Source organism: Allomuricauda sp. MMSF_3307, assembly GCF_030733585.1.
Lineage (GTDB): Bacteria > Bacteroidota > Bacteroidia > Flavobacteriales > Flavobacteriaceae > Flagellimonas.
The window spans coordinates 692060-807402 of sequence record NZ_JASHIQ010000001.1 but is presented as its reverse complement, the minus strand read 5'-3'; the positions used below and the strand labels follow the sequence as shown (position 1 = coordinate 807402).

Here is a 115343-nt window from a genome sequence, read left to right as displayed (position 1 = left end):
ACCGGTCGTAGCAAATACAACGATGGTGATTTTAACTATTTGGTTCAATCCAGTGTATCCCAAGTAGGTAAAGGTGCGGAAAACCCCTTTACCGAAGGAGGTTCCGCAGCGGAGATGCCGCATCGTGGTAAGATTACCTTGTCCATGCGGGAATTCAAATACCGTAACGGATTGGATACGGAAGAGCTTAGGCAGCAGATTCAGGATACCTTGACCGGCGTATATCCCGGGGTTACGATTTCGGTAGAAAAAGATGCGGTAGGACCCCCTGCTGGATACCCCATCAATATTGAAATTGAAGGTCAAAACTATGACACCCTCATCAATACGGCCGAACGCATGCGAAATTACATCAACAGCAAAAATATTGCTGGAATCGAGGAGCTTAAGGTCGATGTAAACAAGGGCAAGCCTGGAATGCAAGTTGTTGTGAACCGAGAAAAGGCCGGCGAACTTGGAGTGTCCGTGGGTCAAGTGGGCCAGCAACTACGTAGATCCATTTTTGGGGACAAAGCCGGTATTTATAAAAAGGATGGTGAGGATTACAACATCAACGTAAGGTTTGATGAGGACATCCGCTACAATACCAGCGCCTTGTTCAACCAGAAAATAATCTTTAGGGACCCTTCCAACGGGCAGATCAAGGAAATTCCAGTATCTGCCGTGGCCGACCAAAAGAACACCTCTTCCTTTAGTGCCATCAAGCATGTGGACACTAAAAGGGTGGTGACCGTATACTCGGCCTTGAAACCCGGCTTTACCGATGCTGCGGCCATTGTTGCGGAAATACAGGAAGAAATGCAGGAGTTCAAAGGACTGCCCGAGGGAGTCAAAATTGATTACACCGGACAAATAGAGGAGCAAGAAAAACAAATGGCCTTTTTAATGAGCGCCTTCTTTTTGGGACTTGGATTGATTATGTTGCTTTTGATTTTCCAGTTTGGTGGAATTTCCAAACCAGCCATTATTATGATGGCCATTTTCCTCAGTTTTATCGGAGTATTCGGTGGTTTGATCATCACGGGCTGGCCCTTTGTGATCATGATGACCATGATGGGTATCATCTCCTTGGCCGGGATTGTGGTGAACAATGGTGTAGTGCTATTGGATTATACCCAAATCTTGATCGACCGTAAAAAAGTTAAACTAGGTATTTCTGACGACGATCTATTGAGTCGAGAAGATGTGACAGAAGCCATAATTGTCGGAGGAAAGGCGCGTTTACGGCCCGTATTGCTAACGGCCATTACAACGGTATTGGGCCTTATCCCGTTGGCCATTGGTCTGAACATCAACTTTGTGAGCCTCTTTTCAGATTTTGACCCTCAAATATACATGGGAGGTGACAATGTGATTTTCTGGGGACCTTTGGCATGGACCGTGATTTTTGGTCTGGTAGTGGCTACGTTCCTCACACTGATCATTGTACCGGTATTGTTCAATATTTCGTACAGGTTAAAAATCAGAATCCGTAGTTGGACCTCAAAACACGAAACCCCAGAGGTGGTAACGGAGTAAATCAGGATATACAGAAAGAAAAAAGCCCCGACCAAATGGTCGGGGCTTTTTTCTTAAACACTGATTTTAACTATTGGTTGACCGTAACGGCATCGCCTTGGCTCCAATTTTTTACTTGTGCAACGCGGTTATCTGAATAATCCACCTCGCTCAATTCATCATTTTGCCAGAAAAACCATTTTCCGGTCTTTACGCCATTGTCGTATTGGCCAGTGGCAATTTTTTTACCTTCAACATTGAACATTACCCAGTCACCATGTAACTTTCCGTTCAACATATAACCGGTTTGGGCGATTTCGCCGTTGTCATGAAAATAAGTGGCTTTCACCATTTTTCCCATTTTCTCAAAGGTCGGTTCAGTATCTTGAGCAGACACCCCAACCACAAACATCACCGCCAAAAATAATACTGCTTTTTTCATATTGTATGGGATTTAATATTGTTAATACCTAATTGATAACGTAACAAAGATACTTAAATTTTACATTAATAACACATTTAAGTAACATTTAGTTTACATTAAGTTAACATTAAAATTCTAAATTATTGTATGTCAGTATGTTAAATGTATTGTAAAACTCACTTCTGAAGATATTTTACCCGACTTTTTAACCATTAATCGTATCAAAAGCCACTATTATGTAACCTTAATGTTAACTTAAAGTTACGTAATTATTTGTTACCAACGTTCATTACCCACCTAAAAGCGTCCAAAACAGAAAAAAGGCATATCCCCTAAAAATTACACACATTCCTATTAAATTTGCGCTCTCATAACAAGCAGTATGTACAGAAGCAATACTTGTGGTGCCCTTAGGGCATCGGACATTGGAACAGAGGTGGTTTTAAGTGGATGGGTGCACAAGCTACGTGACAAAGGTTTTGTGGCCTGGGTGGACCTTCGGGACCGCTATGGCATTACCCAATTGGTCTTTGATGAGGAGCGCACCTCAAAAGAGCTTCTGGACAAAGCCAGGGAACTGGGTCGTGAAACCGTGATACAAGCCAAGGGCGAAGTCATCGAACGCGCTTCCAAAAACCCAAATATTCCAACCGGGGAGATTGAAGTATTAGTGAAAGAGCTTACTATACTGAATACCTCTTTGCTCCCTCCTTTTACCATGGAAGATGAAACTGATGGTGGCGAGGACATCCGCATGAAGTATCGCTATTTGGATATCCGCAGGAATCCGGTAAAGAACAAGCTTATCTTTAGGCACAAGGTAACGATGGAGGTAAGAAAATATCTATCGGACCAAGGCTTCATCGATATTGAAACCCCTTATTTGATCAAATCCACCCCCGAAGGCGCAAGGGACTTTTTGGTGCCCAGCCGTATGAACGAGGGACAGTTTTATGCCTTGCCCCAGTCGCCACAAACCTTCAAGCAACTGTTAATGGTAGGTGGTATGGACAAGTATTTTCAAATTGTGAAATGCTTTAGGGACGAAGACCTTCGTGCCGATCGCCAACCAGAGTTCACGCAAATCGACTGTGAAATGGCTTTTGTGGAACAGGAAGACATTCTTAATACTTTTGAGGGCTTGACCAAGCATCTGTTAAAGGAAATCAAAGGTGTTGACGTAGCAGATTTTCCCAGAATGACCTATGACGATGCGATGCGACTATACGGTAACGACAAACCGGACATTCGTTTTGGAATGCAGTTTGGCGAACTCAACCCAGTAGCGCAGCACAAAGATTTTAATGTATTCAACTCGGCCGAACTGGTAGTTGGGATTGCCGTCCCAGGTGCCGCTTCGTATACCCGAAAGGAAATAGACGGCCTCATCGACTGGGTGAAGCGTCCACAAGTGGGAGCCAAAGGAATGGTCTACGTAAAGTGCAATGAAGACGGCACCTACAAATCTTCCGTGGACAAGTTTTATGATCAGGATGATTTGGCCCAATGGGCCGAGGCAACAGGGGCAAAAGCCGGTGACCTTATCTGCGTACTTTCGGGCAACACCAACGAAACACGCACCCAATTAAGTGCGCTTCGTATGGAATTGGCGACACGCTTGGGCCTCAGAAAACCAGATGAATTTGCTCCGCTTTGGGTAGTGGACTTTCCATTATTGGAACTGGACGAAGAAACAGGAAAGTACCATGCCATGCACCATCCATTTACCTCACCAAAACCCGGTCAGTTGGAATTGTTGGACACCAATCCGGGAGAGGTTAAGGCAAACGCTTACGACTTGGTACTGAACGGAAACGAAATTGGAGGTGGTTCCATCCGGATCTATGATAAGGAAACCCAAGCCACCATGTTCAAACATTTGGGCTTTACCCCAGAAGAGGCCAAGGCGCAGTTTGGATTCTTGATGGATGCCTTCCAGTACGGTGCCCCCCCACACGGAGGTATTGCTTTTGGTCTGGACCGATTGGTTGCCATTTTGGGCGGACAAGAAACCATCAGGGACTATATTGCCTTTCCAAAAAACAACAGCGGACGCGATGTCATGATCGATGCGCCAGCCAACATAGACGACGAGCAATTAAAGGAACTCCATTTAAAATTGGACTTGTGATATATCAAAATCCCGCTCACTGCGGGATTTTTTAATACTTTTATTAGTAGTATATACCTCAATGCCCTACAGCAACAAAAAACTGTTTACCCGATTTCTTAAATGGCGATATAGAAACATCTCCAACAGGACCTTTATTCAATTGATGAGCCTGATGGTGGGTTTCCTCGCTGGAGCCGTTGCGGTGACCTTAAAAAACACCACCTATTTTATAGAGTCCCTTCTAAAGAAGGGAATTGTGTTCTCCGAAAACCAGCTATACTTCATATTGCCTACCATTGGGCTTACCTTGGTGTACCTCTATGTCAAATTTGTACACAAGGAACCGCTACAGCATGCCGTTTCATCCATCATATTTTCACTGTCCAAGAAAAGGGGGTTGCTTCGGATAAAGGACATCTATACACCATTGATAACCGCTCCCCTTACCGTTGGATTTGGTGGTTCTGTAGGTTTGTTGGGGCCGGCTGTCAAATCAGGTTCGGCGGTGAGTTCCAACTTGAGCAGGCTTTTTCATATTGATGCCAAAACCCGGACTTTATTGGTGGCCTGTGCCTCGGCCGGGGCCATAGCCTCTATTTTTCAATCGCCCATTGCTGCCATCATATTTGCAGTGGAAGTGTTTACGCTGGACCTCACGATGCTGTCCATGCTGCCCCTGCTGCTTGCCTCTATTTCGGGTGTGTTGACGTCCTACTTTTTTCTGGGCAACGAGGTACTGTTCAGTTTTTCCCTCTCCGAAGGCTTCCAACTGAACGATACTCCCTTTTATATTCTGTTGGGTGTGGGGACTGGTTTTGCCTCCATCTATTTCACCAAAATGTACTTTTACATCTTGTCCCTTTTCAAAAAACTGAAAAGCCCCAAATACAAACTATTGGTCGGAGGCATTACCATCGGGGTTATGCTTTATGCCATTCCCCCACTTTATGGTGAAGGTTTTGGCTTTATCAACAATCTCTTGGATGGAGACCATCTCAAGGCTTTGGGCACCACCCCTTTTGATGCCTATACCAATAATATTTGGGTAGTGATTGCCCTTCTGTTCGGCATTACTATTTTTAAGGCTATCGCCATGACGACTACCATTGGTGCCGGTGGTGCCGGAGGGGTTTTTATTCCTACCATGGTCATGGGCAGTGCACTGGGCAACGTCGTGGCCAAGGTAATCAATAATCTAGGGCTAGGTTTCTCGGTATCGGAAAGCAACTTCACCTTAATTGGCATGTCGGGGCTCATCGCTGGGGTGATCCATGCGCCATTGACGGCCATATTCCTTATTGCGGAAATTACGGGAGGGTATCAGCTTTTTGTGCCCTTGATGATTACTGCTGCCATTTCATACTTGATCACCAAGAACGCGCTCGACTATACCATTTACACCAAAGAACTCGCCAAAATAGGTGCCTTATTGTCACACAATAAAGACCAAATGGTCCTTGGGCTGATGGAAATGGACGATGTGATCGAAAAAAACTTTAAGCCCGTCCACCCCAAAATGTCTTTGGGAGAAATGCTGCACCAATCGGTTTCCAAGTCCAAAAGAAACCTTTTCCCCGTGCTGGACGATGACAAAAAGCTCATCGGAATCATCGTGTTGGACGACATTCGCCCCATGATGTTCGATACGGAGCTCTACGATACCATTTATGTTAAAAATTTGATGCATGCCCCGCCAGAGGTTATCTTTTACGAGACGGACAATATGAAACAGGTGATGAAAAAGTTTCAGGACAGCGGCGCCTGGAATTTGCCCGTCATCAAAAAAGGAAAATACGAAGGCTTCATTTCAAAATCGAAAATGTTGACGGCCTATCGCAGAAAATTGATCAATTATTCCCAATGAAAATCAGACTGAAACATATCATATTTATCATTATGCTGTTATCCTTAGGCTCCATAGGCTATGGGCTTACGTTGGAAGACAAGCACCCCCAAGCACCCAAGTACATCGGTGGGGGAACCGTTGGACTTTTTTTGGTGGCCATGCCACTTTTTCTTTGGAAGGAAAGTAGGTTTAAAAACATGAAAGATTACATGTTAACCAAGGAAAATATTATAAAAATGCAAGAAAAAGAACGTAAAAACACTGAAAATCAATAATTTTCATAAGATTTAAACTTCTTTTCATCCAATCAGTCATAAAAAAAACTACTTTCGTGTTTTAACATTTTATTTATTTTTTAATGACTGGTACAGTAAAATTTTTCAATGATTCCAAAGGGTATGGATTCATTACAAACGACGACACAGGAAAAGACATCTTTGTTCATGTTACAGCATTGAACGGGGTGGAATTGAACGAAGGCGACAAAGTAGAATACACAGAAGAAGAAGGAAGAAAAGGAGTGGTTGCTGCAAAAGTGCAGGTAATCGGATAATAATATTTTATTTTGATTTGATTTAGAAACCCCGGCAGTGCTGGGGTTTTTTATTTAGTTCAGGTTCCGTCGCTGGATAAAAAACCGTTTTAACAGCTCGGAGGCTTCCTTTTCCAGTATCCCCCCGACCACCTCAGTTTTGGGATGCAGATGTCCGCCCATCACATTGAAGCCCCGTTCCAAATCCGACGCACCATACACCACCTTTGATATTTGGCTCCAGTACAAGGCCCCTGCGCACATTTGGCAGGGTTCCAAGGTCACATACAAGGTGCAGCCCTGAAGGTATTTACCGCCCAAAAAATTGGACGCAGCGGTAATGGCCTGCATTTCTGCATGTGCGGTAACATCCTTTAGGCGTTCCGTAAGGTTGTGCGCCCTACCTATGATTCTATTGTTCACCACAATCACCGCACCGACCGGTACTTCTCCCCGTTCAAAGGCCATCTCGGCCTCCTGGAGGGCCTTCTTCATAAAATAGGTGTCGTCAAACGGGTTTTCCACAATTTTTGCATCAATTTCATCAGATTGCTAAGCTACACATAAAATAATTTTGGGGAGAATCGATACTTTTGTTTTTTATTCATTGGAAAGGCTATTACCACATATCGACTCCCCTAGCGACCTCAAAAAATTGACCTTGGACGAGCTGCCCCAACTTGCCCAAGAACTGAGGGAGTTCATTATTGACATTGTTTCGACCAAGGAAGGACATTTGGGGGCCAGTTTGGGCGTTGTAGAACTCACCATTGCCCTGCACTACGTATTCAATGCCCCTCACGATAAACTTATTTGGGACGTGGGCCATCAAGCCTACGGGCATAAAATATTGACGGGTCGAAAAGAAATTTTTGAAACCAATCGTCAATTGGGCGGTATTAGCGGCTTCCCAAAACGCAGCGAAAGTGAGTACGATGACTTTGGAACCGGGCACAGTTCCACAGCCATCTCCGCCATATTGGGAATGGCCATGGCCTCCAAACTAAAAGGCGACCATTCCAAACAGCATATTGCCGTGGTCGGCGATGCCTCCATTGCCAGTGGTATGGCCTTCGAGGGTCTCAACCATCTCGGGGTGACCGATGTTAATGCGTTGATCGTGTTGAATGACAATGCCATCGGAATTGACCCCAGCGTGGGTGCGCTCAAAAAATACCTTACCAATGTAAAGGCCGGTACCGCCAAGGACGAAAATATTTTTGAGTGCCTCAATCTCAACTATTCCGGGCCCATTGATGGCCATGACCTAAAAAAACTGGTCGATGAACTGGAACGATTGAAACAGCTCGATGGTCCCAAACTGCTGCACATCATCACCACAAAGGGAAAGGGGCTCAAACAGGCCGAAGAGGACCAAGTAGTATACCACGCCCCGGGCAAGTTTGACAAAATCACTGGGGAACGATTGCCAAAATCAGGCGAATCACAACCCCCAAAATACCAAGATGTTTTTGGGCATACCTTGGTAGAACTGGCTGAAAAGAACCCAAATATTGTGGGAATCACCCCCGCAATGCCCAGCGGCAGTTCTTTAAAGTTTATGATGGATAAAATGCCTGAACGCGCTTTCGACGTGGGCATTGCCGAGCAGCACGCAGTCACCCTGGCTGCGGGTATGGCGACGCAGGGATTGGTTCCATTTTGCAATGTGTACTCTACTTTTTTGCAAAGGGCGTATGATCAGGTTATTCACGATGTAGCCCTACAAAAGCTTCCCGTAATTTTCTGTCTGGACCGAGCGGGACTGGTAGGCCAGGATGGCCCCACGCACCATGGTGTTTTTGACATGGCTTTTTTGCGCTGCATTCCCAACCTTATCCTATTTGCACCCATGAACGAAATGGAGCTCCGAAACATCATGTACACTGCGCAATTGGGCCTTGACCTTCCCATCGCCATCCGATACCCAAGGGGACGGGGCGTAAACTTGGATTGGAGGAACAAGTTTGAACAAATTGAAATTGGTACCGCACGTTGTCTTAAGAAAGGAAGTAAGCTAGCTATCCTAACCGTGGGGCATGTGGGCAATACCGTTACCGAAATCATATCAAAACTGGATGGGCAGGAAAAAGTTGGGCACTACGATATGCGTTTTGTAAAACCGTTGGACAAAAAAACGCTTCGTACCATTTTTAGTACCTACCACCAAATTATCACGGTGGAAGACGGGACGATAATGGGTGGCTTTGGATCTTCCGTTTTGGAGTTTGCGAACGAAGTCGGAGCATCCATCCCTATTTCCATTTTTGGGGTTCCCGATGTTTTTATCGAACATGGGGAAATGACGGAGACCCATCAACTTGCTGGTATAGATTTTGATACCTTATTTTCACACATACAATCAACCTTAAACCAATGCGATTAACTTGCTTTTTCATTCTTTTCCTTACTGTTTTCCTATCTACCCATGCACAGGTAACCCGCATCAAAGCTTTTGAGATTGACAGCACTGAGTCTGGTTTTCAAATTGTTCGCATCAAAGATGTTAAACTAAAGTACCTTACCCGTAGCGCCAAGCTTACTGATCCACGTACCGTACTGAACAGGATCAAACCGTTACGAGTATGGTACAATCGATTCAAGCCTACCTCCTTTTGGAAAAAGGTGAACAAATTTGGGCTCAACATCAGCGAAGTGGCCTTTGTAAACTGGAACGCGGGGGGTGACAATTCGGTGACGGCCTTGGCAAGTGCCGATTTTGCCCGAAATTACAAGTTCAGGTATTTGAGTTGGAACAGTGAGGCACAATTTCGTTACGGCATAAACGCACAAGAAGGGAGAAAGTTGCGAAAAACGGACGACCAGATTCGGATGGCCTCTACCTTAAGTTTTAGAAAGGATACCATCACCAACTGGTACTATTCGGTGAGGGCCAATATTAGGACCCAATTCTCCAATGGTTACAAGTATCCCGACCGCGACAACCCCATTTCAAGGTTTATGGCTCCGGGATATCTTTTTGTGGGTATGGGTTCCTCCTACTTGCCTCCCAAGGATAAGTTTACCTTGTACATTTCGCCCGCCACCATGAAATCGACCTTTGTTTTGGACGAAACCCTTTCCGAACAGGGCGCCTTTGGTGTTGAAAAAGGTAAAAACCTCTTCTTGGAACTTGGTTTTTTGATTACCAACACCTGGGAAACCGAGGTAGGCCAAAATGTACTGATGAGCCATCGACTGAATCTCTACACCGATTACATCCGGAGTTTTGGCAACATTGATGTGGATTGGGAACTGAATTTTAACCTAAAGGTCAATGAGTACCTCAACGCCAATATCGGAACCCATATCATTTTTGATGACGACATTAAATTTAATGAGGAAATTGCGGAGGATGGGACCATCATAGACCCTGGGATTGCCCGAATACAGTTCAAACAGCTGCTCGGGGTAGGATTGCTCTATTCCTTCTAAACCTTGCGCCCGGTCAATTTATCGTGGATGTGCACAGCCGCACTGTCCGACAGACTGGCCACAAAACAACTGGTATCCAACAATATTTTATAAATGGAGGTCGAGGTGTTCCTGTAGCTTTCGGGTAGACTTTTAATGAGCAATCGATCGTAATTCGTGTCCTCACCTTTCTTGATATTGATCAATGCCGTAGTGTACATGTCCAATAGGTCCGAAATGATTCGGTAGCCCGCCAATTCCTTATCGATAACCTCTGTGGATTGATAGATCTTCTCCACGCTCAACTTGATGATATCGTCCACCTGTGCAGTATACTTTCCTTTATCAAGCAAAGAAGTATTGAACTCCCCCTTAAGGATCTTTTCTTCATGCTGAACAAAAACATCCACGGCATTCCCGATCAAGGTACTAATGGCCAGAGCCCTCAAATAGCTCAATCGGTCACTGGAAGTGGTCATGGCATTGTACTTTTTGGTGTTGATGTTATCCTTCACCAAATTGATCAGGTATTCCAAGGCATACTCCTCGGGTATCAAACCAAGGTTGATGCCATCCTCAAAATCGATAATGGTGTAGCAGATATCGTCGGCAGCTTCTACCAAATAGGTAAGCGGATGCCTTAAAAATCCCGTTTCGGGATGCGAAGGATTGGGCAAAAGGCCAAGTTCCTCCACAAGTTCATTGAAAAAGGCTTTCTCGGATTGAAAGAAACCGAATTTTTTGTCGGCAATGTTCTTGGAAGGCTTTTTGGGCAAGGATGCTTTGGGGTATTTGATAAAAGCGCCCAAGGTCCCGTAACTCAGTCGCAGACCCCCCGGAACCCCTTCCCGTGACTCGGTGAGCAGTTTAAACCCGTTGGCATTCCCTTCAAAATCGATAAGGTCTTGATATTCCTCCGGCGTCAGGATATCCTCGTAGAACTTTCCCGGTCCTTGTTTAAAGTAATTGCCAATGGCCTTCTCCCCACTGTGCCCAAAAGGAGGGTTACCAATATCGTGGGCCAGCGCTGCTGCGGCAACAATGGCTCCAAAATCGTTGAAATGGTGCCCGTGCACTTCGGCCAAAAACGGATATTTGTTCAATACTTTTTGTCCAGCGATACGACCAAGGCTACGGCCCACCACGGAAACCTCCAAACTATGCGTTAAACGGGTATGGACGAAATTCTTTTGGGATCCCACGGCGATGGGCATGGGAAACACCTGTGTTTTGTCCTGCAGACTTCTAAAGGCAGATGAAAAAATAATGCGGTCGTAATCCACTTCAAACCCTAGGCGGGTCTCGTTTTGTTCCTTTCGAAGGCGTTTTCCTGTATCCCCGTGTCGTTTTAAAGAGAGTAGCTGCTCCCAGTTCATTGGCCAGTAATTTGCAACGAAGATATGGCAAAACGGGAACCTATGTCCAACACTGGGAAAATATTGATATTTTTAGTTCCGTATTTGGTAACATTTTGTTAACCTGATTGCCGATTTATAATATCATTTTTGTCATATTTCTGAAAGAATGGGGGAGAATATTTACATTTTCATGGTTGTGGCTCTTGGCATTTTGGCCATTACCGATTTGGTTGTAGGAGTAAGCAACGATGCGGTCAATTTTTTGAACTCGGCCATTGGGTCAAAAGCAATTTCGTTTAGGACCATAATGATTGTGGCCAGCGTTGGTATAGCGTTTGGGGCCATATCTTCCAGCGGAATGATGGAGGTCGCCCGAAAGGGAATTTTTAATCCCGGTGAGTTTGTTTTCGAGGAAATCATGTTCATATTCATGGCCGTAATGATTACGGACATTCTATTGCTGGATTTCTTCAATACTTTGGGCATGCCCACCTCTACCACCGTTTCCATTGTTTTTGAGCTTTTGGGGGCATCTGTAGCCATATCCTTGATTAAAATCGCCGAAACCCAAGGCGGTGTTTCCGATCTTGTGACTTACATCAATACGGATAAGGCGGCTGAAATCATATTCGGCATTCTCCTTTCTGTTTTTATTGCCTTTTCCATTGGGGCTTTCGTACAATTTATATCTAGGGCATTGATTTCTTTCAATTTCAAAAAGAAATCCAAATGGGTAGAAGCCATTTTTGGTGGTTTGGCCATTACTGCCATTGTATATTTTATACTGGTGAAAGGTTTGAAGAGTGCGGCACTTTTCGATGGAGCCCTATCAGAATTTGTTGCCAACCAACCTCAAACCTTTTTGGCAGGTAATTTTGTGTTCTGGACCTTGATTTCTTTCATTACCGCCAGTCTGTTCAAGTGGAATATTTATCGCATCGTTATCGGTTTTGGAACCTTTGCATTGGCAATGGCCTTTGCGGGGAACGATTTGGTCAACTTTATCGGGGTCCCTATTGCCGCATTGCAATCCTACCAAGATTGGCAAGCTTCCGGTATTGATCCAACTCAATTCAATATGAAAGGGTTGGCCGCTGCCGTCCAAACGCCCACCATGCTGTTGTTGCTCTCTGGAGCGGTAATGATTATTACCCTCTGGTTTTCTTCCAAGGCAAAGGGTGTTGTTAAAACCAGTGTAGATTTGGCACGACAAGACGAGGGGGACGAGCGTTTCCAGCCTAATTATCTTTCGCGACAAATCGTTAAGTTCAGTATTGCTGCATTTGATAATGTTTCCAAGGTGGTTCCCAATTCGATTCAATCTAGAATTGACAAACAGTTTGTGCTTCCCAAAACATATGTGCCCAAAAGCAAAACCCAGGAACAACCAGCCTTTGATATGGTAAGGGCTTCCGTAAACCTTATGGTTGCCAGTGTGCTCATTTCCATTGCCACTTCCATGAAACTACCATTATCCACCACCTATGTCACTTTTATGGTGGCCATGGGTACTTCTTTGGCCGATAGGGCGTGGGGAGCGGAGAGTGCAGTGTACAGGGTTGCAGGAGTACTCAACGTCATCGGTGGTTGGTTCTTTACAGCGCTAAGCGCCTTTGTAGCAGCAGCCATAATAGCCTACCTGCTTTTCGTTGGTAAATTCATATCCCTTGTTTTGATGCTAGTGGCCGCAGCAGCCATTTTATTGCGTAATTATATCTCCCACAACAAAAAAACAAAGGAAATTAAGGCGGAAGACAGTCTACGTAGGGCAGAGAGCAGTTCCATACAGGGAGTGATCGAAGAGACCGCTGCCAATATTGCGAATGTGGTCAAACGAAGCAATCGAATTTACTCCAACTGTATCCAAGGATTGTCCAAACACGACCTTGACTTTTTGAAGAAGAATAAAAAGCAAAGTAAAAAATTGGCCAATGAAATCGATGGTCTGCGAAATGACACCTTCTATTTTATTAAAAATCTGGACGAGGCCCATGTAGGAGCCAGTAACTTCTACATCAACATTATGGGACACCTTACCGATATGTCCCAATCCTTGGAATATATTGGAAAGGTGAGTTATGACCACGTGAACAACAATCACAAAAAGCTTAAGTACAACCAAATCAAGGAGCTTAAGGAAATAGACAGCTCTTTGGAGAAAGCTTTTAACAGCACCCAGAAGGCTTTTGAAGATCGCTCCTTTGAACAGATAGGCAGTGTTCTTAAGTCCAAGGAGAAACTCTATGCGATGGTTTCCCAAAAAATCAATCAGCAGGTTTCCCGAACCAGAACCGAGGAATCCAGCCCTAAGAACACTACCCTTTATTTCTCCATTTTATTGGAGAGCAAGGATTTGATTACCGCCATGATGAATCTTTTGGAGCAATACTACGCGGAACACGACAGTTCCGTTTCCCCTGCCACCATCGAGAAGAAATAAAAAGCGGTATCTTTCATCCACATAATTTAGTTGTGATGAAAAAATACGGTTTTCTATGGGCCTGCCTTGGCCTGTTATCATTTGTCTCTGGACATTCCCAATCCATATCTGCGGAACAGGTTCTGGAAAAGGCCATAGCCTTTCACGACCCAAATGGGAAATGGGACCAATTAAAAACATCCTTTAAAGTGGTTATGGAAACTCCAAACCGCCTAAAACGAACCAGCACCATTCAGGTCGATTTTCCAAAACAGCTTTTTATGTTAACCGTGGAGCAAGGCGAAAACACCTCTTTTTTCAACATTACCCCCAACTCATGCGTCATCACCTTAAACGATAGCGAAGATTTTTCGGAAGAGGACAAAGAAAAAATGAGATTGACCTGCGAACGTGGCAATTTTATGAAAGACTACTACACATATCTGTACGGTTTGCCCATGAAATTGAACGACCCGGGCACTCATTTGGAACCTAAGGTTCAAAAGAAGACTTTTAAGGGCAAGGAATATCTTGTTGTAAAAGCGACCTACGATGTCGAAGTTGGAAAGGATACTTGGTACTTTTATTTTGACCCTGCCTCCTACGCTATGGAAATATATCAGTTTTACCATGAGGAATCCAAAAACGATGGGGAATACATCTTATTGGATGGTTTGGAAGAGATTGAAGGCATCAAAATGCCCAAAACAAGAGCTTGGTACACGAATAAAGAGGAAAAGTACTTGGGGACTGATACGCTATTCAAATTATAAACGTATGAAACATATTTTATTGGTTGGAATAGTGGTTTTTTGTAGTATCGGTCTATTCGGCCAAACTAAGGAGAAGGATTGGATGTTAGGACCCTTTAGTCGGCCTGAAAATGCAAGACCTATTCTACAAAAGGATAGCTCTTCCACTTTCCTGGACCCCATATCACAGGAAACCGTGCATTGGGAGTCCATGGCCACGTTTAATCCAGCTGCCATTGCGGAGGGAGATTCCATATACGTGCTGTATAGGGCAGAAGAAAAATTGGGGGAGAAAGAAATAGGAGGTCACCGCTCTCGTATTGGCATGGCCGTTTCTGCAAACGGAATTGATTTTACCAAAAGGCCCCAACCAGTTTTTTACCCTGACCAAGATGATCAAAAGATTCATGAATGGCCCGGCGGGGTAGAAGATCCGCGAATTGTGGAAACGGAAGATGGGCTTTACGTGCTCACCTACACCCAATGGAATAGGCAAGTGCCGAAACTGGCCGTGGCGACCTCACAGGATATGGTAAATTGGGAAAAACATGGGCCCGTATTTCAAAAATATAAGAATGGAAGTTATCACGATTCCGAGACCAAATCCGGAGCTATTGTGACCCAAATCAAGGATGGGAAATTAGTAGCGGCCAAAATTAACGGTAAATACTGGATGTACTATGGAGTGCCCCATATATGGCTCGCCAGCTCCGATAATTTGATTGATTGGGTGCCTGTGGAAACCTACGAAGGCAAGTTGGCGCCCGTTTTAAGCCCAAGACCGGGCTATTTCGATTCATGGTTGGTAGAGGCGGGACCGCCTCCGATACTAACGGATAAGGGAATTGTAGTGCTTTACAATGCAGGTAATTCACAAAATATTGGGGTCAAAGCATTGGGCAATCGAGTGTATACTGGCGGACAAGCCTTTTTCGATTCCAACGAACCTTGGAAATTGATCGATCGCACCGATACGCCCTTCATTCAACCTGAATTGCCCTTTGAAAAATCGGGGCAATACAAAGATGGAACAACCTTTTTGGAGGGTTTGGTCCTTTTCAATGGGACGTGGTATCTGTATTACGGTACTGCCGATAGTATGGTAGGCGTTGTTACCGGTAAGCAGTAAACTATCTATAAAAATTCATCTCATCCATATATTTCCAAACCGCTTCCGGTAGCAGTGGAATGATCTTTTGTATAAATTGTAAAAACGGGTAGATAAGTATTCTAGCCCAAATTTTTTTATTGCTTTTTTTAAAAAAAGTATATATTTAAACTTTCCGCGCAGCATACCCCCCTAATCTTTTAAAACAACTACTTATGAACAAACTTGAACAGGCAAGGGACATTGTCCTGAACTACGATTACCCTGAAGATGAATTGGCCAACTGCTTGGAAGAGCTTACGGATTGTGATAAAATTTCCGATGGTGTATGTATGGTACCCTTGGAAGACATCACGCCAGAAAAATTATCAAAAAGCCTCCTCCACTACATTGAATTTCGTGGAAACACATTAGAGGAAGCTAAAATACCTATGGGAAGTTCCAAATTTTATGGGGTGCCCCATTTGCCCAAAGGCGTGGAGTGGCCCAAAGGATATTATTTTTATGCCCAGCTCAATTTTAGTGAGATTAAGCCCTATGATGTAGAGGATTTATTGCCCGATTCCGGTATTTTGTATTTGTTCTACGAAGCAGATTCCTATACCTGCAAAGCGATTTATTTTGATGGCCCTATTGGAGAATTGACTATTCCCGATTATCCCGAATCCATAAACCAAAAAACAGATAAATACTATCTCGATGAATATAAAAACAATCCCGAAATCCTTAAGTTCCAAAGCGAATTCGGTTTCTATTTCTTAAACGAAAGTACAACCTTGAACAACCTCTTAGACCCTGTAATGGAGAAAATTACCGAAGTTACAGACATATCTGTTGTTAATATTGAAGGTGGCGGTCCAGGAAGCAAAATATTTGGGATGGCTTACTATTACCAGGGTGAGGATGAATACTATGAAGAGGAAGAAGAAATGGACTATTCTGAATACGATGCCTATGAAAATATACTCTTACTCGACAACGACTTTGCAGAAGGCAACATCCACTTTTGGGTTCCTAAAGAGGATTTAAAGCAACGAAATTTTGATAACATGAAAATCACCTATTCCGGGACTTAATTTTTTTGATTCATACCATCTTTTACCCAGCACAATAGATTTTGTGTTGGGTTTTTTGTTTTGTACCCTGGGCAGAGCAACGCGTTGCTGAAATACTATCGGTAAAAATTCATCTCATCCATATATTTCCAAACCGATTCGGGCAGCAGGGGGCGTATGTTCTTTCCAGCCTTGTGTGCTTTTCGAATAAATGTCGATGATATTTCCATGATTGGGGCATCTACTTTTATAATCTTCGGATGGCCCTTAAACTGATGCTCTATTTTTCCTTCGGAAATTCTTGGATACACATGTATGGAATAGTGCTCTAAAATAGCCTCGTAGTTCTTCCATTTATGCAGGCCTTTTAAGTTGTCTTCCCCCATAATGAGCGAAAATTGATGGTCATCGCCATACTTTTCATCCAAATGGGCCAAGGTGTTGGTGGTATAGTTGGGCTGTGGAAGGTCGAACTCAATTTTACTGGGCTTTAATTTGGGATAATCATGTACCGCTTCAAACACCATTTGATACCGATGATTGTTGTCCAAAAGCGATTGCTTCACCTTAAATGGACTTTGTGGTGTGATGACGAACCAAACCTCATCCAGATCGGAAAACTCCACCAAATGGTTCGCAATCACCAAATGGCCTATGTGTATGGGATTAAATGTCCCAAAAAAGAGGCCTACCTGCTTCATCGCCTAGTTGTCTTTAGAAGGAATCTCGACCCCTAAAAAATCGGCAACCAATTTATGGGCCTCATCGAGTGCAACATCGAGATCGTAGTTCTTGATGATCTTATCAAATTGTGGGGCCGTGGCCAACTCTACGGAAGCTTTGGCTATCCTCATGTTTATCTTATCGTCGCTTTCGGTGCTTCTCTTCTTCAGCCTGATTTTTAGTTCGTCCACACTGGGTGGTTTCACAAAAACGGCCAGGGTTTTATCCGGAAACTTCTTTTTGATGCGCAATCCACCGGAAACATCGATATCAAAGATGACGTTCTTCCCTTCTGCCCAAAGACGCTCCACTTCGCTTTTTAGGGTACCGTAAAAATTATCGCGGTACACCTCTTCCCATTCCAAAAAGTCACCGTCCTTGATGTGTCGTTTAAATTGGGAAACAGACATAAAATAATAGTTGACCCCGTTTTTTTCCTTGCCCCTACGCGGACGTGAGGTGGCCGATATGGAAAAGGCCAGGTTCAGTTCGGGTTGGTCCAGCAAATGGCGTACAATGGTGGTCTTGCCACTGCCCGAAGGTGCCGAGAAAATAATAAGTTTACCGCCTTCCGTCATAGCACATTGAGCATTTGTTCCTTTATTTTTTCCAATTCATCCTTCATCTGTACCACCAATTGCTGCATGGGGGCGTAGTTGGCCTTGGAGCCAATGGTGTTGATCTCCCTTCCGATTTCCTGAGAAATGAATCCCAATTTTTTTCCGTTGGATTCCTTCGAATTCAGTGTGGTCTCAAAATACTTGAGGTGATTGGCCAAACGTACTTTTTCTTCCGTGATGTCGTATTTCTCCAGATAATAGATGAGTTCTTGTTCAAACCGGTTGGCATCCAATTCTACCTTTAGGTCGGCAACTGCTTTTTCCAAGCGTTCGCGGACTGTACCCAAGCGTTCGGGATCCATCGCTTTAACCGCTTCTAACAGTTCATTTAGGTTCTTCAGCCTGGTTACAAAATCCTCTTCCAACACCTTTCCCTCTTCATTTCTGAACTCCACAATGTTGGAAAGTGCTTCATTCATCGCTTCAACAATCGATTTATATTCTTCTTCGTTGATAGCATCTTTTTCGGTTTTGAGGGTATCGGGCATACGCAGGGCCATTTCCAATAGCTTGATTTCGTCGCCTTTCACAATCTTGGAAAGTTGGTCCATGTAGTTTTTGACCACTCCTTGATTCACCTCTGCCGTGGTTTCCTCTCCGGTAATTTCAACATATAGGTTAAAGTCCACCTTTCCCCGTACCAATGCAGCTGCGATCATTTTACGCAATTCCAGTTCCTTTTCCCGGTAAAACTGGGGTAGTCTGGCATTGATGTCAAGATTTTTGCTGTTGAGCGATTTAAGCTCTATGGTTATTTTTTTGGATGGAAGCTGTAAGATGTGCTTCCCGTAGCCTGTCATGGACTGGATCATATAAATCTGCTAAATTTTGCCAAAGGTAACCAAAATAGGTTTTGGCCCCTTATTGATTATAACCGTCTAAAATGGACTAAGGGAGCTAGTCCAACTCCCTTACCCATATATTTCTGTAGCTTACCCTGCTGTTGTCTCCGTGGTCCTGCAAACGCAGAGGTCCTTTTCCGTGCGGTGGGTTTTTGGGCCATCCAATGTAAGGGGTGGTACCCTTGATCTCCACATGGTCCTGTATCAACACTCCGTTATGAATCACGGTAAGGGTTCCTGATTTTACCTTTTGACCCTTTTCAAATTCGGGAGCATGGTAAATGATGTCATAGGTGTTCCACTCGCCTGAAGGTACCGAAGCCATGGCCAAGGGCACATGTTGCTTGTAAATAGATCCCACCTGCCCGTTCACATAAGTGTCGTTGTTGTTGTTGTCCAACACCTGTACTTCATACAAGTTGTTCAAAAACACCCCGCTATTGCCTCTATTTTGGCCATCACGCTGAACTTCGGCCGGGGATTTCCATTCGATGTGCAACTGTACACTCCCAAAATTTTGCTTGGTCTGGATATCGCCTGTGCGGTCCTTCACCGTCATGCTTCCATCATCGTTCAATATCCATTTTGCCGCCGTGCTGTCTACGGAACTGAGCCAATTATCCAAGGAAGTACCATCAAACAGTACAATGGCATCGCTTGGAGGGGCTCCATTTTCACCTGGGGTGACCTTGGGAGGAACAGGTTCGTATATTTCGGTTTCCTCTGGTGTGGTGGGTTCCTTTTCTTGCGCTGTGGTCCATCCGAAAACAAATAGGGCCAATAACATTAAAAGATTTCGTGTTTTCATCATCTTATAACTCCTTAATTTTTATGTTTCTAAAAGCGACCATATCCCCATGGTCCTGCAGTCCAATCTTGCCTGTAGTGAAGGCGGCGAAATCTTCCCAATCGGCAAATTTTGAATTCGCAATCAATTCATCCCACCCAGGTCCTTGCACGGGAAATTCCACTATTTTGGTCCCGTTAAGTACTACGTGTCCTTCATTGGTCTTGTGGTTGATCATCAATTCCACGGAATTCCATTCACCAGCAGGATTCGTTACATCTTTTGACGGTGAAACCATATCATAAAGGGCTCCGGCTAAACGATCATCACCATTTTTCGCATCGGGATGGCGTTCGTTGTCCAACACCTGTATTTCGGGTCCGGTGAGATAAGGTTGACCGTATTTTTCGTCCTCTTTTACGGCCCAAAAAATACCACTGTTTCCCCCTTCGGCAATCTTCCAGTCCAAGGTCAGCACAAAGTCGGTAAACTCTTGGTCGCTAACGAGGTTGTAACTAGTGCCTTCGGGCCTTTCTTCGGGTGGATAAAACACCATGGCACCATCCTCCAATTTCCAAGGTTCTGTTACGGCTCCCCCGTTGTACATGTGCCAGCCATCAAAGCTTTCACCATCGAAAAGTGTGGTCCACTCTGACTCTTTTTCTTCAACGGTCTCGGTCATTTCTTCCTGTACTTCTTCTTTGTTTTCCTTTGGTTTATCCTTGCATGCAACAGCAATGGCAAGGGCTACGAACAGCAATAGTTTTTTCATAATCCCAGTATGTTTTTCAGTTTTTCTTTATCGATGTCCGCTCCCGCGAAATCATCAAAGGTTTTGGTTGTGGCTTCTATGATATGATCTTGAATAAATTTAGCGCCTTCGCGAGCACCTTGTTCCGGACTCTTGATACAGCATTCCCACTCCATTACGGCCCATACATCGCAACCATATTGCGTCAGTTTGGAAAAAATGGTCTTAAAGTCAATCTGCCCATCACCTAAAGAACGGTACCTTCCTGCTCTATCCCCCCAATCATTGTAACCGCCAAAGGCACCTTTCTTGCCAGTTGGGTTAAACTCGGAATCTTTTACGTGAAAGGATTTGATGAACTCATGATAGTGGTCGATATAGGCGATATAATCCAATTGCTGCAACACAAAGTGGCTTGGGTCGTATAAAATATTAACCCTCTTGTGATTGCCAGTCGCTTCCAAAAATCGTTCAAACGTATCGCCATCGTGAAGATCTTCGCCGGGATGTATTTCGTAGCAAACATCCACGCCTTCTTTATCAAAATGGTCCAAAATGGGCATCCATCTTTTGGCCAATTCCTCAAATCCCATTTCTACCAAGCCTGCTGGACGCTGTGGCCATGGGTGTGCGGTGTGCCAGAGCAAAGAACCTGAAAAGGTGGCGTGTGCCTTGAGCCCCAGTCTTCGGCTGGCGGTAGCTGCTTTTTTTACGGTTTCCACGGCCCATTTGGTACGTTCCTTGGGCCTTCCGTGCAGTTCCTTGGGAGCAAAATTATCGAACATGATATCGTATGCTGGATGAACGGCAACCAATTGCCCTTGCAAATGGGTGGATAGCTCGGTGATTTCCAATCCATAGGAATTGATCTTGCCTTTGAGTTCATCGCAATAATCCTGACTTTCGGCAGCCTTGTCCAAATCTATGAGGAACGATTCCCATGTGGGAATCTGAATGCCTTTATAGCCTAAATCGGAGGCCCATTTACACATGCCGTCCAAGGTATTGAACGGAGGTTGACTGTCCACGAACTGCGCTAAGAACACTGCTGGTCCTTTGATTGTTTTCATTGAAATTAATTTTAAGGGATTCGATAACCCCAAACAAATTGGGATTTATCTTCTATATTTAAGAAAAAAACTATGCTATTTTTACGTCTCATGTGGTTAAGACCTAAAGATAGGAATTCGTTAACAATTAAAACAGCTAACCATTTTTTTTTAAACACTACTTATGGATAATGCTTCTGCCCGAAATCTGTGGGGCGATTTTTTGGATGCCCATTTGGAATTTGCCTCCGAGGATGCCCCGAAAGTCATTCACTTTGGCGACAACGAGAAAGATGCCAACCAATGTGCCGATTTGGTCTGTAAAGAGACCAAAAGAGCAACGTCCCATTCCTTACAAGTTTTACAATTAAAAGGGAAACCACTCCCCAAAATCGGAGATTTTGCCGTGGTGACCGATTGGGAAGGAAAGGCCAAGTGCGTGATTCGCACCACTGCTGTTAAACTGCTCCCGTACTTTAGTGTAAGAGAGGAACATGCGCGTTTGGAAGGTGTTGGCGATAAAAGCCTCGAACACTGGAAAAAAGTGCATTGGGACAACTTTACGCGCGAGCTAGCCCAATTCGACAAGACTCCCAAAGAGAGTATGATCGTCGTTTTCGAACAGTTTGAAATGCTCTTTAAAAAGTAATGGCTGCCTGAAACAAGTTCTTCAACCTCAACTTTTTTCAGGTTTACTACTCTTTTTTCAAACAGCCATATTGCTCAGGTAAACGGAAATCAATCCATGTCTACCCAAATATTTCCTTGTTTGTGGGAGGCCACAGTATTCTCAATAAAATTAAGGCCTCTAACCCCGTCCGTCATGGTAGGGAATTCGCCACTATTGTATTCTTCGCCACGAATGGCCTTTGCCACGCCAAGATAAATATTGGCCATGGCATCAAAAATACCTTCGGGGTGTCCCGGTGGTAGTTTAGTGCCATCCAGTGACAGTGCTGAGTTGTATTGATGTCCCGGTTTATATACCTGTAATGGCTCGGGGTCGTTCAGCTTGTACAAATAGTTTGGGTTTTCCTGTTCCCATTTCAAGCCTCCTTTTTGACCGTAAATGGCAATAGTAAGATTATTTTCTTCACCAGTGGCCACTTGACTCGCCCGAATGACGCCTTTTACATTCTTGTCCAAACGGATAAGGGCCGTTCCGTCCATATCCATCACATTGTCATCATAAACATAATTGAAGTCACACAAAAGCGATTGCACTTGCAACCCAGTAGTGAACTCGATCAGGTTAAAGGCATGTACCCCAATGTCTCCCATACAGGAACTGATACCTGCTTTTTTGGGATCCAGCCTCCATACACTGCCTCTTTTTTCCTTATCGTGGATAATGGGGTTCATCCAACCCTGATAATATTGGGCATCGACTTTGTGCACTTTTCCGATAACACCTTCCTTGATCATCTCCCTCATTTGGCGCACCATAGGATAACCGGTATAGGTATGGGTCACCGCGAATACGGTACCGACCTTTTTAAGGGTATCCCGTAAAATTTTGGCTTCTTCGTAGGTGGTGGTCATCGGTTTTTCACAAATGACATGAAACCCGTGGTCCAACAGCTTCTTTGCCATAGGAAAATGAAGGAAGTTGGGTGTAAGGATGGAGCATACCTGAATACGCTCATCTGCCGGCAACTTCATTTCCTCTTCGACCAGCGTATCAAAATCTTTATAGATACGGTTGGTAGGGATGTCTATCTCCTTGGCAAAGGCGATGCTGTCCTCGTGATCTGGATTGAAGACCGCTCCCACAATTTCGTAGTTGTCATTGATGAAGGATGCGACCCTGTGCAGCACCCCGATAAGAGAATCCCCTCCTCCTCCAAGAATTCCAAGTCTAATCTTTTTCGGCATTTTCTAATCTTTATATTTATTAAACAATTTCTTCCGTTGCATGTCCTTGTGGCACTCTTCGCTCTTCAAGCTTTTTTCGTAAAAGGAATAAAATGAAGAACAGTACGGCTACCGCGAGCGGGAAAAACATCATTTTCCCCAAGGTCGCCTTTCCGGCGGTAAGTTCGGCCACTTGATCGGCCAAACCAGAGGCCAATGCCTCATTTTTTGCTGTGTCCAGCCAGCCCCCGATCACTGGTTGCCAAATGGAGGTGGCGAACATGCCTGCTCCACCTACCAGCGACATTCCCAAAGCACCTGTTTTGGGCAGATATTCGGAGGTAAACCCGATCATGGTAGGCCAAAAATAACAAACTCCCAAAGCAAATAAAATGGCGGCCAAATAGATCATGGATCCTTCCGCAATGCTCATACTATATACCGCGGCGGTAGTCACTACGGCAGACATAAGCAATACACCAATGGGGTTGATGCGATGCACAATGGGCCCAGCAAAATATCGGCCAATGGCCATAATGCCCGTTACCATGGCAAGCACCAACATGGGGCTTGCCCCCGAGTTTCCAAGGATACGCTCCACCCATTGCTGTGGCCCAAATTCGGATATGGCCGTAAGGGTCATACAAATCAGGATAAAGATGAACAAGGGATCGGCAAGACCTTTGATGTTTTTTGTAGTATCTGTTTCGATATGTTCACTTTCAGGAAATTGTTGTTTAAAGAACATATAACCGTAAATGAACGTAGGAATCAACATCACCCCGATCTGCAATTGCCAGCCCATTCCAAAATCGGTCATGAACTTGGAGATCAAGGAACCGATCACGATACCTCCAGGGAACCAAACGTGGAATTTGTTGAGCATCGCCGTACGGTTTTTGGTGTACATGTCAGCTATCATAGGGTTACAGGCAGCTTCCACAGAACCATTGGCAAAACCAATAAAGAAGGTTGAAATAATAAGTGTCCAGAAACCTCCGGCCACAATAGTGAGCACCAAGCCCAATAAATGGCATACAAAGGCGGCCACCATCAGTTTGCGGGCTCCAACCTTATTATAGAGCAGACCTCCGAAGATCATGGCAATTGGAAATCCAAAAAAGGCCATACTGTTGATCCAACCCAATTGCTGGTTGGAAAGTTCAAATTCTTCCCCCAGCTGGGTCAAAATACCGGCCCGAATGGCAAAGGTCATGGATGTAACGACTAGTGAAATACAGGCCGCTATAAAAAGCTGGTTCTTGTTTACATTTTTCATGTTTGAGTTAGTTGGTTTTGGTTGTACCTAAGATTTATATTCTACTTTTTCATTTTTGAAAAGTACGGCAAAAAGGATTCCGACCGCAAGGGCAAAGATAGCTGGGAATCTCCATACGCTTACCCAATCGTGGGTATTATCGGGCAGTTGATAGGTATCCACAATTTGACCTGCCACCCAGAATCCGATAAGCATCCCCACACCATATGTGGCCAGGGTAATCAATCCTTGTGCGGCACTTTTATATTTTTCACCTGCTTTGGTATCGGTATAAATTTGACCGGACACAAAGAAAAAGTCATAACAGATACCGTGCAAGGCAATCCCGATAATGAGCATAAATACCAACTCACCTGTGTTCCCGTAGGCGAACAGTACATATCGAACAAGCCAAGCGATCATTCCCACCAAAATGGTTTTTTTAAATCCGAATTTTTTAAAGAAAAAGGGCAATAACAGCATGAACAGGACCTCGGATATCTGCCCTATGGTCATCATTCCGGCGGGTCCTATTTCCGAGCCTGCCAGATTGATGGAGGCTCCGATCTCCCCTAGATATTGACCCGCATGCTGATAGTAGAACCCAAGCGGGATACATATCAAAACGGAGGCTATGAAGAAAATCAAATAGTTCCTATCGTTTAGAAGTTTCAATGCATCGAGACCCAATATTTCCGAAATGGACACTTTCTCTTCTTTGTCCACCTTTGGAGGTGTCTTTGGAAGGGTAAAACTGAACACTCCCAAAATACCCGACGCAATGGCTGTCATGATAAAGGTATTCCTAAGTGCTCCGTTGGCTATATTTTCAGGTGAATCCCATTGAAATATCAAACTAATAAAGACCAAACCGGCGATGATCCAACCAATGGTACCGAACACACGGATAAAGGCAAACTCTTTGGACGGGTCCTTCATTTGGTTGAACGAAACCGAGTTGACCAAGGCCAATGTGGGCATGTAGGCAATCATATAACCAAAAACATAGGGCACAAATATGGAAATATCGTCGGCCGATGCCATTTGGTACATAAGGAAGGCCCCTATTAAATGGAGTACACCCAAAATGCGCTCTGCGTTAAAGTACCTATCTGCGATTAATCCGATGATGAACGGGGCAATAATGGCTCCCCACGATTGGCTAGAGTACGCAAGGGCCGTTTCACTGCCGCTGGCGCCCAAGGTATTCGGCAGATATATTCCTAAGGTAACAAACCAACCTCCCCAGATAAAAAATTCGAGGAACATCATAAAGGAGAGCTGGAGTTTGATCTTACTATTCATGTAAACTATGCGTTAGTGGTTTCTATCTTTTGTAAAAAATGTAATCCAAAGGTTCGGGTGTGAGACCTTCATCGCGAAAGGTCCTCATCATTTGTCCCCGGTGGTGGGTTGAATGATTGATGATATGAAAAAGTATGTCCTTCACTTCGTTGGTAAATACCTTTCCTGCACTATTGGTGTATTCCACCCGATTTTCCAAGTCATCCGTACCGGAAAGAATTTCAAAGGTGGTACGTTGGTTATCGTAATGGATATCTTCCCACCGTTCTAACATGTGCAGGTCCCAGACCCCATAATCAGACGTATTCCCTAAAATTCTTTGATTCCAAATATGATGGGCATTGAGTATGTGACTAAAAAGTCTAATGCAGTTGTCCGGAACCTTGTCCGAACCACTGCATTGATCAATCATTTTTTTGTTACAATAATAATTGTAATCGAAGAGCTGTTGAAAAAATCCCTTCATCTACCCATTCATCTTTGGTCGGATTACTCCAATATTCTTTCCAAGAGTCTTTTGGTGGCCAAAATGCCTTCCTCTTCGCTCAATTCGGAGCCTTCGTACTCAACTCCCACAAAACCTTCGTATCCAGAATCGAGCACTATCTCCATAATTCTTGGGTAATCTACCCTTGTTTCATTTCCTTGCTCATCAAAACTGTAAGATTTGGCGCTTACCCCTTTGGCATAAGGCATCAGCTCTTTGGTTCCTTTGTAGCGGTCATATTCTTCCAAACATTTGGACGAATAGTAGTCGCCAGCTTCCCTTTTGATGCAGAAGTTCCCAAAATCGGGCAAGGTACCGCAGTTGTCCATACCTACTTTTTCCATCACTTCCGCCAACAATTGCGCATTGGATGATGGTCCGCCGTGGTTTTCTACAATTATGTTGATGTTTTTGTCCTTGGCATAGGTGGCCAATTGGGTAAGTCCGGCAACGGATGCTGGCATCCATACTTCGGGCTCCATGCTTCCATTGAGGTTAACACGTATGGAGTGACAGCCCAATGCAGCGGCAGCATCTACCCATTTGTAATGGTTTTCCACAGCCTTTGACCTATCTGCTTCGTCCGGCACGGCAATATCACCTTGGCCATCGACCATGATCAACAAATTCTTTAATCCGTACTTTTCGCTTTCGGCTTTGCTTTTTTCTACCCAGTTGTTCATGGCCTCTTCCGAAAAATCGGCCGCTTCAAGTTCTTTGTAGTACAGGCCGCTCACATATTCAAGACCTTCAAAACCCCACTCGCTGGCTTTCTCGGCAAAGCTGTAAGGATCTACGCCCTCCTCAAATATCATTTTGTGCATCGACCATTGGGCCAAGGAAAGTTTAATATCTGGTTTTGACTCTTCGGCAGCCACTTCTTCGGTGGCGGTTTCATCGGCCGTTTCCTTCTTTGGATTCTGTTTACAGGAATAAAATCCCAAAAAAGCCACTGCGATCAACGTGACGATACTTTTCTGTGCTAAACTACTTTTGTTCATATTTTTACGTTGGTTAATTTCTTCGAGAACCCAAAAACTATAACGTTATAGTGCTGAATTCTCAATAAACATAGGGTTTAAATGTAGAAAATTAATTTAATAATTAATACATTTAGCAAATAAACAATCCGAATAAATGAGTAAATTTTATTACAATCAAGAGCAGGAATCCTATGATGCCATCGTGGTAGGAACGGGCATCAGTGGAGGTTGGGCTGCCAAAGAATTGTGCGAAAACGGTCTCAAGACCTTGGTCTTGGAGCGTGGGCCCATGGTGAAGCACCGCGACGATTACCCAACGGCCAACAAAGACCCTTGGGATTTTCCCCATGCAGGACAGGCAACCCGAGAAGACATTAAGAAGCAGGAGAAACAATCCAGAACTGGGTATACCACATCTGCTGCGTCCAAACATTGGTTCGTAAACGATTTGGACCACCCGTATAACGAAGTAAAGCGATTCGATTGGATGCGTGGCTACCATGTAGGTGGGCGTTCCATTATGTGGGGTCGCCATAGCTACCGCTGGAGCGATATCGATTTTACGGCCAACAAGAATGAAGGTATTGCCGTGGATTGGCCCGTGCGCTACAAGGATATAGCCCCTTGGTACGATAAAGTAGAAAGTTTTATTGGAGTTTCCGGTGAAAATCTGGGCTTGCCACAATTACCAGATGGCAAATTTGAGCCGATGATGGAGCTCAACTGTGTGGAAGATTTGGTGCGCGGCAAAGTGGCCGAGCACTTCAATGGTCGTGTGATTACCGCAGGAAGGGTGGCCCACATTAATAGTGACAAACAATTTGAGGGCGATGGCCGTGTACGTTGCCAATTCAGGAACCGTTGTATTAGAGGATGTCCATTCGGAGCATACTTTAGCAGTGTTTCCTCAACGCTTCCGGTTGCGGAGCGCACAGGCAACCTTACCCTAAGGCCAGACTCCATTGTTCATGAAATCATTTACGACCCAAATACCAAAAAAGCTACGGGCGTAAAAGTTATCGATAGAGAAACCAAAGAAGCCTACGAGTTCAAGGCCAAAGTGATATTCCTTTGTGCTTCTGCGGTTGCATCCACTTCCATTTTGATGCAATCCAGATCGGACCGATTCCCCAATGGATTGGGCAACGATTCCGGTGAGCTGGGCCATAACTTGATGGACCACCACTTCCAAGTAGGTGCTTCCGGTAAGTTTGATGGATTCGAGGACAAATATTACAAAGGCAGAAAGCCCAACGGTGTCTACATTCCAAGATTTAGAAACTTGGGCGGTGATTCCGATGTAAGCTCCTTTAAGCGTGGTTACGGTTACCAAGGAGGTGCCAGTAGAGGAAATTACGAAGAATTGGTCGCCGAGGCGTCCTTTGGAAAAGAGTATAAAGATGCCATGCTGACCCCAGGAGGTTGGAACTTTAGTATCAACGCTTTTGGTGAGGTACTGCCTTACCACGAAAACAAGATGACCTTGGATTACGATAAAAAAGATCAATGGGGACTGCCTACGGTCACCTTTGATGCGGAAATCCGGGAAAATGAACTGAACATGCGTAAGGACATGCAAGATCAAGCAGTACAGATGCTTGAGAAAGCAGGTGCCAAGGATATTACTCCTTTTGATGCACCCTACGCACTTGGTCTTGGTATTCACGAAATGGGAACGGCCCGTATGGGAAGCGACCCAAAAACCTCCGTGGTAAACGGGAACAACCAAGTACATGGATGTGAGAACGTATACGTAACCGACGGTGCATTTATGACCTCTGCCAGTTGCGTGAACCCATCGTTGACCTATATGGCATTTACGGCAAGGGCAGCCAACCACGCCGCCCAAGAACTTAAAAAAGGAAATATATAATGGAAAGAAGATCAGCACTCAAAAATATGGGATTGGCTTTCGGATATGCCGTAGCCACCCCAACCCTGCTCTCGCTTTTACAGAGCTGTAAGGACAAGCCGGCATTTGCTGAATGGACACCAAGCTTCCTTAGCAAAGAACACGGTTACGCCTTGGCACAGACCTTGGACGTAATTCTGCCAAAAACGGATACCCCCTCTGCCACCGAGATGAACGTACATGTGTTCATTGACGCGTATTTGGATGAGGTGATGCCTTTGGAACAGCGGGAGTTTGTAATGATGCAAATGAACAATTTCTATGATAAGGTTCTTGCCGATTCTGGTAAAGAAACTTTGATGAACATAGAACCAGCAGACATAGAACCCGCCTTAAAAACGTACTTGAGAAAAAGGACGAAAGAGGAAGAGGAAGCCCACTCTGAAGCCATCATGAATTATATGGAGGCTATTATGGAAGGCGGCGAAGGTGTTCTGGATGACGAGGTTGTCCGCTTCTCCTTTGCCAACGATTTAAGGGGCTTGGCCACTTGGGCCTATAAATCCTCGGAATATATTGGTGAAGAGGTGCTGGCCTATGCACCCATACCAGGGGAGTACATCCCTTGCGGCGATCTGCAGACATTGACAGGCGGAAAAGCTTGGTCTTTGTAAATCGCAAAGCACTCGAATCAGAAAAGCCTCCAGTTTTGGGGGCTTTTTTAGTTATCCACAGTAACAAAAATACCCCGGAATGTTCTATTGTGGGGTGAACTTGTCCGAGGTATTAAATCAATAAACACTATCACACGTACTGTAATCCAGCACTAAAACTGGTGGTAAAAATAGGCATCACTGCAACAAAATTCTTAACCGTCCCAGTTAACTTTTTCTTTTTTTCCATCCATTTTTAATGGAAAACGAAGGCCTTGGTTTGCGTGGACAAAGATTGAAAAATACGGTCAAATTCTAAAGTGGCTACGCCAGAAACAACGACAAAGTTTTTAACATAAAATGTTGACATCTAGAGGAAAGCAAGAAATCGAGTTGACTAACGGGAATAGAACCACATAAAACAAAAAAGACCAAGAAGGGAATTAACATCCCTACTTGGTCAAACTTTTATGATGAACCGGCCAAAGCCATATATCACCAAAGAGTACGGCCTCTTCAATCCTGGTTTAAAAGATTCTTTTCGTTCTAGGTAGTTCCCCCGAAACCTAAAATCAAATCCGAATCACACCCTGATCAAAGATGAATTGTGCAAGCGGTTTATACAATCAGATGATTGGTTGCTGTGGCCGTACAATTTTTTGGTAATACAAAATTTTAAAGAACATTTGGAGCCTAAGCTATTTCTTCACGACCATTTCCTTCCAATCCTCATTCCATTTAGTCTCTTTCTTTTCTGCCACCGAGGCAAAGATCAAGGCTACAACAAAAATCAAGAACAAAACAATGCATTTTCGCATGGCTCCAGTATCTATTGGTTTATTAGTCAGGCCGAAGATAATTAACAACAAATATGCAATAGGGGTTCTATGTATAAATTGCATCATTTTATGTATAATTGGTTTTGCCATTTTTTCGCCGTTTGTAATCCTTTTCTTGTTTTTTGATTTTGATACTCTTAAAAAATGCGGCTTTTTCCCTTGATTTTGATTTTTATACCAGTTATACGTGCTGCTGATCCATTAACACATAATTTTAGCACTATGTGAAGAATAATTCTAAATTTGAATTTAGGTATATAGTTTTATGATAGAAGCCGTAATCGTTGATGATGAAATCAAGGCCCTTCAGAGTTTGAGTTGGGAGCTGACCAATTTGAGCGATGAGGTGGATATTATTGCATCCTTTACAGATGCCCGCGAAGCCTTGAACTATTTGGAACAGAACACGCCCGATTGTTTGTTCCTCGATATCGAAATGCCCTCCATGGACGGTTTTCAGTTCATCAAGAATCTAAAGAACAAGGATTTTCCAGTTGTCATCACCACAGCTTACAATCAATATGCGCTACAGGCCCTGAAGAACGAGGCCATCGACTATCTTTTAAAACCCATAGATTCCGATGATCTTGAAGTAACCCTGGCCAAAATCAAAAAATACAACGCCAAAAACCTGACGGTAGAACGATTGGAGAAAATATTGCTCAACTTCAATTCAGAATCACAGAGCAAAAAAATTACCATCAACACCGACGGTAAGCTCGTTTTCCTGCACAGCGACGATATTCTTTATGCAGAATCCGACGGTAACTACAGTACCATTTTTTTGACGGACGGCCAAAAGATCCTACTCACCAAAAAATTAAAGGAGGTCAATTCCCTGCTTCCCGAAAATTGTTTCTTCCGCATACACAATTCATACATCATCAATCTTAATAAAATAAAGGAGTTCCTAAAAACGGACGGCTACGTAGTCTTGGAATCCAACCATAAAATCCCAGTATCCCGGCAAAAAAAATCCGACTTTTTGGATATGCTCTAATACCCGTATTCCCGTGCCCACATCAAAGTTCCATCCCATCGAAAACCTGTATCGAGCACAAAGGTCGGCGGTTACGGCTTTCCTTTTTTTCTTGGTTCTAAGGGGATTGGAAGCCCAAGAAATTCCAGAAGTATTTCAGGAAAAAGCGGAAACCCTTGTTCAGTTACAACCAAAAACTTATGAAGTACTAGATCAAGAGCTTTATGAAGAAAAAAAGGACACCACCCTTCTGCGATATTTTGCCGACTTGAGTGCTGCGAACGATTATCCAGTGGGACAATCCTATGCGCTGAATCAATTGGGCATGAAATACCGCAACTTTTCCCAATACGAAAAGTCTGTCAACCTACATGAACAGGCACTGGAGGCGGCAGAAGAGGGTAATAGTACCGACTTTAAGATTTTGAGCCTTAATATGCTCGGGGTGGTCTATAGACGCACGGATGCCATTAAAACCGCTTTGGACTACAACCAAAAAGCCCTCGAGTTAGCAGAAGGAGTGGAGAACCCATCCAACCACATCAAGCGCAGTATCAATGTGGCCCTGAACGGAATCGGAAACCTGTACCAAACCTTGGAACAGTACGATTTGGCCATTATGCAGTTTAAAAGGGCCCTAAAACTGGAAGAGGAGCTGAACAATAAGTTGGGCTTGGCCATCAATCACCAGAACATCGGACATTGCTTGGAAGAAAAAGGTGATTTGGAGGGTGCACTGGAAAACTACAGAAAGTCCTTGGCCTATAACGAGGAAATCGATTCGGATATCGGCCGTGTCATTTGCAAGAATAGTTTGGCCCAAATCTACTTGAAGCAGGACATGCCCTATCTGGCCCTGGTACTCTTGGAACCCTTGCAGGAAGAAGCCAAAAAAATTGGAGACTTTTCCATTACTTCCTTGGTCTACATCAACACAGGATGGGCCCATACCAAACTGGCTAACTACAAAGTGGCAGAAGATTTTATCCAAGAGGGATTAAAAATGGCGCAAAACCGAAATATTCCCACCAATATCCTCTATGGATACGAAAAAATGACGTTTTTAGAACAAACCAGGGGCGATTTCAAAATGGCATATGAGTTCTACAAAAAGGCATCCGAATCCGAAAAGCAGATTTCAAGTGCTACGAATCTACGGTACATGAACGACATCATCGTTCGGTACGAAAATGAGAAAAAGAACAACCAGATCGCGGTGTTGGCCAAAGAGAATGAAATTGTGCGGTTACGACTTAAAAAAAACCAGACAACGCTTTTGGTCAGTGCGTTGATTGTAGGACTGATTTCGTCCATCCTTTATATTCTTTACCGTCAATACCAGAGCAAAAACGAAAAAAGGGTGCTCACTTTGGAGCAGCAAATGCTGCGCAGCCAAATGAATCCACACTTTTTGTTCAATTCGTTGAATTCCATTAAGCTGTACATCATTAACAACGAACAGAAAAACGCTGTTCACTACCTAAACAAGTTTTCAAAACTCGTCCGTAAGATTCTGGAGGCATCTTCACAAAAGGAAATCCCATTGTCGGAAGAATTGGAGACCATGGAACTTTATATGAACATTGAAAACATACGCTTTTCCAATGAAATCGATTTTAAAATTGAGGTAGAGGAAGATATCAATATCGACAACATCAAAATACCTTCGCTCACCCTGCAACCCTTTTTGGAAAACTCCCTCTGGCACGGATTATCACCAAAAGAAGGGGATAAAAAAATCCAGATCAACGTAAAACACAAGGACAAGGGCCATGTTTCCATAGAGATTGTGGACAATGGCATTGGGCGCACCATGGCCGAGGTAAACAAGGAAAATCGGGTATTGAAACGCAAATCACTTGGAATTCGCATCACCAAGGAACGCTTGGCCAATTTTGCCAAGGACTACCAGAACAAATTTGATGTGGATATTTTGGACCTGTTCGATGAGAACGGGGATCCCAACGGAACCAAAGTGGTATTGGACATCCCTACGATTTAGCGCTTGCTGCCGCGACCTCTTCCAGTTCGCTATACCACTTTTTGCCAAACTTTTTGATCAAGGCATCCTTTACAAATTTGTATATCGGCACCTTTAGTTCTGCCCCCAACGTACAGGCAGGGTCGCATATTTCCCATTTGTGGTAGTTCACCGCGGTGAATTCGCTGTACTCCCGTGTGCGAACAGGGTATAAATAGCAAGAAAGAGGTTTTTTCCACTTGGTAGCTCCCGCTTCGTAGGCAGCTTCGAGACCGCATTTGGCAATGCCCTTATCGGAAAAGATCACATAAGCACATTCATTGTTGTCCACCAAAGGAGTTTCCCATTCTCCATCTTCACCTTTTACAAAAGCACCCTGTTCTTCAATGGCAGCAATACCTTCAGGACGCAAAAACGGTTTCACCTTATGGTAGATGTCCACCAATTTATCGGTTTCAGCATCTTCCAATGGCGCCCCGTATTCTCCTCCTACACAACAAGCACCTTTGCATGCGGTTAGGTTGCATACAAAATCGTTCTCCAAAATCTCTTCGGATACAATGGTTTTTCCAATCTGGAACATAGTCTGCCCTTACTTTTTTGGCAAAGGTAATCCAAAACCAAAAAATTGATGATTTCTAAACATTTTATGTGATCCAAAAGTATTTTTTACCCGTAAATTTGCCGTCCGAAAAAAATGACGCCATGAATTTTAACGTAAAGGAAATAGCCACCGCTGGAATGATCTTGTTTGCCGTGATAGATATTTTGGGAAGTATCCCGATTATTTTATCGCTTCGCCGCAAAGTGGGGCACGTGCAGTCCGAAAAGGCCTCCATTGTGGCCACCTGTATCATGATTGCCTTCCTATTTGTTGGTGAAAGCATCCTAAAATTGATAGGTATAGATGTCAATTCCTTTGCTGTGGCGGGGGCTTTTATCATCTTTTTCCTAGCTATTGAAATGATTTTGGGCATTTCCCTTTACCGGGATGATGAGCCTGAGACGGCCTCCATTGTGCCCATCGCCTTTCCATTGATTGCCGGTGCGGGTACCTTGACATCCATTCTCTCCTTACGGGCAGAATACCATGTAGAGAACATTATCGTCGCCATAATTATAAACGTTATCTTTGTATACATCGTGCTAAAGTCCAGTGCCAAGATTGAACGGATTTTGGGCAAAAATGGACTTAATATTATTCGAAAAGTGTTTGGGGTGATCTTAATGGCCATTGCCGTAAAGCTTTTTGCCACCAATGTAAACGAGTTATTGTCGCACGCTGCTTAAAACAATGCTATGAACAAGACCTTCGCCGTAATTTTAATCGTACTTGCTTTGGCCCTTATTGCCTTTAACGTCACCTTGGTCGATTTTGAACAGCCTTTTCAGGGCGATAGCACCATTGCCCTTATCGGGATAGTGGCCTCGTTGTGTGCCATTGTGTTGATGTTGATTTTTATGACCTCCAAAAAAATCGACAAAAAACTAAAGGATTGATCTAAGGTTTCATTTCCACCGAACCAAGTTGTGAAGCTTCGATATCGGCCTTGTCCAACTCCTTGACCCGTTGCAACATGCTGTCGTAATCCCCTTTTATTTGTGCGGACACATTGGGTGAGAACAGTTGTTCGGCAATATTGGCTTTTAGGTAAGCTTTAATTTTGTCTTCGTAAGCGTAGAAGTCCAACTTTATTTTCCGGTCCAGCACAAATTGGATGAAGTTATCAAAAAGGATATCATCCACTCGGAATTCATCCAAAAACTCGTTTTGGGTGTACCCTTCATATCGGGTCCTATCCTCCTCCAAGTGCTCAAAAATAAACCTTGCAAAGAATTGATAGGTCTCATCCATACTCTCAATGGCTTCCTCTTGATTACTGCCAATAGGCACAAATACATCGGGAATGATTCCTCCACCACCATAGACTACCTTTCCTTTTGGGGTAACAAACTTTAAGGAATCGGCTACTTTGATACTGTCCGCAGAGAGCAGTTCTCCGCTTTCGTATCGCTCCATGAACCTATGGTAATAATCGTAGTTGCCATCCTTATAGGATTTTTGGATGGAACGCCCTGTTGGGGTGTAGTATCGGGAAACGGTCAGCCGAACCGCTGAGCCATCGCCCAAATCCATTTCGCGCTGCACAAGTCCCTTTCCAAATGAACGGCGCCCCACAATGGTCCCAATATCGTTGTCTTGCAAAGCACCTGCAATAATTTCACTGGCAGATGCGGAACGTTCATTGATCAACACATAAACGGGTTTGTCCTCAAAATCCCCTTTCTTGGTGGCATACGCCTTGTTGATTCGCCCTTTTTTGTTCTTGGTGAACAGAATCAATTTATCTTCACCCAAAAACTCATCGGCCAATTGCTCGGCAATACCCAAATAACCGCCAGGGTTGTCCCTGAGGTCGAGCGTTAACTTTTCGGCCCCGCGCAACTTCAATTTTCTGAGCGCGTCTTTGAACTCATCAAAGGTGGACTCGGCAAAACGATTGATTTTGATGTAGCCCATATCCTTGGTCAGCATGTAGTAGGCATCCACACTGCGGATAGGCACCCTATCCCGGACCACAGGAACATCCATCAGTTTATCTTCGCTCTTTCGATATACCTTGAGATTGACCTTTGTCCCTATTTTGCCTTTTAAGGTGGAAACCACATCGTCGTTGGCTATTCTACGTCCGAAAAGGGTGTCATTGTCGGCCATAAGGATACGGTCGCCAGGTTTGATGCCCCCTATGTAGCTTGGACCATTTTTAATGGTTCTGATTACGGTTATGGTATCGCGGTACATGTAGAAGCTCACTCCTATTCCAGCAAAATCCCCTTTCATGCTTTCCGCAACGTCCTTCATTTCATCTTTGGGAATGTATACAGAGTGCGGGTCTAACTTGCCCAAAATATTGTTGACGGTCACGTCCACAATGCTATCGGTATCCACATCATCCACATACTCATAGTCGATGTAGTCGATAAGCCTGTTGAGTTTATCCTTTTTGGAATTGGTGGAGAAGAGCTTCTCCGGCGAATCATTAAAATGGAGCTTGCCTCCGATAAATATGCCAAGGGCCACCGCTAAAGCAAGTAACGTGGGCCAAATATATCCTTTAATCTTTTTCATATAGCAATTATGGTTTTAAACCATTTCTTCCAAAACAGGCAAATGCACAATCTCTACGCCTGCCCTTTCCAGAAATTTTAATCCAGAGTCATCTTTGTATGCACTCTGGTATACCACACGTTTTATGCCAGCTTGGTGAACGAGCTTGCTACACTCCCTACACGGGGACAACGTAATGTACAAAGTGGCCCCTTCACAGGATTGTGTGGATGAAGCTACCTTGAGAATGGCATTGGCTTCAGCATGGAGTACGTACCATTTTGTGTAGCCCTCTTCGTCTTCACAGTAATTCTCAAAACCAGTGGGTGTTCCATTGTAGCCATCGGAAATGATCATCCTATCCTTGACGATAATGGCGCCGACCTGCCTTCTTTTACAATACGATAGTTTTCCCCACTCTTGGGCCATCCGCAAGTAGGCCTTATCGTATTTTTCTTGTTTGCTCGCCTTCATAAATCCAAAAACGCTGATATTTAACTAAATATACCTGCTTTACAAGACCCTCACAACCTTATTCGATAAAATTTAACGAAGGTTCCTACTTGGGGAACGTAGCAATGAGCAGGGGTATTGTAATGGCAATGATTAAAATTGATGCTACTGCTATAAAAATGGAGCGCCTTACCTTGAATAGGTCCAAAACTACATAGGCGATGGCCAAAACCACCAATATAATGGTAACCTGGGACAGCTCGATTCCCGTGGCAAAACCCAACAAGGGGGTAATCTTGTCCTCCTCCTCTGCCATCAACATTTTAAAGTAATTGGAAAACCCAAAGCCGTGGATCAGCCCGAAGAATGCCGTGGCCAACGCATGAAGAAAAAGACCCACATCCAACGCTTCCTTGTATACATAGGTGAAATTGAAAAGGGCCGTAAGCAGAATGGTTATGGGAATCAGGAATTCAATCAAACCGACATCCAAAGTTGCCACTTCGTAGACCGATAATGCCAAGGAAACGCAATGCGCTACGGTAAAAATCGTGGCCAAAATGACTACCCGCTTCCAATACCTAAAGGTAAAGGGTACGGCCAAGGCCGACAAAAACAGGATATGGTCATAAGCGCCAAAATCCAGCACGTGGTCCAGCCCCAACTTGATGTAGAACAAAAACTCTTGCATAATATATTGGTTAAGAAATACCTCTTTCTTTTTGTATGGTCTCGTAAGCTTTTTGCACTTCCTTGAACTTCTCCTCTGCTCCTTTTCGTATGGCTTCGTTCTCCGTCACCACCCTATCCGGATGGTACTTTTTGGCCATGGTACGGTAGGCCTTCTTCACTTCTTCATCCGTAGCCGTCTTTTCGATCTCCAAAATTTTATAGGCCGTATCCGCCGATTTGATGAACATGGCCATGATACTCTCAAAATCGTGTTGGCTCAACCGAAAGTACCCGGCAATTTCACGGAGTTTTTCAACTTCTGCCTTGCTCACCTGCCCATCGGACTGGGCAATGCCGAACAGAAAGTGCAACATTTGCAACCGCACCTCGTAGCGGGTTCGTTGCACCATAAAATTACAAATTCGCTGGGCGGATATTTCCCTTTTTTTGATGACCTCGTTGAACGTCCTGAAAATGGCATTGGCCTTTTCCTTGCCGTAGGTGCTCAGAAAATATTGTCGCACATAGTCGAGCTCCCGCTGATTTACCTGTCCATCGGCCTTGATGATGATAGAGCACAACGAAAGAAGGTTCAACTCAAAATCGGCCGGAGAAACCGATTGCCGCGTCACATTTTCGAAAATGGAACCTGACCTGCTACCGGAACCTCCCAGATTATCCAAGAATGTCCCCACGATAAATCCCAAAACCGCTCCAGGAAACCTAAACATAAAATAACCGAGAAAGGCGGCTATCCACTTGATCATGCATCAAAATTTAAAGGGCAAAGATAGGGGTTTGATTGACAAACAAAGCTTTATGCAATGTTAAGGGTGATGAAAAAAACCAAACGATCCCTTATCTTTGTCACCTAATTAAATCGAAGCCTATGTATCCAGAAGAATTGGTAAAACCTATGCGCGAAGACTTGGCCGGAGCCGGGTTTGAAGAACTACATACAAGCGAAGCCGTGGAAAACGCCCTTAAAAAGAGTGGCACCACATTGGTTGTAGTTAATTCGGTTTGTGGCTGTGCGGCGGCCAATGCCCGACCTGCAGCCAAATTGAGCCTTCAAAATAGTAAGACACCCGACAACTTGGTGACCGTTTTTGCAGGTGTGGACATGGATGCCGTGCAAACAGCAAGAAACCATATGGTTCCGTTTCCTCCATCTTCACCAAGCATGGCCTTGTTCAAAGATGGGGAGTTGGTGCACATGATCGAAAGACACCACATTGAGGGCAGACCTGCCGAGCTTATCGCGGAAAACCTGATGGAAGCCTACAACGAGCATTGCTAACATTGGGCAAATCCTATAACAAATAGCCACCTTAATAGGTGGTTTTTTTATTTTTACGCAACCTATAAAACCATCATAGTGCTAAAATTGTTATCCTATCCTTTGACCATTCTCTTTTTCCTGTTGTTTGGTCTGGTATTGGTCATTTTTCATCCCATACAATGGTTGTGTCTCAATCTGATTGGATATGATGCTCACAAAAAAAGTGTCTCCGTCCTCAATTGGTTTATCATGCGGTGCACGAATGTTTTGGGAACCCGGTATACTTTCAGAAACCAACAGCAACTTCCAACGGATAGACCCCTCATCATTGTGACCAACCACCAAAGCATGTACGATATTCCACCGATTATCTGGTACATGCGCAAGAACCACCCAAAGTTTGTCAGCAAAATTGAATTGGGAAAAGGCATCCCGAGCGTTTCCTATAACCTACGCCATGGAGGTTCTGCGTTGATCAACAGAAAAGACCCAAAGCAATCCATTGCCGAGCTTCAAAAGTTGGGCAAGTACATCGAAACCAACAACCGCAGTGCCGTGATTTTTCCTGAAGGCACCCGAAGCCGAAACGGGGTGCCCAAGCCCTTTAGGACCACTGGCCTAAAAGTGATGATGAAAAATGCGCCATCGGCTTTAATTGTGCCCATCAGCATTAATAATTCGTGGAAATTGCTGCGCTACGGCAAATTTCCTATGGGATTGGGTTCCCATGTCACCTTTGATGTGCATCCGCCCATAGAAAATTCGGGAAACCCTGATGAGCTCATCACCCAAATTGAAAACCTAATTGTTTCTGGGGTCAAAACGGGATAATAATGGAAAACCAACTTATTCAAAATACAATTGCCTTTGTAAAGGAAGAACTAAACGATGCCGAAGGAGGTCATGATTGGTTCCATATCCAACGTGTTTTCAATACTTCCAAACTTTTGTTACAGCATGAAGAAGGTGACTCCCTTGTGGTGCAATTGGCCGCTTTGCTGCACGACATTGCAGACCCCAAGTTCCATAATGGAGACGAGCAGATAGGACCACAGACCGCCCGTGATTTTTTGGAGACACAGCAGGTTTCACACGAAACCACAGCGCACGTGGTCAATATTATACGCCACATGTCCTTTAAAAATAGTCTGGAGCAGGATGGGGAGACATTCACTTCCAAAGAAATGGACATTGTTCAAGATGCCGACCGATTGGACGCCATTGGTGCCATTGGCATTGCCAGGGCCTTCAACTACGGAGGCTTTAAAAATAGGGAACTGTACAACCCGAACGTGCCCCCTAACCTCAACATGACCAAGGAGGAATATAAAAAATCCAAAGCGCCCACCATCAACCATTTCTACGAAAAATTGCTCTTGCTCAAGGACGGGATGCGTACCCCAACTGGAAAAAAACTGGCCCAAAAACGGCATCAATTTATGTTGGATTATCTGGAACAGTTTTACAAGGAATGGGAAGGGTCAGTATAAATCCTAGACTTTCTTTTTCCCCTTTTTTGTATCTTGGGAACTCACATAAAAAATCAAACTAAACAAGATGCAAAGAAGAAAGTTCATCAAAAATACCGCAGCGGCTTCGGCTGCGTTTTCCATTGTTCCGAGTCATGTGTTGGGCAAGACCCACGTTCCTCCCAGCGACACCCTGTATGTGGCAGGCTTTGGTGTTGGTGGTAGGGGAAATAACGTTATCAATGGACTCAACGATACGGGGCGGGTTAAATTCGTGGCCTTTTGTGATGTGGATGACCGCCGTGCCCAAGAAACCTACGAACAGTTTCCCGATGTAAAACGATTCAAAGACTTCCGCAAGGTTTTTGATGAACGCTTGAGCGATATCGATGCGATTATGGTGGCGACTCCTGACCATACCCACGCTACCATTGCACTGCCTTTTATGCGTGAGAAAAAGCACGCCTATGTGGAAAAACCGCTCACGCACAACATACAAGAAGCCCGATTGATGACCAAGGTAGCCCGCGAAAATGGGATTACCACCCAAATGGGGAACCAAGGAGCTTCCAGCGATGATAGTCGTATAGCCCGCGAATGGGTGGAATCCGGTATTATTGGAAAGGTACACACCATCGATTGTTGGACCAACCGACCTGTATGGCCCCAAGGAGTGCCCATGCCTACCCAAAAGGACCGTATCCCAAGAGGATTGGATTGGGACCTTTGGTTAGGGCCGGCCAAAATGCGGGATTACAATGATGCCTATCTTCCTTTTAAATGGAGAGGGTTTTGGGATTTTGGAACTGGTGCCTTGGGTGATATGGGCTGTCACATTATGGAAACGCCCTTCAGTGTGCTGGACCTGGGGTATCCTACGGAGGCCGAAGCCAGTTGCACTACCGTTTGGGTAGATGATTTTGTGGAGGCGGATTACAGTCATTCCTGTCCTCCTTCTTCCAAGATACACCTCAAGTTTGAGCACGAAGAGCACGGCGATATTGCCCTAAACTGGTACGATGGTGGTTTGAAACCAAATTTACCCGACGAATTGAAAGATGGCGAAACCATTGGTGACAATGGTGGTGGAACGGTAATCTATGGCGACAAGGGAATCTTGGTGTGCGACACCTATTCCAGAAACGCCCGTTTATTGCCCTCCGAAATGATGGAACTCTACAAAGCCCCTGCTGCCAAATACCCTCGTGTACCCGGGGGCATGGATGGTCATATTGCCAACTTTGTGGACGGTTGCCAAAACGGAACGCCAACTTCTTCCAATTTTGAAAAAGCTGGAAAACTAACAGAGACCGTGTTGATGGGGAACCTTGCCGTAAAAGCCTACCAGTATAAAGAATTACAGCCTGGCAAAACTGCAAGGGACTGGAACCCCTACAATTCCCCAGGGCGAAGAAAGTTGATGTGGGATGGTGAAAACATGAGAATTACCAACTACGAGAAAGCCAACGAATGGGTAACGCGCGATTACCGTGAAGGCTGGGAGTTGGAATAAGTAATCCAAGAAAATTGATATAAAAAATGGTCCGTTCGGGGCCATTTTTTGTTCTCAATACATCAGGTTAAGGAGGATATTCAAAGTTTTAGTTAAGTCAATTCGAAATGAGATGCGAAGGAGCGATGGGGAAATCTGTTAAAAAAACTGAAGTTCAAATGTAAAGTTCAAACTCAAAAGACAAGTTCAAGGTTTAGGGTTCAAGCCTAAAAAAAAAAATCATTTCCAATGACAAAGAACCCTATTAGTGCTAATTCGTGACATTAGTGTCAAATGCCCACTCACAACTCGCAACACGAAACACGCAGCTCTAAATTTCGGACTTCGGACTTCCAACAGCCCATCAAACCAAGCCTATTTTCTATCGTCTTTTCTCTCCTGGGTCTTGATTCTTGGCTCTTGGCTCCTCACTGAACTTGGTTCTCGATACATTTTTTACCTCTTTTTTGCAAAAATTGCCAAAAAACACTCGAACTGACAATCTAACTCGGAACACGAAACCCGAAACCCATAACTCGTAACTCCCAACTTCGGACTCCTGACTTCGGACTTCCAACTGCTAACAAAAACTCAAAACAACTTTAGCTGCCCATCTTTGTACTGTTCATGAAGTTCTGTGTTCAGGGCAGGAAAGCTTTTATCCCGAAAATATTTTTTCTTGGCGAGTTGTGCCATGTGATGGATTTGCTCCGCAATTTTGCCCTCTCCCCTTGTTCGGGTTCCGAATCTGGAATCATTTACCGTTCCTCCATGGCAATCTTGTATTTGGTGCAGCACCTTTTCGGCCCTGTCTGGCATGGCCTTTCTGAGCCAATCCGAAAACAGTTGCCCAATCGCACCGTTCAGTCGAACCACCGTGAGGCCAAACGAACGTGCACCATGGTCGGCCACGGCTTTGGCCAATGGTAACAGTTCATGCGAATTGATTCCAGGAATCATGGGCGCCAACATCGCGTTTACAGGAATATCATTTTCAGATAGGGTTTGGATGGTTTTGAGGCGCTTTTGGATGGAAGCCGTTCGAGGTTCCAGTAAACGCCTTGTTTTTTCGGACAACGAAGTGACCGAAATATATACGCCAACCAAACCATACCGACTCAATTCTTTCAATAGATCCAAATCACGTAAAACAAGGGCGTTTTTGGTAATGATGCCTACGGGATGCCGATATTTTAAAAACACCTCCAAACACTTTCGGGTGATTTCGTATTCCCGTTCCGCAGGTTGATAGCAATCCGTATTGCCTGAAAGTACGATGGTCTGTGCCTTCCAATTTTTATGTTTGATCTTGGCTTCCAAAAGTTCTGGGGCCGATTTTTTAATCAAAATCTTCCGTTCAAAATCCAACCCGGCACTATAGCCCCAATACTCGTGCGAATTTCGGGCGTAACAGTACACGCATCCATGCTCACATCCTTGATAGGGGTTCATGGAGTACTGCATGCCCACATCGGGACTCTCCACTTTATTAACTATGGTCTTGGGAAAAATGGGAATGTAGGTCGTTTTGTTGCTTTCCGCTTCTTCTCCCTCCAACCGACAGAACTCCAAAAAATCATCCCGAAGTTCAAAAGAATGCTGCAAAAACCGGTTATCGGTATTCTGCTGTGCGCCTCTTCCTTTGATATAGTTTTCGAGATTCATGTATTGGATTTATTCCAAATATATGGATTATTTCCTTTGTTTAATTGTTTAAGGTTGACACTAATTTCACGGATTATCTCGAATGCAGCGGCTCCCTTTCCATACCGGCATCGAGTCCAGTCAGGCCATTGGCAACCGCACGGAATGACACCGAAATATCCGATTTAGCTCTTTCGGACTTCCTAAAGATTTCTTGACCTGCCTGCTGCAGACTGCCAATTAAGAAGCTTTCACTAGTTCTCGATACATTTTTTGGCTCCTTTTTTTCAAAAACGCACCAAAAAACACTCCTTTATTAAAGTCGAGATAGCGGTTTTTGCATTGTTTGCAAGAAACCAGTCGTTCAGATCTTGTCATAATCATTGGTTAGTGATTTATTGAAACGAGCTTTATATTTCGCTTATTGCCTATCCAATCTTAAAGGGACATATCTCTTATTCTGATTCTTATCGGATAAATAGGAATTACTGTTTTGCAACGGAATGCAAGAGCGTATTTATATGGATGAAGAGCCATTGGTAATCAGAAGCTTAGAACTATCAAAAATGATAAAAGCTTGTCATTCATTTATAGAAAAAGTAACAATAATGTTACAAACTGCTCAACTTAAATTATTTTTAGGTCACTATGGATAAAAATGTACTTGGGTCATCATTGATTTCGTGCTGTTTGGAACCCAAAACGGGTTATTATCGGGATGGATTCTGTAATACGGGTATTGATGATACGGGAAAACACGTGGTGTGCGCCATTATGACGGATGAGTTTTTACAGTTCTCAAAAAGCAGAGGGAACGATTTGATAACTCCCATGCCATTTTATCAATTTCCAGGCTTGAAAGCTGGGGACAAATGGTGCCTCTGTGCCTCACGTTGGAAAGAGGCCTATTTGGAGGGAGTTGCGCCACCTGTGTTATTGGAAGCTACCCATGAGAAAGCGCTCAAATACGTTTCGTTCGAGTCGTTATTGGAGCATAAGGCGTAGGAGGAAGTCCTCCGGTATCCTAATTTTTATTCACCCGGTATGTGATGTTCCTGTTGGTGATTACAGTAGCTATCACCGTGAGGGAGACATTGGCTTCATCGCAAAGTACACTGTTGTCCACAAACTCCATGCTACAGAGTGAGGGTGTAGAGGACCCAGAGCCATCCATGCGTTCGCCGATAATGATATCCGTGGCCAAACTACTGTCCAAAGGAGAATTTGGAGGTGCTACGGCATACACCGTGGAACTTCCATTGGCGGTGTAGGTTACTTCCCCGGTAGCTTCGTTATAAGCTACGGAATACGGATTGTTTCCGCTCAAAAAATTTCCAAAATCTTGGGTAAAGGTTTCGGTAAGACCGGTTACGGAGTTGACTACGTCAATTTCCAATCCCATTTCATTGGGCCTAAAGTGATAGATTCTAAAATTACCCGCGGTAACAATGTCGGCTTGACTTTCTTGATCCTGATACTCGAAGGAGACTTCAAAACTTGTAAAATTAAAAATACCCGAAGAGTTAGGCACCACAATATCAAAACCTGTTGATCCACCTGAGCCTGTCGGAAAATGTATCCCGCAACCTGTTTGTGCTGCATTGGGGTTGACAGAGGTGGCGTTGGGGCCTATGGTAGCTGTGGTTATGGTCGGAGTATCAAAATCAAAGCGGGAAACCACTTCGCTAGGTGAGCCATCGTCGCAAACCCGATAGGTAAAGCTATCTGTTCCTATAAAACCTGTATTTGGGGTGTAGTCAAAGCTGCCATCGCTGTTCAGGTTCAAAACGCCGTTGGCTACGTCAGCCACGGGCGTAGTTTGCACACTCATGGTGGCATTTCCGTTGGCATCTGAGTCATTTTGGAGCAAACCGTTGGATGCTGCAACGTTCAAAGTGCTGTTAAGTCCTGCCGTGTAGCTATCATCCGCTGCAACAGGTGCCGCTTTTTGGGCATGAAGCATAGCTGGAGTTATAAGGAACACTGCTAAAAGGGCTACTATAAATGAAAACTGATTGAGGTTTATCCTTTCCATACATTTTCGAAACTAGTCCATGGAAAAGGAGATGTGAAATTAATGTTGTGACTGTTAAAAAAACAGAGGTGACAGTACACTTTTAAGGTATTAATCCTCCTGAAGCCCACTATTTTGCGGGGAAACGCTGTAAGAGAAGACTGTCAAAACCTTGTTGTTGTGGAAGTTAAAGTATCCCTTTTTAAACTCATGCGAAGGTTCTGTCGGGTCTTCCATCAAGTTTGGTTACCATCCACTTCGCGACCCAATTTTCCAAGATAGCTCCGAAGGCTCGGTTATTGACCTTTTACAACGCTAACCGTCACTAACAACTGACCCACATGACGTTGGCTATGTTCGGCAGCATGGAAAAGCAATCCGATTAGCGTTGTGGGCAGCTTTTTGCGGCCCACAAAACGTTCGTCGGTCAGCGTGTTTTCTGGAATGGTTTTGAAATAGACCAAAGCTTCATTCACTTTGTCCTCCAATGCCGAAATCAATTGTTCGCTGGTAGGTGCTCCTTCCCCATTCCCTTCATTTTTTAGGAATTCGAACTGTTCCTCCGTCAAGAGCTCTTGTTTGGCATAAGTTAGTAATCGGTCCAGTACCCCGGTCATGTGCCTGAGGTGGAATCCTACCGAAGCCCTGCCATAGGCTTTTTCCCAAAGTTGCTCTTCCGGGAACTCGGCCAAATATTCCTTTACTTCCCTCACGGACTGTAGCAAGGCATGTGCTGCTGGCTGTAAGAGTGCAGGGACATGGGGTACGGGACCGCTTAACCAATATTCCAAGGCGGAGGACATAGCAATTATTTAAAAGTCCCGATAATCTCCAGCCAAAAACTGATTGGCCTTCTCCTCTTTGAATTGCGCCGTTTCCGCATCCCAATGCAGGGTTTCACCTGGGAAACGCCCAGCAATGGTTCCCAATAAAATAGTTTCCGTCAAACGGGCGGCATAATCAAAAGGTGCGGTTGTGGTATCCTTGCCCAAGCAGGCATCCACAAACTGGTGGTAGTGCTTTGGTCCTTCTGTGCCATAATTACGGATGGGTTCACCCAAATTATGCTCCTCGGATACTTTGGCAATCTCCTTGGAAATGTCCACATATTTACCGCGCACGATTTTTTTGGGCAATTGCATAAAGTGGGGCAGCAACAATCGACCTTTGGTGCCCACGAACATAGCACCTTGTTCTGGCAGTTCGTTTTCTCCTGCGACTCCTGCGTCCAAGGAAATACTGTTCCCGTCACTTTTTTGGGCAGCAGCGTTGTCTCTTTTCATTTCCATTCCGGGCAACATGAGGTCTTCGTGCATTTCTGGTGCACCGGGGCCATCGTACCAAATCCATTTTAAGGACTTTCCTGTGTACTTGGTGCCAGGGAATTCATAGGTGACCGTATTCTTTTCCGGGAAACCAAATCCGTTGGGAGGGCGGCATTCCGTCATAATGGTTCTGGGTACATCAAGCTCCAACGCATTGTAAGGCGTATCAAAAATATGGACTCCCATATCGCCCAAGGTACCACAGCCGTAATCCATCAATTTTCTCCAGTTCCCTGGGTGGTACATATCCTTTTTATAAGGTCGTTTGGTGGAAGTGCCCAACCAAAGGTTCCAATCCAATTGCTCTGGAACCGGATCTTCGCCTTCGGGCAACGGTCCATCATACCCCCAATTTTTGGGTGACCATGCATGTACTGTATGAACTTTACCGATGATTCCGGACTGAATCAAAAGTGTGGCCAATTTATAATCGTAAAAGGAGTGCACCTGAATCCCCATTTGCGTCACCAAGCCTTTTTCGGCGGCCACCCGTTTCATTTCCCTAGATTCGGAAACATAGTGGGTGAGCGGTTTTTGACAGTACACTGGCTTGTCCATGTTCATTGCCATCAATGAGGCAGGGGCGTGCGTATGGTCGGGCGTGGAAACGATGACCGCATCGATTTCATCTCCCATTTCTTCCAACATCACACGATAGTCAAAAAAGATACGTGCGCCCGGATGCATTTTGTGCGCAGCCGATAGGTTGATGGCATCCACATCGCAAAGGGCGATTACTTCAACTGCTTCATGGGAAGATACGGCCTTGAGGTCCTCCATGCCCATATTTCCTACGCCAATATGTGCCGTTCTTAGTTTGTCTTTGGGGAATCCTGCCTTAAGAATGGAAGGCGCCAACATAATTCCCAGTGCTCCCACACTACTCTTTTTGATAAATTCTCTTTTGTTCATGGTCTGGAGGTTATTATAGTTTTCTAATTTTTATGTTTCTGAACCAAATGGGGCTCGCATGATCTTGTAGGGCAATGTAGCCCGTTTTGTATTTCCCATAATCGGGAGCGTTGTCCCATTTCCCTGAATTCTTTTTGGCTTTCCAGTCTTCGGACCAAGGCTCAAACTCCAATAGTTTTTTGCCGTTGAGCCAATGCTCTACTTTTTCTGGAGTGAACACAATTTTTGAGGAATTCCATTCCCCAATGGGGTTCAGTTGCTTTTGCGATTCGTCTGCCGTATGCATGGCGTAATCCGCTCCCGTTTTTTGCCAATCTTGAAGGAGTTCGGGATGTTCGGCGCCAAACTGTGAGTTGTACCCGGTTAGATCGTGGATATCGGCATAATTCTCATCATCGATGATTTGATATTCAGGCGATACCTCCGGCGGTCCATCGTAGCCTTCCTTAACGTGATAAAAAATACCACTGTTGGCTCCCTCGGGAATTTTCCATTCCAGATAAAGCTCAAAATTGTCAAACTCTTCTGCGCCGTAGATAATATCCTTGCCACCGGTATAATCCTGTTCAAGTCCCAATTCGGTGTCAAACGTAAGTACGCTGTCCTTAATGGTCCATCCAGGTGGGAGGGAGTCCATGTTGTAGCCCCGCCAGCCGTCCAAACTGGTACCATCAAACAAATACACCCATTCGGGTTGTTCTGTGGTTGTTTCGGGAGGGGTTGATTGTTCTTTTTGTTTGGATTGGTCTTTGCAAGCGGCCAACGCCAAAAAGATGGCGGCAAGCCTCAAAAATTTAAGCATGGTTTAGATTTTGATTTTTATATGCTGGGTTAAAGTACAAAATATTGGATAACTTTTTTGTCGCTTTTTATTACATTTAAGGCTGACTAACTCAACACTTTAAAAATGAAGATTTGCTTTTTCAAGATCGGTATGCTCTTGCTTACCGCAACACTGTTTATTTCACCGGTCCATTCCCAGCGTAGGAACAAAAAACAAAGTGGGCCACAACAATACCCCGAAGAACTTTATTCAAGTTTGGAATACCGATTGATCGGTCCATTCCGTGGTGGACGTTCCGGAACCGTTGCTGGAGTACCAGGAAAACCTAACCTTTACTATTTCGGAGCCACAGGAGGTGGAGTTTGGCGAACTAAAGATGGCGGCGGCACCTGGGAGAATATCTCCGATGGTTATTTCGGAGGAAGTATTGGTGCCGTTGAAGTGGCCCAAAGCGACCCCAATGTCATTTATGTAGGTGGTGGAGAACAGACCGTTCGTGGTAATGTCTCCTCTGGTTACGGAGTCTGGAAGACGGTCGATGCCGGAAAAACATGGACATCGTTGGGATTGGATGAAAGCCGACATATTTCTAGAATGAGAATCCACCCAAAGGACCATAACATTGTTTACGCTGCGGTAATGGGCAATCTGTATAAGCCGACTACCGAAAGAGGTGTTTACAAAAGTACCAACGGAGGCGAAACATGGGAAAAAGTGCTGTATGCCAATGATATGGCGGGAGCCGTTGACCTTACCTTTGATCCGAACAACCCAAGGATTCTATATGCTTCCACATGGAGGATACAACGCACACCTTACAGCTTGAGCAGTGGTGGAGAAGGTTCCGCCCTTTGGAAGAGTACCGATAGCGGTGAAACATGGACGGAGATTTCCAAAAATAAGGGCTTCGCAACCGATACATTGGGTATTATCGGAGTGGCCGTAAGCCCAGTCAACAGCAATAGGGTGTGGGCCATGGTAGAAAACAAGGAAAAAGGAGGTCTCTACCGTTCCGATGATGCCGGAGCTACATGGACCTTGGTCAACAGTGATAGAAGTCTAAGGCAACGAGCGTGGTACTATACCCGTGTCTATGCCGATACCAATAATGAAGATGTAGTCTATGTGCTCAACGTGAGCTATCATAAAAGTACGGATGGAGGAAAGACCTTCAAATCCAACAACGCACCTCACGGAGACCACCATGATCTTTGGATTGCACCTGAAGATTCCAACCGTATGATCATGGCTGATGATGGTGGTGCCCAAGTAAGTTTTGATGGTGGGGAGACATGGAGTACTTATCACAATCAACCTACGGCACAGTTTTACCGGGTTACTACGGATGATGCGTTCCCATATCGAATTTATGTGGCGCAGCAGGACAACTCTACCATCAGGATCAATTACCGAAGTGATGATGGATCTATTGGAGAGGATGATTGGGAAGAAACAGCAGGAGGTGAATCCGCACATATTGCCGTTGACCCTGAGAACAACGATATTGTGTATGGCGGGAGCTACGGGGGCTTTTTGACCCGTGTGAACCATGCGAACAAAACGGTAAGAGCGGTAAATGTATGGCCCGACAACCCGATGGGACACGGTGCCGAAGGGATGAAGTACCGTTTTCAATGGAACTTCCCCATCATGTTCAGCAAACACGATCCCAATAAACTGTACACCTTTTCCAACCATGTGCATATGACGACCAACGAAGGTCAAAGCTGGGAACTGTTGAGTGGTGATTTGACCCGAAACGACCCTACCAAACTGGTTTCCAGTGGTGGACCCATCACTCAAGATAATACCAGTGTGGAATACTATTGTACTATTTTTGCCGCCAATGAAAGCCCATTGAAGGAAGGTCTGCTTTGGGTAGGTAGTGATGATGGACTTATCCATGTGACTAAAGATGGCGGACAAACCTGGGAAAATGTAACACCTCCCAACATGCCCGAGTGGAACATGATCAATAGCATTGAGCCTTCTGCATTTGATGAAGGAACCTGCTACGTGGCCGCTACGAGGTATAAGTTGGGCGACTTTGCGCCTTACCTCTACAAGACCACCGATTACGGAAAAACATGGACCAAAATCACCGATGGGATTGAAGATGAACACTTTACAAGGGTGGTTCGGGAAGATCCAAAACGAAAAGGGCTGCTGTATGCGGGTACCGAGACCGGAATGTATATCTCGTTCAACGATGGAGCCCAATGGGAGAAGTTCCAATTGAATTTGCCCATTGTACCCATTACCGATTTGACCATCAAGGATGACAACCTGATCGTAGCGACACAAGGTAGAAGTATCTGGGTTATTGACGATCTTACGGTATTACATCAATTGGACAATGCCAAAAAATCTGCTGATGCGATTTTGTACAAACCAAGGGACAGCTACCGAACCAAAGGCAGGGCGTCAAGAAGGCCATCAAAAACAGAAGGTGAAAACTTGGCCAGTGGGGTTATTACCCATTTTTACCTGAAAGATGTTTCCGAAAAGGACAGCATTGCGTTGACCTATAGCAAAATGAACGGAGATACCTTGGCCACCTACAGTACCTACGCCAAGGAAAAGGACAAAAAACTGGAAGCCAAGAAAGGCGGAAACACCTATGTTTGGGATACGCGAGGCAAGGGTGCCGAACGATTGGATGGCATGATCTTGTGGTGGGCCAACCTAAGCGGTCCAAAAGCGGTTCCAGGAACTTACAAGGTGCATTTGAACGTAAATGGAGAAACACAAAGCGAAAACTTTACCATTTTACCAGACCCAAGGGCCGAAGTTACCGTTGCCGATATGCAAAAACAATACGATTTTATCACCGAGGTGAACGAGACTGTGGACAAGGCCCATCAATCCATCAAGAAGATCAGGGCAATCAACGGAAAGTTGGATGAATTCATCAAAAAGTATAAGGATGAAGAAGCCACAAAAGCATTGGTAGAGAAAGCCAAAAGCTTGAAGGAAGAGTTTGGCTCCGTAGAAAAGGCACTCTATCAGACCCAAAACAGAAGTAATCAAGATCCTTTGAACTTCCCCATCAGGTTGACCAATAAATTGGCGCACTTGAACAGTTTGGTCTCTCTAGACGATTTCCCACCGACCGAACAGGATATTGCTGTCAAAAATGAAATGACACAAAAGATCAACGAGCAATTGAGGACATTCGATAATTTGATGGACAAAGAAATTGCTACCTTCAATGAAGAGTTCAACCAACTCAAATTGAATTATTTGAGCATAGAAGAATAAATAAACGAGCCCCTATGTTTTTGCATAGGGGCTTTTACATTACAGACATTCCAATACCAACCAACACTATGAAAAAAGGACTGCTTTTTTTGTTGAGTGCCATTTTTGGCACTCTAGCATTCGCACAGACGGCCAACGACTATTTTGAACCCATGATATTCAGGAACATTGGCCCGTTTAGGGGAGGACGTTCCGTGACTGCAAGTGGGGTAGTGGGCGACCCGCTCACCTACTATATGGGGACCACGGGTGGTGGACTTTGGAAAACTACCAATGCAGGCGGACAATGGGAAAACATATCGGATGGTTTCTTTGAAATGGGCTCCGTGGGTGCGGTTTCCGTATCGCCTTCCAATCCCAACATTCTCTATTGTGGTATGGGAGAGCATGCTCCAAGGGGGGTAATGACCTCCTACGGCGACGGTGTCTACCGATCCAATGATGCAGGAAAAACATGGATAAAACTGGGACTTGAAAAAACGCAGCATATCTCGCGAATCATTATCCACCCCACCAACCCAGATGTGGTGTACGTGGCTGCCCAAGGTGCTTTATTCGCGCCAAACCCTGAAAGAGGAGTGTACCGTTCTGTGGATGGTGGAAAAAATTGGGAAAAGATACTGTTTGTGGACGAAGGTACCGGAGCAGTGGAACTTTCTATGGATGCCAACAATCCCTTGGTGCTCTATGCCGCGATGTGGGAGCATCAGCGTAAACCCAATAAAGTCATCAGTGGAGGACCAGGAAGCGGATTGTACAAATCTACCGATGGCGGAGACACTTGGAAAGAAATGACCAAAGGGCTGCCTGAAGAAAAGGGAAAAATGGCCATTGCTGTGAGCCCTTCCAATTCGGAAAAAGTATACGCCTTGATCGAAAGTGATTCAGATTTAGATAAAGGAGGTCTCTTCGTCTCCAACAATGGGGGCGATAGTTGGCAGATGGTCAGTGGGGATAACCGGTTGGTACAGCGTGCCTGGTATTATATCGAAGTATTTGTAGACCCCAATGACGAAGATACGGTATATGTGTTGAGTGCCTCCATGTTCCGTTCCGAAGATGGTGGAAAAACTTGGGAGACTATTTCCGTGCCCCATGGTGATACCCATGACCTGTGGATCAATCCGAACAACTCGAAAAATATGGTTTTGGCGGATGATGGTGGAGCTACCATTACCTTCGATTATGGTGAAAACTGGACCTTGCAGGATAACATGCCCACCGCACAGTTTTACCGTATCAGCACGGATAATTTGTTTCCCTACAATATCTATGGAGGTCAACAGGACAATACCTCGGTAAAGATCGCCAGTCTTTCCGTAGGTCGATGGAGCATCAATCAAGAAGATTGGCATTATTCCGCTGGGGGAGAGAGTGCCTTTTTGGGCTTCGACCCCGACAATCCACGCTATGTGATGGGAGGCAGTTATCTGGGTACCATTGAATTGTTGGATATGGAATCCAAAATGTCCAGCAATGTCATGGCAGCACCAATACAATATTTGGGACGTGATGCACGGGACATGAAATACCTATACAATTGGAATGCACCCATTATTTGGTCCAAACACGAACCCGGAACTTTTTACCATGCGGCACAGTTGGTCCTCAGAACAAGAGACAACGGGGTGACTTGGGAGGAAGTATCACCAGACCTAACACGGGACCAAGATGAACTGCAAGGAAAGGGCGGAGGCCCCTACACCAATGAGGCTGTAGGTGCTGAAAACTACGGGACCATTTCTTATCTCTTGGAATCACCACACGAAGCTGGGGTGTTGATTACTGGAAGTGATGATGGACTGGTTCATATTACCAAAAATGGCGGTGCATCTTGGGAAGAGATAACCCCAAAGGGGCTAAAGGAGAGTTTGGTAAACGCCATTGAAGTTTCGCCACACGACCCAGCGACTATCTATATCGCAACTACCCGATACAAATTCAACGATTATACTCCTGCCCTCTACAAAAGCAACGACTACGGAAAAAGTTGGACCAATATTAGTGAGGGCATTCCCTACGGAGCTTTTACGCGAGTGGTCCGTGAGGATGAACAGCAGAAGGGATTGTTGTATGCCGGCACTGAAAAAGGACTGTATGTATCTTGGAATGACGGCAAAAAATGGGAGCCGCTGCAATTGAATTTACCCAAAACACCGATCACGGATTTAAAGGTGCACAAGGGCGATTTGATTGTGGCTACTTCTGGGAGGAGTTTCTGGATTTTGGACAATATCACAACCTTGGCCCAATACAAAGGAAACAGCAGTGAACTGAAACTGTATCAGCCAGAAGAAGCCATCCACGGTTATTGGGGAAGCCCATTGAGCAGAAATTCGTCCAATCTGTCAGGGACCAACCCTTTTGAAGGGGTCAACCCCGCCAATGGGATGGTCATCTATTACCATCTTCCGGAAAAAATGGATTCCACCGAAGTCACTATGGAAATCAAAAATGCACAGGGTAAAGTGGTACGGACCTTTACCTCCAAGAAGGATGAGGATTATATCCCGCACAACGGAGGAGGAGCGCCCCCTGCACCTACCTTGGGAACATCCAAAGGATTGAACCGATTTGTATGGGACCTTAAAACCCCCATAATGCCAGGTGTACCAGGTGTATACATTGAAGCGGATTTCACAGGGCACAAAGTGCCACCTGGAGCGTATACCATCCAATTAAGTGCAGGAGGAAATACCGTTACCACCCAAGGGATGATTGTGCCTACGCCCAACACCCATGTTTCGGAAGAGCGCTTTGCCGAGTACGATGCTATTATGACGGATTTTGAATCCAAGCTCACCGACATGCACAATATGGTAAACACCTTGAAAAGCGTTCAAGATCAACTAGCAAAATTGCTAAAGGACTTGAAAGACGAGGAACTCAAAAAAGAAGGACAGTCATTGCTCGACAAACTCAAGGAGTGGGACGAAGAGATGGTGCAGCGCAAATCGCAAGCCTATGACGATGTGGAGAATTTCCCCAACAAGTTTACGGCCGAGTATCTTTTTGTGATGAACCACAGCAATAGTTCGTTGCCACAGATCAATCAGCCCTCCGTGGACCGAAAGAAGGAACTGGATGCCCAATGGGTGGGATTAAAACAACGTGCGGAGACCTTAATGAAAACGGAAATCCCTAATTTTAACACCAAACTCTGGGATAAGGGCATTGGAGCCATCCGGATGTAACTCATAAAAACGTAGCAATTGCTGTACCCATACATCAAATCGTTGCACCTCATATTCGTGGTCACTTGGTTCGCAGGTCTTTTCTATATACCTCGACTCTTTATTTACCATATCGAAGCATGGCAGAAACCATCACCCGATAAGGAAATCCTGAGCGACCAGCTCAAATTGATGACGAAACGATTATGGTATATCATTACATGGCCGTCGGCTGTGCTCTGCACGCTCACGGCCATTATTTTGCTTATTTTGATGCCAGGGTGGTTACAGCAACCCTGGATGCACGTCAAACTCGCATTTGTGCTGCTACTTTTTGTGTATCACGGGAAGTGCCATCAGATTTTTAAGCAATTACAGCGGGATGAGGTTAAGTATACCTCAAAATTTATGCGTCTGTGGAACGAAGTGGCCACGATCATCCTTTTTGCAGTTGTCTTTTTAGTGGTGCTCAAAAGTGCTTTCAATTGGATCTATGGACTCATAGGCATGTTTGCATTGATTATCCTTTTGATGTTGGGCATTCGTTGGTACAAAAAAGTGCGGGAAAGAAATCCCAATGCTTGAAAACAAAAGGGTTGAGCTTTCTTTCGTCTTGTTTTTGTGATTGAATCCCAATCCCGAAGCTGTATTGTTTGGCTCGATAATTGCTTAAATTTAACCATCAAATCAAGCGAGCTTGCTACGAAAACTATCCTTACGGTCGCGCATCTTTATTTCCATGATCACCTTGGTGGTATTGGCATCTGTGCTGATTGCCGGGGTAACGGTGTACCAATACAAGGAACAGGGAAACGATTACCACAGGGAACGCTTGGAGCGTAAGGAAGAGCAGTTGATGAAGAGCATCGAATTTACGCTCAAGGAAACCACCTACCCCGTAATCACCGAGAACCTTCATCTCATCTTTAGCGAAGAAATCTATGAGATTGCCAACATCCAAAATGTCAATTTCAACCTTTATGATCTAGAAGGAAACCTCATTAAAAGCTCTAGGCCCACTTTCGAATCCAACGCCATAGCCACCTGTTTGGATGCCGAGATACTTAATTTTTTGAGAGAAGGAGGGGAAAGCCGTTTTGTGGAAGAAAAAAGGGCGGCTGGCGATAACTATCAAGCAACATACCGCTACATCTACGACCTGAAGTTTAAGCCCATCGGTATTTTGAACCTTCCCTATTTTGAGGACAACACCTTTAACAATATGGAACTTAAAGAGTTCCTTTTCCGATTGGGTATGGTTTATCTGTTAATGTTGGTCATAGCCATTATTCTGTCCTATTTCATTTCAAAATATATCACAAGGTCGTTACAGACAATTTCCGACAAGATCAACCGGACCAATCTCACCCATCAAAACGAAAAAATCTATTTGGAAAGCCCAGGCGAGGAAATTGCAAAGCTGGTGGACTCCTACAACCGGATGATTGATGAGTTGGAGGAAAGCGCGGTAAAATTGGCCCGTAGCGAACGTGAACAGGCCTGGCGAGAGATGGCGAAGCAGGTAGCCCATGAAATCAAAAATCCGTTGACTCCCCTGCGATTGACCGTACAGAGTTTCGAACGGAAATTCGACCCCAATGATCCCGATATCCAAAAAAAGATAAAGGAATTTTCGAAAACATTGATTCAGCAAATCGATACCATGAGCAATATTGCCACGGCCTTTTCGAGTTTTGCCGATATGCCCGCCCAGCAAAATGAGACCCTGAACGTGGTAAAAGTGGTAAAACTGGCCTTGGAAATCTTTAATGAGGATTACATTCATTTCATAGCTGATGAGGAAGAGGTAGTCGCCAAATTGGATCGTACACAACTGATACGGGTAATCACCAATTTGGTCAAAAATGCCATTCAGGCCATTCCCGAAGTGGAATCGCCACGGATTTTGGTGACCGTAGCATCGGTCGGGGATAGGGTAAAAATATCGATTGCCGACAATGGTCTGGGAATCTCCGACGAGTACAAGCATCGTATTTTTGAACCAAAGTTCACCACAAAATCCAGTGGTACAGGCCTAGGATTGGGTATGGTAAAGAACATTGTGGAAAACTATGGTGGAACCATTAACTTTACATCTAAAGTTGGAAAAGGGACCGTGTTTACCATCGATTTTCCAAAGGAACAGAAAAAATAATGGCGGTTCAGCGTTGTGCCGCCCCAAACAGCAATCTTTATGGATTACGAAAACATCTACATTGAAGAAGAAAACCATTTGGCCACTATTACCATCGATCGGCCCAAGAAACTCAATGCGCTCAACAAACGAACCATAGAAGAGCTGCACGTGGCCTTTAAGGAGTTGAATGAGGATTCCGAAACCAAGGTCATCATAATTACAGGAAGCGGGGACAAGGCCTTTGTGGCCGGTGCCGATATTTCCGAATTCGCGGATTTTTCGGTGAAGGAAGGCCGGCAATTGGCCGCTGCAGGTCAGCGCCAACTGTTCGATTTTGTTGAGAATCTCTCGACACCCGTTATCGCAGCCATCAATGGATTTGCTCTGGGCGGAGGATTGGAACTGGCCATGGCCTGCCATTTTAGGGTAGCCAGCAGCAATGCCCGAATGGGATTGCCCGAAGTTTCCTTGGGTGTGATTCCCGGATACGGCGGCACCCAACGCCTGCCACAGCTTGTGGGCAAGGGGCGTGCCATGGAAATGATCATGACAGCGGGCATGATCGATTCTGATAAGGCCTTTGGATATGGACTGGTGAACCACGTGGTCTCTAGCGAAGAACTACTTCCTTTTTGTAAAAAAATAGCGAGCAGGATATCGAATAATTCATCCGTGGCCATAAAACACGCAATAAAAGCGGTAAATGCTGGTTTTAAGTATGACGCTGATGGCTATTCGGTGGAAATTGATGCTTTTGGCACTTGCTTTGGAACCGATGACTTTAAGGAAGGTACTTCGGCCTTCCTTGAGAAAAGAAAAGCCGATTTCCCTGGATCATGACCATTGGCCTAACGCAGCCAGATCATGAAAAACAACCTATTAGTACTTTGCCTTATGGTGTTCGGCAGTGTAATGCTGAATGCACAAAAGATGCCCGTTTCCTATGATTTTGGGGAGAAATATCACGACCGTTACCGATATTCGAACCTAGTTGCCATCAATGAGGACGGCTCGGGTGGTTACGTGTTGGTACGTGCCTATTACCAAGGATTGATCTTGAAGCCCAAGGGCTACCTGATCGAAAAGTACAACAGCAATCTAGAGTTGGTATCGGAATACAACTATAAGTTGAAAGGGCTCGATTTTGTGGATGGCTTCCTCAAAAATGGCCAGTTGCACTTGTTGTTTCTCAACTATAACCTGGACCGGGGCGAATATGAATACTGGGTGCACAGTAGTCCTGTTATCGATTTTAACTTCAAGGAAAAAAAGTTGCTTTCCATCAATTCGGTAGAGGTAAACGACCCTGTAGGGAAAAACTATTACAACCGCGACTTTTCCAGAGGCTTTACCACAGCAATCTTGTTTGATGAAAACAAAAGAGGTTTTGTGATCAGCACGCATCATAAAAAGGGAAAGGACAACAAACATATGATTCATATGTTCGATACCGCTCTCAATAAAAAGTTTGAATATGATTTCTCCGATGAAATCGAGGAAAAGAACTATGCTTTCGAGAACGTTACTTTTTCTTCTGACCTTCAAACGGCCTATATTGTAGGGAAGGCTTACTATAAAAAGCGAAGGTTTAGTGTGGACGAACGGAAATTTCAGTACGAGTTGATCAAGGTGTCACAATCCGGGAACACAACCCAATCCTTCGTGGATCCCGGTAAATATCCTGAGGCATTGTATCCCGTTTTCGTCCAAAACAAGCTGGTGTGCGTCGGTTTTTATGCCGATCGTAAGGACAACCGTTACAATGGCATCGCCTATTTTGATGTGGACCCGAACACCTTGAACATCCGTACCCAAAAATACAATCCCTTCTCACAACAGTTTATGGACGATAAGTTTGGTCGCGAGGAGGACAAGGATATCAAAAACCTGGTTTTTAAAGGGGTGGAAATCACTGAAGGAAATGAAATATTCTTCAACGCCGAGGAATATTTTGTCACCACCGGATTGGAAACCACTGGAGCGGGTCAGCGAATCAGGATTGAACGGTACCATCACAACGATATCGTCAGCGTAAAACTGGATGCCAATGGCAGCATGGAATGGGCGCGCAACATCAACAAGACCGAAGTAACCCAAGGTGATGGCGCCTATGCCTCTTACAGTGCCTATTGTAAGGATGGCAACACTTACTTTTTTATCTGCACCGCTGCCGAAAATCCGCAATTGATCAACAATGAACGTTTGATCTTTAAGCAAGGATTTAGCCGCAACCGAAATGTGTTCATGATTTCCTTGGACGAAAATGGGGTGATGGATTATGAAAAAATCATCGACCAGCAAGAAGCCCGATTGCCTTTAATGGTTTCCATGCCGTTAAAAGATGAATCCGACGACAAAATGCTGTTCTACGCCAAGCGCGGAAGCCGAAAGCAATTGGTGAAAGTGAGTTTTCAGTAATCCGACAGGCCGTTAAGTCTATTTTTTTTGGGTTCTGAAGCCTATACTTTGGAATTCGCATGGGTCACTCTCTCAGGACCATCCTTCATAGCTACATTCTTCGATTATAAGGATTGGAAATCCACCTTTGTTACTGTTTTCCACTGAAAACGATTTAAAATCATCCAAAAAGGTAAACCCTTTACCATGTAGTTTCTACCCTACAACCTCTTTTTAGGCTAAAATTTCGTAGGAATATTCCTATTCCAATTTTCACAGATCAACCCAAAAGGCCCATCCGTCAGATCAGAAGGGCCATCCGTCAATTAGCCTAAAATGCTACCTATTTCCTCACCTAACTTTGGCGAAGTATTAACCCTAATTCATAAAATTAACAATCATGAAAACTTTAAAATTAGTATGTATGGCCATGTTGTGCATGGCAGTAAGTTTAGTCTCCTGTTCCCCTGAAGACGGACAGGACGGACAGGACGGAGCAGCAGGTCCGCAAGGTATTGCTGGTGTTGATGGAGCAGATGGTATCAGCTGTTGGGATTTGAACGGTAACGGTGTAGGTGATGCCGAAGAGGACATCAATGACGATGGTAATTTTGATGCCATGGATTGCCAAGGTGCGGATGGTGTCGATGGTATTAATGGAAACGCTAATGTGTTGGAGTTTCATTATAATCTAGAGCTTGAAGCTCCTTACTCTCAGTTGACACGTAATCTAAACACTTATCTTGATGAACCCTTGAACTATGCTTTTCTTTTTTATTTAGATCACGAAACCAATTTAAGGTATTCTATACCAGGGCATTTGTACAACAATCTTTATTATGCTAGAGTTCATACTAATCTTTCTACTGGTAACCTTATTGTTAGTTTTTATGGTTTGGATGATACAGCTTATATAGTTCCTGCGGGTGAGTATCATCAATTGGTGGTAATCGCCATTGAAATTACTCAAACTGGTAAAACCAGCGAAAACATCATGGCCGAGCTAAAAGCCGCTGGAGTGGACACTAGCGATTATAATCAAGTGGCCGCTTATTTCGGTTTGGAATAATATTTCCCATTCGGGGCACTTAACCTAAGCAGAGAGGCCGGGCATTCGCTCGGCTTTTTTATTTTGAGTTAGTAGTTTGAAGTCTGAAGTCCGAAGTTTAGGGTTGCGTGTTTGGTGTTGCGGGTTGTGAGTGGGCAGTTGACACTAATGTCACGTATTGGCACCAATAGGGTTCTTTGTCATTTCGAACTGTCACCCCGAGCGCAGTCGAGGGGGAAGTTGAGAAATCTTGACAGGAACCAAGAACCAAGAGCCAAGACTCAAGAGCGAAAAGGCGATAGAAAACAGATTTGATTTGATTGGCTGCGGGCAGTAAACCTAAAATGCTGGATAAGATGTCATTGCGAAACGAATTGAGAAATCTATCGGGAGTCGGAATTCAGTCAGCAGTGGGCAGTGGGCAGTCGACACTAATTTCACGAATTGGCACCAATAGGGTTCTTTGTCATTTCGAACTGTCACCCCGAGCGTTGGTCATTGAGCGGTGGCCATTGAGCGCCCTCCTGCCGGACAGGCAGGAAGTCGAAATGAGTCGAAGCGACAGTAAGGGAGGACTGAAATAGGGAAACAGTGGGCAGTACTCGGTAGTAAGTTGAGAAATCTATCGGAAGTCGGAAGACCGAAGTCGGAAGCAAATATTTGTCAGTTCGACTTCTATGTAACCTTACAGGCAAGGAAGCGGATTTTGAAGGAGAATGTCAAGACTTTGAACGAGATGTATCAAACACTTATATAAGAAAACCAAAAGAGGCCATAAGGCCCAATACCAATAGAGCGCTATGGGCGCAATACCTTATTTGGGCAATACTGGGTTTCAGTCTATTTTCTTTGTTATCCTCCTATCTTCAATATGACCTTTTGTTAAAAGTTCAAGAAGGTTTTTATGTATCTGAACATGAGCTAACCAATAATGATTTAAGGGAAGGAGTCGTAGGGATTATTACTATTGTTTTGTACGTAACCTCAGTTATTCTATTTATTAGATGGTTTCGAAGGGCATACTACAACTTGAATAGTAGAGGGAATACAATATATGACGAAGGTTGGGCCGCGGGCAGCTGGTTCGTTCCAATAATCAATCTATTTCGGCCATATCAAATTATGAAAGAAATCGATGATGAAAATTGCAGGCTTATTGAAAAACATTCACGGAAACCTATTTCGAAAAGCTCCATTCTCATAGGGTTTTGGTGGGCAGCTTGGATAATCGGAGGTATTTTGGGACGTTATATTTTCAAATCAGGTTTAAATGCAGAAACACTTGAAGAACTGATGGCCAGTACGCAAGCCGACATGCTAGGTATCGTATTTGACGTTCCGCTCTCTTTGCTGGCAATTTTTACTATAAGAGAAATATCCAAAAAAGAAGATCTTTTATTTCAACTAGAAGAAAAATCACTCGAAAAAACTCAAGCCTAGTTTTTCTAAAAATTCCGTAACATTTTGGATTGTTTTCATACTAAACTAAAGGAAATCTTCCCGATTTTTAATAGTTTTAAAGAGATAACAACTAAACACTATACCCATGGATATTTTTGGAAAAATCAAAGAGAAACTCAGTAACGAGTTTATTGATATTGTCGAGTGGTTGGATTACACCGACGACACCATTGCGCATCGCTTTGAGCGATATCAAAACGAAATAAAAAACGGTGCGAAGCTCATTGTTCGTGAGGGACAGACTGCCGTTTTCATTAACGAAGGTCAATTGGCCGATGTGTTCGGGCCCGGCACCTACGACCTCACCACACAGAACCTGCCCATTTTAGCGACCCTAAAAGGGTGGAAGTATGGATTTAACTCTCCCTTCAAGGCCGAAGTGTACTTTGTGAACACCCACCTTTTTACCGATGAAAAGTGGGGAACAAAGAGCCCAATCACCTTGAGCGATGACCGCTTTGGTCTGGTAGAAATACGCGCTTTTGGTACTTATGCCTTCAAAATTTCCGATGCTGGAAAATTTATCAAGGATATCGTTGGGACGGACAGCAACTTTACCAATTTTGAAATCAATGAGCACCTCAAAAGTTTGATCGCCACCCGTTTTACCAATACTGTTGGCCAAGCCAATCTTCCCATCGAGCTTTATGCAGCGAACACCACCGAGCTTTCGGATACTTGTCGCGAGGTGATGTCGCCTGAGTTTGAAAGTGTAGGTATTTCCTTGGAAAAATTCTATATCGAGAACGTTTCCATGCCCGAAGACCTCAAAAAGGAAATCTTCGAGTACAGCCGTATCGATAAATTGGACTTGGACAAACTGACCAAATTCAAGACGGCAAAGGCCATCGAAGCTGCCGCACAGAACGAAGGTGGAACTGCAGGTGCCGGAATGGGCATGGGTATGGGATTTGTACTGGCACAACAAATGGGCGGCATGATGGGCGGAAGCGCACAAGCCGCTCCACAACAGGTTGCACAACCGATGGGAGGAGCCGTACCGCCACCAATGCCAACACCTACTATGTACTACTATGCCTCCAATGGGGTGCAGCATGGGCCCGTTACCTTTGAGCAGATGCAGTCTTTGTTTGCCTCTCGCACCATCAACCGCGATAGTTTGGTATGGAAACAAGGAATGTCCGCTTGGACCGCTTTGAAAGAGGTTGAGGAATTGAAATCGTTCTTGGGAGGCAACACGCCGCCACCATTACCAACAGAGTAATCTTTTTATTGGCATTTCGAAATGAGTTGCAAAGCAACGATTGAGAAATCTCAGTGTTGCAATTGAGATTTCTCAGTCGTGAACTCCTTCGAAATGACAACTAAAGTATCAATTACCTTGTCATTCCTGTGAAAACAGGAATTCAAAAAAAATAATCAAGATTTCCGCCTCCGCGGAAATGAAAGCATGGAAGAGCAAAAAATCCAAGAGACCGAACTCAAAAAAGCCTGCGTCAATTGTGGCGCAGAGCTTAAATACAAGCCTGGCACAACCCAGATAAGCTGCGAATATTGCGGACACATGGAGACCATTGCCTTGGATGACAACGGATTTGAGGAATTGGAACTGTACCCTTTCCTTAAGGAAATGGGTGCCCAAAGGCACAGCGAGGAAATTTCCATGCTGCATTGCAAAAATTGTGGTGCCGATCAGCACGTGGAGGAAAATTACAAGTCCCTTCATTGTGTATATTGCGGTCAACCCTTGGTAGTTGCAGACGCCTATACCGAAAAATGGATTTTACCAGGCGCCGTACTTCCCTTCCAAATCGACAAAAAGCAATCTTTTACCATTTTCAAGAAATGGGTCAAGGGATTATGGTTCGCTCCCAACAATCTAAAAAAGGCGGCACTGGACCCTCAATTCACCAAAGGACTGTATTTGCCCTACTGGACCTTTGATGCGCAGCTGTACGCTTCCTACACCGGCCAACGGGGAGAGTATTATTATGAGACCAAAAGGGTTCGCGATTCCAATGGCAAAATGGTAACCAAAAGGGTTCGGAAAACAAGATGGTATCCAGCAGCCGGTCAGGTTTCCGGTTTTGTGGACGATACGCTCATCAAAGCATCACATCAAAAGGCGGGAAGAATCCCAAGTAAAATCGCCTTTTGGGATTTGAAAAAGCTCCAACCGTTCAACAGTGGATTTTTATCAGGATTTGTAACCGAAAAATATACCATCCCGCTTAATGACGGTCACCTGCAATCCAAAGAAGTGGCCAAAGGTATTGCCGAAACCTGGTGCAGACGCGATATTGGCGGGGACACCCAACGCGTGCTTTCCATGGACATGAAACTGTCCGAGGAAACGTTTAAGCATATTTTGTTGCCCGTTTATGTGAGTGCCTATCGCTACAATGGCAAGGAGTACAACTTTTTCATCAATGGGGAGAACGGACAGATATCAGGTACACGCCCCTATAGCTTTTGGAAAATTTTCTTTACCGTCCTGGCTGTGATAGCGGTAATTGGTTTGATTGTGTTGCTTTCTAAAAAATAATAAGGAGTCAGTTCGAGTGATTTCCGAAGGAAATTATATCGAGAACTTAAAACAACAGCATCTCGATTCAAAAACGCTTCGCTTTTCCACTCGATGTGACCAGCTTTACTCAAACACCAAACAAACAGGATTGGGATGACTGGTTTCGTTCAAAAAAGTCAACGTACCCATTTCCAAGTCTCTTTTGAACACCACAATATTGCTGGTCTTTTTATTCGCTACCAATAAAAACTCGCCCGTGGGGTCCATGGAAAAGTTTCGAGGCCAATCACCGCGGACCGACTCCCTACCAACCAAATCCAATCGTCCTGAATCTTGATCCACTTTAAAAATCACTATGGTATTTTCTCCTCGGTTGGACCCATACAAAAACTTGCCGTCCGGGGAGAGATGAATGTCGGCACAAAAGCTTTCCCCATCAAAATCCGCAGCCAAGGTTGGCACTACTTGAACTTCTTGATAATCACCCTGAGTATCCTTTTCAAAAACGGAAATGGTACTGTTCAACTCGTTGATGACGTAGAGCAATTGTCCGCCTTTACCAAAGGTAAAATGGCGGGGGCCTGCCCCATCTTTAAAGGTCAGGGAGAATTGTTCAGCTGGGGTAAACTTGTCCTCTTCTTTCTGATAGCGCTTAACAGCATCCAGCCCTAAATCGGTCACCATTAGCCCTTCTGGAGTGAATTGAGCCATATGCGCATGTGATGTCTTAACGGAATCCAATGGCTTGTGGTCGATTACTTGCGGATTTTCGGCCAACGAGCCATCTTCATTGAGGGTGAAAATAGAAACATTGCCTCCCGTATAGTTGGCTACGGCCAATTGGCCATTACCCGAAAGTGACACATGACAGGGGTGTGCCCCTTGGGTTCCTCTGCTATTTTGAAGCTCTAGCGCTCCCCCTTCCAAGCGAAACGCGGTAACGCCTCCGCCCAAACTATCAAAATCGGCAGTTTCCTGAACGGCGTAAAGGTTCTTTTTATCCTCCGAAATGGCCAAATAGGAGGGATTGGTCAACTTCGCCGCCAGTTTTTGGTTGGAAAGCTCCCCTGTATTCGCATCAAAAGAATACGTATAAATGCCTTCACTATCACCATCGGTATAGGTGCCAACAAATAGGGTGTACATAGGTTTTTCTTGAGGTTTTTCTGCACAAGCGATTGCTAAAACAGCAATTAAGCCCGCTAGAATACTATTTTTCATGGATGTTTAGTTAGGCCACCCAAATTAAACATTCTAAATCAAAATAAAGGGGTTTAGGAGAGTTCGCTCTTGATTTCCTTTTGAAGAAAGAAGCCGGTTACGATGGTCGATAGCACATCTGCAATACAAAACGAAAGCCATACGCCTATTTCACCCATAAATTTGGGCAGTACCAAAATCAATGGGATAAAAAAGAAGCCTTGACGGGTCAAGGTCAACAACAAGGCCGGAGTAGCTTTCCCGATGGCTTGAAAATACGCCGCCCCAATCAACTGAATGGCAATGATAGGGGTTGCGGCAAAGACCAAGCGCATGGCCAAAGGTGTATGCGCAAGCACAAAATTGTTGGTGGCAATCTCTTCTGAGGACAATTCTGGTCGATTGCTCAAAAACAGGGAGGCGATTTCGGACGGGAAGACCATCAGCACTATAAAGACCAAGGTTGCGACCAAGGCCGCATATTTAATGGCGGTGTAGATGGATTCCTTCACCCGATCGTATTTGACAGCGCCATAGTTATAGCCCGCGATGGGCAAAAATCCCTGAGTGACCCCAAAAACCGGGAACAGGGCAAACATCAACATCCTGCCGATAATCGCGTACACCGCCACCATGGCCTCCCCGCCCAGATTGAACAATATATTGTTCATCAACAAGTAGACAATACTGGTCACGGCTTGACGGGCCAATGTCACAAATCCCAAGGAACCGATTTCTCGGAGAATGGGGCGGTCCAATCCAAAATGGGAAACATCTATCTTAAGTTCGGAGTTGTCGGACAGGAAAAAATAGAATACGTAAAAGAAACAAAGCAAATAGCCCACCGTGGTCGCCCATGCGGCCCCGTGCATTCCCCAATCGAACACATAAATAAAGATGTAGTCCATCAACAGGTTCCCAACGGATGGAATGATCATGGCAATCATGGCAAAGCGAGGTTTGCCCTCGGCACGGATGACCGAATTTCCCATCATACAGAGCGCCAAGAAGGGAACTCCGTACAAAATGATGGTGTAGTAAATCTTCGCAGGTCCAAAAATAGAACCTTTCCCTCCAAAGGCCGGAATCAGGCTATCCACAAAGTAGAGCCCAAGGGCCACCATGGTGATGGTTACCAATAAGGTCAGGGTAATCTGGTTACCGAAGGTTTTTAGGGCTTTTTCGCGGTTGTTGGCACCAAGTGCACGGGAAATGATACTGGAACCTCCAATACCGATGGCCATTCCAAGGGCGGCAATAAAAAAGGATACCGGCAGCACTACATTGATAGCAGCGATGGCTATGGGCCCGATCCAATTTCCGACAAAAATGGAATCCACCAGCACGTTCAGGGACATCACCAAAATACCGATGGAAGCGGGTACAGCTTGTTTGATCAGTAATTTTCCAATGGGTTCCTGTCCCAGTTCATCGGAGGTTATTTTGGCCATGCCAGCGGGTATTCTTTGGGTTTACAATAAAGTGAATGCTAAAGCTGTTTCAAAACTACAACGCATTCACCAAATTACCTTTGTTCTCCTTCAGTTTTTCAGCAATACTGTTCCAAAGCGCTATTCGATGGTGCAATGCCTGTCTGCTGTATTCCAGAACATCGTTCCATTTTTGGCCATCGGAACCGCAGAGCGCTCTGATCATGCGCAGCGCTAAAGGTCCATGCTCGTCCCCATCCAACTCGATGTGCCTTTTGAGGTAGTACTCCAGTTTTTTGTATTGGCTAGCGCCCTGTTCGCCCGATTGTTCGATAATGCCCAAAAACATATCGGGAATCAAGTCTTCGCGACCAAAAGTAAAGGCAGCTGCGATGATATGCGGTTGTTGGGTATTGATGACCTTAAAAGTAAACTGAAGAAAGTCTCTTTCTGCTTCATTGAGGTCAGCCTTCTCTATTTGGGCTGATATCATTGCCAAATCCGTAAACGAAGAAATTGTTGCTTCCGCTTTTTGGGTGTCGGCTTCAACTTCTTTCATGGCATCCAAATACATTTCAAAATGACTTTTGGCCTCTCCTTTTTCATTAAAGTCGCTCTCCTCCTCCAACACAATCTCATTGATGAATCGGGCTACAGCAGTATCCGCTGCCGGATGCCAAGGCAAACCAACGCAGGTAAGGTGCTGCTGAAGCGCCTTTAAAAGTGACATAAAATCCCAAACGGCATACACGTGGCTCTCCATAAAGGTCTTGATATCCTCAATGGTTTCCAGTTGGGCGTATAGCGGGTGGTTCTTGAGTTGTTCCCGAAGAGGTTGGAGTTCTTGCTCCAAGATTTCAATTTTCATAGCAATTCTTTTATTCTTCTTACGGAATTTATCGGATATGGGTTTCGGGCAATGCTCCTTTTTCCTCCCAATCCTTGATCCAGTTGGCCATTAGTTCGGCCCAATCGTCGCGGTCGTTCAAACAGGGAACGTGTTTATACTGTTCTCCACCGGCTTCTTCGAACTGCTCCTGTCCTTCCATGGCGATTTCCTCCAATGTCTCCAAACAATCACTCACAAACGCAGGGGTAATCACTGCCAGTTTTTTGATGCCTTCGTGACCTAGACGTTCAAACTCCTTATCCGTAAAGGGTTGCAACCATGGGTCGCTCCCCAATCTGGATTGGAATGAAGTGCTGACCTTATCTTTTGGAAGCCCAAGCTCTTTGATGACCAACTGGGTAGTATCGTAGCACTGGTGACGGTAACAGGTATGGTGCGCCACGGAATTGGTCTTGCAACATTGGCCATCCAATTTACAATGGAACTTGGTAGGGTCCGATTTTCGGATATGCCTTTCGGGAATTCCGTGATACGAAAACAAGATATGTTCGTAATCAAAATCCTTTAAGCCTTCTGCAATACTTTTGGATAGTACTTTGATGTAATCTGGGTTGCTGTAAAAAGCGGGAAGGGTTGTTAAGTGCATCTCAGGAAAGTCCTTTTGTTGCACCTCCAGTGCCTTTACCACCACGGTTTCGTAAGATGACATGGCATAGTGCGGATACAATGGCACCAAAAAAACCTCATCAACGCCCTTATCCTTCAATTCCTGCAATCCTTCCTTGATGGACATGGAGCCATAGCGCATCCCCAAAGCAATGGGAAGGTCGGTATGCTTTTGTACTTTTTCCGTGAAACGTTTGGACAGAATAATCAGGGGAGAACCTTCTTCCCACCAAATTTTGGAATAGGCCTCGGCCGATTTTTTGGGACGGAAATTTAAAATGATGCCTCGCACGATGATGTTCCTCAACACAGGATTCACATCGATGACGCGTTCATCCATCAAAAATTCATCCAAATACGGCTTTACATCCTTTGCGGTTGGGCTATCCGGAGATCCCAAGTTGACCAATAAAACTCCTTTTTTCACGGCTTATTCGTTTAGGTCGCTAAAATACAACACGAAGTGGACTTGACCTTTTTCACATCCAAATTCTTTCTTATGACTAAATAATGTTTCTCGATTTTGTTTAACCATTCTTCCTTTCTTGACCATTCTATCTTATTTTTGGAGATATGGAGTCTTTCTACGACAATGTTTCCAAAGAATCCCTGATTTATTTAGGTGTGACCCTAGTTGTGCTCGTGATACTTTATTGGATCACTTCCGTAGTCCTGAAACGACTGGGAAAAAACCCTAACTATTTATTGCCCAAAACTGCTTTTAAACGGCTGGCATTTCCATTGGTTCTCATTTTTCTCTCCGTCTTGCTTCGCATGAAAGCACTGCGGGACATTCTAAACCTATCGGAAGCTGGTTTCTGGTTTAAAAAGATCAGTACCATCCTTTTCATTTTTGCCATGGCATGGGTAATGATTGCCCTGCTTAAAATCATTAAAAAAGCCGTCATCCAAAATTACGACATAGGAGAAGCTGATAATTTAAAGGCCAGAAAGGTCTACACCCAGTTTACCATTTTGGAACGGATCTTTATTTTTATCGTTATTCTCTTGGCCACAGGATTTATGCTGATGAGCTTTGAGGAAATCCGCGAAGTGGGCATTAGCATTTTTGCCTCGGCAGGTGTAGCGGGAATCATTATTGGGTTTTCGGCCCAGCAGTTCATTGGGACCATTCTGGCAGGTATCCAAATTGCCATTGCACAGCCCATAAAACTGGATGATGTGGTCATTGTGGAGGGCGAATGGGGCCGTATTGAAGAGATTACCCTGACCTATGTGGTAGTAAGCATTTGGGATAAAAGGCGCTTGATCGTACCAACGCCCTATTTTATCAATCAACCCTTTCAGAATTGGACGAAAACCTCCTCGGAACTTATGGGAACTGTATTCCTTTATGTAGATTACAATGTCCCTTTTGATCAACTGCGCGAGGAACAGACACGAATTTTGAAGGATACCGACCTATGGGACGGCAATGTGAATGTAATACAAGTAACCGATACCAAACCCAATTATGTAGAGATCCGATGTTTGGTAAGTGCCAAAGATTCTCCCACAGCTTGGGATTTACGGGTTCATCTCCGCGAAAAACTTATTGTGTATTTACAGGACAACTATCCGGAGAGCATTGCCAGAACCACCCGATTATCGGTTGAACATAAAAACGATTTTAATGAGAAATAGCATATTCATGGCCCTTTTGATGTTGGGAGGCTTCGCCAATGGCCAACACATCACCTGTTCTCCTGAGGACAAGTCCTTGTTTGAGCATAAAATCGCCGATCTAAAGCAAACAAGGGCATCGAGTCTGGGAGATACCATTGCCTTGGTGGGACAGTCTTTTTTGGGAACGCCCTATGTGGAAAAAACACTGGAGGTTGGGGATACGGAAACCTTGGTCATCAATTTTGGTGGACTGGACTGCACCACCTTTGTGGAAAATGTCATGGCGTTTAGTTTGATGCTGAAACGTCAACAGACCAATTTTGAAAGTTTTACCAAGAACTTGGAGACCGTTCGGTACAGAAATGGGGATTTAAAAGGTTATCCCTCTCGTTTGCATTACTTTACGGAATGGATTCGAAACAACGAGAAAAAAGGTTTGGTGAAAGATATTACTGCCGAATTGGGTGGTGTTGCGTTGGAAAAACCCATCAACTTTATGGGCACACATCGTGATCTGTATCCGTTTTTGGCCAACGATACGAATTTTGAAGCCATGATTACGGTGGAAAAAGAGCTTGCCAAAGAAAAGCTTTGCTACTTGCCCAAGGACCAAATCGAAAGCAAGGAACAGCTCATTAAATCGGGTGACATTATTGCGCTGGCCACTTCCATAAAAGGTTTAGACGTGACGCATACGGGCATTGCCATCCATCAACCGGACGGGAGACTCCATTTATTGCATGCTTCAAGCAAAAACGGGGAGGTGGAAATTTCTGAATTGACTTTGGCGGATTACCTCAAAAACATCAAAAGCAATATTGGAATTATAGTAGCGAGACCGACCTTACTTCCGCTTTAAACACCATTCGATGCCTCCCAAAAGGTGTTGACGGAACATGGGTTCATCATAAGAATCATCGGTATGGCCGCCACCAGTGTAAAAAGCCCTGCCCCCATCGAATTCCTGATACCATGCAATCGGATGGTTGGTGCCATTGGTGCCACCTTCATAGCTGCTTTCATCCAAATTGAGCAACACCGTAGTTTCCGAACTTAGGGTTTTGTAATTGTACCACTCATCGGTTCGTATCCAAGTATCTGAAAGATGTTCCGTAGCCGGATGCGACTTGTTCACCACATTGATGGTTGCTTTTCGGACATTGGGGTCGCTAGGATGGGAATCGAAGTAACCTCCTACCAACTTTCCGTACCAAGGCCAGTCATATTCGGTATCGGCCGCAGCATGGACACCCATATAAGCGCCGCCACTTTTTATGTAAGACTCAAAAGCCCGTTGCTGTGTAGCATCCAAGACATCCATGGTGGTATTCAGAAACACCACAAGCTTGTAATTATTTAGATTTTGGACCGTAAAGTCCTCACCCGACTCCGTTTGCAAAGCAATAAAACCATTTTGCCGTCCCAATTCCCTTAAGGTTTGGACCCCTTTATCAATAGATTTATGCCTGTAGCCTTCCGTTTTGGTAAATACCAGCACCAATTCAGGCATTTTTTTCGCCTCGGCCTCGATGGTAGGGTCATCTTGAGCAGCAATCGGGAGAGTAAAACAAAGCGTGAGCAAGAAGCATACAACGTATTTCATGATGGAAGGTTTATACATTTGAAGTTAAATATTTTTTGGGCGTGGTGCCGAATTTCTTTTTGAAGGAGGCTATAAAATGACTGGCAGTACTGTAACCGACTTTTAACCCCACTTCGTTGACGTTATGCTTGCCGGTTTCCAGCATTTTTCGGGCATAATCCATTTTATAGTCGAACAAAAATCCAAAAACGGAGTCGCCATAAATCTGTTTAAAACCCTCCTTTAATTTTTTAAGGCTCAAGCCAACTTCTTGTGATAGTTCGGCCAAGGTCGGCGGTTCGGCCATACGGGAAATCATGATTTCCTTGGCCATTCGGATACGGCGCACATTATCTTCATCGGCCAGATAAGGGCATTGTTCCAAATCGGCATCTTCGGTTTTGTTGAAATAGAGAGAAATCAATTCGTAGACCTTTCCTTTCAGGTATAATTTTTTTATGGATGGATGCAAATTATAGTTCATTAATTGGCTCAGTACAACGGCTGTGGCAGGCGACACCATTTCTTGGGAATAGTATTTCTTTTCCTTGTTTTCGTCACTCAAAAAAGGAATATAATCCGCTTCATTGGAAAATAGGGCGTGGAACTTTCTAATGGTCATCACCACGGAAAGCAACCATGACCCTGGCGAGACCACTAAGTCAAGCGGCAAATCTTTCTGGGTATTGTAAAGCAAGAGCGAGTTTTCCTCGTTGACTTCCAAATAGTAATTCCCTTCATTGAAGTTGAACTTGGATTTGCCCTTCAAACAGAAATGAAACTGGATGTAGGTGCTGTCGATATCCCGTTCAATAAGTTTTGGTTCTTGGGTATCGTTTTGGATTTTAAGGATGTAAAAGCCATCTTCCACCAAAATTTCATCATAAGAACCGCTAGCGATATTTTTCACATTCATTCTTCGTCTTATTTTGTTTTCCTACTAATTTAGAATCGCTCTAAATTGTATATTGCTTAAGCTAATTTATCAATAATAACAGTGCCTTCCATCATTTTTATCAAAAATAAAACATAAAATGGCAGCGATGGTCATTTATAGTACCGCTAGCGTTATTTTTTGACCTACAAGCCTGTTATTTTTGTGCTGCGATTTATATCCTTTATGAGGGACTACCATATTTCAAAACATAATTCCTTCTATGCCATTGGGTTGAGTTACAAGAAGGCAGATGCAGAGGTTAGAGGAAAGTTCAGTCTGGATGTTCCTGCCATTGACCGTATTTTGGGCAAGGCAAAGGAATTTGGAATTGATGGCCTGTTGGCTATTTCCACATGCAACAGAACCGAACTATATGGTTTTGCACAACACCCCTACCAACTTATCAAATTGCTCTGCGACGAAACCCCTGGTACCGTTGAAGAATTTCAGGAAGTAGCATACGTGTATAAAAATCACGATGCCATTACGCATATGTTTAAAGTGGGCACTGGTCTGGACAGTCAGATTCTGGGCGACTTTGAAATCATCAGTCAAATAAAGCAAGGGTTTTACCGATCCAAAAAGCAGGACCTGGCCAATCCGTTCCTGGAACGCTTGTGTAATTCGGTAATCCAAGCCAGCAAGCGAATCAAAAACGAAACAGAAATTTCCTCTGGTGCCACTTCGGTAGCCTTTGCCTCGGTCAAATATATCTTGGACAATGTGGACGACATTTCCAACAAGAACATTTTGTTGTTCGGGACAGGCAAGATTGGACGAAACACCTGTGAAAATTTGGTGAAGCACTCCAATAATTCCCATATCACTTTGATCAACAGAACGCGTGCGAAGGCGGAAGACATTGCCGGTAAGTTCCAATTGACGGTAAAAGATTATGGCGACCTTCAAACGGAAATCCGAAAAACCGACATTTTAGTGGTGGCCACGGGGGCTCAATTGCCCACCGTTTCCAAGGCCATTATCCATCCCAAAAAACCTTTGCTGGTTTTGGACCTATCGGTACCCAAAAACGTATCTGATGATGTAAGGGAACTGGACAATGTGACCTTGGTGCATTTGGACCAACTTTCCCAAATTACCGACGAGACCCTGTCCAAGAGAAAGGAATATGTTCCCAAAGCGGAAGCCATCATAGAAAAGGTGAAAAAGGATTTCCTCAAATGGTTGGAAAGCCGAAAATTTGCCCCGGTCATCAATGCCCTAAAGGACAAACTCAACACCATGAAAGCCGAGGAAATCGACTTTCAGACCAAAAAAATTGAAGGATTCGACCAAATACAAGCGGAAATCATCTCCGACCGTATCATCCAAAAAATCACCAAGCAGTTTGCCAACCACCTAAAGAGCAACGAGGTCGATACCGATGATAGCCTGGAACTGATACAAAAGGTCTTTCAGCTAGAACTACATTCCAAATGAGCAAAATTATCCGCATTGGAACCCGCGACAGCGAACTCGCGCTGTGGCAAGCTACTACCGTGCAACAAAAACTGGAAGCGCTCGGGTACGACACTATTTTGGTGCCCACCAAATCGATGGGAGACCAAGTGCTGGACAAGCCGCTTTACGAACTGGGGGTTACCGGAATATTTACCAAAACCTTGGATATGGCCATGCTCAAGGGCGATATTGACATTGCCGTACATTCCATGAAAGACGTTCCTACGCAACTTCCCAAAGGTATTGTGCAAGTAGCCGTTTTGGAGCGCGCCATAACCCATGACATATTGGTGCACAAAGGTTCTGGTTTTTTGGAACAGGACCAACCTGCGACCATCGCCACCGGAAGTTTGCGGAGAAAGGCCCAATGGTTGAACAAATATCCACATCATACCGTGGTAGACCTTAGGGGCAATGTGAATACGCGTCTCTTAAAATTGATTGAAAATGATTGGCAAGGGGCCATTTTTGCCCAGGCAGGACTGGAACGCATCAAATTGTTGCCCAAAGATGCCATTCAACTGGATTGGATGATTCCTGCACCCGCACAAGGTGCCATGCTCGTTGTGGCCATGGAAAAAGATGCATTCACCAAAGAAGCTGTATCCCAACTCAACCATACCGAAACCGAATTGTCCACAACCATCGAACGTGAATTTTTGCGGACCTTGGAGGGTGGTTGTACCGCGCCCATTGGGGCTTTGGCCCAAATAAAAGACCAAAAGGTTTATTTTGAAGGGGTTGTTTTTTCCTTGGATGGAAAGCAGAAAATCGATATCCAAAAAGAGGTGGAACTATCCGAATCCCAAGGGCTAGGGAAACGTAGTGCTGAAGAGGTATTGCAAAAAGGTGGTGATAAATTGATGCAGGAAATCAGAAATGAAAACAATACTGTCCACTAAAATGTTGAGCTTGACCCAAAAAGAGCTTTTTTTAAATTCCGGTTTGGGATTAGTGGAGTACGATGCCCTAAAAATTGAGCTGGTCAACGTGAAAATTCCTTTGGACCAAGTGAACTATATTTTTACGAGCAAAAACGCAGTGAATGCTTTTTTGGAACAAGCCAGACACTCGGATGCATCCCAGTTCAACGCCTTTTGCGTCGGAGAAAAAACCAAGGCACTCTTGGAAACCAATGGGGTGAAAGTGTTGGAAATGGCCCAAAACGCCTTGGATTTGGCCAGAATTATCATAGAGAAGCATCAACACAAATCCTTTTTGTTTCTTTGCGGCAACAAGCGGATGGATGAACTGCCTGCTATGCTGAACAAAAATAACGTTCAGTATAAAGAATTGGAAGTGTATCGCACCCACTTGAATTCCAAAGCGTTTCAACGCAATTTTGATGGTATTTTGTTCTTTAGCCCAAGTGGCATCCAAAGCTATCTTTTGGAAAATGCAGTAGGAAACAGCACCCTATTCTGTATCGGGGAAACCACCGCCGCTGAGGCCAGAAAGTATTCAAACAAAATAATAGTTGCCAATAAGCCGACCGTAGAAAACGTGTTGGTCCAGGCGATAAAAGAAATGTCAAAATAAACGGATGCCGAGCGCCCGCCTGGTGGACAGGCAGGAAGTGGAAGCATCGTTCAACATTGAAAACAATAAAAAGATTCCTGTCTGCACAGGAATGACAAATTAAAATTTATGATCAAAAACGACTTGTTCCTTCAAGCTTTAAAAGGTGAAACCGTTGAACGTCCACCCGTATGGATGATGCGACAAGCAGGGCGCTATTTGCCCGAGTTTATGGAACTCCGTAAAAAATACGATTTCTTTACCCGTTGCCAGACTCCTGAATTGGCTTCGGAAATTACCGTGCAGCCCATACGCCGCTACGGCATGGATGCGGCCATTCTGTTCAGCGATATTTTGGTGATTCCACAGGCTATGGACATTGAGGTACAGATGAAACCCAATTTTGGACCTTACCTCCCCAACCCTATCCGGTCCCAAGCAGATTTGGACAAAGTAATCGTTCCCGATATCCAAGATTCTTTGGGGTATGTGATGGATGCAATTACCATGACCAAGGAAAAGTTGAACGACGAAGTTCCCTTGATCGGGTTTGCAGGTTCACCCTGGACCATTCTCTGCTATTGTGTGGAGGGACAGGGTAGCAAAAGTTTCGATAAGGCACGAGGGTTCTGTTTTACCCAGCCTGAAGCTGCACATGAACTGCTTCAAAAAATAACCGACACCACCATTGCCTACCTCAAGGCCAAGGTGAAGGCCGGGGTAAACGCGGTGCAAGTTTTTGATTCGTGGGGCGGCATGCTCTCACCACAGGACTACCAAGAATTTTCGTGGAAATACATTCAGCAGATTGTTGATGCTTTAAAAGATGAAGCTCCCGTTATTGTGTTTGGAAAAGGTTGCTGGTTTGCCCTCAAAGAAATGGCCAACTCCGGCGCTTCGGCTGTTGGGGTGGATTGGACCTGTTCCGCACAAAACGCGAGGTATTTGACCGGTGGAAACATTACGCTTCAAGGGAATTTTGATCCCGCACGTTTACTGTCCCCACCTGAGAAAATCAAGGAAATGGTCACGCAAATGATCCGTGATTTTGGCAAGGATAAATACATTGTGAACTTGGGCCACGGCATATTGCCCACCATTCCTGTAGAAAACGCAAAAGCGTTTATTGACGCGGTAAAAGAATACAAAGGGTGAACCTTGTTACAGTACTAAAACGGGTCGATTTAAAAAATATACTGAAAGTTATAGGTATTGGTTTGAGCCGCCCCCATCTGGTGCTGCCCACTATTAAGGCTACGAAGGACTGCATCGCCATCTCTACCCAAAATTATGGAAAGTTGCATCATAAAAATGGGTCCGCCAATGCCTTTAGACATGCTTTTTGGAATTATTTGATTGCGAAAAGATGCTTTTATTGGCACAGCAACGAAGAGACCGTTTTAGCTTGGGCCAAAAAAGTGACGGATTGGCACGAGGATTCATTTCCAAATCAACCCCTGCCAAGGGCCATGGATTTGCACAACAATGAGGTTGGTCGATTGGTTTTTACACAACACCTACTAAAATCCGAGCAGGAAATCGTAGCATTGATGAAGGAAATGACCTCGGATTCCATTAAAATTGACACTGACACAGACCTGTCTGAATATAAAAACCGAATGGTACATATTTTAGAGCAATGAAGGATAAATTTTACAAGTACATTCAGCAACTACAAGATACCATCACCACCAAATTGGAAGAATTGGACGGCGTGGCAAAATTTCAACAGGATTTTTGGGAGCGTGAAGAAGGAGGAGGGGGCAGAACCCGGGTGATTGAAAACGGCGCTGTTTTTGAAAAAGGCGGTGTCAACATTTCCAAGGTACACGGTCCACTGCCCAAAAGCATGCAAAATTACTTTGGTGTGGAAGACGTGGATTTCTTTGCTTGCGGCCTCAGTTTGGTGATTCACCCCAAAAGTCCAATGGTTCCCACCGTACATGCCAACTGGCGGTATTTTGAAATGTATGACAAGGATGGGAACATCCTAGATCAATGGTTTGGCGGCGGACAGGACCTCACCCCTTACTATTTGTTTGATGAGGATGCCGTTCATTTTCATAAGACGTGCAAAAAGGCCTGTGATGCACATCATCCAGAGTTTTATCCCACCTACAAAAAGAAATGCGACGAATATTTCTGGAATGCCCATAGAAATGAAGCCCGTGGGGTTGGCGGATTATTTTTCGATTACTGCAAGGCTACGGATGCAACCAGCATGGAAGATTGGTACAACTTCGTAACCGAGGTTGGCGATAGTTTCTTGGAAGCCTATGCACCCATTGTTGAAAAAAGGAAGAATCTCCCCTACACCAAAGAACAACGCGACTGGCAAGAAATTCGTCGTGGCCGCTACGTGGAATTCAATTTGGTACACGACAAAGGCACCCTTTTTGGGCTCAAAACCAATGGCCGTATCGAAAGTATACTGATGAGTCTACCTCCGCACGTACAGTGGCGCTACGACCATCATCCAGAGAAAGGAAGTGAGGAAGCCAAACTGATAGAAGTGCTAAAAGCGCCGAAAAATTGGGTTTAATCCGTAGTTTTGATACCAAACCTAGCTTATGAGACAGAAAATATATCAAATCGATGCCTTCACCAACCGGACTTTTGGCGGTAACCCGGCCGCCGTCTGCATCCTAAATTCTTGGTTGAGTCCGGAGTTGATGCAAAAGATAGCCCAAGAGAATAATCTGGCCGAAACAGCCTTTGCAGTCAAAAAAGATGAACAGTACGAGATTCGCTGGTTTACCCCAGAAGTGGAAGTGGATCTTTGCGGCCATGCCACTTTAGCGACTGCTTTCGTGCTATTTCATTTTTATGAATTTGACGAAAATACCATTCAGTTTTATTCTCCGCGCAGTGGAAACCTCAGCGTTGACAAGGCTGATAATGGTTGGCTTACCTTGGATTTCCCTACAGACCACCTGATTGCCATTCAAAATGTTGACGAGTTGGACGTTGCTATTGGACAAAGTCCAATAAAAACCCTGAAAGGGAAAACCGATTACTTGATGGTCTATCGTTCCCAAAAAGAGATAGAAGCTTTGGAACCCAACCATCATTTGTTGGCGCAATTGGATGTTCGTGGGGTTATTGTGACAGCGCCTGGGGACGAAGTGGACTTTGTTTCCCGTTTTTTTGCCCCGGCCTGCGGTGTTCCCGAAGATCCTGTAACCGGTTCGGCCCATACCTCTTTGGTTCCGTATTGGACGGAAGTTCTTCAAAAAACCAAAATGACGGCCAAGCAACTTTCCAAAAGGGGAGGCGATTTGGTATGTGAATATTTGGGCGACCGCGTAAAAATATCGGGCAAGGCCGTGCTTTATTTGACCGGGGAAATAGACATTTGATCAACACTTAATACTTAGCATATGTACCCACTTATACGAAATAGAAGACTCCGTGCCTCCGAATCCATCCGGAGATTGGTTCGGGAAACCACCTTGACACCCGATGACTTTTTGGTTCCGCTGTTTGTGACCGAAGGAAAGGGAATCCGAGAGGAAATTCCATCCATGCCCAATTATTTTAGGTTGAGTTTGGACCAGTTGGAGAAGGAAGTAAAGGAACTTTGGAAAATGGGATTGTGTTCCGTGCTCCTTTTTGTTAAAGTGGCCGATAAGCTGAAGGACAACAAAGGCACCGAAGCCCTAAACCCCAACGGTTTGATGCAGCGTGCCATAAAAACCGTAAAAAATGCCTGTCCCCAAATGCTAGTGATGACGGATATTGCCCTTGACCCCTTTTCATCCTATGGTCATGACGGTATCGTGGCAGAAGGGCAAATCCTGAATGATGAAACCGCCGAAGTTCTGGCTGAAATGAGCGTGTCCCACGCACAGGCAGGTGCTGATTTTGTGGCACCCAGCGATATGATGGATGGCCGGATCTTGACCATTCGCGAAGCCTTGGAAGATGAAGGATTCATCAATACAGGGATTATGGCCTATTCGGCAAAATATGCCAGTGCCTTTTACGGTCCCTTCCGCGATGCGTTGGATTCTGCACCAGTGGATATCGCCAATGTGCCCAAGGACAAAAAATCCTATCAAATGGATTATGCCAATCGGTATGAAGCCATTAAGGAAACTCAAATGGATATTGATGAGGGAGCTGATATCGTAATGGTGAAACCAGGTTTGTGCTATTTGGACATTGTTCGAGAAATCAAAAATGAAGTCGAAGTACCCGTAGCCGTTTACCAAGTTTCCGGGGAGTACGCCATGGTAAAAGCCGCTGCTGAAAAAGGTTGGTTGGACCACGATGCGGTTATGCTGGAACAGCTCACGGCCATCAAAAGAGCAGGTGCGGATATAATCGCATCGTATTTTGCGAAGGATTTTATCCGAACTTTGGGATAAACCTCAGCCAAAATGAAAATACGAACCGCTTCGATACTCTTCTTCACTTTAGTGATGCATTGGGGGTTTGCCCAAAGACAGCTTATCCATGCCTTACCCTCCCAATTAGGGTTCGATGAGGCTTTCATCCACCAAAAGGTAGACTCCATCATGGAAATGGGCATCGATAGCTTGGCTTTTCCCGGAGCGCAGCTCTTGGTGGCAAAGAACGATACCATTATTTTCCACAAAGCCTATGGTTTTCATACCTACGACAGCATCCGGACGGTAGCTTTGAACGATTTGTACGATTTGGCCTCTGTCACCAAAATCTCGGGACCCTTGCCTGCTTTGATGAAGCTGGTGGATGAGGGAAAGCTCGATTTGGATGAACCTTTCAGCCAGTATTGGAAGCCTTGGCGAAACCGAAAGGATAAAAAAGACCTCACGCTTCGGGAAATCTTGGCGCATCAAGCAGGTTTGGTGCCCTATATCGTGTTTTTGCAAAAAGTGTTACGGAAGAATGGCAACCTCAAAAAGCGGTTCTTGGATGCTTCGTCCAGCAAAAGATTTAAGGCACAAGTGTACGATGGGCTTTACATCAACCATCGTTTTGAACGAAAGATGAACCGAATCATCAATCGCTCCAAGGTCTCCGATGAAAAGAAATATGTGTATTCGGGACTTTCGTTCTTGATTTTCCCTCAATTGATTGAACAACTTACGGGAACCGATTATCAAACCTATTTGGATGAAAATTTCTATCAACCATTGGGTTGTCATACCTTAGGATATCTTCCAAAGGAAAATTATTACGCAAATGCTATTGTTCCCACCGAAATGGATTCCATTTTTAGAAAAACGGTGGTGCAAGGTTGGGTACACGATGAAAATGCGTCGCTCAAAGGAGGTGTGTCGGGGAATGCCGGCCTGTTCGGCACAGCGGACGACCTCGCCAAGTTGATGCTGCTTTATCAGAATTACGGCAAGGTTGATGGCCAACAATTGATTTCATCCGAAACCGTAAATGAATTTACCGAAGTGCAATATCCCGAAAACGACAACCGTCGTGGATTGGGTTTCGACAAGCCACTGCTGAACAATTCAGAACTTCCTTTGGGCGAAGCCTACCCTTCCCCCTTGGCCAGCCCCAAAAGTTTTGGCCATTCGGGATTTACCGGGACTTTCGTCTGGGCCGACCCTGAAAACAGGCTGACCTTTATTTTTCTATCCAACCGCGTTTATCCGTCACGTAGCCATCGCCAATTGTATGAGCTGAACATCCGAACCGCGCTGCAGGATGTTTTTTATAAAGCTATGCAGATACCCATTCAAAATTGATTCCTATTCCCTATCTTGGTACAAAAGATTCGGCCATCCTATGGGACTACTCATTTTTTACGCCCTTATTTCCATTTTCTTTTCCTTTTTATGCTCCATTTTGGAAGCGGTGCTCCTCAGTGTCACACCTACCTTTATCAATCTGAAGAAGCAAGAAGGTAAAGATTACGCTGCCACCTTGGAATCCCTTAAAAAGGATGTGGACAAACCGCTTATTGCCATTTTGACCTTGAATACCATCGCCCACACCGTGGGAGCTATTTTGGTGGGGGTACAGGCGAAGGTAGCGTATGCGGAAATCTATGGAACCACAGAACGGACCCTTTTTGGTTTTGCATTTACGGAAGATTTGATGGTCGGAATTGTCTCCACGTTGATGACCATTTTGATTCTGGTGGCCTCAGAGATCATTCCAAAGACCATTGGAGCGACTTTTTGGAAACAACTGGCCAACTTTACCAGTAAGGCACTAAACATCATGGTATTCGTTTTAAAATGGACCGGATTGCTCTGGCTTTTGCAACTCTTCACCAAACTCGTTGGCGCCAAAGGCGAGCACGGCAGCGTGTTGAGCCGTGAAGATTTTAGCGCTATGACGGAAATCGCGCACGAGGAAGGCGTCTTCAAGGAATCGGAGTCCAAGATGATCAAAAATCTGTTGTATTTTGATGAAATTCTGGCGCGGGATGTCATGACACCGCGAACGGTGATGAAGGTTGCCTCTGAAGATATGCCCATCAAGGAGTTTTTTGAGAAAAACAGACCCCTTCGGTTTTCCCGCATACCCTTGTACAAAGATCGGATGGACAACATTACCGGTTTCTTTCTCAAGGATGAATTGTTGGAAGCTATCGTCAACAAAAAAGGGAACGAAACCTTGGCCACCATCCGAAGGGAATTGTTGGTGACCAACCGAAGCAAATCCATCAACGACCTTTTCAAAAAATTTGTGCAGAAACGCGAACACATTTCTTTAGTAGTGGACGAGTATGGATCGGTAAGCGGATTGGTGACTATGGAGGATGTGATAGAAACCTTGCTCGGATTCGAGATCATGGATGAAAGTGACAACGTGGAAGACCTCCAAAAGCTCGCCAGAAAGAACTGGCATGCGCGCGCCAAGCGATTAGGAATTATTGAAGATGAAGATGAAATTGAGTGATGGAACATGCTTACGTACAGACCCCTATCGGAATCGCAGAGTTAATAGGCGATAAAAATGGGCTGGCTTCGATTACCGTATTGGAGAGTAAAAAACCAAAAGGTACAATTCCAGCGGTTTTAAAGGATGCCGTTGAGCAACTTGAAGAATATTTTGAAGGAAACCGAACGGTATTTGAGCTTCAACTCAATCCTTCGGGAACCGATTTTCAGAAAAAGGTTTGGGAAGCCCTTTTGCAAATTCCCTTTGGAAAAACCATTTCTTATTTGGAACTTTCCAAACAACTCGGTGACGTAAAGGCCATTCGTGCAGTAGCCTCGGCCAATGGCAAAAATCCACTTTGGATTGTGGTTCCTTGTCACCGTGTCATCGGAACCAACGGAGACCTCACAGGATATGCAGGTGGACTGCATAGAAAAAAATGGTTATTGGAACACGAGAGTCCTGCCAAGCAGACGACTCTTTTTTAATGTATTGCCATGCTTTATAAACTTAACCTGGAGCATATCCTTTTTTTGGATATCGAGACCGTACCCCAACACCCAAATTTCACCGATCTGGAGGAAACCGCCCAACTATTGTGGGAACAGAAAACCCAGTACCAACGCAAGGACGAATACACACCCGAGGAATTTTACGAACGGGCTGGCATTTGGGCCGAGTTTGGTAAAATTGTCTGTATCTCCGTGGGCTATTTTGTGCACAGAGGTGAACAACGAAATTTTAGGGTCACTTCCTTTTATGGTGAGGAAATTGAAATCCTTAAACAGTTCAAGCAGCTCCTGCAAGACCATTTTAGCCAAACCAAGCACCTCTTATGTGCACACAATGGCAAGGAGTTCGATTTTCCCTATATCGCCCGGAGAATGGTGATCAATGGCATTAACCTTCCCTATAAATTGGACCTTTTCGGAAAAAAGCCTTGGGAAGTGCCCCATTTGGACACTATGGAGCTTTGGAAATTTGGCGATTACAAACATTACACCTCCCTAAAACTGCTGGCTTATGTCCTTGGGATTCCATCCCCAAAAGAAGATATGGACGGCAGTATGGTAAAGGATGTGTTCTATAAGGAAAAGGACATCGACCGCATCATCAACTATTGTGAATTGGATGTGGTGACTACGGCCCAAGTGTTCCTGCGACTGCAGAATGAGGAGCTATTGCATGATGATGAAATCAAAAAAGTTTAGAAATTAAAATTGAAACAAGAGCCGAGAAATAAGAGTCAACAGACAGGAATCAAGATGCAAGACCCAAGAGGACAGTCATCTTTTGAACTTGATACTTGAATTTGAATTTGAGTTTTTCAAACAGATTTCTCAAGCGTCACTTCGTTCCTCATGTCGAAATGACCTCTTATCGTCACGCTGAACTTGTTTCAGCGTCTCACTCAGATGGGATTCTATGTCAAGCGTGGAATGACAACCTTGTTCAGTGGGGAGCCAAGAAACAGGAATCAAGATGCAAGACCCAAGAGGGCAGTCATCTTTTGAACTTGATGTTTGAATTTGAACTTTTCAAATGGATACCGCATCACGCTTCGACTCATTTCGACTCCGCTCAATGACCCCCGCTCAGCAACCGTTCGGAATTAAACAACTAATTAGTTTTTATAAAACTTAGTACTCTTAATTCCGGCGTAATCTTGTACCACCAAAACGTATAGTCCGGCGGAAAGTGAGGATACATTAATGGAGCCTTGGGTCTTTCCTTTCTTAATGACGTTTCCTGAGGTGGTTACGATGGAGAACTCGGCGTCTTTGGATAATTCGGCGTTTACGTTCAAATAATCCACGGTTGGGTTGGGGTACACTGAAATATTCAATTCTTGGGGAATAAACATGGGCGCATTTTCAATCAATGCCGTTTCAGCTCCCTTAAACTCAAATTCGATAGGCTCCGAAAACTCGGACACTACATTTTCGGTACAGATGGAACGCACACGCGCTTCGTAAACCTTACCTACTTCCAAGGCTTTAAGCTCAACGCTGCTTTCCCAAGTCAATTCACTGTTCCATTCGTCCGAATCCACACTTTTATACTGAATCTCGAAAAGGGTTTCTTCGGTTTCTTCCCAAGAGAGGGCAGCTCCATCTTCCGTAGCATTGTCCAAATCCAGATTGGAAGGAGTTTCAATCGAACATTCAGAAACTTGGGCTCCGGTAACGATCAGGGAAAAATCCTGAAGACCTGTGGTCAATGTTCCTTTATGTGAAATGGTGATGGTGTAGGTTCCGCTTGCTTGCTCCACTTCTACGCGCTCAAAGGGATCAACTTTATTATCGCCCTTGGCAGCAGCATCGTTTGCTTTGGCTGGATTGAGTTTCCAAGGAAAATACGTTTGTCCATCCTTGGTAATGCGGATGTCTAAATCATTCACTAAAGCGGCAGCGGTACTGTTTAATTCTCCTCGGTTAATGTTTTCCGATGCTGGGTCCGTCCATGAAATCGAGGCCATCAACGGAACTCCTTCCATAGCGTTTACGGTAATGGTGAAAGTTTCCCCGTTGGACAACCGTTCCTCATTTACCAAAGTAGTGTAGTCTTTATTTTGAAGGACCTCAGCAGCAGCTTTGGCGTTCATAATACCCCAACCCATTTTGTAATCGGGTCCCTTGGCATCCACATCATCAGCCGTATGAAGGGCCAATCCCTTAAGGGTGGCAGCTTTCATATACGAACCAAAAAGCTCTTCATGATACTGTTGCAACAACAAAAGTGACCCAGTCACTCCTGGCGCCGCCATGGACGTTCCGGAAGAAACTTGATAGCTGCTATTGGTGGCTGAACTGGTGGAAAGAATGTTACCGCCATCCCCGGCCAAGTCTGGCTTTACACGACCATCATCCACGGGTCCAAAACTGCTATATCCAGCAACGGATGCCTTTTTTAAATCGCCGTTACCATCGATTTCGGTATTGGCACCGGCCACGGTCAATCCGTTTTTAGTGGTAGTAAAGCCCAATAGTAAGTCGAACCCATCAGCTGTTTTCCCAAAGTTGGGGGCATCATTATCGTAAGATTTTTGTGCATTGCCCGCAGCGGTCACCATCAAATAATGTGGCGCATTGTACATGATTCGGTCCCAATCTTGGCTAACTTTAATGTAAGCGCCAAAGTACCAATCCGGCACCCGGTCCGAAAGTATGCCATAGGAATGGTTGCTCAACAAAAGTCCGTTGGCAGCAGCTTCGGCCACTTCAATCTTGTCTCGGCTCCAATCGTGCGTTAAAGCCTCCGCACCATAGGCAACTCCTCTAGCATTGGGCTCCACACCGGCAGAGATTAAATTTCCGGTCACTAAGGTAGCGTGCAGACTTACTTCATTGGCTTGATCTGCGTTTTTGGCACGAACATCAAATTCTTGATGGGAAGATAATGCTACACCAGAATCCCATACGCCCACTTCCATTTGGGTTCCTGATAGACCCAAATTGAGAAGGCCTTTATCATATAGGGTATGGGCCCTTGAAGTTTGGGATGCAGGGTCGTTTAAAGTTGTATAGAATAAAGGAGTGCCATCTGTACCGATATCTTCAAGTGCAATTTCGGTACCATCGGTTCTCTTTTCTGTAACTGTAATATTCTTGGATTTGACCAACTCACCTATTAGCTTTAGCTTAGCCTCATAATCGGCTTCCATCTCGGAAATGAATGTGGAAATATTTCCGTACTCATAATCGAAACTAACTTGCTCTTTGGTATCTCGTGTTTGTCCTAGGATGGAACCCACGCCCAAAAGCGAAAATAAAATGGAGAAGATTGCTCCCTTAGCCGAAAAAGGAAATCTGTAGTCCATAATAGTTTAAGTTTAGGTAAGATTTGGACTACGAATATATGAGAAAACGTAAGTATTATCGATAATATTCCTACTTTATTCGATGAAATACATAGTGATTTACCGATTTGTGTTGTGAAAATTCACTTTTACGATGTGTAGCTTTATTCCTACTTTGATTCGTTGTTGCGTACGCTCTCAAGATTACAATAGCGAACCACAAAAATAGCTGCCAAACATTGTGTAAATTTGTATCCTAAACCCATTTGATGCTAGAAAAGAAGTCCATAGAATATGAAAAGGCGGTGCTGATCGGTGTATTGAACCAACATCAGGATGAAGACAAGGTAAAGGAATACTTGGATGAGTTGGAGTTTTTGACCTACACGGCCGGTGGCGAAGTGGCGAAACGATTTGTGCAGCGCATCGATGTGCCCAACCCGAAAACCTATATCGGTAGCGGTAAAATGGAAGAGGTGCGTCAATATGTGAAGGAACACGAAATCGGTTCCGTTATTTTTGATGATGAACTCTCCCCTGCCCAGCAAAACAATATTGAAAAACTGCTCCGCTGTAAGGTGCTGGACCGAACTAGCCTTATCTTGGATATTTTTGCCCAGCGCGCACAGACGAGTTACGCTCGTACCCAGGTGGAACTGGCGCAGTACGAATATCTTTTACCCCGACTAACCGGACTTTGGACGCACTTGGAACGACAAAGGGGTGGTATCGGAATGCGCGGACCGGGTGAAACGGAAATCGAAACGGATAGACGTATTGTCCGCGATCGCATTGCCCTGCTCAAAAAGAAACTGGCCAAAATCGACCGACAAATGGAAACCCAACGGGGCAACCGGGGTTCCCTGGTGCGTGTAGCTTTGGTAGGATACACCAATGTGGGTAAATCTACCTTAATGAACGTAATCAGCAAAAGTGATGTATTTGCCGAGAACAAACTCTTTGCAACCTTGGACACCACCGTGCGAAAAGTGGTTTTGGGCAACCTCCCTTTTTTGTTGAGCGACACCGTTGGTTTCATCAGAAAACTGCCCACCCAGTTGGTGGAAAGCTTTAAAAGTACCTTGGACGAAGTTCGGGAAGCCGACCTCTTATTGCACGTTGTGGATATATCCCATCCCAATTTTGAAGAGCATATCGCATCCGTTAACCAAATTTTGGACGAAATCGATAGTTCGGACAAGCCATGTATAATGGTGTTCAATAAAATTGACCAGTACCAACCCGAAACCATCGATGAAGATGACTTGGTCACGGAAAAAACCACGGCCCACTTTACCTTGGAGGATTGGAAAAAAACCTGGTTCAACAAGATGGGCGATAAGGCACTTTTTATCTCCGCCTTGAACAAGGAAAACATGGACGAATTCCGCAAGCGGGTGTACGACGCGGTGAGGAACATCCATGTGACCCGATTCCCTTACAACAACTTTTTGTATCCAGAGCATCTGGATGAATATAGTGAGGGGTAGACTTTATCGATGAAAGGCAACCTATTGCCTATTTCACAACATTTTTGGACCTGTTCACAACAAAAGTTTAGGGCGTGACCACAGATGACCTACTTTCACTTTGTTTTTAAGTCATTTTAGTGTCACGCACAGATCTTACAAATCTTAACCTACTTAGGCCATGGTCTTAAAAACTTGAAAAACATTTTTCACCCCACAAAAAAGCCCTCCGCAAAGAGGGCTTTTTTTGTATGCAAAAGTTGCACATCAAAACTTGTAGCTCAACCCAAGGGTCCAATACGTTTGTAGTTCATTGTCAATGGTATCAAAAGTGGCTTCCGGATTTGGTGTTGGAGCATTGTTCACAATATAATTGAGCGTTTCCTGCTTGTTGTTCCTCAAACCAAAATCAAAGCCCACCCCAATCATTTTCCAAAGGGTATAACTAAATGAGTTGATCCAGGTCCAGTTGCTCAAATTGCTACTCTCATAACTCTGAAAAAGGGAAAGGTTACTCTTAAAACTCACCGCACCGATTTGTTTGGTATAGTCTGCAACGATCTTGGCACCCATGGACGATTCAAAAATGGTATCCTCGCTACTGAACACAAAGTTGTAGTTGAGCGGATGTATGACCACTACCAGGTCTGAAATGGGCGTCCACGTAGCACCCACACCCAAATCAAGGTAACCGGGGTCGTTAAAATTGCTCAATAAAGTGGTACGGTATTCCGCCAAGGCAGAAATCGCAAACTTCTCGCTTAGTTTTCTACCGTACAGGGAAGAAATATTGAATACATCCGTAGCCTGTCGGAAACTGTCATCGTCGGTGGGATCGTCCTTATCGTCCAGCTTTACCCAAGCTAGGTTCACATTGGCCGAATTTCTCCAAAAAAACTTCTCTTCTTTCAGGTTGGCAAAGGCATTTACGGTAAATCCGATGTTGCCAGAGGAGTTATTGGGTATGCCCTGCGCAAACCAATTATTGAATTCTGATAGGCTACCGCCAATCGTTCCAAAAGCGCCCACTTTCCAGCCGGGCAAGGCATCGAGTTTGGCCTGTAGGGCATCCACCCGCTTTTGAATGGCGGCAATGGAATCCTTTTTGGGAGCTATCTGGGCTTTTAGTTCTTCTTCAGTCTGTGCCGTGGCGTTGGCCAGCGCAAAACAGGCCACAAGGGCGAATAACAATTTTTTCATAGTATGGAGTTTACTGTTTAGACCGTAAAAATAAGAAATGTCACTTCGCAACCGCTATTTCTTCACAAACAAATGGGTTTGGGGTTTAGGGTTTAGGGTTTAGGATTTAGGATTTAGGATTTAGGATTTAGGGTAAAAAAGTGATTTTGGGGAATTCTTACCAAACTGATGCTGGCGAAGTAACCGGAAAACTTAAACTCAAGTGTCAAGTTCAACACATAGGTTCAAAAAAAAGGTCATTTCGACATGAGGAACGAAGTGACGATTGAGAAATCTGTTTGAAAACTCAAGTTCAAGTTCAAGTTCAAGGTTGAGGGTTTAAGGTTTAAGGTTTAAGGTCAAAAAGATCATTTCAAATGACAAAGAAGCCTATTCGTGAAATTCGTGTCAAATGTATACTGCCAACTTACCACCCAGCACTGCCCACTACTTCCCTATTTCAGTCCTCCTTACTGTCGCTTCGACTCATTTCGACTCCGCTCAATGACCGCCGCTAAGCGACCACTGCCCACTGCCTACTGCCTTCCGACTCCCGATAGATTTCTCGACTGCCCCTTCGACAAGCTCAGGGTGACAGCTCGAAATGACATCTTAACTACTGACTTCGGACTTCGGGCTTCCGACTTCGGACTCAAACAAAAGATTTCTCACGCTTGCTCTGCTCGGTTCGAAATGACAAAGAACCCCATTGGTGCCAATTCGTGAAATTAGTGTCAACTGCTTACTGAACTTCTGCCCATCAACCCAAGTCTGTTTTCTATGGTCTTTTCTCTCTTGGGTCTTGATTCTTGGTTCTTGGCTCCAGTAAAGATTTCTCGACTGCGCTCGAAATGACATCCTAACTCGCAACACGAAACCCGAAACCCATAACTCGTAACTTACCACTCCCGACTCCAAAATCCCATTCTCAACCCCCAAAATCCAACCCCCTAAAAAAATCCGTCAGATCAAACAGGGCATCCGTCAGATCGGAAGGGGCATCCGTCAGATCGCACCCTTTTGTAAACCCAAAATACCGCATCTTGCTCCTTATTTCTAAAAACTCTAATCATGATTTACAAAAAATTGTTATGGTCGCTTTTGGCCATTACCGTATTGTGGTCCTGTAGTAAGGACGACGGACCGAGCGCTCCAGCTCCTGCTGGACCCCCTACCATTGCCAACTTTACGCCCCAATCCGGGCCAGTGGGCACTGAGATCACCATTAACGGTACCAACTTTAGCACCACGGTGGCGAGCAATACCGTAAAAATCGGTACCGCTACCGCAACGGTAACCGCTGCTACCGCCACCCAGCTCAAGGCAACTGTGCCCACAGGGGCCACCACGGGCGCCGTAAGCGTAAGCGTAGGCGGAACAACCGTAACTAGCGGAGAATTTACCGTGACTGATGCCGAACCCGTGAATCAAGCCCCTACAGCAGATGACCAAAGCTTTGAAGTGGCCGAGGACGTGGCCGAAGGCGAAGTGATCGGCACCGTGGAAGCCAACGACGGCGACGGGGACGCATTGACCTTTGAACTCGTGACCGACGAGAGCGAGCTCTTCCAAGTGGCAGAAAACGGGGAAATCTCTTTGGCCGAGGGCAAGAACCTCGACTTTGAGACCTCCACCGAGCACAGCTTGACCCTAAGTGTAAGCGACGGCAGCAACGACCCCGTAGAGTTTACCGTGACCGTAACGGTGACCAACGTAATCGAAAGCTTGTTTGATGACCCTGCTTCATTTATACTTAAGTTCAATATGGAGGCAGGAGAGGAACTTGAAATAGGATTGAACAGTCAATATCAATACGATTATACGATAGATTGGGGAGATGGTACGGAAGAAAATTATACCACCAATGCAAATCCTACGCACACCTATGACAATACCGCCATATACACCGTAGCCATTAAAGGGATTTTTCCCGCATTAATGATGGACACATCTAATGCGGTTAGTGTTGGTGCCTTAATTGATGTGAGCCAATGGGGCTCCCAAAAATGGCAGCGTATGAATTATGCTTTTACAAATTGTCAAAATCTTCAAGGTTTTAGTGCCACGGATTTACCTAATTTTTCTGAAACCACATCCATGGAAGGAATGTTCTGGAATGCAACCCAATTTAATGGTGATATTGGTAAATGGGACATCAGTAATGTAGACGCAATGACTATTATGTTTTGGGATGCTAAATCTTTCAATCAAGATATTAGCGGATGGAACCCAGAAAGTGTTACAAAAATGAACCATATGTTCCGTGGAGCGTCTTCATTCAACCAAGATTTAAGTGGTTGGAATGTAAACAATGTTACCACCTTTGGCAATATGTTCAATGGTGCAACGTCGTTTAACCAAAGCTTGGCTTCTTGGGAAATTAGTAGTGCTACTCAAATGGGAGCAATGTTTGATAATTCTGGAATGAGCCCAGAGAACTTAAACGCAACGCTAATTGGTTGGAACAACTTTGTAGAAGCTAACGATGGTCCTAAAAACATTACCTTAGGTTTAGACAATCTATCTGTTTGTGGACAAGAAGTTATTGATGCTACCCAAAACTTGGGGACCAATCATCAATGGACATTTACGGGTAATCTTGGCTTCCAAGCCAACTGCCCATAATTTCACCACACAATGTACGGCCCTCTTCCCATACAGGGCAAGCAGAACCACCGGCGGCCTTCGGGTTTCCGGTGGTTTTCATTCCGTGCGGTTGCTGAGAACTGGTCATTGAGCGTAGTCGAAATGAGTCGAAGCACGACACGGAATCCATTTTGTTTGGGATTCTGAAACCAGTTCAGCATGACGGCAATACGTCATTTCGATATGAGATGCAATGCATCGATTGAGAAATCCAATGGGAAAACGCAAGTTCAAGGTTTAGGGTTATGGGTTAAAGGTAATTTTTTCGGAATTCGTAGCGATTGGATTTTTGGATGGCTCGACTGCAAATCGACCACTGCCCACTGCCGACTGACTTCCGACTCCCGACAGATTTCTCACATTCGTTCGAAATGACAAAGAACCCTATTGGTGTTAATTCGTGAAATTAGTGTCAACCATCCACTGAACGTCTGCCCATCAAACCAAGTCTATTTTCTATGGTCTTTTCTCTCTTGGATCTTGATTCTTGGCTGCTCACTGAACTAAGTTCTCGATACATTTTTTGACTCCTATTTTCAAAAACTCATCAAAAAACACTCGAACTGACAAAGAACCCTATTCGTGAAATTCGTGTCAACTGCCCACTGCCCACTGCAGACTGATTTCCGACTCCCGACAGATTTCTCACATTCGTTCGAAATGACAAAGAATCCTATTCGTGACATTAGTGTCAACTGCCGACTGCCAACTGCTACCTGACTTCCGACTCCCGATAGATTTCTCACATTCGTTGGAAATGACAAAGAACCCTATTCGTGCCAATTCGTGTCAACTCCCAACTCCCAGCTGCTACCTGACTTCTGAATCCACAAAGATTTCTCGACTGCCCCTTCGACAAGCTCAGGGTGACAGCTCGAAATGACAGTTTAACAACCCTCTCAACTGCGTACCGAACTACTGCCTACAGCTTACTGGACTACTGAAATTTACTTCTTCCGTTTAAAAAGCGGCACTGAGGAACAAGCTTCACCGTACATCACGCTTTTGGCCACTTCTTGGATGCGGGCAACGGCCATGAGGTAGGCATTCTCGGGAACGGGTTTGTGGGAACACCCTTTTATGATGACAGGTCTATCGGTAAATTCCGTCACGTCCAATTGCTCCAAAATAGGTTGGTAAAGTGCGGTTTCCAAATCTGGTAAAGTGCCCCGGATCACTTTTTTGGCATAAGGTTGCAATTTGGAAGCTACAAGCATAAAGGCCCAACCGGGCACTATGGCATCCGAGGAACATTGCAAGGCTACGTAAGCATCTTGATAGGCTTGCCAATCGTGTGCCTCCACATGGGCACGAAACTCCTTTTCACGCAAAATAAAGCCTTCATAGAGCCAATCTGCAATGTCCAACACCTTACGCTCCCCCTCTGGATAGTAATCCTCCAGGTTGAAGGTAATCAACTTGCTTTGGGCTACTCTGTTTATTATTTCATCTTCCATACTGTCATTCCCGTGAAAACGGGAATCTTTTTCAAAATTGACTTGGTTTCAATAACACGCTTCGACTACGCTCAGCGTCCGTGTGGTTTTTTGGTTTACAAGTATTATCCATTCAGTGCCAAAACCAATATGGCGTTGAATCCATTATAATTTTTGATTCTGTGATCGGAATCTATTGGCCGGTGAGGTTTTTTGGTGCTTTGTTTTTCTGCCTTTTACACGTTTGCGCCACAGTTCAAAAGAAGAACGCTTCAAATGGGTACGCATCACCTCGCGCACATCGTTCTCCTTTAAGCCAAACTGAAATTCGATGGCTTCAAAAGGAGTTCTGTCTTCCCAGGCCATTTCAATAATTCTATCAATTTCCCTAACCGTTAATTCCTCTGACATTATGATTTGTGATTTTGAAATTATTTCTTGACAGTTTACAATAATCCGAGCTCGAGTTTGGCCTCTTCGCTCATCAATTCCTGCGTCCAAGGTGGATCAAAGGTGATTTCCACTTCTACGTCTTTCAACACATCAATGGATTTAACTTTTTCCTCTACTTCCACGGGCAAGGTTTCGGCCACGGGACAGTTGGGCGAGGTAAGCGTCATCAAAATCTTTACTTCATAATCTTCATTCACGAACACGTCATAAATCAAACCCAGCTCGTAAATGTCCACTGGGATTTCAGGATCGTAGATGGTCTTGAGCACCTTTACAATTTTTTCGCCCAGTTCCTGTGTATCTATGGTAGTTTCTTCGCTCATTCTGTGTTATTTTAACTGTGTTTGATAAGCCACTGCGTACAATTTGAGCTGCTTGATCATACTCACCAATCCATTAGCTCGTGTCGGGGACAAATGTTCCTTTAGTCCGATTTCATCAATAAAATCCACATTGGCGTCGATAATGTCCTGTGGTTTTTGATGACTGAAAGCCCGAATCAGTATGGCAATGATGCCCTTGGTGATGATGGCATCGCTATCCGCCGTAAAAACCAATTTGTCGCCTTCCAATTCGGCGTGTACCCACACCTTGCTCTGACATCCTTTAATGATGTTGTCGTCGGTTTTATATTTTTCTTCTATCAACGGAAGTGACTTTCCAAGCTCGATCATGTATTCGTACCGCTGCATCCAGTCGTCGAACATGGAAAACTCGTCTACTATCTCTTCTTGTATTTCTTTTATGCTCATGCGATTATTTTGTTCAAAAGTACAACTCGGTGTACTGCAATTCAAGTTTTGCCGCAGTTCCAGGCCTACGACAACATATTTTTGGCGCGTTTCACCCCTTCCACTAGGCGGTCCACTTCTTCCTTGGTATTGTAAAAACTAAAACTGGCCCTTACCGTACCGGGAATCTTGTAAAAGTCCATGATGGGCTGCGCGCAGTGATGTCCAGTTCGGACGGCGATGCCCAGTTTGTCCACAATGGTACCGATATCATACGGGTGAATCCCTTTTATATTAAAAGAGATGACCGAAGTTTTGTTGGTCGCGGTGCCATAAATCTTCAGACCGTCAATAGTGAGCAATTGTTCCGTTGCATACTGCAATAATTCATGCTCATATTGGGCAATGGCCTCGAAACCGATTTGGTTCATATAGTCCAAAGCGGCCCCAAAAGCGATTCCACCGCAAATGTTGGGTGTTCCGGCTTCAAATTTATGGGGCAGGTCGGCATAGGTGGTCTTTTCAAAGGTTACCTCAGCAATCATCTCGCCACCTCCTTGGTAGGGCGGCAACTTTTTGAGCCATTCTTCTTTTCCATACAGCATTCCTACACCGGTAGGGCCACACATTTTGTGGGCAGATACCGTGTAAAAATCCACATCCAAGGCTTGCATATCAGCTTTGATGTGCGGTGCGGCCTGCGCTCCGTCAATCAAAACCGCGGCTCCTGCCTTGTGGGCGGCTTCAATAATTTCCTTTATGGGGTTGATGGTGCCCAACGCATTGGATACGTGGTTGCAGAACACCAACTTGGTCTTTTCTGACAATAGCTTGTGGTATTCTTCCATGACGAGTTCACCGTTCGTGTTCATGGGTATCACTTTCAAAATGGCACCCGTGCGTTCGCTTAGCATCTGCCAAGGGACAATGTTGGAATGGTGCTCCATGGCGGAAACCAATACCTCATCCCCTTTTTGCAAAAAAGATGTAAAACCATTGGCCACTAAGTTAATGGCATCGGTAGTCCCGGAAGTAAAAATGACCTCGTGTGCTTTAGCAATATTGAAATGCTTCTGGATTTTTTGACGGGCAGCTTCGTAGGCGTCAGTGGCTTCTTGCGACAAGGTGTGCACCCCACGATGAATATTGGCGTTGTACCCCTGATAGTAGTCAACGATCACATCGATTACCTGTTGTGGTGTCTGCGAGGTGGCCGCGTTGTCCAAATACACCAAGGGCTGTCCGTTCACCTTCCTATGAAGGATGGGAAAATCCTTTCTAATGGCGAGTATGTCCAGAGTCGTCTCTATCATTATAAGGTTGATGCTAAAAATTGAGCTTACAGGTCAAATCCCATACGCACTCCCAATTTATTGGCGATAATCTTATTGATTCGCGCCTTTAGTTCGGGAATTCGCACACTTTCCAATACGTTGTTGGCAAAAGCGTACATCAATAGTGCCTTGGCCTCTTTTTGGGGTATTCCCCTTGACCGTAGGTAAAACAATGCTTCTTCATCCAACTGGCCAATGGTACATCCATGGGAACATTTAACATCGTCCGCAAAAATCTCCAATTGTGGTTTGGAGTTGATGGTCGACTTATCGCTCAACAAAATATTGTTGTTCTGCTGAAAGGCATCCGTTTTTTGGGCGATTTTGTCCACAATGATCTTTCCATTGAACACCCCCGTAGAACTGTCCCCGAAAATTCCTTTGTAGTCTTGGTGGCTCTCACAATTAGGCTGTGCGTGGTGCACCAAGGTGTGATGGTCCACATGCTGTTTGTCGCCCAAAATGGTGACCCCTTTCAAAGTAGAGTCAATCCGCTCGCCATTCTGATAAAAGTTCAGGTTGTTGCGGATCAATTTACCTCCCAAAGAGAAGGTATGTACCCGCACTACACTACTGTCCTTTTGCGAAATATAGGTGTTGTCCACCAATGAAGCGGTGGGCTCATCATTCTGTACCTTGTAATAATCGATGATGGCGTCCTTTCCAGCAAAAATTTCGGTCACGGAGTTGGTGAACACCTCATTTCCCGTTAAACTTTGGTGCCTTTCAATAATCTGAACCTCTGCGTTGTCCTCTGCCACGATCAAATTACGCGGCTGCAACATCAAGGCTGGCTCTTTACCCGTAGCCAAATGTAGAATTTGGATGGGCTTTTTGGGCATTTTGTTCTTGGGGATATAAATGTATGCCCCTTCCTTACAAAAGGCAGTGTTCAAGGAGGTCAACGACTCATCCTTGGAGGCCGCTTTATTGAAATATACTTCAATGATGGGTTGATACATCGGCTTGCTGAATGCCGAACTCATCAAACAGACATCCACCCCGTCATGCGTTGTTTCTGATAGGTAAGAGCTGTACACCCCATCCACAAATACGATTTTATAGGTGTCAATCTCGTGCAGGAAATATTTTTTGACATCCTTGTACTCCAACGAGGTCTCGTGTTTTGGAAAGATGCTGAAATCAACTTTCTGCAATCCTTTCAACGAGGTGTATTTCCAAGCTTCCTCCTTTTTGGTGGGAAAGCCTTTGGTCTCAAAATTTTTGATGGCATGGGAACGCTCTTCGTGAACTGGATGATCTAAATCCATTCCGTCCTCAAAAGCAAAAAAAGAGGAGACTAATTTTTCCTTTAAATCCATTTGTTTTTAATTGTCATTTCTGCACTCCGTTATGGCTCAGCATAAACTCCAGCAGGAATCTAATTAATGATTTCTTTTCATTTGGGCTCCCATTTTCATGGGAATGATAAAACTGGTTATACCGCAGCTTCTTCTTTCAACCAATCGTAACCTTTCTCTTCCAACTCCAAGGCCAATTCCTTGGTTCCGGATTTCACTATTTTTCCATTATGCAATACATGTACAAAATCTGGCACGATGTATTCCAACAAACGTTGGTAATGAGTAATTACGATGATGGCGTTATCCTTACTGCGCAATTTGTTCACCCCATTGGCCACGATGCGAAGGGCATCAATATCAAGTCCGGAATCAGTTTCGTCCAAAATGGCCAATTTGGGCTCCATCATCGCCATTTGGAAAATCTCGTTACGCTTCTTTTCACCTCCAGAGAAGCCTTCGTTCAAGGAACGGGAAAGAAATTTCCTGTCGATTTCCAACATTTCGGACTTTTCACGAATCTTTTTCAGCATTTCGTTGGCCGGCATATCTTCCAAGCCTTGTGCTTTTCTGGATTCGTTGATAGCGGTCTTCATGAAGTTGGTCACCGATACCCCTGGGATTTCTACTGGATATTGGAAGGAAAGGAACACTCCTTTGTGCGCTCTTTCCTCTGGTGAAAGTTCTCCCAAATCTTCTCCTTCCAAGAGAATGGTTCCTTCACCCACCTCAAACTCTTCTTGACCTGCAATTACTTCGGCCAAGGTGCTTTTCCCAGAGCCGTTGGGGCCCATAATGGCGTGCACCTCTCCCGCATTTACTTTCAGGTCGATTCCCTTAAGGATTTCCTTGTCCTCTACGCTTGCATGTAAATTTTTTATTTCTAGCATGATTTCTCTTCTTCAAAAATTATGTTCTATCTTAAAATTTGTGATTTCGACTTCGTCAATAACCAAATCGGGTTTTGGGTGGTTGAGCGCAGTAGAAGCTACCCAACGGAGCCTTCCAAACTGATTTCCAATAGTTTTTGGGCTTCCACGGCAAATTCCATGGGAAGTTTGTTGAGCACTTCTTTACTAAATCCGTTTACGATCAACGCAATGGCCTTTTCGGTATCGATTCCCCTTTGGTTGCAATAGAAAATTTGGTCCTCACCAATTTTACTGGTCGTGGCCTCATGCTCAATCTGTGCCGTTTTGTTTTTGGCTTCAATATAGGGGAAGGTGTGCGCTCCGCAGCGATTGCCCATCAAAAGGGAATCACACTGAGAGAAGTTCCTGGCGTTTTCGGCACGGCTATTCACCTGTACCAATCCTCGATAGCTGTTTTGTGACTGGCCTGCGGAAATTCCTTTGGAGATTATGGTACTCTTGGTGTTTTTACCCAAGTGAACCATCTTGGTTCCTGTATCGGCCTGTTGAAAATTATTGGTTACCGCAATGGAATAGAACTCCCCAATGGAGTTGTCCCCTTTCAAAATGCAGGATGGATATTTCCAGGTTACGGCTGAACCGGTTTCTACCTGTGTCCAAGAAATCTTGGCGTTCTTTTCGCAAAGTCCACGTTTGGTCACAAAGTTGAAAACGCCCCCTTTACCTTCGTTGTTACCGGGGTACCAGTTTTGTACCGTGGAATATTTGATTTCTGCATTGTCCAGCGCAATGAGCTCAACCACTGCAGCGTGCAATTGGTTTTCGTCACGCATGGGTGCGGTACAACCTTCGAGATAACTCACATAACTGCCTTCTTCGGCAACCACCAAAGTTCGTTCGAACTGTCCTGTTCCCGCTTGATTGATACGGAAATAGGTGGAAAGCTCCATCGGGCACCTAACCCCTTTAGGGATATAGCAGAAGGACCCATCGGAGAATACCGCAGAGTTCAGGGCCGCATAAAAATTATCCTTTTTGGGCACCACAGTACCGAGATACTTCTTTACCAATTCCGGATGCTCTTGGATGGCCTCGGAAATCGAGCAGAAAATGATTCCTTTCTCGGCCAAGGTCTTTTTAAAGGTGGTGGCCACGGAAACGGAATCCATCACTATATCCACGGCAACCCCAGCCAGTTTCTTTTGTTCGTCCACGGAAATGCCCAACTTCTTGAAGGTCTCCAGCAATTCAGGGTCTACTTCGTCCAAGCTGTTGTACTTTGGCTTTTTATTCGGGGCGGAATAATATGAAATATCCTGAAAATCAGGTTTCTTGTATTTCACATTGGCCCATTCGGGCTCGTCCATTTCCTGCCATGCACGAAAGGCTTCCAATCGCCACTCCGTCATCCAATCGGGTTCCTCCTTCTTTTTGGAAATGGCAATCACAATGTCCTCGTTCAGCCCTTTGGGCAACGTATCCGATTCAATATCTGTGTAGAAACCATACTCGTATTCCTTGGTTTCCAGTTCTTTCTTTAATTCTTCCTCTGTATAAGCCATATCTTTTTTGAGTTAAGAGTTAAAAGTCAAAACAGTTAAAGTCCGCTTCGCTTTTTAACATACTTAATATAATTTGCAAGCTGTTTTGAGATATCAATCACTTGGTTTCTGTGCTCAATCAACTCATCAGCCCTAAAATATCCTATCTCCTCCAATAAGTTGAAAAGATTTCTGACTTCTCCCGCTGAACCTTTGGAGAAATAAAGGAACCTTATCAACTCTTTGTCTGTTTCCCGTTCAAATCCTTCCGAAATATTGTTGGAAATTGAAATGGTCGCTCTTCTCATTTGATCAACCATCGCAAAATCTTCTTTCAAAGGACTCTTCTTCAATAAATCATAAACTTTGGCGGTAAACTTTACCGTTTTTTTATAAACCTCCAAATCTTCAAAAGAGCTATACATTCAGATTAACTTTTTAACTTCTTAGCTCTTTAACTTACTTTTTACAATGAAAAACTTTCTCCGCATCCGCAGGTTCTTTGGGCATTGGGATTGTTGAATACAAAACCTTTACCGTTCAAACCTCCGGAATATTCCAATGTGGTGCCTACCAAATACAGAAAACTCTTTTTGTCCACAATGATTCTGACCTCATTATCTTCAAAAACCTTATCTGTATCCGCTGCGGATTTGTCAAATTTCAATTCATAAGACAATCCACTGCACCCTCCGCTCTTTACGCCAACACGCACAAAATCGGTGGTCGCATCAAAACCTTCCTCGGTCATGAGTGACACTACTTTATGCTTGGCAGATTCCGAAACCTTAATCATCTTACTTGTATTTAATCTAAATAGCCTACAAATATACTGTTTAAGAAGGGTTTTACCATAGCAACTAACATTATTATAACGTATGATTCGATAGGCGTTTCCTATGGAAATTACCATAGATTCATACCCTATGCCCATACATGGCGATTCCACAAGGCTTTTTCATGATTTTGACCTAGTTACGCCCAAAAAAATTAATGTTCCACCCTAAACCTAAATTTACGATAATCCTCATTATTTTTGCAAAATGCTAGAAGACAAGAATCAAGAACGAACTTCATTGGAAGAATTGGGCGAATTTGGCCTGATAGAACATCTTACCAAAAATTTTGAACTCCAACAGCCTTCCTCCATTATCGGGGTGGGCGACGATGCCGCCGTAATGGATTATAACGGCAAAAAAACCATTGTTACCACCGACATGCTGGTGGAAGGAGTCCATTTTGATTTGAGCTATATGCCCCTAAAGCATCTGGGCTACAAGTCGGTGATGGTGAACCTGTCGGACGTGTATGCCATGAATGCCATGGCCACCCAAGTCACGGTTTCTTTGGCAATCTCCAACAGATTTCCTTTGGAAGCACTTGAAGAGTTTTATGAAGGCGTTGCCTTGGCGTGCAAACTGTACCATGTTGATTTGGTAGGGGGAGATACCACTTCCTCCACACGGGGAATGATCATTAGTGTTACGGCGATCGGCGCGGCAGACGAGAATGACATTGTTTACCGTAAAGGGGCAAAGCCCAACGATTTGTTGGTGGTGACCGGGGATATTGGCGGTGCCTACCTCGGACTTCAGGTTTTGGAGCGGGAGAAAGAAGTTTTTAAGGTCAACCCCAACAGCCAGCCCGACCTTGAGCCTTATTCCTATATCGTGGAACGGCAATTAAAGCCAGAAGCCAGAAAAGATATTGTGGAACTGCTCAAAAAACTGGAAGTAAAACCTACCTCCATGATCGACATCAGCGATGGCCTTTCTTCGGAAGTCATCCATTTGTGCAAGCATAGCGATACAGGCTGTAATGTTTTTGAGGATAAAATCCCGTTAGATCCTACGGTAATTTCCGCTTCGGAAGAGTTTAAGATGGACAGTACCATGATTGCCTTGAGCGGCGGAGAGGATTACGAGTTGTTGTTTACCATTGACCAGGCAGATTTCCCAAAAATCAAGGGCAACCCCAATTTAACGGTTATCGGCCACATGACCGAAAAGAGCGAAGGCATCCATTTGGTGAGCAGGGCCAATACCAAGATTCCAATTACCGCACAGGGCTGGAACTCGTTCAACAAATAAAAAAATCCCGAAAATCAAGACTTCCCTACATCATGGCATTGGGGCACGCAACCATTAGCAGCAGGTAATAACTTAAGTTTTCGGGATAAGATTTGGGCCTTTTCCTAAATCAAAAAAGGGCTATGCCACTTGGTGCACCACCCTGTTTTTGCGTTTTCTGTACATATCTTCCAAAGTACTGTTGATCTCTTGCATTTGAGGTGTCAGTGCAGAGAGTTTGCCACTTACATCGGTAGTGACCTCTTTTTGGCAGTGGATGCATTTGTACTCTTTAATGTGTTGGGTCACCTTTTTGGAAACCACGTAATGATGGCCGAACAAACTGCAGAAGAAGGAGGTGAATTTGTTGCCATGTTGCATAGTAGTTGTTTTCATAAACTGGTGTTGTTTGGAGAAAAGCACTGGATTACGAAATGGGGCTTCGAAAAATGCTTAATTTGGTTCGTAGTTTAATGTTATAGAAATATGAGTTTAATACGTTTATTTTTATAGGAACGGATGTTGATAACTTTTTATTTCACCTTTATCTCGATAAAACATTTTTTTCGATGAAATACCATAAAATCGTTGAAAAGCTGTCTTTTTCCGCTCAAAAACACTTTTGTAAGATACCGTATTGAAAACAAATTATCAACAACCCATCAATAAAAAATCGTTAACGATTACGGCTTTTGCCCTTTTTTCCCTCTTTTTTGGCGCGGGCAACCTTGTTTTACCCCCACTTTTGGGGTTTAAGTCGGGTAATTTATGGTGGCTGGTCACCTTGGGGTTTTGCATTTCGGGGGTACTCATTCCTATTTTGGGCATTATAGCACACGCCAAACTGCAGGGCACCTTGTTCGATTTTGGCAAAAAGGTATCGCCCCGTTTCAGTATCATTTATTGCTACCTTATTTATACCATCGCCATTGCATTGCCATCACCCAGAACCGCTTCGGTAACGCACGAAATGGCCATTCAGCCTTTTTGGGGTGCTCCCTCTTGGCTAACGAGCCTGGTATATTTTCTGTTGGTGTTCGTGTTTGCCATCAATCGCAGTAAAATGCTGGATGCCTTGGGCAAATTATTGACGCCAGGAATCCTCATCATTTTGGTATTGATGATAGCCACGGCCGTATTTGGTTTTGATTTTGAAATGATCCCATCCGCGATGGACCGCCCATTTAGTTCGGGAATATTGGAAGGCTATCAAACCTTTGACGCCATAGGGGCCGTAGTGGTAGGCGCGGTAATCATCATTTCCATCAACCTGAAGGAAAAAACCGCTTCCTTCGAGGAAAAGCGAAGACTCATTGGCAGAGCGGGACTTTGGGCGGGCATCGGGCTGTTTTTGGTTTACGGGGGACTTATTCTGACGGGAGCCGTTTTTGAAAATACGTTTGATGCCGATATTTCTAGAACAACGCTTTTAAGGAGTATAAGTACGGCAACCTTGGGAAGCACCGCCAATCTTTTCCTGAGTATTTTGGTGAGTTTGGCCTGCTTCACCACCGCCGTTGGTATTGTAACGGGTACCTCAGATTTTATAAAAGGTCGGTTTAACGATTCCATCTGGGCCTACCGCATTACGGCCTTCTTAGGTTGTTTGCTTGGGGTGCTCATTGGTCAGTTTAATGTGGGGTACATCATTTTGGTGGCGGTTCCCTCGCTCATGTTCATCTATCCCATCACCATTGTGTTGATTTTGTTGAACGCCGCTCCTTCGGCCTGGAGTTCGACCAAGGTGTTTCGAAGGGTTGTTTTGGTCACGGCCATTTTTAGTGTTCCCGATTTTCTGGGTAGCTTGGGATGGGGAGAACAAATAGCTCCCTTTGTCGATTGGATTCCGCTAAGCGAACATCAAATGGGATGGGTTTTGCCCGCTCTGGTAGCTTTTGTTGTGGCAAACTTGATTTTTGGAAATAAACCAACAGTCCAGGAGTAATCACGCCCTTCTTTTAAAGCTACAAAAAAGAAAATGCTGCGTAGTGCCAAATGGCGTTTGATGGTTTTCTGTTTGACAACCCATTTTTTCAAACTTTTGGAAAGTAGCTTCCATTTGATCAGGGCTGTATTGCTTGATGGAAAGACCACTACATTTTTCAGGGCCATTTTCAGAAAAGGTACCGATAATCAAATGACCCTGTACCGATTCGTTCACTAAATCTAAATAGGATTGAATCTGTTCTGGCTCTGTCAAAAAATGAAAAGCAGCACGGTCATGCCACACATCGTAGTTTTCCTTTGGTTCAAATGAGATGATATCAGCCTCTATCCATGTTACCTTATTGGCGCGTTCGCCTAATCGTTTTTTGGCCCGTTCCAAGGCCTTACCTGAAATATCAAGTACGGTGATGTCTTCAAAACCTTCATCGAGCAGAAAATCGACCAACTTGCTGTCGCCTCCGCCCACGTCTATGATTTTTGAATTCTTTTTCAGGGACAGTGAATGGATAAGGTCCAACGAAATTTGTGGCACTTCTTGTGTCCAACTGACCTCCTCCGGCGTTTTGGTACCATAAACTCTTTCCCAATGTTCTTTTTTATTCAATATGTAATTTTTAAGGTTTAATCGCAAGCGCAATGTTTATTGCTCCTTGCCTTTTCAAAGCATTCCTTTCCTTCGGAAAAAGCAAAATAGGCCAAGCCCAAGGTGCCGATACTATCTATGTAAGGAATCTTAAAAAGCTCATAGATACCACTACTGACCAATAAAATGACCGACATGTACACACAAACCAAGGTACAGTTGGCATCGGCCAAAATAGGAGCTGAATTGAGTTGGCGCCCCACCTTTCGCTTCCACCAGACCAAAATCCACATCACCAGTATGGAAATGGTTGAAATGACAACACCCCAAAAAGTGGTCAAGGGTTTGTGGCCTGTCCAAATATTGTAAACACTGGATACCACCAATCCAACGACCAACAAATAAAATGCTACGCCAGTGATTCGAAGGGCGGTTCGTTCAAAATTATCACGGTTACTATCGGGGTTTCGTTGGATCCGCAGGATCATGTGGGCAATGCCCAATCCTGAAATGACCTCGATAAAACTATCCGTACCAAAACCAAAAAGCGCAAGACTTTCATCCTCAAACCCAAGATAGGTGGAGATAATCCCTTCTGCCACATTGTAAAAAATGGTAAAAAGGGCAAGCGCAAAGGCGGTTCGGTATAGTTTGTACTGATTCGACATATTCCGTTACATTAAGCCATTTGATGGAACATTTCTTTTTGGTGATGAACCAAACTGACTAACTTACTCCGAGTCTCGCTTCTTTTTATTGTAGTAATAAATGGCATACGCAATGCCAGCCAGCACCACAAAGGGAAGGTAACTCCCAATAACCACCCCGATTTCATAGGCACTATCCGGGGCTTCTTCCATCTTTTTTTCGATGGTCGATTGTTGCATCAACCACACTAGGCTCGTTCGCATACTTCTTTTGTCTCTCTAAATTCTAAAATCAGAATCTGACTATTTGTTCATCAATTCCTCGATTTCCTCGATTTCTATGGGGATGTTGCGCATCAAATTAAAGGGCTCTCCCTTTTCTTGAATAACCACATCATCTTCCAAACGGATTCCCATTCCCTCGGCAGGAATGTAAATACCGGGCTCCACCGTGAAGACCATATTGGCTTTCATCGGTTTTTTCAACTCGCCGTAATCGTGGGTGTTCAATCCGATGTGGTGACTGGTACCGTGCATAAAGTATTTTTTGTAGGCCGGCCAATCGGGATTTTCATTTTGCACATCGGCCTTGTCCAATAATCCAAGTCCTATCAGTTCGGAGGTCATGAGTTTTCCGACCTCCTTGTGATATTCGGCCCATAGCGTTCCGGGCACCAACATTTTAGTGGCTTCATCCTTTACACGAAGGACTGCGCTATACACTTCCTTCTGTCTGGCCGTAAATCTTCCGTTCACAGGAATGGTACGGGTCATGTCACTGGAATAGTTGGCGTATTCCGCGGCAAGGTCCATCAAGATCATATCGCCGTCCTTCACCTGTTTGTTGTTTTCCAAATAGTGGAGCACGTTCGCATTGTTGCCCGATGCAATGATGGGACTGTAGGCAAATCCTTTGGAGCGGTTCCGAATAAATTCGTGAAGATATTCGGCCTCAATTTCGTGTTCCCATACGCCAGGCTTCACAAATTCCAGCACTCTTCTAAACCCTTTTTCGGTAATGTCGCAGGCCCTTTGCATCAATTCGATTTCCTCTGGTTCCTTTACCCCGCGAATGTTCTGTAAAATGGGATTGCTTTTGGCCCATTGGTGGGCGGGGTATTCCTTTTTTACTTTTTCGATGAAGCGGTCTTCCCTTGTCTGGGTCTCTACTGCTTGGCGGTAATGTTCATTGGTGTTGAAGTAGATGGTATCCGCCTCCGTCATCAAATCAAAAAATATCTTGTCAAATTCGGTAAGCCAATAGACTGTTTCAATACCTGTAACCTCCGTTGCTTTTTCCTTGGTGAGTTTTGCTCCTTCCCAAACGGCAATATGGTCGTTGGTTTCCCGCACAAACAGAATTTCCCTGTGCTTGGCATCCATGGCGTCGGGAAACAGTAGCAAGATCGTTTCCTCTTGATCAGCACCGCTCAGATAAAAAAGGTCCCGGTCCTGTTCAAAAGGCAAGGTGCTATCCGCACCAATGGGATAAATATCGTTGGAATTGAACACCGCAATGCTCTTGGGCCGCATTTGTGCCACGAATTTTTTACGGTTCTTTATAAAAAGGTTGCTGTCTATCTGAGTGTATTTCATAGTTGTGATTTGATTTGCTCAAATGTAGGTAATTGCGTTACCGAAGACAAATCCTTACCTTCCCAATCAAATTGAAAAAATGGAGCTCAACCTAAGTATTCCCGCACTGCTTTTTCCTGCCATTTCGTTGACCATGTTGGCTTACAACGCCCGTTACTTGGCCATTGCGGCATTGATCCGCCAGTTGCACAAGCAGTTTGAGGAAACTTCGGCGCCACCTCTAAAACAACAGATCAACCAATTGCGGACGCGATTGGGCATCATCAAGAACATGCAGGCCACTGCCATCGTCAGTTTTTTGTTGGCCGCCGTTACCATGTTCTTGATCTATGTGGAAATGCGGGTCTGGGCCAATGTAATTTTTGGCATCAGTCTGGTTTTTTTGATGATTTCTTTGATCCTTTCCCTTCTAGAAGTACAACTTTCCACTAAAGCCTTGGGGATTCAGCTCAAAAACATGGAGAAATAATACGGGATTCCAACCAGATGTGTAGGAATTTTACGTATTTCATTTCTCCCAAAATAGCATCCGTCAATTGAAAAGGCCCATACGTCAATTCGGAAGGTGCATCGGTCAATCGGTGCCCAAAAATACCTTTAGCCCCATGTACCTTTGATCCATCATTATAGATGTATCAGAGTAAACAGTTATGCAAAAGGTAAGGGATTTGGCAATTTTTAAAAAAATAAAGGAGGTCCGGGAGTACGAATTCGGTGTCTTCTACTTTTTTGATGGATTGGTCATCTCCGAAATGAGCGAAGGTGCCACTTTCGATTGGGACAAGGCCGAAAAAATAATCAGCGTGGCCTACGAAATTTTAGGAAAGGATAAACCTGTGGCTTATATCAGCAACCGAATCAACGATTATTCCGTGGTGCCAACGGACTGGCTCAAGTTCTACAAAAACCGACATCATCTGGAATTCTACTCCATTGTGGCTTATAACAAAAGTGGTTTGGCCAGTGTTATTTTGGAAAAGATGTTCTTCAGAAACAAAATAAGGCAGTTTTCCGATTTGGAAGATGCCGTACAATGGAGCTTGGCCAAGGTCAGTGAAAAAATGAACATGTCGGCCTGAATCTAAAATTATTTGCGACTGTTTCTTCCGTGCTTTTCCACATAACGCACAATGTGCTTGGCCACGTTGATACCCGTGGCGGCCTCTATGCCTTGAAGACCCGGAGACGCGTTTACCTCAATCAATAAAGGGCCATTTTTTGATCGGATCAAATCCACACCTGCTACGCCCAATCCCAAGTGTTTGGTTGCATTAATGGCTATGAACTTTTCGCGTGGTGTTAGTTGTACGGCTTCCACTGCGGCTCCTCGGTGCACATTGGACCTAAAGTCGTCCAAGCCGCTGGTACGTTTCATGCTGGCGACAATTTTTTTGCCCACAACAATAATCCGAAGGTCTTCCCCATTGGCCTCGGCAATATATTCTTGGAGTAAAATACTCGTGTTCATGTTGTAGAGGGTATCGATTACCGATTTTGCCGACTTTTTGCTTTCCGCCAGAATCACACCCTTGCCTTGGGTGCCCTCTTGCAGTTTTATAATGACCGGCGCTCCGCCCAAAAGCTCAATTTGATCCTCTACATTGTAGGGATTGATGGAAAACACCGTTTTGGGGACAGGAATGCCTTTTTGGGACATCATCTGTAGGGTAGCGACTTTGTTCCGTGCTCGGGTGATGCCCAATGATTTGGCGGTGGTGAACACATGGTTCAGCTCAAACTGCTTTACGATAGCCGATCCGTGCCGAGTTACCGTAGTCCCGATTCGTGGAACAATGGCATCAAACTCGTCGGTGATGTTCTCCGTTCCCATATAAATCTCGGGACGGTCCCCGCCCAACTGCACCGAACATTTGGTATGGTCCACGTGTTCCACATAATGCCCGGCCCGCTCAAATTCCTCAGCAATCCTAGCCGTGGAATACACGTTAAGGCTTACGGATAAAATGGCAACATCCATGTTTCTTTGTTTGATTTTGGATTCATTGGTAATATCGGTCAAATTTCCGGGATGGCGATATCGAGGGTTTAAATCCCATTAGCTTAAAATGAATCTAAATAACCTGCTTTACGATGTTGAAAGCTTGTTAAAAACTCCTTCGTGCCGTAAATTTGTGTAAAAACTGACTTCTAATGAGTTTGATAAAATCTTCGTTGGCCCGAAAGTACGTAATGGCTCTATCGGGTCTTTTTTTGGTTGTTTTTCTCACGCAACATCTTACCATCAACATTACTTCGGTCATTGACCCGGAAACCTTTAACTCCTGGTCCCATTTTATGGGCTACAATCCATTGGTGCAATTTGTACTTCAACCCATCTTGATTGCTGGGGTAATCATCCACTTTGTGATGGGCTTTGTGTTGGAAATCCAGAACAGAAAAGCTAGGGATGTGGGCTATGTAAAGTATAATGGCGCTGCCAATGCACCATGGGCTTCCCGTAACATGATTTACTCAGGTTTGGTGGTATTGGCCTTTCTGGCGTTGCACTTCTACGATTTTTGGGTGCACGAGATGGCTTACAAGTACATCGAGGCCAACCCACAGGACCCAACGCGTTACTACGCCGAAACCGTTGAAAAGTTCGCTCCAGTTTGGAGAACCGTGCTTTATGCGGTATCCTTTGTGCTGCTGGCCCTTCATTTATGGCATGGCTTCGCCTCCTCTTTCCAATCCATGGGTGTAAACAACAAGTACACTGCTGGATTTAAAAAATTTGCTAAAATATTCGCGGTCGTGGTACCCTTGGCCTTTGCATTCATCGCCGTTTACCACCACCTTAACCCAATAACACATTAAGTATGGGCATATTGAATTCCAAAGTTCCATCTGGACCCTTAGCGGACAAATGGACCAAGCATAAAAATGAAATTGACCTAGTCAACCCCGCCAACAAGCGAAACATTGATATTATTGTCGTTGGTACTGGATTGGCCGGGGGCTCCGCTGCAGCCACTTTGGCAGAGCTGGGCTACAATGTAAAAACTTTCTGTTATCAAGATTCTCCTAGAAGGGCGCACTCCATTGCGGCCCAAGGAGGCGTGAACGCAGCCAAGAACTATCAAGGGGATGGCGACAGTGTTTACCGTCTTTTCTACGATACCATCAAAGGAGGTGACTACCGTTCTAGGGAAGCCAACGTGTACCGATTAGCGGAAGTATCCACCAATATTATTGACCAATGTGTTGCCCAAGGAGTCCCTTTTGCAAGGGAATATGGGGGATTATTGGACAACCGTTCCTTTGGAGGGGTTTTGGTTTCCAGGACCTTCTACGCCAAAGGGCAAACCGGTCAACAGTTATTGTTGGGTGCCTACGCCGCCATGAACCGTCAAATCCAACGAGGCAAAATCAAATCGTACACGCGTCATGAGATGTTGGACTTGGTTTTGGTCGATGGTAAGGCCCGGGGTATTATTGCCAGAAACTTGGTGACCGGTGAAATCGAAAGACATTCTGCGCATGCCGTTGTCATCGCTTCCGGAGGATATGGAAACTTGTTTTACCTTTCCACCTATTGTATGGGCGCCAACGTAATGGCTGCCTGGAGAACACACAAGAAAGGTGCTTTCTTCGCCAACCCATGTTACACACAAATCCACCCGACCTGTATTCCGGTTTCGGGAGACCATCAATCCAAATTGACCTTGATGTCCGAATCACTGCGAAACGACGGTCGTATTTGGGTGCCCAAAAAATTGGAAGATGCCCAAGCCATTCGCGAGGGTCGTTTGAAGCCTACCGAATTGGCGGAAGAGGATAGGGATTACTATTTGGAAAGACGTTATCCTGCCTTCGGTAACTTGGTGCCACGGGACGTTGCCTCAAGAGCTGCCAAGGAACGATGCGATGCTGGATTCGGCGTGAACAAAACTGGCGAGGCCGTATACCTCGATTTTGATTCGGCCATAATGCGTTATGGAAGGGAAAAAGCAATGACCTCTGGAATGAAGGATGCAGACGACAAAACCATTCGCGAGCTCGGTGAAAAAATAGTCGAGGCGAAATATGGTAACCTCTTCCAGATGTACGAAAAGATTGTGGACGAAAACCCATACAAAACCCCTATGAAGATCTATCCAGCGGTGCACTACACCATGGGAGGTCTTTGGGTGGATTACAACCTGCAAACCACCATTCCTGGGTGTTATGCCGCAGGAGAGGCCAACTTTAGCGACCACGGTGCCAACCGTTTGGGGGCATCGGCCTTGATGCAAGGTCTTGCCGATGGATATTTCGTGCTTCCATACACCATCGGGGATTATTTGTCCAACGATATTAGAACTGGACCCATTCCTACCGACTCTCCTGAATTTGATGCCGCAGAAAACGATGTTCGTGAGCGTATCAAAAAATTGATGTCAGGTAGCGGTATTCACACGGTGGATTATTACCACAAGAAATTGGGTAAAATCATGTGGAACAAATGTGGGATGTCCCGAAACGAAAAAGAGCTCAAGGAAGCCATTGAAGAAATCGCCGCCTTGCGCAAGGATTTCTGGGAAAACGTAAAAGTTCCCGGAACACCGGATTCCAAGAACCAAGAATTGGAAAAAGCAGGTCGTGTGGCCGATTTCTTGGAACTGGGCGAGTTGTTCGCGAAGGATGCCCTGCATAGAAATGAATCCTGTGGAGGACATTTCCGCGAAGAGTATCAAACTGAAGAAGGCGAGGCCCTTCGTGATGACGAAAACTTTAAATATGTGGCCGCTTGGGAGTACGCAGGCGAGCCCAAAGATGCCAAATTGCACAAAGAAGATTTGGAATACGAGAATATCAAAGTAAAGACACGTTCATATAAATAAAATTGCTATGAAATTATATTTAAAAATATGGCGTCAAAAAGATGCGAAGTCCAAAGGAGCGATGGTCGACTACACTCTTGATGGGGTAGAAAAGGACATGTCCTTTTTGGAGATGTTGGATATTTTAAACGAGGATTTGATCGCCAAGGGTGAAGAGCCTGTGGAATTCGACCACGATTGCCGTGAAGGTATCTGTGGTACTTGTTCGTTGATGATCAACGGACGTCCGCACGGTCCAGATTCATTGATTACGGCCTGTCAGCTGCACATGCGAAGTTTTAATGATGGTGACGAAATCGTAATTGAACCTTGGAGGGCCAAAGCATTTCCTGTGATCAAGGATTTGATTACGGATCGTAGTGCTTTTGACCGCATCCAACAGGCTGGTGGATACATTTCCGTAAACACTTCGGGACGACCAGTGGATGCCAACGCCATTCCTATTGAAAAGGAGCATGCCGATGATTCCTTTAATGCCGCTACTTGTATTGGTTGTGGGGCCTGCGTGGCCGCTTGTAAAAATGCGAGTGCCATGCTGTTTACCTCAGCTAAAGTATCGCAGTTTGCCCTTTTGCCACAGGGACAGGTAGAAGCTGCGGAGCGCGTTCAGAACATGGTGCGTCAAATGGATTTGGAAGGATTCGGAAACTGTACCAATACTGGTGCCTGCGAAGTAGAGTGCCCTAAAGGTATTTCTTTGGAGAACATTGCCCGTATGAACCGCGAATACTTATCCGCTACGTTGAAAGGATAAATCGTATCATATTTTATTATAGAGAACCCAAATTCCAAAAGGAGTTTGGGTTTTTTGTTATATTATGGTATGTCCAAAGAGTATCCCAAAGAACGCATTAAAGTACCCCGTTTCAACGAGGAATCAGGTTTTTACACCACTCCTCAGCGCTCCAAGATTATGGGAAAAATTCGTGGTAAAAACACCAAACCAGAACTTGCCTTTAGGAAGGCGTTGTGGCAATCGGGCTATCGATACCGCATCGATTATAAAAAGCTTATCGGTAAGCCAGATATTGCCCTTAAAAAGTATAAAACCGTCATTTTTATAGATGGGGAATACTGGCACGGCCATAATTGGGAGGAGCGCAGGGAGAAAATCAAAACGAATCGGGAGTTCTGGATTCCAAAAATCGAGCGGAACATGCAGCGTGATCAAGAGGTAAATCAAGCCTTAAAAGAAAAGGGTTACACGGTGTTTCGGTTTTGGGAAACGGAAGTAAAGAAAAACTTGGAAGATTGCCTCGAAGAGGTGCTTACCCACCTTAATCAAGTCAAAGCTGCTTTTTCACAATCCTGAACACCTGCAACACATCGTCCAACGGCAACTCAAAATCCTGAAATTCCGGCGAAGTGTTTAGGTTATGGCACAGCAAGGCCCTTTTGTCCTTGTTATACCCTGTAAGCCGCTTACAGATAATCCGGTCCACACAAACAAGTATGTAAGATTCGTTCCAAAAGGTCTCCTTGTTGCGGGCCAAGGACTCTTTTTTAACTTCCAATCCAAGGACATACGACTTGTTGGGAATGGATGCAGCGCTGGAGTCGTTCATGGAGTCGCCGGAGACTTCAAAAATACGATGGGGCTCCTCGGTCAAGAAATCAATGATAAACCCTCCTTGGAATGGGTTGGTGAATTTGTCCGTCTTTAATGATTTGATATACTTTTGATGCCACTCCACCAGCACCAAAGGAGCCATTACCAAATATTTTCCATGCTCCAAGGGGTAGAATACACTGCCATGTTTGGTAAACGGTTGGCGCCTGGTATAGGCCTCTCCCATATCGTTCACCTCGTGCATGTAGAGCTCGGCGATGGTAAGACCAAAATATTCGGCGATCTTGGTCAAATTTTTTATGGGAATGTTGGCATCCTTTCTTTCGTAGAGCTGAATCGTGCGTAAACTCACGCCAATTTCCTCACCCAATTGCGATTGACTAATATTATTTTTTCGTCTTAATTGCTTAATTATATACATTTATTTCTATATTGTGTAATATTGTTACGCAATAAGCGCTCAACGCAGCAATTTCTCTAGTTTTCTGTAATTGGGTTACAGGCCAAATATAGAAAATAGGATTTGACCCCAACATATAATTATTTAAACTCGAATTATATATGGGTTCCATTAAAGGCCTAGGGCCATTTCTAGAAAAAGATTCCATTTTTACGGAAGAGGATTACGGAAAACCGATCAGCGAGCGACTGTCCCAAGTGCTCCGCCGTAATGCCACCAAAAACGATTTTGCCAATATTGCCATTCAGAGCAATGTAAGCTTTTCAACCATTCGGGATGTGGTGTACCGAACCAACAGCTTGACCAAAGTGAACGCCATGGCGATTTCCTTGCTCATCCATGCGGCTTTTGAAAATTCCTTTGCCTACAAATTGCAGGCCGAAGGGGACATTATGTTCTTGAGCAACTTACTTAAGGTCTAGTCGAAGGAGCCAATCGGTCTGCTTGTCCTTTCCGATGTAATAGGGATGCTCACCAAATTTGACAAACCCATGGCGTTTGTAAAAAGCTATGGCCTTTGGATTATGCTCCCAAACCCCTAGCCAAATGAATTCCTTATGGAATTTTTTTGCAATGGACTTGATTTCATTTAACATCCAGGCACCAATTTGCATGCCTTGATATTCCCGGGCCACGTAAACACGCTCTATTTCCATCGCTCGCGGATGATCCACGTCCGTTTGTGCGGAAGCTACATTGAGTTTCATATAGGCTACCCGCTTGGATGAGTTGTGTACAAAATAAAAATGGGTGTAGATATTGGACAATTCCTTGGCAAGTTTCCGGGGGTGGAAGGCTTCTTGTAGATATGTCTTAAAGTCCTCTGGACTATTGTCTTTTTCAAATGCTTCGGCAAAGGTAGTTTTGGACATTTCCACCAGATCATCCAGATCGGTCAAGGTACATTTGCGAAGCGATAGGTGCATAGGGTTGGTTTTGCCTAAAATTATCGCAAAAAAAAGAGCCGAACAATACGTTGGCTCCATATTTTTCAGGGGGATTTAAACTGGTTGACCTAAAGCATGAACAGCTTTTTGATCAAAAGCATAAAACCTGTGAAAAAATCGTTTCTGTAAACTTGAACATTCTCGTTCATCGTAGTGTTAGATTTTAGTGCCATGGTTCAATCGGTTTGTGGTTAATTTGGGTAACAATTTCGCTATAACCAAATATATAATCGTTGAATGGCAATATAAAACTATTGTTGTGTAATGGCAATATTATGTTGTATAAATTAAGCCGTTTAGTATCAAATTTGCATTTCTGGAATTTCACCCTCCACGACCAATTTACCTTCGGTAGCTGCTTGAATTTCTTCAATGGAAACTCCCGGTGCCCGCTCCAATAGTTTAAAGCCCTCCGGTGTTACCTCCAACACGGCCAGATTGGTCACTATTTTGGTTACGCAACCGACCCCTGTCAAGGGCAAAGTGCACCTTTTCAACAATTTGGATTCTCCCGCTCTGTTGGTATGCATCATGGCCACGATAATGTTTTCTGCCGAGGCTACCAAGTCCATGGCACCTCCCATGCCCTTGACCATCTTCCCGGGAATCTTCCAGTTGGCGATATCACCGTTTTCCGCTACTTCCATGGCCCCTAAAATGGTGAGGTGGACATGTTGCCCTCGAATCATGCCAAAACTCAAGGCGGAGTCAAAAAAGGACGCTCCCGGCAAGGTGGTTATGGTCTGTTTTCCGGCATTGATAATATCGGCATCTTCCTCTCCTTCAAACGGGAATGGACCCATGCCCAATACCCCATTCTCACTTTGGAACTCTACACTGATGTCGTCCCTGACAAAATTGGCCACCAAGGTGGGTATTCCGATACCGAGGTTGACGTAGTAACCGTCCTTGACTTCTTTTGCAATTCGTTTTGCTATTCCGTTTTTATCTAACATATTATTTTCTTTTGTAAAACACCCCTAAAGTCCTCTCAAAGGGACAATTGCTATTTCCTTTCACGGACGGTTCGCTGCTCAATGCGTTTCTCATAGTTTTTACCTTGGAAGATACGCTGCACAAATATTCCGGGAATATGGATCTGGTTGGGGTCCAAGCTCCCCGCGGGCAGCAGTTCTTCCACCTCAGCCACGGTAATGGTCGCTGCGCCACACATGCACGGGTTAAAGTTCCTTGCTGTTCCCTTAAAAATCAGGTTTCCGGCTTCATCGCCCTT

At 44.6% G+C, this 115343-nt stretch carries 111 protein-coding genes (2 of these 111 running past the window's edge); 58 read left to right on the top strand and 53 right to left on the bottom strand.

Features of this window, described 5'->3' with window-relative positions:
- Window positions 1-1518 carry the end of an efflux RND transporter permease subunit gene (locus RBB12_RS03560; RefSeq protein ID WP_306012821.1) on the top strand. It extends 1977 nt beyond the left edge of the window, so 1518 of the gene's 3495 nt are visible here — the last part of the coding sequence; its start codon lies off the left edge, out of view; its stop codon occupies window positions 1516-1518.
- Between the two features lie 70 nt (window positions 1519-1588).
- On the opposite strand, the gene RBB12_RS03555 is transcribed toward RBB12_RS03560, so the two are convergent.
- The gene (locus RBB12_RS03555) at window positions 1589-1939 is read right to left on the bottom strand and encodes a toxin-antitoxin system YwqK family antitoxin (RefSeq protein ID WP_179383405.1); all 351 of its coding nucleotides are present in this window, start codon (window positions 1937-1939) and stop codon (window positions 1589-1591) included.
- A gap of 364 nt (window positions 1940-2303) precedes the next feature.
- Here RBB12_RS03555 and aspS point away from each other — a divergent pair, with 364 nt between their 5' ends.
- The 4 genes from aspS (at window position 2304) to RBB12_RS03535 (ending at window position 6433) form a co-directional block, all read left to right on the top strand.
- Window positions 2304-4052: an aspartate--tRNA ligase gene (gene aspS / locus RBB12_RS03550; protein ID WP_306012820.1), complete on the top strand. Its 1749-nt coding sequence runs from the start codon at window positions 2304-2306 to the stop codon at window positions 4050-4052.
- 61 nt (window positions 4053-4113) lie between these two features.
- Window positions 4114-5898 carry a chloride channel protein gene (locus RBB12_RS03545; protein WP_306012819.1) on the top strand — a complete coding sequence of 595 codons (1785 nt, stop codon included), beginning with the start codon at window positions 4114-4116 and terminating at the stop codon, window positions 5896-5898.
- Window positions 5895-6155, top strand: coding sequence for a hypothetical protein (locus tag RBB12_RS03540; RefSeq protein ID WP_179383402.1), 261 nt, complete (start codon window positions 5895-5897; stop codon window positions 6153-6155). Before RBB12_RS03545 ends, RBB12_RS03540 begins: the two co-directional genes overlap by 4 nt.
- Window positions 6156-6238: 83 nt before the next feature.
- Window positions 6239-6433, top strand: a complete 195-nt coding sequence (locus RBB12_RS03535; protein WP_127140550.1) for a cold-shock protein — start codon at window positions 6239-6241, stop codon at window positions 6431-6433.
- A gap of 54 nt (window positions 6434-6487) precedes the next feature.
- Here RBB12_RS03535 and RBB12_RS03530 read toward each other — a convergent pair whose 3' ends face one another.
- Entirely contained in the window at window positions 6488-6937 is a 450-nt protein-coding gene (locus tag RBB12_RS03530) for a nucleoside deaminase (RefSeq protein WP_179383401.1), read from the bottom strand.
- Window positions 6938-6986: 49 nt separating this feature from the next.
- On the opposite strand from RBB12_RS03530, the gene dxs reads away from it, so the two are divergent.
- The gene (gene dxs / locus RBB12_RS03525) at window positions 6987-8798 is read left to right on the top strand and encodes a 1-deoxy-D-xylulose-5-phosphate synthase (RefSeq protein ID WP_306012818.1); all 1812 of its coding nucleotides are present in this window, start codon (window positions 6987-6989) and stop codon (window positions 8796-8798) included.
- Window positions 8789-9847 carry a DUF3078 domain-containing protein gene (locus tag RBB12_RS03520; protein ID WP_293287449.1) on the top strand — a complete coding sequence of 353 codons (1059 nt, stop codon included), beginning with the start codon at window positions 8789-8791 and terminating at the stop codon, window positions 9845-9847. The genes dxs and RBB12_RS03520 overlap by 10 nt, the downstream gene beginning before the upstream one ends.
- Here RBB12_RS03520 and dgt read toward each other — a convergent pair.
- Window positions 9844-11202 (bottom strand): dGTP triphosphohydrolase, encoded by a 1359-nt coding sequence (dgt, locus tag RBB12_RS03515; RefSeq protein WP_306012817.1) that lies wholly within the window; start codon window positions 11200-11202, stop codon window positions 9844-9846. The two genes, RBB12_RS03520 and dgt, sit on opposite strands and share 4 nt — an antisense overlap.
- A gap of 148 nt (window positions 11203-11350) precedes the next feature.
- Here dgt and RBB12_RS03510 point away from each other — a divergent pair, with 148 nt between their 5' ends.
- The 4 genes from RBB12_RS03510 to RBB12_RS03495 all read left to right on the top strand — a co-directional run bounded on the left by RBB12_RS03510 (window position 11351) and on the right by RBB12_RS03495 (window position 16539).
- Entirely contained in the window at window positions 11351-13624 is a 2274-nt protein-coding gene (locus RBB12_RS03510) for an inorganic phosphate transporter (RefSeq protein WP_306012816.1), read from the top strand.
- 35 nt (window positions 13625-13659) lie between these two features.
- Window positions 13660-14376 carry a DUF6503 family protein gene (locus tag RBB12_RS03505; RefSeq protein WP_306012815.1) on the top strand — a complete coding sequence of 239 codons (717 nt, stop codon included), beginning with the start codon at window positions 13660-13662 and terminating at the stop codon, window positions 14374-14376.
- Window positions 14377-14380: 4 nt separating this feature from the next.
- Window positions 14381-15484 (top strand): glycoside hydrolase family 130 protein, encoded by a 1104-nt coding sequence (locus RBB12_RS03500; protein ID WP_306012814.1) that lies wholly within the window; start codon window positions 14381-14383, stop codon window positions 15482-15484.
- Window positions 15485-15678: 194 nt separating this feature from the next.
- Window positions 15679-16539 (top strand): DUF1963 domain-containing protein, encoded by an 861-nt coding sequence (locus tag RBB12_RS03495; RefSeq protein WP_306012813.1) that lies wholly within the window; start codon window positions 15679-15681, stop codon window positions 16537-16539.
- A 95-nt stretch (window positions 16540-16634) separates the two neighbouring features.
- Here RBB12_RS03495 and nadD read toward each other — a convergent pair whose 3' ends face one another.
- The 6 genes from nadD to RBB12_RS03465 all read right to left on the bottom strand — a co-directional run bounded on the left by nadD (window position 16635) and on the right by RBB12_RS03465 (window position 21311).
- A complete protein-coding gene (gene nadD / locus RBB12_RS03490; RefSeq protein WP_306012812.1) occupies window positions 16635-17219 on the bottom strand; it encodes a nicotinate (nicotinamide) nucleotide adenylyltransferase in 585 nt (194 codons plus the stop codon).
- 3 nt (window positions 17220-17222) lie between these two features.
- On the bottom strand, window positions 17223-17819 hold the full coding sequence (gene gmk, locus RBB12_RS03485) for a guanylate kinase (protein ID WP_179383393.1): 597 nt from the start codon (window positions 17817-17819) through the stop codon (window positions 17223-17225).
- Window positions 17816-18673: a YicC/YloC family endoribonuclease gene (locus RBB12_RS03480; protein WP_306012811.1), complete on the bottom strand. Its 858-nt coding sequence runs from the start codon at window positions 18671-18673 to the stop codon at window positions 17816-17818. Before RBB12_RS03480 ends, gmk begins: the two co-directional genes overlap by 4 nt.
- Before the next feature lie 85 nt (window positions 18674-18758).
- Window positions 18759-19490, bottom strand: a complete 732-nt coding sequence (locus RBB12_RS03475) for a DUF1080 domain-containing protein (RefSeq protein ID WP_409557898.1) — start codon at window positions 19488-19490, stop codon at window positions 18759-18761.
- A gap of 25 nt (window positions 19491-19515) precedes the next feature.
- Window positions 19516-20262: a DUF1080 domain-containing protein gene (locus tag RBB12_RS03470; protein WP_306012810.1), complete on the bottom strand. Its 747-nt coding sequence runs from the start codon at window positions 20260-20262 to the stop codon at window positions 19516-19518.
- Window positions 20259-21311, bottom strand: coding sequence for a sugar phosphate isomerase/epimerase family protein (locus tag RBB12_RS03465; protein ID WP_306012809.1), 1053 nt, complete (start codon window positions 21309-21311; stop codon window positions 20259-20261). Before RBB12_RS03465 ends, RBB12_RS03470 begins: the two co-directional genes overlap by 4 nt.
- A gap of 163 nt (window positions 21312-21474) precedes the next feature.
- Between RBB12_RS03465 and RBB12_RS03460 the strand changes: the two genes are divergently transcribed.
- Window positions 21475-21939, top strand: coding sequence for an ASCH domain-containing protein (locus RBB12_RS03460; RefSeq protein WP_306012808.1), 465 nt, complete (start codon window positions 21475-21477; stop codon window positions 21937-21939).
- An 89-nt stretch (window positions 21940-22028) separates the two neighbouring features.
- Here RBB12_RS03460 and RBB12_RS03455 read toward each other — a convergent pair whose 3' ends face one another.
- Genes RBB12_RS03455 through RBB12_RS03435 form a run of 5 tightly spaced genes read right to left on the bottom strand, consistent with a single transcriptional unit; the run spans window position 22029 to window position 27195 of the window.
- Entirely contained in the window at window positions 22029-23165 is a 1137-nt protein-coding gene (locus RBB12_RS03455) for a Gfo/Idh/MocA family protein (protein ID WP_306012807.1), read from the bottom strand.
- Between the two features lie 19 nt (window positions 23166-23184).
- Entirely contained in the window at window positions 23185-24423 is a 1239-nt protein-coding gene (locus tag RBB12_RS03450) for a sugar MFS transporter (protein WP_179383387.1), read from the bottom strand.
- Between the two features lie 27 nt (window positions 24424-24450).
- Complete coding sequence (locus RBB12_RS03445) at window positions 24451-25707, bottom strand: MFS transporter (RefSeq protein ID WP_306012806.1); 1257 nt, start codon at window positions 25705-25707, stop codon at window positions 24451-24453.
- A 22-nt stretch (window positions 25708-25729) separates the two neighbouring features.
- Entirely contained in the window at window positions 25730-26173 is a 444-nt protein-coding gene (locus tag RBB12_RS03440) for a DinB family protein (RefSeq protein ID WP_306012805.1), read from the bottom strand.
- Between the two features lie 23 nt (window positions 26174-26196).
- Entirely contained in the window at window positions 26197-27195 is a 999-nt protein-coding gene (locus tag RBB12_RS03435) for a sugar phosphate isomerase/epimerase (protein WP_179383384.1), read from the bottom strand.
- Window positions 27196-27331: 136 nt separating this feature from the next.
- Between RBB12_RS03435 and RBB12_RS03430 the strand changes: the two genes are divergently transcribed.
- Both RBB12_RS03430 and RBB12_RS03425 read left to right on the top strand, forming a co-directional pair.
- Window positions 27332-29050 (top strand): GMC oxidoreductase, encoded by a 1719-nt coding sequence (locus tag RBB12_RS03430; protein WP_293281695.1) that lies wholly within the window; start codon window positions 27332-27334, stop codon window positions 29048-29050.
- On the top strand, window positions 29050-29703 hold the full coding sequence (locus RBB12_RS03425) for a gluconate 2-dehydrogenase subunit 3 family protein (RefSeq protein ID WP_306012804.1): 654 nt from the start codon (window positions 29050-29052) through the stop codon (window positions 29701-29703). The genes RBB12_RS03430 and RBB12_RS03425 overlap by 1 nt, the downstream gene beginning before the upstream one ends.
- Before the next feature lie 677 nt (window positions 29704-30380).
- On the opposite strand, the gene RBB12_RS03420 is transcribed toward RBB12_RS03425, so the two are convergent.
- On the bottom strand, window positions 30381-30611 hold the full coding sequence (locus RBB12_RS03420) for a hypothetical protein (protein ID WP_306012803.1): 231 nt from the start codon (window positions 30609-30611) through the stop codon (window positions 30381-30383).
- Window positions 30612-30786: 175 nt separating this feature from the next.
- Between RBB12_RS03420 and RBB12_RS03415 the strand changes: the two genes are divergently transcribed.
- Window positions 30787-31521 carry a LytTR family DNA-binding domain-containing protein gene (locus RBB12_RS03415; RefSeq protein ID WP_179383381.1) on the top strand — a complete coding sequence of 245 codons (735 nt, stop codon included), beginning with the start codon at window positions 30787-30789 and terminating at the stop codon, window positions 31519-31521.
- A gap of 13 nt (window positions 31522-31534) precedes the next feature.
- Window positions 31535-33502, top strand: coding sequence for a tetratricopeptide repeat protein (locus tag RBB12_RS03410; RefSeq protein WP_306012802.1), 1968 nt, complete (start codon window positions 31535-31537; stop codon window positions 33500-33502).
- On the opposite strand, the gene RBB12_RS03405 is transcribed toward RBB12_RS03410, so the two are convergent.
- Complete coding sequence (locus RBB12_RS03405; protein ID WP_179383379.1) at window positions 33492-34064, bottom strand: DUF3109 family protein; 573 nt, start codon at window positions 34062-34064, stop codon at window positions 33492-33494. The genes RBB12_RS03410 and RBB12_RS03405 overlap by 11 nt on opposite strands.
- A 122-nt stretch (window positions 34065-34186) precedes the next feature.
- On the opposite strand from RBB12_RS03405, the gene RBB12_RS03400 reads away from it, so the two are divergent.
- Window positions 34187-34771: a MarC family protein gene (locus tag RBB12_RS03400; protein ID WP_127140527.1), complete on the top strand. Its 585-nt coding sequence runs from the start codon at window positions 34187-34189 to the stop codon at window positions 34769-34771.
- Between the two features lie 9 nt (window positions 34772-34780).
- Window positions 34781-34981: a hypothetical protein gene (locus RBB12_RS03395; protein WP_179383378.1), complete on the top strand. Its 201-nt coding sequence runs from the start codon at window positions 34781-34783 to the stop codon at window positions 34979-34981.
- Between the two features lies 1 nt (window position 34982).
- Here the strand turns inward: RBB12_RS03395 and RBB12_RS03390 are convergent, their stop codons facing one another.
- The 4 genes from RBB12_RS03390 to RBB12_RS03375 all read right to left on the bottom strand — a co-directional run bounded on the left by RBB12_RS03390 (window position 34983) and on the right by RBB12_RS03375 (window position 38482).
- Window positions 34983-36611 carry a S41 family peptidase gene (locus RBB12_RS03390; protein WP_306012801.1) on the bottom strand — a complete coding sequence of 543 codons (1629 nt, stop codon included), beginning with the start codon at window positions 36609-36611 and terminating at the stop codon, window positions 34983-34985.
- Window positions 36612-36626: 15 nt separating this feature from the next.
- Window positions 36627-37064 carry a deoxycytidylate deaminase gene (locus RBB12_RS03385; protein WP_306012800.1) on the bottom strand — a complete coding sequence of 146 codons (438 nt, stop codon included), beginning with the start codon at window positions 37062-37064 and terminating at the stop codon, window positions 36627-36629.
- Between the two features lie 85 nt (window positions 37065-37149).
- Window positions 37150-37734 (bottom strand): HupE/UreJ family protein, encoded by a 585-nt coding sequence (locus RBB12_RS03380; RefSeq protein ID WP_306012799.1) that lies wholly within the window; start codon window positions 37732-37734, stop codon window positions 37150-37152.
- A gap of 10 nt (window positions 37735-37744) precedes the next feature.
- The gene (locus RBB12_RS03375; RefSeq protein ID WP_306012798.1) at window positions 37745-38482 is read right to left on the bottom strand and encodes a TerB family tellurite resistance protein; all 738 of its coding nucleotides are present in this window, start codon (window positions 38480-38482) and stop codon (window positions 37745-37747) included.
- Window positions 38483-38604: 122 nt separating this feature from the next.
- Here RBB12_RS03375 and RBB12_RS03370 point away from each other — a divergent pair, with 122 nt between their 5' ends.
- The 4 genes from RBB12_RS03370 to RBB12_RS03355 all read left to right on the top strand — a co-directional run bounded on the left by RBB12_RS03370 (window position 38605) and on the right by RBB12_RS03355 (window position 41979).
- Window positions 38605-39015 carry a BrxA/BrxB family bacilliredoxin gene (locus tag RBB12_RS03370; RefSeq protein WP_179383373.1) on the top strand — a complete coding sequence of 137 codons (411 nt, stop codon included), beginning with the start codon at window positions 38605-38607 and terminating at the stop codon, window positions 39013-39015.
- Window positions 39016-39093: 78 nt separating this feature from the next.
- The gene (locus tag RBB12_RS03365) at window positions 39094-39828 is read left to right on the top strand and encodes a lysophospholipid acyltransferase family protein (RefSeq protein WP_306012797.1); all 735 of its coding nucleotides are present in this window, start codon (window positions 39094-39096) and stop codon (window positions 39826-39828) included.
- A 2-nt stretch (window positions 39829-39830) separates the two neighbouring features.
- Complete coding sequence (locus RBB12_RS03360; RefSeq protein ID WP_306012796.1) at window positions 39831-40487, top strand: HD domain-containing protein; 657 nt, start codon at window positions 39831-39833, stop codon at window positions 40485-40487.
- Window positions 40488-40554: 67 nt separating this feature from the next.
- Window positions 40555-41979, top strand: a complete 1425-nt coding sequence (locus RBB12_RS03355) for a Gfo/Idh/MocA family protein (RefSeq protein WP_306012795.1) — start codon at window positions 40555-40557, stop codon at window positions 41977-41979.
- 570 nt (window positions 41980-42549) lie between these two features.
- Here the strand turns inward: RBB12_RS03355 and RBB12_RS03350 are convergent.
- A complete protein-coding gene (locus tag RBB12_RS03350; protein ID WP_306012794.1) occupies window positions 42550-43623 on the bottom strand; it encodes a PA0069 family radical SAM protein in 1074 nt (357 codons plus the stop codon).
- 627 nt (window positions 43624-44250) lie between these two features.
- Between RBB12_RS03350 and RBB12_RS03345 the strand changes: the two genes are divergently transcribed.
- A complete protein-coding gene (locus RBB12_RS03345; protein ID WP_306012793.1) occupies window positions 44251-44607 on the top strand; it encodes a DUF2237 family protein in 357 nt (118 codons plus the stop codon).
- Between the two features lie 19 nt (window positions 44608-44626).
- On the opposite strand, the gene RBB12_RS03340 is transcribed toward RBB12_RS03345, so the two are convergent.
- The 4 genes from RBB12_RS03340 to RBB12_RS03325 all read right to left on the bottom strand — a co-directional run bounded on the left by RBB12_RS03340 (window position 44627) and on the right by RBB12_RS03325 (window position 48655).
- Window positions 44627-45637: an Ig-like domain-containing protein gene (locus RBB12_RS03340; RefSeq protein WP_306012792.1), complete on the bottom strand. Its 1011-nt coding sequence runs from the start codon at window positions 45635-45637 to the stop codon at window positions 44627-44629.
- A 275-nt stretch (window positions 45638-45912) separates the two neighbouring features.
- The gene (locus RBB12_RS03335; protein ID WP_306012791.1) at window positions 45913-46419 is read right to left on the bottom strand and encodes a DinB family protein; all 507 of its coding nucleotides are present in this window, start codon (window positions 46417-46419) and stop codon (window positions 45913-45915) included.
- 9 nt (window positions 46420-46428) lie between these two features.
- Entirely contained in the window at window positions 46429-47853 is a 1425-nt protein-coding gene (locus RBB12_RS03330) for a Gfo/Idh/MocA family protein (protein WP_306012790.1), read from the bottom strand.
- A 13-nt stretch (window positions 47854-47866) separates the two neighbouring features.
- On the bottom strand, window positions 47867-48655 hold the full coding sequence (locus RBB12_RS03325; protein ID WP_306012789.1) for a DUF1080 domain-containing protein: 789 nt from the start codon (window positions 48653-48655) through the stop codon (window positions 47867-47869).
- 105 nt (window positions 48656-48760) lie between these two features.
- On the opposite strand from RBB12_RS03325, the gene RBB12_RS03320 reads away from it, so the two are divergent.
- The 10 genes from RBB12_RS03320 (at window position 48761) to RBB12_RS03275 (ending at window position 64620) form a co-directional block, all read left to right on the top strand.
- Window positions 48761-51898, top strand: coding sequence for a WD40/YVTN/BNR-like repeat-containing protein (locus RBB12_RS03320; RefSeq protein ID WP_306012788.1), 3138 nt, complete (start codon window positions 48761-48763; stop codon window positions 51896-51898).
- Window positions 51899-51966: 68 nt separating this feature from the next.
- Window positions 51967-55092 (top strand): VPS10 domain-containing protein, encoded by a 3126-nt coding sequence (locus RBB12_RS03315; RefSeq protein WP_306012787.1) that lies wholly within the window; start codon window positions 51967-51969, stop codon window positions 55090-55092.
- Window positions 55093-55110: 18 nt separating this feature from the next.
- Window positions 55111-55656, top strand: coding sequence for a CopD family protein (locus tag RBB12_RS03310; RefSeq protein WP_306012786.1), 546 nt, complete (start codon window positions 55111-55113; stop codon window positions 55654-55656).
- A gap of 154 nt (window positions 55657-55810) precedes the next feature.
- Complete coding sequence (locus RBB12_RS03305) at window positions 55811-57226, top strand: ATP-binding protein (protein WP_306012937.1); 1416 nt, start codon at window positions 55811-55813, stop codon at window positions 57224-57226.
- A 39-nt stretch (window positions 57227-57265) separates the two neighbouring features.
- Complete coding sequence (locus RBB12_RS03300; RefSeq protein WP_306012785.1) at window positions 57266-58048, top strand: enoyl-CoA hydratase/isomerase family protein; 783 nt, start codon at window positions 57266-57268, stop codon at window positions 58046-58048.
- Between the two features lie 24 nt (window positions 58049-58072).
- The gene (locus RBB12_RS03295; protein ID WP_306012784.1) at window positions 58073-59626 is read left to right on the top strand and encodes a hypothetical protein; all 1554 of its coding nucleotides are present in this window, start codon (window positions 58073-58075) and stop codon (window positions 59624-59626) included.
- 379 nt (window positions 59627-60005) lie between these two features.
- Window positions 60006-60674: a hypothetical protein gene (locus RBB12_RS03290; protein ID WP_306012783.1), complete on the top strand. Its 669-nt coding sequence runs from the start codon at window positions 60006-60008 to the stop codon at window positions 60672-60674.
- A gap of 639 nt (window positions 60675-61313) precedes the next feature.
- Window positions 61314-62093 (top strand): DUF4328 domain-containing protein, encoded by a 780-nt coding sequence (locus RBB12_RS03285; RefSeq protein ID WP_313882841.1) that lies wholly within the window; start codon window positions 61314-61316, stop codon window positions 62091-62093.
- Window positions 62094-62199: 106 nt separating this feature from the next.
- Complete coding sequence (locus RBB12_RS03280) at window positions 62200-63339, top strand: SPFH domain-containing protein (protein ID WP_306012782.1); 1140 nt, start codon at window positions 62200-62202, stop codon at window positions 63337-63339.
- Between the two features lie 186 nt (window positions 63340-63525).
- Complete coding sequence (locus tag RBB12_RS03275) at window positions 63526-64620, top strand: DNA helicase PriA (protein WP_306012781.1); 1095 nt, start codon at window positions 63526-63528, stop codon at window positions 64618-64620.
- Between the two features lie 105 nt (window positions 64621-64725).
- On the opposite strand, the gene RBB12_RS03270 is transcribed toward RBB12_RS03275, so the two are convergent.
- Genes RBB12_RS03270 through hemH form a run of 4 tightly spaced genes read right to left on the bottom strand, consistent with a single transcriptional unit; the run spans window position 64726 to window position 69175 of the window.
- Window positions 64726-65823: a lactonase family protein gene (locus RBB12_RS03270; RefSeq protein ID WP_306012780.1), complete on the bottom strand. Its 1098-nt coding sequence runs from the start codon at window positions 65821-65823 to the stop codon at window positions 64726-64728.
- A 53-nt stretch (window positions 65824-65876) separates the two neighbouring features.
- Window positions 65877-67253 carry an MATE family efflux transporter gene (locus tag RBB12_RS03265; RefSeq protein ID WP_306012779.1) on the bottom strand — a complete coding sequence of 459 codons (1377 nt, stop codon included), beginning with the start codon at window positions 67251-67253 and terminating at the stop codon, window positions 65877-65879.
- 55 nt (window positions 67254-67308) lie between these two features.
- Window positions 67309-68100 carry a DUF3050 domain-containing protein gene (locus tag RBB12_RS03260; protein ID WP_306012778.1) on the bottom strand — a complete coding sequence of 264 codons (792 nt, stop codon included), beginning with the start codon at window positions 68098-68100 and terminating at the stop codon, window positions 67309-67311.
- A 28-nt stretch (window positions 68101-68128) separates the two neighbouring features.
- On the bottom strand, window positions 68129-69175 hold the full coding sequence (hemH, locus tag RBB12_RS03255) for a ferrochelatase (RefSeq protein ID WP_306012777.1): 1047 nt from the start codon (window positions 69173-69175) through the stop codon (window positions 68129-68131).
- A 146-nt stretch (window positions 69176-69321) separates the two neighbouring features.
- Between hemH and RBB12_RS03250 the strand changes: the two genes are divergently transcribed.
- Window positions 69322-70392 (top strand): mechanosensitive ion channel family protein, encoded by a 1071-nt coding sequence (locus tag RBB12_RS03250; protein WP_306012776.1) that lies wholly within the window; start codon window positions 69322-69324, stop codon window positions 70390-70392.
- A complete protein-coding gene (locus tag RBB12_RS03245) occupies window positions 70382-71233 on the top strand; it encodes an N-acetylmuramoyl-L-alanine amidase-like domain-containing protein (RefSeq protein WP_306012775.1) in 852 nt (283 codons plus the stop codon). The genes RBB12_RS03250 and RBB12_RS03245 overlap by 11 nt, the downstream gene beginning before the upstream one ends.
- On the opposite strand, the gene RBB12_RS03240 is transcribed toward RBB12_RS03245, so the two are convergent.
- Entirely contained in the window at window positions 71219-71977 is a 759-nt protein-coding gene (locus RBB12_RS03240) for a ThuA domain-containing protein (protein ID WP_306012774.1), read from the bottom strand. The genes RBB12_RS03245 and RBB12_RS03240 overlap by 15 nt on opposite strands.
- Window positions 71978-71987: 10 nt before the next feature.
- Complete coding sequence (locus tag RBB12_RS03235) at window positions 71988-72872, bottom strand: helix-turn-helix transcriptional regulator (protein ID WP_306012773.1); 885 nt, start codon at window positions 72870-72872, stop codon at window positions 71988-71990.
- Window positions 72873-73076: 204 nt separating this feature from the next.
- Between RBB12_RS03235 and hemA the strand changes: the two genes are divergently transcribed.
- The 12 genes from hemA (at window position 73077) to RBB12_RS03175 (ending at window position 83917) form a co-directional block, all read left to right on the top strand.
- Window positions 73077-74333: a glutamyl-tRNA reductase gene (gene hemA, locus RBB12_RS03230; RefSeq protein ID WP_306012935.1), complete on the top strand. Its 1257-nt coding sequence runs from the start codon at window positions 73077-73079 to the stop codon at window positions 74331-74333.
- Window positions 74330-75256: a hydroxymethylbilane synthase gene (hemC, locus tag RBB12_RS03225; protein ID WP_306012772.1), complete on the top strand. Its 927-nt coding sequence runs from the start codon at window positions 74330-74332 to the stop codon at window positions 75254-75256. Before hemA ends, hemC begins: the two co-directional genes overlap by 4 nt.
- The gene (locus RBB12_RS03220; RefSeq protein WP_306012771.1) at window positions 75234-75893 is read left to right on the top strand and encodes a uroporphyrinogen-III synthase; all 660 of its coding nucleotides are present in this window, start codon (window positions 75234-75236) and stop codon (window positions 75891-75893) included. Before hemC ends, RBB12_RS03220 begins: the two co-directional genes overlap by 23 nt.
- 108 nt (window positions 75894-76001) lie before the next feature.
- The gene (gene hemE / locus RBB12_RS03215; protein WP_306012770.1) at window positions 76002-77027 is read left to right on the top strand and encodes a uroporphyrinogen decarboxylase; all 1026 of its coding nucleotides are present in this window, start codon (window positions 76002-76004) and stop codon (window positions 77025-77027) included.
- Window positions 77024-77515, top strand: coding sequence for a DUF6973 domain-containing protein (locus RBB12_RS03210; RefSeq protein ID WP_306012769.1), 492 nt, complete (start codon window positions 77024-77026; stop codon window positions 77513-77515). Before hemE ends, RBB12_RS03210 begins: the two co-directional genes overlap by 4 nt.
- A complete protein-coding gene (hemF, locus tag RBB12_RS03205; RefSeq protein WP_306012768.1) occupies window positions 77512-78414 on the top strand; it encodes an oxygen-dependent coproporphyrinogen oxidase in 903 nt (300 codons plus the stop codon). Before RBB12_RS03210 ends, hemF begins: the two co-directional genes overlap by 4 nt.
- Window positions 78415-78442: 28 nt before the next feature.
- Window positions 78443-79231: a PhzF family phenazine biosynthesis protein gene (locus RBB12_RS03200; protein WP_306012767.1), complete on the top strand. Its 789-nt coding sequence runs from the start codon at window positions 78443-78445 to the stop codon at window positions 79229-79231.
- A 21-nt stretch (window positions 79232-79252) separates the two neighbouring features.
- Window positions 79253-80242, top strand: coding sequence for a porphobilinogen synthase (hemB, locus tag RBB12_RS03195; RefSeq protein WP_306012766.1), 990 nt, complete (start codon window positions 79253-79255; stop codon window positions 80240-80242).
- Between the two features lie 12 nt (window positions 80243-80254).
- Window positions 80255-81562 carry a serine hydrolase gene (locus RBB12_RS03190; RefSeq protein WP_306012765.1) on the top strand — a complete coding sequence of 436 codons (1308 nt, stop codon included), beginning with the start codon at window positions 80255-80257 and terminating at the stop codon, window positions 81560-81562.
- Between the two features lie 40 nt (window positions 81563-81602).
- Window positions 81603-82724, top strand: coding sequence for a CNNM domain-containing protein (locus RBB12_RS03185; RefSeq protein WP_179383342.1), 1122 nt, complete (start codon window positions 81603-81605; stop codon window positions 82722-82724).
- The gene (locus tag RBB12_RS03180) at window positions 82724-83194 is read left to right on the top strand and encodes a methylated-DNA--[protein]-cysteine S-methyltransferase (RefSeq protein WP_306012764.1); all 471 of its coding nucleotides are present in this window, start codon (window positions 82724-82726) and stop codon (window positions 83192-83194) included. The genes RBB12_RS03185 and RBB12_RS03180 overlap by 1 nt, the downstream gene beginning before the upstream one ends.
- Before the next feature lie 9 nt (window positions 83195-83203).
- Complete coding sequence (locus RBB12_RS03175) at window positions 83204-83917, top strand: 3'-5' exonuclease (protein ID WP_306012763.1); 714 nt, start codon at window positions 83204-83206, stop codon at window positions 83915-83917.
- A 413-nt stretch (window positions 83918-84330) separates the two neighbouring features.
- Here RBB12_RS03175 and RBB12_RS03170 read toward each other — a convergent pair whose 3' ends face one another.
- Window positions 84331-86526: a S8 family serine peptidase gene (locus RBB12_RS03170; protein WP_306012762.1), complete on the bottom strand. Its 2196-nt coding sequence runs from the start codon at window positions 86524-86526 to the stop codon at window positions 84331-84333.
- A 248-nt stretch (window positions 86527-86774) separates the two neighbouring features.
- On the opposite strand from RBB12_RS03170, the gene hflX reads away from it, so the two are divergent.
- A complete protein-coding gene (gene hflX, locus RBB12_RS03165) occupies window positions 86775-87995 on the top strand; it encodes a GTPase HflX (protein WP_306012761.1) in 1221 nt (406 codons plus the stop codon).
- 246 nt (window positions 87996-88241) lie between these two features.
- Here hflX and RBB12_RS03160 read toward each other — a convergent pair whose 3' ends face one another.
- On the bottom strand, window positions 88242-89174 hold the full coding sequence (locus RBB12_RS03160) for a DUF3078 domain-containing protein (protein ID WP_306012760.1): 933 nt from the start codon (window positions 89172-89174) through the stop codon (window positions 88242-88244).
- A 1050-nt stretch (window positions 89175-90224) separates the two neighbouring features.
- On the opposite strand from RBB12_RS03160, the gene RBB12_RS03155 reads away from it, so the two are divergent.
- Window positions 90225-91778: a BspA family leucine-rich repeat surface protein gene (locus tag RBB12_RS03155; protein ID WP_306012759.1), complete on the top strand. Its 1554-nt coding sequence runs from the start codon at window positions 90225-90227 to the stop codon at window positions 91776-91778.
- Between the two features lie 968 nt (window positions 91779-92746).
- On the opposite strand, the gene RBB12_RS03150 is transcribed toward RBB12_RS03155, so the two are convergent.
- The 10 genes from RBB12_RS03150 to RBB12_RS03105 form a co-directional block, all read right to left on the bottom strand.
- Complete coding sequence (locus RBB12_RS03150) at window positions 92747-93256, bottom strand: DUF2480 family protein (protein ID WP_306012758.1); 510 nt, start codon at window positions 93254-93256, stop codon at window positions 92747-92749.
- A 144-nt stretch (window positions 93257-93400) separates the two neighbouring features.
- A complete protein-coding gene (locus RBB12_RS03145; RefSeq protein ID WP_179383336.1) occupies window positions 93401-93646 on the bottom strand; it encodes a TIGR03643 family protein in 246 nt (81 codons plus the stop codon).
- Window positions 93647-93681: 35 nt separating this feature from the next.
- Window positions 93682-94011: an iron-sulfur cluster assembly protein gene (locus RBB12_RS03140; RefSeq protein WP_179383335.1), complete on the bottom strand. Its 330-nt coding sequence runs from the start codon at window positions 94009-94011 to the stop codon at window positions 93682-93684.
- Window positions 94012-94017: 6 nt separating this feature from the next.
- The gene (locus RBB12_RS03135) at window positions 94018-94440 is read right to left on the bottom strand and encodes a SufE family protein (protein ID WP_306012757.1); all 423 of its coding nucleotides are present in this window, start codon (window positions 94438-94440) and stop codon (window positions 94018-94020) included.
- 65 nt (window positions 94441-94505) lie between these two features.
- On the bottom strand, window positions 94506-95732 hold the full coding sequence (locus tag RBB12_RS03130) for an aminotransferase class V-fold PLP-dependent enzyme (protein WP_306012756.1): 1227 nt from the start codon (window positions 95730-95732) through the stop codon (window positions 94506-94508).
- Between the two features lie 26 nt (window positions 95733-95758).
- Complete coding sequence (sufD, locus tag RBB12_RS03125; protein WP_306012755.1) at window positions 95759-97075, bottom strand: Fe-S cluster assembly protein SufD; 1317 nt, start codon at window positions 97073-97075, stop codon at window positions 95759-95761.
- Window positions 97076-97191: 116 nt separating this feature from the next.
- Window positions 97192-97944 carry a Fe-S cluster assembly ATPase SufC gene (gene sufC / locus RBB12_RS03120; RefSeq protein ID WP_306012754.1) on the bottom strand — a complete coding sequence of 251 codons (753 nt, stop codon included), beginning with the start codon at window positions 97942-97944 and terminating at the stop codon, window positions 97192-97194.
- Between the two features lie 98 nt (window positions 97945-98042).
- On the bottom strand, window positions 98043-99488 hold the full coding sequence (sufB, locus tag RBB12_RS03115; RefSeq protein ID WP_306012753.1) for a Fe-S cluster assembly protein SufB: 1446 nt from the start codon (window positions 99486-99488) through the stop codon (window positions 98043-98045).
- A 35-nt stretch (window positions 99489-99523) separates the two neighbouring features.
- On the bottom strand, window positions 99524-99892 hold the full coding sequence (locus RBB12_RS03110) for a four helix bundle protein (protein ID WP_306012752.1): 369 nt from the start codon (window positions 99890-99892) through the stop codon (window positions 99524-99526).
- A 41-nt stretch (window positions 99893-99933) separates the two neighbouring features.
- Complete coding sequence (locus RBB12_RS03105; protein WP_179383329.1) at window positions 99934-100263, bottom strand: iron-sulfur cluster assembly accessory protein; 330 nt, start codon at window positions 100261-100263, stop codon at window positions 99934-99936.
- A 247-nt stretch (window positions 100264-100510) separates the two neighbouring features.
- Here RBB12_RS03105 and thiL point away from each other — a divergent pair, with 247 nt between their 5' ends.
- Window positions 100511-101557, top strand: a complete 1047-nt coding sequence (gene thiL, locus RBB12_RS03100; protein ID WP_293281638.1) for a thiamine-phosphate kinase — start codon at window positions 100511-100513, stop codon at window positions 101555-101557.
- A gap of 120 nt (window positions 101558-101677) precedes the next feature.
- Here thiL and RBB12_RS03095 read toward each other — a convergent pair whose 3' ends face one another.
- Window positions 101678-101932, bottom strand: coding sequence for a hypothetical protein (locus RBB12_RS03095; RefSeq protein WP_179383327.1), 255 nt, complete (start codon window positions 101930-101932; stop codon window positions 101678-101680).
- Between the two features lie 241 nt (window positions 101933-102173).
- On the opposite strand from RBB12_RS03095, the gene brnQ reads away from it, so the two are divergent.
- Window positions 102174-103481, top strand: coding sequence for a branched-chain amino acid transport system II carrier protein (gene brnQ, locus RBB12_RS03090; protein WP_306012751.1), 1308 nt, complete (start codon window positions 102174-102176; stop codon window positions 103479-103481).
- Here the strand turns inward: brnQ and RBB12_RS03085 are convergent, their stop codons facing one another.
- The 4 genes from RBB12_RS03085 to RBB12_RS03070 all read right to left on the bottom strand — a co-directional run bounded on the left by RBB12_RS03085 (window position 103482) and on the right by RBB12_RS03070 (window position 106309).
- Window positions 103482-104087: a trans-aconitate 2-methyltransferase gene (locus tag RBB12_RS03085; RefSeq protein WP_306012750.1), complete on the bottom strand. Its 606-nt coding sequence runs from the start codon at window positions 104085-104087 to the stop codon at window positions 103482-103484.
- Between the two features lie 17 nt (window positions 104088-104104).
- The gene (locus RBB12_RS03080) at window positions 104105-104734 is read right to left on the bottom strand and encodes a cation transporter (protein ID WP_306012749.1); all 630 of its coding nucleotides are present in this window, start codon (window positions 104732-104734) and stop codon (window positions 104105-104107) included.
- Between the two features lie 63 nt (window positions 104735-104797).
- On the bottom strand, window positions 104798-104977 hold the full coding sequence (locus RBB12_RS03075) for a hypothetical protein (protein WP_179383323.1): 180 nt from the start codon (window positions 104975-104977) through the stop codon (window positions 104798-104800).
- 39 nt (window positions 104978-105016) lie between these two features.
- Window positions 105017-106309 carry an aminopeptidase P family protein gene (locus RBB12_RS03070; protein ID WP_306012748.1) on the bottom strand — a complete coding sequence of 431 codons (1293 nt, stop codon included), beginning with the start codon at window positions 106307-106309 and terminating at the stop codon, window positions 105017-105019.
- A 79-nt stretch (window positions 106310-106388) separates the two neighbouring features.
- Here RBB12_RS03070 and RBB12_RS03065 point away from each other — a divergent pair, with 79 nt between their 5' ends.
- Window positions 106389-106778: a DUF2721 domain-containing protein gene (locus RBB12_RS03065; RefSeq protein WP_179383321.1), complete on the top strand. Its 390-nt coding sequence runs from the start codon at window positions 106389-106391 to the stop codon at window positions 106776-106778.
- Between the two features lie 181 nt (window positions 106779-106959).
- A complete protein-coding gene (locus RBB12_RS03060) occupies window positions 106960-107388 on the top strand; it encodes a hypothetical protein (protein WP_306031000.1) in 429 nt (142 codons plus the stop codon).
- Window positions 107389-107396: 8 nt separating this feature from the next.
- Here the strand turns inward: RBB12_RS03060 and RBB12_RS03055 are convergent, their stop codons facing one another.
- Complete coding sequence (locus RBB12_RS03055) at window positions 107397-108287, bottom strand: RimK family alpha-L-glutamate ligase (RefSeq protein WP_306012746.1); 891 nt, start codon at window positions 108285-108287, stop codon at window positions 107397-107399.
- Window positions 108288-108460: 173 nt separating this feature from the next.
- Between RBB12_RS03055 and RBB12_RS03050 the strand changes: the two genes are divergently transcribed.
- The 4 genes from RBB12_RS03050 to RBB12_RS03035 all read left to right on the top strand — a co-directional run bounded on the left by RBB12_RS03050 (window position 108461) and on the right by RBB12_RS03035 (window position 112444).
- Window positions 108461-109126, top strand: coding sequence for a succinate dehydrogenase cytochrome b subunit (locus RBB12_RS03050; protein WP_179383318.1), 666 nt, complete (start codon window positions 108461-108463; stop codon window positions 109124-109126).
- Between the two features lie 2 nt (window positions 109127-109128).
- A complete protein-coding gene (locus tag RBB12_RS03045) occupies window positions 109129-111132 on the top strand; it encodes a fumarate reductase/succinate dehydrogenase flavoprotein subunit (protein ID WP_306012745.1) in 2004 nt (667 codons plus the stop codon).
- A gap of 7 nt (window positions 111133-111139) precedes the next feature.
- Window positions 111140-111886: a succinate dehydrogenase/fumarate reductase iron-sulfur subunit gene (locus tag RBB12_RS03040; protein WP_306012744.1), complete on the top strand. Its 747-nt coding sequence runs from the start codon at window positions 111140-111142 to the stop codon at window positions 111884-111886.
- A 69-nt stretch (window positions 111887-111955) separates the two neighbouring features.
- Window positions 111956-112444, top strand: a complete 489-nt coding sequence (locus RBB12_RS03035; RefSeq protein WP_306012934.1) for a very short patch repair endonuclease — start codon at window positions 111956-111958, stop codon at window positions 112442-112444.
- Here RBB12_RS03035 and RBB12_RS03030 read toward each other — a convergent pair.
- Window positions 112419-113123: a helix-turn-helix domain-containing protein gene (locus RBB12_RS03030; RefSeq protein WP_306012743.1), complete on the bottom strand. Its 705-nt coding sequence runs from the start codon at window positions 113121-113123 to the stop codon at window positions 112419-112421. The two genes, RBB12_RS03035 and RBB12_RS03030, sit on opposite strands and share 26 nt — an antisense overlap.
- Window positions 113124-113263: 140 nt before the next feature.
- Here RBB12_RS03030 and RBB12_RS03025 point away from each other — a divergent pair, with 140 nt between their 5' ends.
- Complete coding sequence (locus RBB12_RS03025) at window positions 113264-113584, top strand: hypothetical protein (protein ID WP_179383314.1); 321 nt, start codon at window positions 113264-113266, stop codon at window positions 113582-113584.
- Here RBB12_RS03025 and RBB12_RS03020 read toward each other — a convergent pair.
- The 3 genes from RBB12_RS03020 to RBB12_RS03010 form a co-directional block, all read right to left on the bottom strand.
- A complete protein-coding gene (locus RBB12_RS03020; RefSeq protein ID WP_306012742.1) occupies window positions 113570-114088 on the bottom strand; it encodes a GNAT family N-acetyltransferase in 519 nt (172 codons plus the stop codon). The genes RBB12_RS03025 and RBB12_RS03020 overlap by 15 nt on opposite strands.
- Window positions 114089-114411: 323 nt before the next feature.
- Complete coding sequence (locus tag RBB12_RS03015; RefSeq protein WP_179383312.1) at window positions 114412-115065, bottom strand: CoA transferase subunit B; 654 nt, start codon at window positions 115063-115065, stop codon at window positions 114412-114414.
- 50 nt (window positions 115066-115115) lie between these two features.
- Window positions 115116-115343 carry the 3' portion of a CoA transferase subunit A gene (locus tag RBB12_RS03010; protein ID WP_179383311.1) on the bottom strand. The gene runs 474 nt beyond the window's last position, so 228 of the gene's 702 nt are visible here — the last part of the coding sequence; the start codon falls outside the window, past its right edge; the stop codon is at window positions 115116-115118.

What these genes read in the sequence shown, in the direction of transcription:
- RBB12_RS03300 (WP_306012785.1), top strand. Translation starts at nt 57,266, where the DNA reads ATGGATTACGAAAACATCTACATTGAAGAAGAAAACCATTTGGCCACT.
- RBB12_RS03065 (WP_179383321.1), top strand. Translation starts at nt 106,389, where the DNA reads ATGGAGCTCAACCTAAGTATTCCCGCACTGCTTTTTCCTGCCATTTCG.
- RBB12_RS03395 (WP_179383378.1), top strand. Translation starts at nt 34,781, where the DNA reads ATGAACAAGACCTTCGCCGTAATTTTAATCGTACTTGCTTTGGCCCTT.
- RBB12_RS03150 (WP_306012758.1), bottom strand. Translation starts at nt 93,256, where the DNA reads ATGGAAGATGAAATAATAAACAGAGTAGCCCAAAGCAAGTTGATTACC.
- RBB12_RS03555 (WP_179383405.1), bottom strand. Translation starts at nt 1,939, where the DNA reads ATGAAAAAAGCAGTATTATTTTTGGCGGTGATGTTTGTGGTTGGGGTG.
- RBB12_RS03030 (WP_306012743.1), bottom strand. Translation starts at nt 113,123, where the DNA reads ATGTATATAATTAAGCAATTAAGACGAAAAAATAATATTAGTCAATCG.
- sufC (WP_306012754.1), bottom strand. Translation starts at nt 97,944, where the DNA reads ATGCTAGAAATAAAAAATTTACATGCAAGCGTAGAGGACAAGGAAATC.
- RBB12_RS03460 (WP_306012808.1), top strand. Translation starts at nt 21,475, where the DNA reads ATGGATAATGCTTCTGCCCGAAATCTGTGGGGCGATTTTTTGGATGCC.
- hemC (WP_306012772.1), top strand. Translation starts at nt 74,330, where the DNA reads ATGAGCAAAATTATCCGCATTGGAACCCGCGACAGCGAACTCGCGCTG.
- RBB12_RS03465 (WP_306012809.1), bottom strand. Translation starts at nt 21,311, where the DNA reads ATGAAAACAATCAAAGGACCAGCAGTGTTCTTAGCGCAGTTCGTGGAC.
- RBB12_RS03325 (WP_306012789.1), bottom strand. Translation starts at nt 48,655, where the DNA reads ATGCTTAAATTTTTGAGGCTTGCCGCCATCTTTTTGGCGTTGGCCGCT.
- RBB12_RS03390 (WP_306012801.1), bottom strand. Translation starts at nt 36,611, where the DNA reads ATGAAAAAGATTAAAGGATATATTTGGCCCACGTTACTTGCTTTAGCG.
- RBB12_RS03455 (WP_306012807.1), bottom strand. Translation starts at nt 23,165, where the DNA reads ATGCCGAAAAAGATTAGACTTGGAATTCTTGGAGGAGGAGGGGATTCT.
- RBB12_RS03035 (WP_306012934.1), top strand. Translation starts at nt 111,956, where the DNA reads ATGTCCAAAGAGTATCCCAAAGAACGCATTAAAGTACCCCGTTTCAAC.
- RBB12_RS03305 (WP_306012937.1), top strand. Translation starts at nt 55,811, where the DNA reads ATGATCACCTTGGTGGTATTGGCATCTGTGCTGATTGCCGGGGTAACG.
- RBB12_RS03265 (WP_306012779.1), bottom strand. Translation starts at nt 67,253, where the DNA reads ATGGCCAAAATAACCTCCGATGAACTGGGACAGGAACCCATTGGAAAA.
- aspS (WP_306012820.1), top strand. Translation starts at nt 2,304, where the DNA reads ATGTACAGAAGCAATACTTGTGGTGCCCTTAGGGCATCGGACATTGGA.
- RBB12_RS03435 (WP_179383384.1), bottom strand. Translation starts at nt 27,195, where the DNA reads ATGAACAAAAGTAGTTTAGCACAGAAAAGTATCGTCACGTTGATCGCA.
- RBB12_RS03430 (WP_293281695.1), top strand. Translation starts at nt 27,332, where the DNA reads ATGAGTAAATTTTATTACAATCAAGAGCAGGAATCCTATGATGCCATC.
- RBB12_RS03190 (WP_306012765.1), top strand. Translation starts at nt 80,255, where the DNA reads ATGAAAATACGAACCGCTTCGATACTCTTCTTCACTTTAGTGATGCAT.
- RBB12_RS03500 (WP_306012814.1), top strand. Translation starts at nt 14,381, where the DNA reads ATGAAACATATTTTATTGGTTGGAATAGTGGTTTTTTGTAGTATCGGT.
- RBB12_RS03400 (WP_127140527.1), top strand. Translation starts at nt 34,187, where the DNA reads ATGAATTTTAACGTAAAGGAAATAGCCACCGCTGGAATGATCTTGTTT.
- RBB12_RS03370 (WP_179383373.1), top strand. Translation starts at nt 38,605, where the DNA reads ATGTATCCAGAAGAATTGGTAAAACCTATGCGCGAAGACTTGGCCGGA.
- RBB12_RS03250 (WP_306012776.1), top strand. Translation starts at nt 69,322, where the DNA reads ATGGAGTCTTTCTACGACAATGTTTCCAAAGAATCCCTGATTTATTTA.
- RBB12_RS03075 (WP_179383323.1), bottom strand. Translation starts at nt 104,977, where the DNA reads ATGCGAACGAGCCTAGTGTGGTTGATGCAACAATCGACCATCGAAAAA.
- nadD (WP_306012812.1), bottom strand. Translation starts at nt 17,219, where the DNA reads ATGAAGCAGGTAGGCCTCTTTTTTGGGACATTTAATCCCATACACATA.
- RBB12_RS03070 (WP_306012748.1), bottom strand. Translation starts at nt 106,309, where the DNA reads ATGAAATACACTCAGATAGACAGCAACCTTTTTATAAAGAACCGTAAA.
- RBB12_RS03245 (WP_306012775.1), top strand. Translation starts at nt 70,382, where the DNA reads ATGAGAAATAGCATATTCATGGCCCTTTTGATGTTGGGAGGCTTCGCC.
- RBB12_RS03355 (WP_306012795.1), top strand. Translation starts at nt 40,555, where the DNA reads ATGCAAAGAAGAAAGTTCATCAAAAATACCGCAGCGGCTTCGGCTGCG.
- hemB (WP_306012766.1), top strand. Translation starts at nt 79,253, where the DNA reads ATGTACCCACTTATACGAAATAGAAGACTCCGTGCCTCCGAATCCATC.
- RBB12_RS03350 (WP_306012794.1), bottom strand. Translation starts at nt 43,623, where the DNA reads ATGAATCTCGAAAACTATATCAAAGGAAGAGGCGCACAGCAGAATACC.
- RBB12_RS03060 (WP_306031000.1), top strand. Translation starts at nt 106,960, where the DNA reads ATGCAAAAGGTAAGGGATTTGGCAATTTTTAAAAAAATAAAGGAGGTC.
- RBB12_RS03495 (WP_306012813.1), top strand. Translation starts at nt 15,679, where the DNA reads ATGAACAAACTTGAACAGGCAAGGGACATTGTCCTGAACTACGATTAC.
- RBB12_RS03160 (WP_306012760.1), bottom strand. Translation starts at nt 89,174, where the DNA reads ATGAAAAAATTGTTATTCGCCCTTGTGGCCTGTTTTGCGCTGGCCAAC.
- RBB12_RS03535 (WP_127140550.1), top strand. Translation starts at nt 6,239, where the DNA reads ATGACTGGTACAGTAAAATTTTTCAATGATTCCAAAGGGTATGGATTC.
- RBB12_RS03480 (WP_306012811.1), bottom strand. Translation starts at nt 18,673, where the DNA reads ATGATCCAGTCCATGACAGGCTACGGGAAGCACATCTTACAGCTTCCA.
- RBB12_RS03080 (WP_306012749.1), bottom strand. Translation starts at nt 104,734, where the DNA reads ATGTCGAATCAGTACAAACTATACCGAACCGCCTTTGCGCTTGCCCTT.
- sufD (WP_306012755.1), bottom strand. Translation starts at nt 97,075, where the DNA reads ATGGATTTAAAGGAAAAATTAGTCTCCTCTTTTTTTGCTTTTGAGGAC.
- RBB12_RS03025 (WP_179383314.1), top strand. Translation starts at nt 113,264, where the DNA reads ATGGGTTCCATTAAAGGCCTAGGGCCATTTCTAGAAAAAGATTCCATT.
- RBB12_RS03520 (WP_293287449.1), top strand. Translation starts at nt 8,789, where the DNA reads ATGCGATTAACTTGCTTTTTCATTCTTTTCCTTACTGTTTTCCTATCT.
- RBB12_RS03335 (WP_306012791.1), bottom strand. Translation starts at nt 46,419, where the DNA reads ATGTCCTCCGCCTTGGAATATTGGTTAAGCGGTCCCGTACCCCATGTC.
- RBB12_RS03450 (WP_179383387.1), bottom strand. Translation starts at nt 24,423, where the DNA reads ATGAAAAATGTAAACAAGAACCAGCTTTTTATAGCGGCCTGTATTTCA.
- gmk (WP_179383393.1), bottom strand. Translation starts at nt 17,819, where the DNA reads ATGACGGAAGGCGGTAAACTTATTATTTTCTCGGCACCTTCGGGCAGT.
- RBB12_RS03235 (WP_306012773.1), bottom strand. Translation starts at nt 72,872, where the DNA reads ATGAATGTGAAAAATATCGCTAGCGGTTCTTATGATGAAATTTTGGTG.
- RBB12_RS03360 (WP_306012796.1), top strand. Translation starts at nt 39,831, where the DNA reads ATGGAAAACCAACTTATTCAAAATACAATTGCCTTTGTAAAGGAAGAA.
- RBB12_RS03475 (WP_409557898.1), bottom strand. Translation starts at nt 19,490, where the DNA reads ATGTTATTGGCCCTATTTGTTTTCGGATGGACCACAGCGCAAGAAAAG.
- RBB12_RS03170 (WP_306012762.1), bottom strand. Translation starts at nt 86,526, where the DNA reads ATGGACTACAGATTTCCTTTTTCGGCTAAGGGAGCAATCTTCTCCATT.
- RBB12_RS03315 (WP_306012787.1), top strand. Translation starts at nt 51,967, where the DNA reads ATGAAAAAAGGACTGCTTTTTTTGTTGAGTGCCATTTTTGGCACTCTA.
- RBB12_RS03445 (WP_306012806.1), bottom strand. Translation starts at nt 25,707, where the DNA reads ATGAATAGTAAGATCAAACTCCAGCTCTCCTTTATGATGTTCCTCGAA.
- RBB12_RS03505 (WP_306012815.1), top strand. Translation starts at nt 13,660, where the DNA reads ATGAAAAAATACGGTTTTCTATGGGCCTGCCTTGGCCTGTTATCATTT.
- RBB12_RS03175 (WP_306012763.1), top strand. Translation starts at nt 83,204, where the DNA reads ATGCTTTATAAACTTAACCTGGAGCATATCCTTTTTTTGGATATCGAG.
- hemA (WP_306012935.1), top strand. Translation starts at nt 73,077, where the DNA reads ATGAGGGACTACCATATTTCAAAACATAATTCCTTCTATGCCATTGGG.
- thiL (WP_293281638.1), top strand. Translation starts at nt 100,511, where the DNA reads ATGCTAGAAGACAAGAATCAAGAACGAACTTCATTGGAAGAATTGGGC.
- RBB12_RS03440 (WP_306012805.1), bottom strand. Translation starts at nt 26,173, where the DNA reads ATGAAGGGATTTTTTCAACAGCTCTTCGATTACAATTATTATTGTAAC.
- RBB12_RS03330 (WP_306012790.1), bottom strand. Translation starts at nt 47,853, where the DNA reads ATGAACAAAAGAGAATTTATCAAAAAGAGTAGTGTGGGAGCACTGGGA.
- RBB12_RS03130 (WP_306012756.1), bottom strand. Translation starts at nt 95,732, where the DNA reads ATGATAGAGACGACTCTGGACATACTCGCCATTAGAAAGGATTTTCCC.
- RBB12_RS03545 (WP_306012819.1), top strand. Translation starts at nt 4,114, where the DNA reads ATGCCCTACAGCAACAAAAAACTGTTTACCCGATTTCTTAAATGGCGA.
- RBB12_RS03155 (WP_306012759.1), top strand. Translation starts at nt 90,225, where the DNA reads ATGATTTACAAAAAATTGTTATGGTCGCTTTTGGCCATTACCGTATTG.
- RBB12_RS03040 (WP_306012744.1), top strand. Translation starts at nt 111,140, where the DNA reads ATGAAATTATATTTAAAAATATGGCGTCAAAAAGATGCGAAGTCCAAA.
- RBB12_RS03415 (WP_179383381.1), top strand. Translation starts at nt 30,787, where the DNA reads ATGATAGAAGCCGTAATCGTTGATGATGAAATCAAGGCCCTTCAGAGT.
- RBB12_RS03050 (WP_179383318.1), top strand. Translation starts at nt 108,461, where the DNA reads ATGAGTTTGATAAAATCTTCGTTGGCCCGAAAGTACGTAATGGCTCTA.
- RBB12_RS03185 (WP_179383342.1), top strand. Translation starts at nt 81,603, where the DNA reads ATGGGACTACTCATTTTTTACGCCCTTATTTCCATTTTCTTTTCCTTT.
- RBB12_RS03220 (WP_306012771.1), top strand. Translation starts at nt 75,234, where the DNA reads ATGAAAACAATACTGTCCACTAAAATGTTGAGCTTGACCCAAAAAGAG.
- hflX (WP_306012761.1), top strand. Translation starts at nt 86,775, where the DNA reads ATGCTAGAAAAGAAGTCCATAGAATATGAAAAGGCGGTGCTGATCGGT.
- RBB12_RS03375 (WP_306012798.1), bottom strand. Translation starts at nt 38,482, where the DNA reads ATGATCAAGTGGATAGCCGCCTTTCTCGGTTATTTTATGTTTAGGTTT.
- RBB12_RS03180 (WP_306012764.1), top strand. Translation starts at nt 82,724, where the DNA reads ATGGAACATGCTTACGTACAGACCCCTATCGGAATCGCAGAGTTAATA.
- RBB12_RS03385 (WP_306012800.1), bottom strand. Translation starts at nt 37,064, where the DNA reads ATGAAGGCGAGCAAACAAGAAAAATACGATAAGGCCTACTTGCGGATG.
- hemE (WP_306012770.1), top strand. Translation starts at nt 76,002, where the DNA reads ATGATCAAAAACGACTTGTTCCTTCAAGCTTTAAAAGGTGAAACCGTT.
- RBB12_RS03045 (WP_306012745.1), top strand. Translation starts at nt 109,129, where the DNA reads ATGGGCATATTGAATTCCAAAGTTCCATCTGGACCCTTAGCGGACAAA.
- RBB12_RS03280 (WP_306012782.1), top strand. Translation starts at nt 62,200, where the DNA reads ATGGATATTTTTGGAAAAATCAAAGAGAAACTCAGTAACGAGTTTATT.
- RBB12_RS03095 (WP_179383327.1), bottom strand. Translation starts at nt 101,932, where the DNA reads ATGAAAACAACTACTATGCAACATGGCAACAAATTCACCTCCTTCTTC.
- RBB12_RS03510 (WP_306012816.1), top strand. Translation starts at nt 11,351, where the DNA reads ATGGGGGAGAATATTTACATTTTCATGGTTGTGGCTCTTGGCATTTTG.
- RBB12_RS03110 (WP_306012752.1), bottom strand. Translation starts at nt 99,892, where the DNA reads ATGTATAGCTCTTTTGAAGATTTGGAGGTTTATAAAAAAACGGTAAAG.
- dgt (WP_306012817.1), bottom strand. Translation starts at nt 11,202, where the DNA reads ATGAACTGGGAGCAGCTACTCTCTTTAAAACGACACGGGGATACAGGA.
- RBB12_RS03270 (WP_306012780.1), bottom strand. Translation starts at nt 65,823, where the DNA reads ATGAAAAATAGTATTCTAGCGGGCTTAATTGCTGTTTTAGCAATCGCT.
- RBB12_RS03320 (WP_306012788.1), top strand. Translation starts at nt 48,761, where the DNA reads ATGAAGATTTGCTTTTTCAAGATCGGTATGCTCTTGCTTACCGCAACA.
- sufB (WP_306012753.1), bottom strand. Translation starts at nt 99,488, where the DNA reads ATGGCTTATACAGAGGAAGAATTAAAGAAAGAACTGGAAACCAAGGAA.
- RBB12_RS03140 (WP_179383335.1), bottom strand. Translation starts at nt 94,011, where the DNA reads ATGAGCGAAGAAACTACCATAGATACACAGGAACTGGGCGAAAAAATT.
- RBB12_RS03470 (WP_306012810.1), bottom strand. Translation starts at nt 20,262, where the DNA reads ATGAAAAAACTATTGCTGTTCGTAGCCCTTGCCATTGCTGTTGCATGC.
- RBB12_RS03405 (WP_179383379.1), bottom strand. Translation starts at nt 34,064, where the DNA reads ATGTTCCAGATTGGAAAAACCATTGTATCCGAAGAGATTTTGGAGAAC.
- RBB12_RS03105 (WP_179383329.1), bottom strand. Translation starts at nt 100,263, where the DNA reads ATGATTAAGGTTTCGGAATCTGCCAAGCATAAAGTAGTGTCACTCATG.
- RBB12_RS03540 (WP_179383402.1), top strand. Translation starts at nt 5,895, where the DNA reads ATGAAAATCAGACTGAAACATATCATATTTATCATTATGCTGTTATCC.
- RBB12_RS03380 (WP_306012799.1), bottom strand. Translation starts at nt 37,734, where the DNA reads ATGCAAGAGTTTTTGTTCTACATCAAGTTGGGGCTGGACCACGTGCTG.
- RBB12_RS03290 (WP_306012783.1), top strand. Translation starts at nt 60,006, where the DNA reads ATGAAAACTTTAAAATTAGTATGTATGGCCATGTTGTGCATGGCAGTA.
- RBB12_RS03420 (WP_306012803.1), bottom strand. Translation starts at nt 30,611, where the DNA reads ATGGCAAAACCAATTATACATAAAATGATGCAATTTATACATAGAACC.
- RBB12_RS03200 (WP_306012767.1), top strand. Translation starts at nt 78,443, where the DNA reads ATGAGACAGAAAATATATCAAATCGATGCCTTCACCAACCGGACTTTT.
- RBB12_RS03145 (WP_179383336.1), bottom strand. Translation starts at nt 93,646, where the DNA reads ATGTCAGAGGAATTAACGGTTAGGGAAATTGATAGAATTATTGAAATG.
- RBB12_RS03295 (WP_306012784.1), top strand. Translation starts at nt 58,073, where the DNA reads ATGAAAAACAACCTATTAGTACTTTGCCTTATGGTGTTCGGCAGTGTA.
- hemF (WP_306012768.1), top strand. Translation starts at nt 77,512, where the DNA reads ATGAAGGATAAATTTTACAAGTACATTCAGCAACTACAAGATACCATC.
- RBB12_RS03135 (WP_306012757.1), bottom strand. Translation starts at nt 94,440, where the DNA reads ATGAGCATAAAAGAAATACAAGAAGAGATAGTAGACGAGTTTTCCATG.
- RBB12_RS03020 (WP_306012742.1), bottom strand. Translation starts at nt 114,088, where the DNA reads ATGCACCTATCGCTTCGCAAATGTACCTTGACCGATCTGGATGATCTG.
- RBB12_RS03425 (WP_306012804.1), top strand. Translation starts at nt 29,050, where the DNA reads ATGGAAAGAAGATCAGCACTCAAAAATATGGGATTGGCTTTCGGATAT.
- RBB12_RS03260 (WP_306012778.1), bottom strand. Translation starts at nt 68,100, where the DNA reads ATGAAAATTGAAATCTTGGAGCAAGAACTCCAACCTCTTCGGGAACAA.
- RBB12_RS03275 (WP_306012781.1), top strand. Translation starts at nt 63,526, where the DNA reads ATGGAAGAGCAAAAAATCCAAGAGACCGAACTCAAAAAAGCCTGCGTC.
- RBB12_RS03055 (WP_306012746.1), bottom strand. Translation starts at nt 108,287, where the DNA reads ATGGATGTTGCCATTTTATCCGTAAGCCTTAACGTGTATTCCACGGCT.
- RBB12_RS03340 (WP_306012792.1), bottom strand. Translation starts at nt 45,637, where the DNA reads ATGGAAAGGATAAACCTCAATCAGTTTTCATTTATAGTAGCCCTTTTA.
- RBB12_RS03240 (WP_306012774.1), bottom strand. Translation starts at nt 71,977, where the DNA reads ATGAAATACGTTGTATGCTTCTTGCTCACGCTTTGTTTTACTCTCCCG.
- RBB12_RS03015 (WP_179383312.1), bottom strand. Translation starts at nt 115,065, where the DNA reads ATGTTAGATAAAAACGGAATAGCAAAACGAATTGCAAAAGAAGTCAAG.
- RBB12_RS03345 (WP_306012793.1), top strand. Translation starts at nt 44,251, where the DNA reads ATGGATAAAAATGTACTTGGGTCATCATTGATTTCGTGCTGTTTGGAA.